The sequence below is a fragment of the Maritalea sp. S77 genome (genome assembly GCF_049801075.1).
GTDB lineage: Bacteria > Pseudomonadota > Alphaproteobacteria > Rhizobiales > Devosiaceae > Maritalea.
This window is the reverse complement of record NZ_JBNAGG010000003.1, coordinates 114,716-230,058: the sequence shown is the minus strand read 5'-3', so window position 1 is coordinate 230,058 and position 115,343 is coordinate 114,716. Positions and strand designations below refer to the sequence as shown.

Below are 115,343 nucleotides of genomic sequence, written 5' to 3'. Positions count from 1 at the left end.
TCCCTTGCCCATAATGGTGTGCTGTTTCTCGATGAATTGCCGGAATTTTCGCCACAAGTGTTGGACGGGCTGCGCCAGCCTTTGGAAAGCGGAGAAACGGTGATTGCGCGCGCCAATAGCCGCGTGACCTATCCTTCCCAATTTCAACTGATCGCGGCGATGAATCCTTGCAAGTGCGGTATGGCAGGTACGCCGGGGCATACATGCCGTCGGGGCGCGCGCTGTGCCGCAGATTATCAGGCGCGGCTTTCTGGTCCATTTCTAGACCGCATCGATATTCGCGTGGATGTCCCCGCTGTGTCAGCCCTCGACATGATTGATAATGGAAAGGCGGAGCCAAGTGCCACCGTCGCCCAACGCGTCGCAGGGGCGCGCCAGTTGCAAGAGGATCGCTTTGCCCAATTGGGCACCAAAGATGTTTATACCAACGCCAAAGCCAGCGCCGATGTGATCGAAAAGGTCGTGGAGTTAAAGGATAGTTCCAAAAAACTATTGGTCGACGCGGCGGAGAAATTTAACCTCTCTGCCCGGGCTTATCATCGGGTGTTAAAAGTGGCGCGCACCTTGGCAGATTTGGAAAATCAGGCGAATGTAGAGCGACATCATGTGGCCGAAGCGCTGGGCTATCGGCTGAATTTCAGTTTGGGATAGATTATGGATATTTTGGCACGCCCCTTTGTAAAGCTGGCGCAAAATAATCGGCTGGCCAATTATCGGTTGTTGACGGCTATTTCAGAAATGGATGGGACAGAATTCAAAAAAGAGCGCACGTCGTTCTTCCCGTCTTTGTGGCAAACTTTGAACCATATTTTGGTGGTCGACTGGTATTATGTGGACGCGCTTGAAGGCGGCAATCTGGGCGTTGATGCGTGGAAGGATGAAACACCGTTTGATGATCCAGTGGCGCTGCGTGACGCGCAAAGCGAAGTAGATGAGCGGTTGGTCACAATTTGCCAAAATCTAGATGCCGCAAAGTTGGAAGCAATCGTGCAATTGCACAACACCACCGAGCCAGCGGAAAATGTGCTGTTGCACCTGTTCCAACACCAAATTCACCATCGCGGGCAAGCCCATGCGATGCTGGCGGGCAGCCCAGTTAAGCCGCCACAATTGGATGAGTTTTTGTTCGCCATAGACAAACCCTATCGCACCGAAGAACTCGCAGCGATCGGTTGGACAGAAGCAGACTTGGTTTAAGCCGGATTATTTGTCTTGCGCCGTTGGCAAATAACGCAGTCCCCTCGCATCAAGCTTTGCCTTTTTGGCCAGTCGCTTAAAGCTGGTTTTGCGCTTGGACAGCTTAAACGGCAAGCCTTTGCTGAGGCCAAGTGCGTCGCCTTTAATCCGCTGCTTGTCTGTAAACATAATATAGATAGATTGGGCACACTGCCATTTGCCACCCGGCACCTTGGTATATGGATTGACGCTGTTGGCCTGGTATCGGAAACAGGTTTGCGGAAAGCCATCCTTACCCTTGTTCACTTTCCACTCGCCGCGCACAACATCGCGATTGCCGGGATACCAGAGAAAGGTTTTGCCGTTCGGGAAGAAATACTCGACCTGCGTGCCGTAGGGCTTGTTATAACTCATCACCGTGTTGCCCGCATAATAGGATTTTACTTTGCTGACACGCGCCGAATTTTCGATCAAAAAGGCTTCATTGATGCCTTTTGGCGCTTGTGCCGAAGCGGACAAAATATGGGCACTGGACATGCCCAACGCGAATCCGACAAAAATAACAACTCGACAAAACTGCTCTATAAAAATCACTTTAAAATCCACTCTTCACACCAATTGTGACCCAACCAAATATAGATGAAGCTAGCATGACCAACATCCAGATTGAACACAAGACGCCCACCCCGCAAGAATATTGCGATTTGCGTGCTTTCGCGGGGCTCTCGCCCAAATCATTGGACGCCGCCACCATCGCCTTAAAAAACTCTCTGTTTGGCGTGTCCTTGCGCGATGAACAGGGCAATCTGATCGGGATGGGGCGGATTATTGGGGATGGCGGCTGCTTTGCGCAAGTCACCGACATTGCAGTGAAGCCTGAACATCAAGGCAAAGGCTTGGGCAAGATGATCATGGGCGAAATTGATCAATTCATTCAAAGCCAGCTGCCCGCCTCTTGTTGGGTGAGCCTGTTTGCCGATGGCGATGCGCATCACCTATATCAAAAATATGGGTTCGGATTCACCGCGCCGGAATCTTTGGGCATGGCGCAGTGGATTAAATGATTATTTCGATCTGATCACGCGTGGGCTTTGCGCGCTCTAATTTCAAGGGCAGATTTGCCCGCTGATCTCACATATTTGTGCTTGTTCGGCGGCAAATCCGCCTCATCTCTTTGGCATTCTGCCAAGGAGCACTTATATGTCATATTCAATCAATTCAAATGGGCTGGCCGCCACGGCCGCCTGTTCAATTTTACTTTCAATGGCCGGAGGCACTATGGCACCCGCATATGCATCTTCCACCCAATATGATCTTATTCCGCGCGAAGCGCTTTTGGGCAATCCCACCCAATCCCAAGGCCGCATCAGCCCCGATGGGAAATGGCTAAGCTGGCTTGCACCAAAAGATGGGGTGATGAATGTGTGGGTGGCGCCCGCAGATGCGCCAGACGAAGCCCGCGTGATCACCAAAGATAAGTTGCGCGGCGTCAATGCCCATTTCTGGACCCCGGATAGCGCCTATATTCTGACCCAGCAAGATAAGGGCGGCGATGAGAATTTCCATCTTTACGCCACCAATATTGAAACCGCAGAAACCCGTGACCTAACGCCCATCAAAGATGGAGCGCGGGCACAAATGTTGCAAATGAATAAGGATTATCCGGGCCGCGCCATTATCGGCATCAATGAGCGTGATCCGCAGTTTTTTGATCTTTATGAGCTGGATTATCGCACAGGCGAAATGAGTCTTTTGGCCGAAAATCCGGGCTATGGTGGCTGGGAAATTGACAATAGCCTCACGCCGCGTTTTGCTGTGGAAACCATTCCCGGCGGCGGTGCCAATATTTATCATGTGAACGCCAAAGGCGAAAAAGGCGAACTGTTTCAATCCATTGAAAATGATGATTTTTTCAATACCAGCCTGATCGGGTTCACCAAAGACAATAAGAGCGTTTATATGCTCGATAGCCGCGGGCGCGACAAAGCTGCCTACACCAAGGTTGAAATTGAAACCGGCAAGGTAACAGAGATCGCCAGCAGCGATCTCGCAGATATTTCAAACATCGCGGCTGATCCGGTGACCCTTGAGCCGCTGGCTTATGCGGTCAATCATTTGAAGACAGAATGGACAGCATTAGATCCGTCAGTCGAAGATGACCTTGCCTATTTAAAATCACAGTTCAAGGGCCAGATCAGCATCACCAGCGCCACGCGCGACAATCGCAAATGGGTGGTGGTTGATGATGCGGCGGAAGCACCGGGCACGTTCCAGCTTTATGATCGCGACAGCAAAACATTGACCGAACTGTTCTCCAGCCGCCCGGCCCTCGCCGACGCACCGTTACAACCTATGCATCCGGTTGCCATTAAGGCCCGCGATGGGTTGGAGTTGGTGAGCTATTACACGTTGCCACCGGGCAGCGACGAAGATGGCGACGGCATCCCAGACAAGCCTGTGCCAACCCTATTGTGGGTGCATGGCGGGCCGTGGGCACGCGATGGCTATGGCTATAACGCCACTCACCAATGGATGGCCAACCGGGGCTATGCGGTGCTGAGCGTCAATTATCGCGGCTCCACCGGCTTTGGTAAAAACCACGTCAATAAAGCCATCGGCGAATGGTCTGGCAAAATGCATGATGATTTGATCGATGCTGTGGATTGGGCAATTGAACAAGGCATTGCCGACCCTGACAAAGTGGCCATTGGTGGTGGCTCTTATGGTGGCTATGCCACGTTGGTTGGCGTCACCTTCACGCCAGACAAATTTGCCTGCGGTGTTGATATTGTTGGCCCGTCCAATCTGGTGACCCTGATGGAGAGTTTCCCACCCTATTGGCGACCTGTTTTGGAAGGCACTTTCTATCGTCATATTGGCGACCCGGCCAAGCCAGAAGATCGGGAACGCATTGTGGCCCAGTCGCCTTTGACCCATGTGGATAACATCAAAGTGCCGCTTTTGATCGGCCAAGGGGCGAACGACCCACGCGTCACCAAAATCGAAGCAGATCAGATCGCTGACGCGATGAAGGAAAAGAATTTGCCGGTAACCTATTTGAGTTACACCGATGAGGGTCACGGTTTCCAACGTCCGGAAAACCGCCTCAGCTTCTTTGCCGCCATGGAAGGCTTCCTAGCCGAATGTCTGGGTGGACGCGCGGAGCCGATTGGCGATGCCTTTAAGGGATCCTCAGCCGAAATTCTTGCAGGCATTGATGGGGTTAAAGGCTTGGCCGAAGCCAGTAAAGCCTTAGCACCGGGCCAAAAGGCAGATTGATTTGAACAAAAAAACCGGCGGGAAGACCCGCCGGTTGAGTTTTGACTTTTGGCCGCCAACTGTGGGGACGACGACCTGTTGCCAAAGGGTAGATGCTTAGAACTGTGCTGTTTCCGTGGATTCGGCCATGGCTGTGGTTGAGCTGGAGCCTTGGCTAACCGCCATGGAAACGGCGTCGAAATAGCTGGTGCCCACTTCTCGCTGGTGCCGTGTGGCTGAAAAGCCGCGGCTTTCCGCACCGAACTCGGCCTGCTGCAATTCTGAATAAGCAGCCATGCCACGATCCTTATAGCGGCTCGCCAGATCGAATGTGGTGTAGCTGAGATTGTGGAAGCCAGCCAAGGTGATGAACTGATATTTATAGCCCATTGCGCCCAATTCTGCCTGGAACTTTGCCATCTCATCTTCGCCCATATGCTTTGCCCAGTTGAACGATGGTGAGCAGTTATAAGCCAGCATTTGTTCTGGATATTCACGCTTGATCGTCTCGGCGAAGCGACGTGCATCATCCAGATTTGGCGTTGAAGTTTCACACCAGATCAAATCCGCATATGGCGCATAAGCCAAGCCACGGGCAATCGCGGCATCAAAGCCACCTTTCAGGCGATAAAAGCCCTCTTCAGTGCGCTCGCCCGTTACGAATGGGGCGTCATATTCATCAACGTCTGAGGTGATCAACCGTGCCGCTTCCGCATCTGTCCGCGCCATAATCAATGTGGGTACGCCCATAACGTCGGACGCCAAGCGCGCCGCATTCAATGTGCGCACAAAGGTTTTTGTTGGCACCAGAACCTTGCCACCCAAATGACCGCATTTCTTTTCAGACGCCAATTGATCTTCAAAGTGCACTGCAGCAGCACCCGCCTCGATCATGGCTTTCATCAATTCAAAGGCGTTCAACTGACCGCCAAACCCGGCCTCCGCATCAGCGATGATCGGCGCAAAGAAATCATAATCGGTGGTGCTTTCGCCCGACAATTTCTCCATGGTCTGGATCTGATCAGCGCGTTGCAGCCCTTTATTGATGCGCTTGACGATGGCGGGCACGCTGTCCGCTGGGTAAAGCGATTGGTCGGGATACATATTGCCCGAATTGTTGGCATCCGCCGCAACCTGCCAGCCAGACAAATAAATGGCTTTCAGCCCCGCTTTGATCTGCTGCACCGCTTGGTTGCCCGTGAAGGTGCCAAGGGTCGGCACATAATCTTCCGTATGCAAAAGCTGCCACAATTTCTTGGCGCCATTTTCCGCCAATGAATGTTGGATCGGCAGCGATCCGGCCAATTTAGCCACATCTTCTGGCGTATAATTACGTTTGATGTTTTTCCAGCGATCTGGCGCCCATTCGGGGGCTTTGAACTGATTTTGTTGGTTGCGGTCGAGCATATCTCTTCTCCCTTTAGATATACCCCTCCCAGCCGCCGGGGAGACCCCGGCGGTGGACGCCGCATGAGCTACGGCATCTTTTGGAGGGTAGAATAGTCAGTAAATTTGGTGCTTTAGCCTTGATGAGACTTATTGTCCTTGCCGGGGGCTGGAGCGGCGGAAGGTGGCGGCGATCATTTGCGCGCCTTCAAACATATCGGTGCTGGGATTATCGCCATCCGCCAATGCAAACCGATGTTTATCGACAGGACCCACAATCGCATAACCCTCTGCATCGAGGCCGCGCGCCTTAAACTGACGCATGGCGTCAGCCACAGTGCGCGCAATGATTGTGATGTACTGATCTTGCGTTTGCGTGTGGGGCATTTCGATTGTGTGTGTCATTGTAATTCTCCATTTTCGGGCCAATCCCGAAGTGACCATGTAAAGATTTGACAAATGAGGTCGAAATGCAAGATAATTCGTAATATCAAGGTGTTAAGCTGTAAATCCTTGTAAAGCGACGCAGAAATATCTGTAAATTTCTGTAAAGTTCGGGAGGGGGAAATGGATAAAGCCGGACCACAAATTGGCGGTAAAATCAGGCGCTTACGGCGGCAAAAGCATGTGAGCCAAGCAGATCTGGCCAATGCGCTGGGCATTTCTGCAAGCTATTTGAACCTCCTAGAACACAATCGCCGCAACATTACAGTGCCGCTGCTTTTTAAGCTCGCGGGACATTTTGGCATTGAGCCGGGCGAGCTGGTGGAAAGCGACGAAGGGCAATTGGTTGGCGATTTGATGGAGCTATTTGGCGACGACATTTTCGCCGATAGTGACCTCACCAATCATGAAATTCGCGATTTGGCCTTTTCCAACCCCAATGCTTCCCGCGCCATCTTGCGGCTGTTTGATAAATATCAGGAAACACGCGGCGGCAATGGCACGGCGCAACCAAGCGACCAACCCGCCCCCACCGGCTATCATATGGCCACTGAAGCGATCTCAGACTTCATTCAGGAAAATGCCAATCATTTCCCGGCGCTGGAAACAGCTGCCGAGCGGGTGCGCCACGATATCGATCAGGCCGCAGATAATTTTGAATATGGCATGAAAGCCTATCTCGCCAATGTGTTTGGCATTGACTGCAAGTTGGCGTCACTACCCCACGGTGTGGCGCAACGATTTGACGAGAATGTCTCACGCTTGTTCATTTCCGACGTTCTGGCACCCGAAACCGCTCTTTTTACTGTGGCGCACCGCTTGGCGCTACTGTCCGCAGAGCATGAGATCAACCGAATTATTGACCAATCCACTCTGCCCGAAGAAGGCGATGCGCCGCTTTTGGCGCGCAACGTTTTGGCCTCTTATTTCAGTGCGGCGCTGGTGATGCCTTACGAGCCCTTTTTGCGCGCCTGCCGCGAATTCCGATATGATGTCGAACGGATTTCCCGGCGCTTTGGCGCCAGCTTTGAGCAGGTCTGCCACCGCATGACGACACTGCAACGCCCAGGCGCACAAGGCATTCCGATGCATTTGGTGCGCACGGATATTGCGGGAAACATCTCCAAGCGCTTCTCGCTTTCCGGCATCCATATTCCGCGCCACTCCGGCGCTTGCCCTCGCTGGAATATCTATTCCGCCTTTTTGCAGCCGGAGAAGGTCAATATCCAAATCTCGCAAATGCCCGATGGGGAAAGCTATTTTTGCATCGCTAAAAGCATCGCCAAGGGTGGCTATCGCCACAACGCCCCACGGCGGCACCTTTCTATTGGCTTGGGGTGCCACATTTCCCATGCCAAGGAAATGATTTATGCGGACGGGATTGATTTGAAAGATCAAAGCCAATTGGTGCCCATCGGCGTCGGTTGCCGGATTTGTCCCCGCCTTGAATGCGGCCAACGCGCCCACCCACCTGCCGACCATCGCTTCCATATGGACAGTTCGCAAAAGCTGGAAAATCTCTATGCGAAGATGGGGTAGTGGTTTCCGCTTGTCCTTTCGTCGCACTTCCCCACCCGTCACCCCGGATTTGATCCGGGGTCCAAGCAGCATTAGCGCATTTGCATTGCATGAGTGTTGCTGTGCCTAACACCGCCGCAACATGGATTACCGGATCAAGTCCGGTAATGACGCGCGTGGGTGTGGATCGGCCAGCAAACAAATTTAGCGCTTGGCACTAGTTGGCGGGGGTGCCGGGGACGGGCGCGCAGCGCCCTGTGGCGGCAATAAAGAGAACATAGTGCCTAGGAAGCACCGCAAGGCGAAACGGCGACAAAAAAGCCGAAGATGACAGGCGCCCGTCACCCGTTGACAGCAAACTAAAAGCCAACAAGAAAGCCCCTACTATTCACCATTGGGTCGCAAAGTTTTTGCACCTTTATTTTAAACCGCTTATAGTGGAAAAAAGGGCTTCAACCGTGCGCGTGAAAGTACGGGTTTGCAGGGGTAACGCATCAAAATGTTTATGTTCGATCTAAAGGGCAAAGAGACCGCCCCGCAGCACCGACCAAATCCAAAATGGTATCACAGCTTATTTTCTGGGATGCCCGGCATTGGCACGCGACCAAGCCTGCCCTTAAGCGATCTCGATCAGAAATCAACATTCGCTATGCCCATGACGCTCGCGCGGATCGGGCCGTTGGAAGTGCGGGTGGCCATGAGCGCCAGTGAAATCCGCAAGGCGCAGGAACTGCGCTATAAAGTGTTTTACGAGGAAATGTCGGCCAAGCCAGACGCCCGCACCCGCCGTACCAAGCGCGATGCAGATGAGTATGACCCATTGTGTGACCATATTATCGTGTTGGACCATGATAGTGCGCAAGGCATGACAGGTCGGCCCAAAATCGTGGGCACCTATCGTGCATTGCGGTCCGATGTGGCACTAGCGGCAAACGGTTTTTATTCGGCTGCCGAATTTGATCTAAAGCCCATGCTGGCCACACATTGGCAGCAAGGCTTTTGTGAAGTTGGCCGCTCCTGCGTGTTGCCCGAATATCGAGATAAGCGAACAATGGAAGCACTGTGGGTGGGGCTCTGGGCCTATGCGGTGTTGCACAATATTGATGTTTATTTTGGTGTGGCCAGCTTTGAGGGCACGGACCCAAATGAGCACAAAGAACCGTTGAGCTTTTTGCATCATCATTGCCAAGCGCCGGATGAGTGGCGGGTTGCGCCGCAGCCAGACGTGGCGGGCGCTGTCGAATATTTGCCAGCCGATGCCATTAATGAGCGCGCCATCATGAAAAAGCTGCCGCCGTTGATCAAAGGCTATTTGCGCATCGGCGCTTATATTGGCGATGGCATTTTTGTCGACAAGCAATTTGGCACTACAGATGTGATGATTATCACCCTGTTGGACCAAATGCCGGAGCGCTATAAACAGCATTTCCGCACCCTGACAGGATTAGACCGGAAAAACTGAGAATATGACCGCGAAGGCGGTTGGCAAGTCGATCCTTCATGTCCTAGTGTTTTGAGCTTATTCGCCTCAAAATTGTGATTATTTGCCCATGACCCAAGACGTCACTAAAGACGCACCTCAAGACGCCAATCAAGATGGGGCCGCCGAAAAGGGCGTGCCGTCGCTTGCTCATGATATTGAGCAAGAGGAATATGGCGCAAAAAATCCAGAGAAGAAGCCGAAAAAAAACGCTAGCCCCAGCCAGCCGACGCCGATGATGGCGCAATTTTTGGAGATCAAAGCGGTTAATCCCGGCTGCTTACTGTTCTATCGCATGGGCGATTTTTACGAGTTGTTTTTCGAAGATGCCGAAATTGCGTCTAAAGCACTTGGGATTGCCCTCACCAAACGCGGCAAACATTTGGATGAAGATATCCCCATGTGCGGCGTGCCGGTGCATGCGGCGCAGGACTATTTGAAAAAGCTGATCGCCCAAGGCTATCGCGTTGCCGTTTGCGAGCAAATGGAAGACCCGGCGGAAGCGAAAAAGCGCGGTTCAAAATCTGTCGTGAAGCGCGATGTGGTGCGGCTGGTCACTCCCGGCACCATCACCGAAGATGATTTGCTGCCCACCGGCAGCAACAATTATGTCGCCACCTTGTCGATGCTGCGCCATGGCGAAAAAGATTTTGCGATTGCCTATGCGGATATTTCTACGGGCGATCTGTTCTATGCCGAAATTGCGGCGCCAATGATCAGCGATGAATTGGCGCGCATTGAACCGCGCGAACTGGTGCTGACCGCAGCTACCCGCGATGCCCTGATCGAAGCAGGCGGCGTACCCGCCGCCGCTGATATTCAGTTGGCTGAAGAGCGGGCGGACCTGTTCGATTCTGATTTGGCGGGCGACCGGATCAGCAAATATTTCGCGGCGGATCAGTTGGACCCATCTGCCTTTTCCCGGTTGGTACGGTCGGCCATCGGCGCATTGATCGGCTATATTGACGAGACGCAACGCGGGGCACAGGTGCCGCTGCGCCAGCCGCGCGTGGGCGGGGCCAATGCAATGATGATTGACGCGGCCACCCGCACCTCGCTGGAATTGCTGCGCACCAACCGCGGCGAAACCAAAGGGGCATTGCGCCATTGCCTCGACAATTGCGTCACCGCTGGCGGTTCCCGCCTATTGTCGTCGCGCATTGCAGCGCCTTTGGCCGATCCGCAAGCCATCAATGACCGATTGGACATGCTCGATGATTTTGCGCGCGATAGCTTGCTGATCACCGATATTCGAGGCCGCTTAAAAGCTGCGCCTGATTTGGTGCGCGCCCTAACGCGCCTTTCACTGGATCGGGGAGGCCCGCGCGATATGGCTGCCATCGGCGCAAGCGTGATTGCTGCTGGCCATCTTTTGGCCCCGCTCAGCCAAATCCGAAATCCAAGCACAGGCGTGCAAAAAATTATCGCGGCACTGGAGGCTTCACCACAAACTCTGGCCGACCATTTGGCCCGTGCTTTGAAGGAGGAATTGCCATTGCTGCCCCGCGATGGGGGATTTGTAGCCAAAGGTTATAATCCGGAGCTGGACGAATATCGCACGCTGGCAACGGAAAGCCGCCAGATTATTGCGGCGCTGCAAGCCAATTATGCGGATGTTTCCAGCATCAAATCCATCAAGGTGAAGCACAATAATGTGCTGGGTTATTTCGTTGAAGTGCCTGCCTCCCATGGCGACAAGATGATGGGGGAGCCGCTCAATCAAACCTTTATTCACCGCCAAACCCTGGCCAATGTGGTGCGGTTCACCACCAGTGAATTGTCTGAATTGCAAGGCAAAATCACCCGTGCCAGCGAGGCGGCGGTGGCGATTGAACAGGGCATTTTTACCCAATTGCGCGCGGAAATTTTGAACGAGACCAAAGCGCTGCAACAGCTTGCCGATGCGTTGGCAGAACTAGATTTTGCGACAGCAATGGCGCTGTTGGGCCTTGAGCGCAATTATAGCCGCCCCAAAATAGACAACAGCACCGCCTTTGAAATTGAATCCGGCCGCCACCCCGTGGTGGAAATGATGTTGCAAAAAGAAGGCACCACTAATTTTGTGGCCAATGATTGTGACTTGTCCGGGCCAGAAGCAGCGGGCGAAGTGGGCGCCCTTTGGCTGATCACAGGGCCGAATATGGGCGGTAAGTCCACCTATTTGCGGCAAAATGCATTGATCGCCATCATGGCGCAAATGGGCATATATGTGCCTGCGCGTTCTGCCCATATCGGCGTTGTGGACCGTATCTTCTCGCGTGTCGGGGCGGCAGATGATATCGCCCATGGCCGTTCAACCTTTATGGTTGAAATGGTGGAAACCGCCGCCATTCTAAACCGCGCAACAGCCCGTTCACTGGTGGTACTTGATGAAATTGGTCGCGGAACGGCCACATTTGATGGCTTATCTATTGCTTGGGCCGCCGTTGAAGCTTTGCACGAAAACACCAAATGCCGCGCCCTTTTCGCCACCCATTATCACGAACTCACCGCCCTCTCAGAGCGGTTGGATCGGGTGAGCAACCACACCATGAAGGTGCGCGAATGGGAAGGCGACGTGGTGTTTTTGCACGAAGTGGCCAAAGGCACTGCCGACAGATCATATGGTATTCAGGTGGCAAAATTAGCGGGGCTGCCGGACCATGTGGTAACCCGGGCGCAAGAAGTTTTGGATATTTTGGAAAAGCGCGAAGCAGGCAGCATGGAAGAAGGCATGAGCCAATTGCCACTTTTTGCCGCACGTCCGCAGCCAAAGGTCGAAAAACATCAAGATTTGCTTGCACAAAAAATGAAAAGCATAAATCCTGATGAAATGACGCCGCGCCAAGCGATTGATTTGATTTACGAACTGAAGAAACTTTCGAGGGAAAATGCCTGAAACCAATCGGATGCCAAAAGCATTTAAACTGCAAAAAGCAGACGATTTGATCGGACATATTCTCGATCAGCTGGGCGAGCTGTCTCCCGCCAGCAATGATGCCCGCAAAATTGTGCTGTCCACCGCCAAAGAAGCATTGGCCGATGCGCGCAGCCAATCCGAGCAAGATTTGCTGGAGAATGGCAAGGGCAAGCGCTGCGCCAAGAATTTGTGTGCGGCCCAAGATGAAATCATCAAAATGGCGTTTAAGTTCGCCTCCGGCTATGTGTTTCCCGTCACCAACAGATCCGATGCGGAAACGCTGACCATTGCGGCGGTTGGCGGCTATGGCAGGGGCACATTGGCCCCCGGTTCAGACATCGATTTGCTGTTTATCCTGCCTTACAAGCAAACCCCGTGGGGCGAGAGTGTCACCGAATATGTGCTCTATTTGCTGTGGGATTTGGGCCAGAAGGTCGGCCATGCTGTGCGCTCCATTGATGAATGTATCCGCATGGCAAAGGCCGATATGACCGTGCGCACGGCCACGCTGGAAAGCCGCCAAATCATTGGTGATCTGGCGCTCTATGACGAGCTGCAACAGCGCTTTGCCGACGAGATTGTGGCCAATAGTGGCGCAGAATTCATCGCCGCCAAAATGGCAGAGCGCGATGATCGGCACGAAAAAATCGGCAACACCCGCTTTGTGGTGGAGCCGAACATTAAAGACGGTAAAGGCGGCCTGCGTGATTTGAACACCTTGTTCTGGATTGCGAAATATTTTTATCGCGTGCGCACCAGTGCTGAGCTAGTGAAAAAAGGCGTTTTCTCCCGCGCAGAATTCCGGCGCTTCCAACGCTCAGAAGATTTTTTGTGGGCCATTCGCTGCCATTTGCATTTCCTGACCGGGCGTTCCGAAGAAAAACTTTCATTTGAGCTGCAACAGGATTTGGCCCAGCGCCTGCATGTGAGCGGCCGCGCGGGTTTGCGCCCTGTTGAGCGCCTGATGAAGCGCTATTTCTCGGTGGCGAAAGATGTGGGCGATTTGACCCGTATTTTCTGCACATCGCTGGAGTTCAATCACGCCAAAGATGTGGACGTGCTGGGCCGTGTGCGCAAAAGCCTTTCTGGGCGACGCAAGATCAAAGGCGAAAAAGATTTTGTTGTCGATCGTGGCCGGATCAATATTGTGGATGATCAGGTTTTTGAAAAAGATCCGGTTAATTTGATCAAAGTATTTTGGGTGGCGGGGCGCGAAGGGCTGCTGTTCCATCCAGATGCGCTCAAAGAGCTCACCCGTTCCCGGCAATTGATCGACAAACATCTGCGGCAAAATCAAAAAGCCAACGAATATTTCCTCAAAATTCTAACCCATCCACAATCGGTGGAGCGCATTTTGCGCCGCATGAATGAGGCGGATATTTTAGGCAAATTCATCCCTGAATTTGGCCGCATCGTCGCGCTGATGCAGTTCAATATGTATCACCATTATACGGTGGACGAGCATTTGATTCGCGCCGTGGGTGTGCTGGCTGAAATTGTGGAAGGCGGGTTGAAAGATGAGCTGCCGCTGACCCACGAATTGATGCCGCATCTTGCGGACCTCAAATTATTGTTCGTGGCGCTGTTCCTGCACGATATTGCCAAAGGGCGGCCAGAAGATCATTCAACCGCCGGGGCAAAAGTCGCGCGCAAATTGTGCCCCCGATTTGGCCTGACGCCGGCGGAAACCGACACGGTCGCGTGGCTCATTCAAAATCACTTGGTGATGAGTGAAATCTCACAATCTCGCGACGTACAGGACCCGCAAACCGCTACAAATTTTGCCGACATTGTGCAAAGTCCCGCTCGACTTTCATTGCTGTTGGTGCTCACGGCTTGCGATATTCGCGCCGTTGGTCCCGGTGTATGGACAGGCTGGAAAGGCTCGCTTTTGCGGGCACTTTATTATGCCACCGAGCCATTGCTCTCGGGCGGCCATTCGCAAATCAGCCAATCTGAACGGATCGAGGCGGCAAAAGAACGCTTGAGCCAAGCCCTGCGCGATTGGCCGAAAAATCAGCGCGAAGACTATATTGAAAGTCACTACTCCACCTATTGGGTGCGCTCTGAATTTCAGCTGCAAATGGAACATGCCAAGATGATCCGCAAGGCCAACCAGCTTGGCCAAAGCTTTGCCGGTTGCGTCAGCGTGAAGGCCTTTGAAGCCATCACCGAATTGTCGATCTATACGCCTGACCATCCGCGACTTTTGTCACTGATTGCTGGGGCTTGCACCTTGGCCAATGCGGACATTATGGGTGCGCAAATCTCAATGATGCGGGACGGGCACGCGCTCGATACGCTGCGGCTGAAGCGCACTTTCACCGCTGATGAAGATGAACGTATCCGCGCCCTGAAAATCATCGAAACCGTGCAAAAATTGTTGTCTGGCGAGAAATATCTACCCAAGGATTTGGGCCGAGATTCCAAGCTGAACAAGCGGCTAAAGCCGTTCACTGTGCCGACAGATATTTACATCTCCAACTCGCTGTCCAACAAATTCACCGTGATTGAAATTTCGGGCTTGGACCGAACGGGCCTTCTGCACGATTTGACGCGTGAACTGGCTGATTTGAGCCTGACCATTCAGTCGGCCCATATCGGCACCTATGGTGAGAAGGCGATTGACGTTTTCTACGTCACTGACCTGACGGGGATGCAAATCACCGATAAGGCGCGGCAGAAAAAGATCAAAGAAAGCCTGTTGGAAGTGTTTGCGGGATTTGAGCGCGAGAAGAAAGCCTTGCGCGCCAAACGGCATAAAAAGTTGCGCGAAGGCGCGTCCCTCAAAGGTCTGGCCTGATGAGCCTGGTCCGCAATTTTGCTTCAGTGGGCGGTGCGACCCTGTTGTCGCGTGTGCTGGGCTTTGTGCGCGACATTATGATGGCGGCAATTTTGGGGGCGGGGCCGGTGGCCGATGCCTTTGTGGCTGCCTTCCGCTTGCCCAACATGTTCCGCCGCATTCTAGCAGAAGGCGCATTCAACACCGCCTTTATTCCGCTCTTCGCCAAAGCGCTGGAAACCCAAGGCAATGAGGCGGCGGTAAAATTCGCCCAAAACATCATTTCGTCGCTGATTGCGCTTCTGCTCGTGCTAACGGTACTGGCGGAAATATTTATGCCGCAATTGGTGATGATTTTGGCGCCGGGTTTTCAGGAAACCCCGGACAAGTTCGAGCTCACGGTTCTCTTTGCCCGCATCTGCTTCCCTTATCTCGCTTGCATGTCCTTAATGGCCGCCTATGCGGGGATTTTAAACTCGCTGCGTAGATTTCTGGCGGCGGCTTTAGCCCCAGTATTGCTGAATGTCGTGCTGGTTGGCTTTTTGGCGGTGCTCGCTTTTACACGACCTGAAATCGCCCAGTCAGGGTTCTGGTTGTCCATCGGCGTGCTGGTGGGCGGCGTGGCGCAAGTGGTGATGGTGATCTTCGCGCTGGTGCGTACCGGCTTTTTGCCACCCCTCTCGCTGCCGAAATTGGATAAAGATTTGCGCCGTTTTTGGACCCTTGCCGTGCCTGCCATTTTCACGGGCGGCGTCACCCAAATCAATATTGTCGTGGGCACCAACATCGCTTCAAATGAAGCCAGTGCTGTGTCCTACCTTTATTATGCCGATCGGCTTTATCAATTGCCGCTGGGCATCATCGGCATCGCCATCGGCGTGGTGCTGCTGCCGGAACTGTCGCGGCGCTTAAAATCCGAAGATTTTGCAGGCGCGGCGCGGGTGCAAGACCAATCCATGCTGTTCGCTATGATGTTGACTGTGCCTGCGGCGATAGCCTTGTTTGTGATCGCCGAGCCGATCATCAAAACTTTGTTCGAATATGGCGCCTTCTCGGCCTTTGCTGCTGAACAAAGTGCTATGGCCCTATCCGTTTTTGCGTTGGGTTTGCCTAGCTTCGTGTTGGCCAAAATATTGCAGCCTGCCTTTTTTGCGCGGGAAAACACCGCCAGTCCAGCCATGTTTGCGGTGGTCACAGTCGCCGTCAATATTGGCTTTTCGCTTGCCTTGTTCCCCTTCTTCAAACATGTCGGCATTGCCGCCGCCACCACCATTGCGGGGTGGACCAATGTGGCACTGTTGGCGGGGGGATTGATGCGGAAAAAGCAATTCCAACTCACCACCCAAACCCGCAACGGCTTAATCTATCTGAGCCTTGGGGCAGCCATAATGGGCTGGGTGTTGGCGGGCGGACAGTGGATGCTGAACCCTTTCTTCGCAGGCGACCAACTTCTTTTTGTGCGCTTTGCCGCGCTTCTCGGCCTTATCGGTGTGGGCGCAATCGTCTATTTCGGCTTGGTTCAACTGTTTGGCGTCTATGATCTGCGCCGATGGCGTCGCTTAGCCACAGAGCCGACCAACGGCTAATTTGCCCTAATGCGATTTCCGACAAAGGGCCACTTCACCTTTTGTTTTATTCCGCTATAAGTAACCCCGTTAATTCATTGTAGATTGTAAATAGGTTGATCCATGACCGAGTTTCAGAACCGCCTTTTCTCAGGTGTCCAGCCCTCAGGTGATTTGCACTTAGGCAATTATCTGGGCGCGATCCGTCGTTTTGCCCCCATGCAAGAGCAGTTTGACTGCATTTTTTGCGTGGTCGATTTGCATGCGATTACGGTCTGGCAAGAGCCTGAAGTTCTGCGCCACAAAATTCGGGAAATTGCCGCGACCTATATGGCCACCGGCGTAGACCCGAAGAGATCCATTATCTTTAACCAAAGCCAAGTGATGCAGCATGCAGAGCTGGCATGGATTTTCAATTGTGTGGCCCGCATCGGCTGGATGAACCGCATGACCCAATTTAAGGATAAAGCGGGCAAAAACCGCGAAAATGCATCCTTGGGTCTTTATGCTTATCCAAGCTTGATGGCAGCTGATATTCTGCTTTATCGCGGCACCCATGTGCCTGTGGGCGACGACCAGAAGCAGCATTTGGAACTGACCCGCGACATTGCGCAAAAATTCAACAATGATTTCAAAAAGCAAATCATTGAAGAAGGCTTTGAAGACGGTGACTTCTTCCCCATGACAGAACCATTGATCTCTGGCCCAGCCATGCGGATCATGTCTTTGCGTGACGGGTCAAAGAAAATGTCTAAATCTGATCCATCGGAAATGGCGTGTATCGGCCTGATGGACAGCGCCGACGACATCGCCAAAAAGCTGCGTAAGGCCAAAACCGATCCTGAGCCCTTGCCATCAGAAATGGATGGCTTGAAGGACCGTGCCGAAGCACGCAATCTGGTCGAGATTTACGCAGCCCTAGCCAATATCAGCTCAGAAGATGTGCTGAAAGAGTTTGGTGGCCAAGGGTTTGGTGCGTTTAAACCCGCTCTTGCAGAGCTTGCGGTTGAGAAATTGGCCCCAATCTCTGAAGAAACGAAACGCATGTTGGCGGACCCGGCTGAAGTGGACAATATCTTGCGCGATGGGGCAGGCCGTGCCCGCGAAATCGCGGAAGAAACCATGAAGCATGTGCGTCAAATCGTTGGTTTTGTTAGCTAAAATCTGCCTGACCGAAATGCGCTTGGCAAAAGCGCATTTCGGTGGCAGCATGTCGCCATGAGCGTTGAGCAAGAAGATCAGACAGCCCAAATGCCAGATTTTGGTGGGCGCAAATTTCTAGCCGTTTTGGACGGCACAGAAGAATGTTGGGTGGCGGTGACCTTTGCCGCTTACCGCATGAAGCGCACGGGCGGCATCGTCAAACTGTTGGTGGTGATCGAGCCGGATGACTTCCAGCACTGGATTGGTGTGGAAGATGTGATGCGCGCCGAAGCCTATGAACAAGCCAATCAATGGTTGGATGAGGCTGAAACCAAAATCGCCCAAATCGGCAATATCCAAGTGGAGCGCGAAATCCGCGAGGGGCGCACCGCTGACGAGATTGAAGAGCTGATCAGCGAGGACAAGAATATCTCTATTCTGGTGCTGGCGTCTTCCACTTCAACTGATGGGCCGGGGCCTTTGGTGAGTACGCTTGCGGCGCGGGGGGCCAACGCTTTGCCCATTCCGGTGGCGATTGTGCCGGGCATATTGACCGACAGCCAGATTGCAGAATTGGCATAAAATTCCTCAAATTGCCAAAATTTTGTGCGATTCAACGCTTGCCTTTGACGCGCAAAAGACTATTTTAAAATCATTCTAAACTGATTTCGGGTGTCCAAACCGCCCGAAAAGACTAATTGGAGAGATCGGTCATGTTTATTCAAACCGAAGCGACGCCAAACCCACAAACCTTGAAATTTCTGCCGGGCCGCGATGTGTTGCCTGAGCAGCCAAAGGATTTCCGGGATGAAGAAGCTGCAAAAGCTTCACCATTGGCTAGCGCTTTGTTCACCATTGATGGGGTGACCGGTGTGTTCTTTGGCGCAGATTTTATCGCGGTCACCAAAGATGACAGCGATTGGGCGCATCTAAAGCCTGCCATTTTGGGCTCGATCATGGAACATTTCATGTCGAACCAGCCGCTTTTGAGCGATGGCGAAACCGCATCGCAAAATAGCCAGGCTGAAGAATTCTTTGAAGAAGACGACAAAGAAATGGTCGAAGTGATCAAGGAATTGTTGGACACACGCGTGCGCCCAGCGGTGGCCATGGATGGTGGCGACATCATCTTTAAAGGCTTCAAGCAAGGCACTGTTTATTTGCACATGCAAGGCGCGTGTTCAGGTTGCCCATCTTCAACAGCGACACTGAAAAACGGCATCGAAAACCTGTTGCGTCACTTTGTGCCGGGCGTGGAAGACGTTCAGCAGATTTAGCGTTCTGATCTGAATACGCAGATTTTTGACTTGATTAGTGGGCGGAGAACCGACAAACCATTTGCCTATGGAAAATGAGCTTCGCCCCCAACATCCTGTAATTCTCGCGCTCGACACGGCGCATCAATATTGTCAGGGCGCGCTGGTGCGGGCTGATGGCGAACTTCATCAAATTGTTGAACCGCGCAGCCGCGGTCATGCCGAACGTATCTTGGGCATGGTGGATGAGCTGCTGGCACTGGCACGCCTTACCATCAAAGACATTGACCGTTTTGTGGTCACCACGGGGCCGGGTTCTTTCACCGGGTTGCGGGTTGGCCTTGCCGCTGCCCGTGGATTTGGCGTGGCGTTGAACAAGCCTGTGTTGGGCGTCTCCACATTGGGGGCCATGTCCCTTTCCGCGCCGCCGCAAATGCCGCACAAAGTGTTGTTTGATGCGCGGCGCGACCAGCACTATTTCCAAGCCTTTGCCGCTCCCGGTCAGCCCGCAGCCGCGCCGCAATTGTTGGAAAACGACCAGATCGATAGCTATATTGCCAGTGGCGATCTCGTGCTGGGCACAGGCGCCGATTTCGCCGAACAAAAATGTGCCGCCAAGCGCGATGCGCAGGCAGCCGAGTGGCTCGATGTGGCGCGGCTGGCCCGCTATGGCGCTTTGCTTGATGCGGCAAATTATCCGCCCGAGCCACTTTATGTGCGCGCGGCAGATGCGAAACCGCAAAGCGGCAAAAGCATTGCGCGGGAGGGGCAGGCCTCATGAAAATTTGGACTGCGCCGCTGGGCCTGCATATAGAAATGGCCGATAGCCAAGATGCCAGTCAGCTGGCCAAGCTCCATGCTGAGGGCTTTTTCCGGGGGTGGTCTGTGCCAGATTTTGTCGGCTATATCGACAATAAGGATACGCCCATCTATGTGGCTTGCGACAAGAATCGCAAAATTGCCGGGTTCTCGATCTTGCGGGTGCAAAATGATGAATGCGAGCTGCTGACCATCGTGGTGAGCAAGCGTTTTCGCGGCAAGAAACTGGGTGACGCGTTGATGAAGGCCATGTGGAATGATTTGTATTATTCCCCCGTCACCAAGATGTTTTTGGAGGTGGATGAGGACAATCAGGCGGCCAAAAAACTCTATGCACAATATGGCTTTAGCCAAGTCGGCACGCGCCGCGGATATTATCCCCGGCCCGACGGCCACACCGCCACCGCACTTGTCATGCGTGCTGATCTCGGCTAACCCGTTGAGGGCACGCACACAAAGGAAAAAGGTTCATGAGCGAAAACGCTGACGCCAGCCATTTGGAAAATATGTGCGAACAATCCGGCATGCGCATGACAGAGCAACGACGCGTGATCGCGCGTGTGCTGGAAGGCGCGACCGACCACCCCGATGTTGAAGAGCTCTATCGCCGCGCCTCCAAAATTGATGAACGCATTTCGCTTTCCACAGTGTACCGCACGGTGAACTTATTTGAAGAAGCGGGGCTGGTGGCCAAACATGATTTTAAAGATGGCCGTGCCCGGTTCGAACCGATTCCCGACGAGCATCATGATCATTTGATCGATGTGCGCTCCGGTCGCGTAATTGAATTCCGCAATGAAGAGATTGAAGCCATTCAGGAAGTGATCGCCAAACGGTTGGGCTACAAATTGGTCGATCACCGTTTGGAACTCTATGCGGTGCCGCTCCATGAAGTGGGCACAAAAGAACCAGAAGAAAAGTAAAACATCTATGATTTTGCGCACGCTTGTTTTTATTCTTGTGGTGGTGCCCATCCTGATTGTGCTGGGCATTGTTCAAAAAATTATCCTGTGGCTGAAATTTCCATTTTGGCATGCGGTGCCGATGCTGGCGCACAAAGTGGTGTGCACCTATTTGGGCATCAAAATCACCCAGATCGGCAAACCTGCCAAAGGCAAGCCAACGCTTTTGCTGTCCAATCACATCTCTTGGATGGATATTCCTGCCATCGGCAGTGCGGTGCCCATCAGCTTTGTGGCCAAAGCCGAAGTGGGGCTTTGGCCCGTTGTGCGCACCTTGGCGCGGATGCAAAAAACCATTTTTGTTGACCGTACCCGCAAAACCGACACGGGCCGCGTGGTGGCCGAAATGAGCGCCCGCTTGAATGAAGGTCGCGCTGTGGTTTTGTTTGCGGAAGGCACGTCAGATATTGGCAGCCATGTGCTGCCTTTCCGCTCGGCTTTGGTGGGCGCTACACAAGCCGCGATGAAAGCCGGCGATGCGAGCGAGATCTACATTCAGCCCATGTGTATTGCCTATACCCAACTGAACGGATTGCCCATTTCCCGCGCTGAACGCACCAAAATTGCCTGGGTAGGCGACATGGGGTTGATGGACAATATGAGCGATATTTTGCTGTCGGGCAGCAAGTCAGTATCAATCATGTTTGGTGAACCCATATTGATCGACGACAGCACAGACCGTAAAGCCATCACCCGGCAAGCACATGCGCAAGTGCGCGATATGCTGGTTTCCCTCAACCGGGGATTGCCATTGCCCAAAGCGCATTTGGGCTAACGCCTGAACCTAATTTGCAACAGTTGCAATTCGTCGGAAATCCGGTGGTTTGCACGGGGCAAAATTTGGTGTAACAAGTCGCTCCTGAACTTCCCGAATTTGGTGAATTATTGTGTCTGCGATGAAAAAGCTCTTTATCAAAACCTATGGCTGCCAGATGAATGTGTATGACAGCGATCGCATGAGCGATGCGCTGGCAGCATCTGGCTACGAGGCAACCACTGAGATCAACGATGCTGACCTTGTGGTGCTCAACACTTGCCATATTCGCGAAAAAGCAGCTGAAAAGGTATATTCTGAGCTGGGCCGTTTGCGCATTTTGCGCCAGTCGCAAGAAGCCAAAGGCAAGAAAATGATGATCGGCATTGCCGGTTGTGTGGCCCAAGCTGAGGGCGAAGAGATTATGCGCCGCGCGCCAGTTGTTGACTTGGTGTTTGGCCCCCAATCCTATCATAAACTGCCAGAGCTGGTGGGCCGGGCCGCCAATGAAAAAGTGGTGGAAACCGATTTCCCTGCCGAAGATAAATTCGAGCATCTGCCGCAAGCGAAAAAAGAAACTACAATTGCCCGTGGTCTCACATCCTTTTTGACCGTGCAGGAAGGGTGCGACAAATTCTGTTCATTCTGCGTTGTGCCCTATACGCGCGGTGCGGAAGTTTCGCGCCCCATCGCGCAAGTGGTGGCCGAGGCGCAAAACCTTGTGGATGGTGGGGTGAAGGAAATCACCCTGTTGGGCCAAAATGTGAACGCGTATCACGGGCTCGATGAGAAGGGGAACAGCACGGGGTTGGCTGAGCTGATCTATCGCTTGGCCGATATTAAAGGGCTGGACCGTCTGCGCTACACCACGTCGCACCCCCGCGATATGGATGACGCCCTGATTGAGGCGCACCGCGACCTCGACATGCTGATGCCATACCTGCATTTGCCCGTGCAGGCAGGCTCCGACAAAATTTTGAAGAGCATGAACCGCCAGCACACGGCGAAAGAATATATGGATTTGATTGATCGCATCCGCAAAGCCCGACCAGATTTGGCGCTTTCTGGCGACTTTATCGTGGGCTTCCCCGGCGAAACGGAAGAAGATTTTGAGGCCACCATGCAATTGGTGAAGGACGTGCATTATGCTGCGGCTTATTCCTTCAAATATTCCACCCGCCCGGGTACGCCAGGCGCGGAAATGGATGAGCAGGTGCCAGAAGATGTAAAATATGAGCGCCTGCAACGCTTGCAAGAACTGCTCAATGCCCAGCAAAAAGAATTTAATCTGTCTTGTGTTGGCCAAACCTTCCCGGTTCTTTTTGAGAAAAAAGGACGTGATGAAGGGCAGATTGTGGGGCGGTCTCCCTATCTGCAACCGGTACAAGTTGAAGCAGATTTGTCTCTAATTGGCACAATTCAGCCTGTTTCCATGTATGATACCGGGAAATTTTCACTCTTTGGTAAGATTGTCACATAATACTATACTGACATGCGTATAGTTGGGGTAAGGCATTAACTTGATTCGACAGGAGCGCTGATTGACAAAAACTTGGTCGCCTGAGGGCCAGCAAAATAACACAACTGATGTGGAACTTGCTTTTGAAGATAACCGGCTGGTGTCCCAGCTCTATGGTGAATTCGACCAAAATCTTGCGCTGATCGAACAAAAACTGGGCATTCAAACCATATCGCGGGGCAATCATGTGTTCTTGTCCGGCAGCAATGTGGCTGTAGATCAAGCCCGTCGCACCCTCGAAACGCTTTATGAAATGTTGGAGAATGGCCAAGCCGTCACACCCGGAGAGGTGGATGGAGTCATCCGGATGATTTTGACAGAAGATAGCCAGTTGACGCTGCCGACATTTGAAAAACGCGGCCGCGTGCGCATGGCGCAAATTGCCACCCGCAAAGCCACCATCGTTGCCCGTTCACCCGCGCAGGATGGCTATATCCGTGCCATGGATCGGCAGGAATTGGTGTTCGGTGTTGGCCCGGCGGGTACAGGCAAAACCTATTTGGCTGTTGCCTATGCCGCCACTTTGCTCGAGCGCGGCGAAATCAACCGCATCATCTTGTCACGCCCAGCCGTTGAGGCTGGCGAGCGTTTGGGCTTTTTGCCTGGTGACATGAAGGAAAAGGTCGATCCATATTTGCGCCCACTCTATGATGCGCTTTACGACATGATGCAGCCCGAAATTGTGGAACGCTGCTTGGAAAGCCAGACCATCGAAGTGGCGCCGCTGGCCTTTATGCGCGGGCGTACATTGTCCAATGCGGTGGTGATTTTGGATGAAGCGCAAAACACCACGACCCAGCAAATGAAGATGTTTTTGACCCGCTTGGGCGAAAACTCAAAAATGATTGTGACTGGTGATCCCAGCCAGATTGATTTGCCCAATGGCGTCCGGTCCGGCTTGGTGGAAGCGCTTGACCTGCTCAATGGTGTTAAGGGCGTTCAAATCACACGCTTTAGCGACAAGGATGTCGTGCGCCATGAATTGGTGGCCCGCATCATCCGCGCCTATGATGGCAAGCCGCAAGATGACGAGGCATAAGCCAAAATGCCCGACCACCAGATAGAAATTGATGTGCTGCGCAATGATGAGCGTTGGCCTGAAGAGCTGATTATCGATGTAAACAAAATTGTCGGCATGGCGCTCTCAACCTTGGAGCTCGAAGTTGAAGGACCAGCAGAATTATCCTTGTTGCTGACCAATGATGAAGAGCAGCAAAAGCTGAATGAAAGCTGGCGGGCAAAAGACAAAAGCACAAATGTGCTGTCATTTCCGCAGATCGAGCCCGACGAAGCCATTGAAGGCATGTTGGGCGACATTTCATTTGCTTTTGAGACCGTAGAAAAAGAAGCAAATGCGGAACAAAAGCAATTTCATCATCATTTCGCCCATTTGCTTGTGCATGGCTTTCTGCATATTCTGGGTTACGATCATCTAACGGATGAGGAAGCGGAAGAGATGGAAGCGGCCGAGCGTAAAATATTGGCTCGACTTGACATTGCCGACCCTTATGCCGACATAGTTGAACACTAACGGCCAAAATTCTGGAATTGGCCACGAAAACGGAGAGAAAACGGCTTTTGCGAAGAAGTCGATCGACATGAACGACAAAGATCAATCTATCGCCGCGGCGGATCGGCCGCATCGCCAAAATGGCGACCAAAACTCCCACAATGAGGAAGCTCCCCGTTCATTCTGGGCGCGTTTGCGCGCCAAGCTCACCGGCAAAGCACCATCCTTGCGCGAAGATTTGCAAGTCGCGCTTGACGATAACAACCACACCGAAGGTGATGGCGCGTTTTCGGCTGGCGAAAAAGCGCTGATTCAAAATGTGTTGAATCTGGCCCACACCCGCGTGGAAGACGTGATGGTGCCGCGCGCTGATATTGAAGCGTGCGAAGACAATGCGTCCATGTCTTATTTGATCGCGCGGTTCCGCGAAGCAGGCCACTCGCGCCTGCCCATCTATGGCGACAATCTCGATAATATTATCGGCATGATCCACATTAAAGATCTGCTGTTGTCGTTGGCTGAACCGCAAAACGAAGCTGAAAAGCCTGATCAGCCCGAAAAGCTGAGAAGTCCGCTTTTGCGCACGCAAATCTCCAAGCAAAAGAAGATGGTGCGCGACGTGTTGTTTGTGCCACCCTCTATGCCCGTGGCCACATTGTTGCAACGGATGCAAACCACCCGTGTTCATATGGCGATCGTGGTGGATGAATATGGCGGCACCGACGGCTTGGTGACCATCGAAGATCTGCTGGAAGCCGTTGTGGGTGACATTGAAGACGAGCACGACGAAGCCGATGTCAATCATATGCGTCGCGTTGACGACAACACTATTATTGCTGATGCGCGTGTTGAGCTTGACGATTTGAACGATGAGTTGGGCCCAAACTTCCAGCCTGGCGAAGCTGCTGAGGATGTGGATACGCTGGGCGGTCTCATCATCAACTTGGTGGACCGGGTGCCGGTGCGCGGCGAAGTGATCGCGAAAGTGCGCGGTTTTGAGTTTGAAATCATGCAAGCGGATCCCCGTCGGGTGAAGAAGATCAAAATCACCCGCCGTCGCCGTGGGCTGCGCAATCGGCCGCGCGGTGCAACGCTTGGCGAATATAGTGCCCCCACCCAAAATATGGATGCGGCACGCCAACGCCGCGTAGAACCTGCCGAAACTAAAAATGAAGCCGATAAAGAAAAGGCTTCTGCCACCGGCTAGTCATTTTCACCATTGAAAAGCACACCAAATCAGGATTTACTTGCCCGCATTGCGGGCAAGAGATGTGAGCCCGGATTTGGATAGGTCTGGCATACGCCAAAGTGGAGAGGATCAATCGTGAGCATTAGCGCCATCGCCAATTGGTGTATGTTGTCCCATGGTCCCAAACGCTTTCTTGTCCTTTATGTTTTGGGGGCACTGGCGGCACTGGCTTTGCCGCCGTTCAAAATTCTCCCCCTATTCTTTGTTGGCATTGCTGCTCTTGTCTGGTTTTTGGATGGGGTGGAAACCCAATCTGGTTGGCGCAAGCTATTTGGCCCTGCTTTTTGGATCGGCTGGGCATTCGGCTTTGGTTATTTCACCGTAGGGCTGCATTGGCTCGGTGCTGCTTTCTTTGTCGATGGTGACCTGTTCTTATGGGCTTTGCCTGTCGGTATATTTGGGTTGCCTGCCTTTCTGGCCATCTTTTGGGGCCTAGGCACGGCTTTTGCCCACCTGCTCTGGTCGGATTATGCCCAACGCATCTTCGCACTGGCCGCATTTATCGCCTTGTTCGAGTTTTTGCGGGGCATTGTACTCACCGGCCTGCCGTTCAATGTGCCCGGCTATGTGCTCACCGCCTATCCCTATTTGATGCAAAGCGCCGCCTTTTTTGGTGTCCACGGTCTAAGCTTTTTTGCCATTTTGATTGGCGCAAGCTTTGCGCTCTTGGCATCGCCACTAGAGGGAGATCGCGCGAAATATTTCCCAATTTTAGGGCTGCTGGGCCTTGGCCTGATGGCTGGGCTCGGCGCGTGGCGCTATCATCAGCCTGAGTTTGAACTGCGGCCAGATATGCGCTTGCGTTTGGTGCAACCCAACATTCCACAAAACCAAAAATGGGACCCGCAATATCGTGATGCCATTTTCAACTCGTTATTGGGGCTCTCGCAAACCCGAATCGATGAAAATGATCCCGGCTTGATCAGCACCACCCACTTGATTTGGCCCGAAAGTGCATTTCCATTCTATGTGGCTGAAGAGCCAGAAGCACTGGCGCGCATTGCCCGCATGTTGCCACAAGACACGTTGCTGATCACTGGCGCGGCGCGGCGCAATTATGATCTAGGCGGTTTCTCCAATGAAAATGGAGGCGCATTTAACGCCATTTTGGCGATCAATGATCAAGGGGAGATCATCTCATCTTACGACAAGCGGCGCTTGGTGCCGTTTGGTGAATATTTGCCGCTCAAATCCCTGATGACGCAATTGGGCTTACGTAAATTTGTGGCCGCCGCCGATAGCTTTATCAAAGGCACAGAATCAGGGTTGAAATTTGCACCGCAAAGCACCCCGGCTGCGCTACCGCTGATTTGCTATGAGGTGATTTTTTCTGGCGCATTGGGCGAAAAAACCAAGGAGGCAGAATGGATTCTCAATCTCACCAATGATGCGTGGTTCCAAGGCACAATCGGCCCGGCACAACATGCCCATCATGCGCAGGTTCGCGCGGTTGAACAGGGGCTGCCTCTGGTGCGTGTTGCCAACACTGGTCACACATTTGTGACCGACCCAATTGGACGTATCTTAGCGAAACTGCCGCCTGATACGCCTGATCTGATGGTCGCACAAATACCCCCCCCCCTTGAGAAAACATTATTTTCCCAATACACTTACCTATTATTTTACATCATTCTTGGCGCAACCATATTTGCCGTATTATTGCGAAATCGCTGGCGCCGCACTTGGGAGATTTAGTTGGGACAAACAACACCACCCCGTCAACCACATGCCATTGACACACAAGTCGGCGCATTTTTGCGTCAGCGACGTAAAGAACTGGGCATGTCGATGAAGAAGCTCGCTGATGCAGCGGGCATCACATATCAGCAAATTCAAAAATATGAAACGGGCACCAATCGTGTGCCCGCTTCTCGTTTGGCCGTTATGGCGCGTGTTTTGGGCGTCGAGCCTGGGCGATTCTATGATGCGGCTGCCGAGGGCGGTTTGGGGGAACAAGGCCAAGATGCTTTTGCCCTTGGCCCGGCCGACGAACGGATTCGTTTGCTCAAAGCTTATGATTTGATCGACAGCCCCCACGCGCGGGATACTTTGGTGCAATTGGCGGAGCAAATGGCCAAAAATGGTGAAGCTAATAACGTTTCGCCCATGGCCAAAAGCCGGCGAAGCTAAAACCAGTCCATAAGATATAACGTTTTCTTTATATCCTTATTGCATAAGAGGAAGCCAACCTTTAAGAATGTGGACCGAACGGCCGCGGGCTTTAGGGTTTTGCAATCACTTTGCCGGCAAGGTGGATTTTGATCAAATAATGAAAGGTTGTGCGTGTGGCGTCCTCTTCATACCTGTTTACCTCCGAATCAGTTTCAGAAGGCCATCCTGATAAGATTTGCGATCGCATCTCGGATGCAATTTTGGACGGATTTTTGAAAGAAGATCCCTATTCGCGTGTGGCGGTTGAAACTTTGGCAACCACCAACCGGGTTGTGCTCGCAGGGGAAACCCGTGGGCCTAAATCTATGGATGCAGACCGCATGGAGGCCATTGCCCGCGAATGCATTAAGAATATTGGCTATGAGCAAGAAGGTTTCCATTGGGAAAATGCGCAGGTCGATTGCTTTGTGCACGAGCAATCACCCGAAATTGCCCAAGGCGTAGATGCCTCTGGCAATAAGGATGAAGGCGCAGGCGACCAAGGCATTATGTTTGGTTTTGCCACCAACGAAACCAAAGAATTGATGCCCGCCCCGATCTTGTTTGCCCATAAGATTTTGCGCTCTTTGGCCGATGCCCGCCACAATGGCGATGTGCCGCAATTGCGCCCAGACGCGAAAAGCCAAGTCACCTTGCGCTATGAGAATGGTGTGCCCATGGGCACCACCTCCATCGTATTGTCGACCCAGCATGAGCGCGGATTGACCCAGGATGATGTGCGCAAAATTGTGCGCCCCTATGTGATCGACGCATTGCCTGAAGGCTGGATGTGTCCAGAAGACGAGTTCTATGTGAACCCCACAGGCGAATTTGTTATCGGTGGGCCAGATGGCGACGCAGGTCTAACAGGTCGCAAGATCATTGTTGATACTTATGGCGGTGCAGCGCCCCATGGCGGCGGTGCATTTTCGGGCAAAGACCCGACCAAAGTGGACCGCTCAGCTGCATATGCAGCTCGCTATTTGGCGAAAAATGTCGTGGCCGCCAACTTGGCCGATAAATGCGTGATCCAACTGTCTTACGCGATCGGTGTGTCCAAACCATTGTCCATCTTTGTGGATTTGTTTGGCACAGGCAAAGTGAATGAAGAAAAGCTGGGCCATGTGCTCAACAAGGTGATGAATTTGTCGCCGCGCGGCATTCGCGAAACGCTGGAGCTGAACAAACCCATATATGAACGCACCGCGTCATATGGCCATTTTGGGCGCCAACCTGATGAAGATGGCGGCTTTTCTTGGGAACGGACCGATTTGGCTGAAAAAATTCTGGCCGAATTGACCTAAAACCAGTACATCGCCGGGTCATGACTGAAAAAAACAAATCTGACTTTGGCCTAGAAGCCGAGCGACGAGCCTTTTTTGGACGCCGCTCAACCCATAAGCTCTATTCTACCCAGCAAAAGCTGGTGGAAGAATTGTTGCCGCACATTGAGATTGATCTGGACAAGGATGCGCTGGATCTAAAACAGCTTTTCGGTACAAAGGCTGAGGCTCCCTTATTTCTTGAAATTGGCTTTGGCGGTGGCGAGCATTTGGCGCGACACGCAAAGGCAAAGCCCGCACAAAATTTCATCGGTTGCGAACCCTTTATGGGGGGCGTCGGCAAGATGTTATCCGCCATTGCGCAAGATGAGCTGGAAAATGTACGGCTTTATCGTGAAGATGCGCTGCACCTTTTGCGCGCGTTGCCGGATCAGTCGATCGCAGGCGCTTATTTGCTTTATCCCGACCCATGGCCGAAAAAGCGCCATCACAAACGTCGGTTTGTAAATCCAGTCACTTTGGGGGAGCTGTCGCGGGTGCTAAAGCCGGGGGCAGAATTCCGGGTGGCAACCGACATTGACGATTATGCCACTTGGGTGTTGGCCCATATGGTGCGGCGTGATGATTTTACGTGGCAGCCGGAGAAGGCCAGCGAATGGCGCCAGCCATGGGCCGATTGGGCGCCCACACGATATGAGCAAAAGGCCAAACGCGAAGGCCGTGATTCATATTATTTCAGCTTTTACCGCAAGTAAGGCTCAGAAAAACTCGATCTCGGTCAATGTGGCGCGGAAGAAGGGAAAATAATCCGCCGTGCCAAAATGATTGCCCACATCCACTTGGCTGGCGATGGTGATGCCACCAATCTCGGTAAATTTGAGCGGCGTGCCCCCAAAGGGTTGAGGCTGATAAACGCCTTTAGGATTGGCATTGCTCCACCGCGCAATTTCATAGGCCATTGGCACGCCAGCCCCCTTGAGGCGGATGTCCACCCAATGTCGGCCAGTTGAGGTGGTGATCCAAGCACGAGCAACATTCTGGCCCTCTTGGGTCCATTCAACGCCATTTTGCGGCAATAAGGCGGCGGGGTTCCACGCCGCCAGTTCCACCAACAGTCGACCTTCTGCGGATTTGAAATGATCCTCGCTTCCGCCCATTCGGGCCACCGGGACCAGCCCATATAGCCAAAATCGTGTCCACGACTGATTGTCCCACATCATATCGCTACCGCTGATAACCATCGGCAAGCCCTTGGAATGCAGCACCCATGTAAAGCCACGATCTGGCACAATGGTCTGGGTCGCACCGAAAGGAAAATAGTTGGGATGCTCTGCATTGCCCAATCCCAATTGCCCTTCCATCGTCAGCCGTAAATTTTGCTTAAGCGGGGCACCCGTGCGTAATGAGAAATTGAAATAACGCTGCGCCGCTTCTGGCAGATCGGCCACCATGTGCGGGTCGTAAACATCTGCAGCGGAAACGGGGCTTTCGGCTATGTGTGCTGTGAGTTGGGCAACTTGCCATTTATCCGCAATGTTGCGGGCATAAAAGGCGAGCGCAGCTACAAACAGCACAGTAAGCGGCAAGAGCCAAAGATAGGACAACTTGAACGTCATAATTATTCTCCTATCTCAGATCATATCGGGCACAGCAAAACTCGGTTTGATCGGCATCAAGCGCCGAACAAATTGTCAATTTTGTTCGTCGGCTGTCGCCAAAGCAGCAAATGGGTTGCGAATGGGCGAGATTCAGACTATAAAGACCGCAAAATCACAGTTGAAAATGTGAGAGTGGGTCCGAACGGTCCCGCTCTTTTTTAATATTAGGGTCCTATGAAACAGCTCTTGGATTTAAATGAAAAAGCCTTTGGACGCACAGGCCCGCTGGAAGAGCGGATCTGGGCGATTTTGGAGCCTGTGGCTGAAGATATGGGCTATCGGCTGGTGCGCGTGCGCGTCACTGGTGAAAATGGCTGTACATTGCAGATCATGGCTGAAAATGCCAAAGGCGAGTTTGCCATTGAAGATTGCGAAAAATTCTCTCGTGAGATTTCGCCAATTCTCGATGTGGAAGAGCCCATTGAGCGTGCCTATCATTTAGAAGTGTCCTCGCCCGGGGTTGATCGGCCTTTGGTGCGCTTGTCTGATTTCGAACTGTGGGCCGGCCACGAGGCCAAAATTGAATTGGCACAATTGCAGGATGGCCGCAAAAAGTTTCGCGGCACCTTGCAAGGGGTGAACGACAACCAAATATTGATCCATATTCCGGATACGCCAAAAGGCGAAGAGCCTGTGTGGGCGCTGAATATCGAAGATTTGGCGGAAGCCAAACTGATGATGACCGACAAGCTGCTTGATGAAGCACGTGCGCGGCAAAAAGCGGCGAACCCGCTCGATAATCCTGAATTGGAAACAGAAATTGATGAAGCTGACCACGATAAGGATGGGACAGATGAAGCTTAATTTGATGCCTCTTAAGGAGACCAACTAATGGCTGTCAGTGCTAACAGGCTTGAACTGCTGCAAATTGCCGACGCGGTAGCGCGGGAAAAATCTATCGACCGCATGATTGTGATCGAAGCGATGCAGGACGCCATCCAAAAAGCGGCGCGTTCGCGCTATGGTGCCGAGACTGAGGTGAAGGCTGAAATCAACCCAACAACTGGCGAGCTGAAAATGTGGCGCTTGCTGGAAGTGGTGGAAGATGTTGAAGAATATAGCCGCCAGATCAGCCTTGAAGACGCGCGCAACCGCAATTCTGCAGCGCAATTGGGCGACTATGTAACTGAATCATTGCCGCCAATTGAGTTCGGCCGCATTGCAGCGCAGTCCGCTAAGCAAGTGATCGTGCAAAAAGTGCGCGATGCTGAACGCGAGCGCATGTATGAAGAATATAAAGACCGCATTGGTGAAATCATCAATGGCACAGTGAAGCGTGTTGAATATGGCAACGTGATCGTGGATTTGGGCCGTGGCGAAGCGATTATCCGTCGCGATGAGCTGATCCCGCGTGAAACATTCCGCTATGGTGATCGCGTGCGCGCTTATATCCATGATGTGCGCCAAGAACAGCGCGGGCCACAAATCTTCTTGTCCCGGACACACCCGCAATTTATGGCGAAATTGTTCACCCAAGAAGTGCCTGAAATCTATGATGGCGTGATCAATATCCGCTCGATTGCGCGTGACCCAGGTTCCCGCGCCAAAATCGCTGTAACCTCGAACGATTCTTCAATCGATCCGGTTGGTGCGTGTGTGGGTATGCGCGGTTCTCGCGTGCAGGCCGTTGTAAACGAGCTGCAAGGCGAAAAGATCGACATTATTCCATGGACCGAAAATATCGCTGATTTGGTGGTGTCTGCATTGCAGCCTGCTGAGGTGGTGAAAGTGGTTCTCGACGAGCAAGTTGAGCGCGTTGAAGTTGTGGTGCCAGATGAGCAATTGTCTTTGGCCATTGGCCGTCGCGGTCAGAATGTGCGCTTGGCGTCACAATTGACCGGTTGGGACATCGACATCTTGACCGAGCAGGAAGAAAGCGAACGTCGCCAGAAAGAATTCACCGAACGCTCAGACCTGTTCATGAATGCCATGAATGTGGACGAGATGGTGGCCCAGCTCTTGGCGTCAGAAGGCTTTGCCTCTTTGGAAGAAGTGGCTTATGTTGAGCCGATTGAGATTTCTTCTATCGAAGGCTTTGATGAAGAAACTGCTGCTGAAATTCAGGCCCGTGCGGCTGAGTTTTTGGAACAAGCAGAGCGGGACCGCGACGAGAAGCGGACCGAACTTGGCGTTCAAGACGAGCTTTATGAAATTAACGGCCTGAATGCGGCTATGTTGGTGGCATTGGGCGAAGATGACGTGAAAACCATCGAAGATTTCGCGGGATACACCCCTGACGATTTGGTGGGCTGGAAAGAACGTGAAAATGGCGAAGTCAAATTTTATGACGGCGTTTTCAAAGACTTCCCAGTGAGCCGCGAAGAAGCGGAAGACATGATCATGTCTGCCCGCGTGAAAGTTGGCTGGATCACGCAAGAAGAGCTAGACGGCGACGCCGAACTCGAAGACCAAGATGCTGAAGCGGATGACGCTGAAGCACAAGAGGAGTAAGACGCTGAACACAACCCAAATGCCACAAGGTGAACACGCCAGAGGCCACAAGGAAGATAAGAATTTACGCACCTGTTGTGTGACCCGTGAATCCTTACCCAAGTCCGAGTTAATTCGGTTTGCACTTGGGCCTAATGGCGAGATTTTACCTGATATTGCTGGAAAAGCTGGCGGACGTGGCGTATGGGTGACAGCGAATAAACATATTTTGGCGCAGGCGGTGGCGAAAAACGCCTTTGCCCGCACCTTGAAAACACAAGTAAATGTGCCTGATAATTTGGTGGAGATCACCCAGACACATTTGGAAAAACGATTGTTGGGCGCGCTGGGCCTCGCCATGAAAGGCGGCCATCTGGTCACCGGCTACGAAAAGGTGCGGTCCGCAATCGAAAAAGAGAAGATCAACGCCTTGATTGCCGCCAGCGATGGCAGCATGGATGGGCGGAAGAAAATTACTCAACTTCTACGCGCAATGGAGCTGGAAGATGAGGTGCCGCAGATAGATTTTCTCAATGCAGAACAATTGAGTTTGGCATTGGGCGGCAAAAATGTGATACATGCAGCGCTGGTAGGCGGCGCGGCGACAAAATCTGCAGTGGATCGGGCCAAACAATTGGTGCGATTTTCGGCTGAGAACACAGGATGAGTGACGGATATATGAGTGATAAGGACAAAAGATCAGATGCAACACCTGGTGGCGGGGGCAAGAAGACCCTAACGCTAAAGGGTGCGCCTGGTGGTGGCGCACGGCCAGGTGGCACACGGTCGTCCCGGACCGTCGTGGTGGAAACGCGCAATCGTCGGATCAACCCGCCCGGGGCTCCGACCAATCGCGCACGCCCACAGCAAGGTGGACCCGCTCAAGGCGACAATCGTCAGCAACAAGCTGGCGGCAAAAAGCCTCAACAGCCGGGCCAACGGCCTCAAAACCGTAAGCCTCAGCAAGAGCGTTCGCCGCGAGCTCAAGCACAGCAGGGCCTAACCAGCTCGGAAGCCGCAGCCCGCGAACGCGCATTGCGCGAAGCAGCGGCGCGCGCCGAGGACGAAGCACGTCAGGCACAAGAAGCTGCACGTCGTCGGGCCGAAGAAGATGCCCGCCGCAAGCAAGAGCGCGAAGAAGCAGAACGGCTTCGGGCTGAAGAAGAAGAACGCATGGAAGCTGAGCGGATTGCCCGCGAAGAAGCCCAAGCGAAAAAAGGTGGCGACCAGCCGAAAGCAAAGGCCTCTGCGCCTGAGCCAGCTAAAGCTGACCCGGCTTCAAACGCACCTGCTGCGGATCCAAACCGCAAAGGCGGCGGCAAAAAGCACGAAGGCCCTCGCACGAAGAGCTTGGTGAATGAAGAAGAGCTGGAGCGCGCCAAACGGGCTGCGCGGCCACAACCTTCTAAAAAACCAGCGGCTGATGATCGTCGGAAAACACGTTTGACTGTGACGTCAGCTTTGTCTGGTGACAGCGAGCGGGATCGTGGCCCTTCATTGGCAGCCATGAAGCGTCGACGTGAGAAGCAAAAAGGTCGTGGCCCACAGCAGGCGAAAGAAAAGATCGCGCGTGAAGTGACCATTCCAGAGGCCATTACCGTTCAGGAATTGGCCAACCGGATGGCAGAACGCGCTGTGGACGTGATCAAGCTGCTGATGCAGCAAGGTCAAATGGCCACCATCAATGACGTGTTGGATGCGGATACGGCTGAACTGATCGCCTCTGAATTGGGCCACACAGTGAAGCGTGTTGCCGAATCAGACGTGGAAGAAGGCCTGTTTGAAGATAAAACAGAGCAAAATCCTGATGATCTGAAACCACGGGCACCAGTTGTGACCATTATGGGCCACGTTGACCATGGTAAAACATCATTGCTGGATGCGATCCGCGAAGCCAATGTGGTATCTGGCGAAGCTGGGGGCATTACCCAGCACATTGGTGCTTATCAGGTTGAGCGCGATGGCCATGAGATCACCTTCTTGGATACACCAGGCCACGAAGCCTTTACCGCCATGCGGGCACGCGGGGCGCAAGCCACCGATATTGCCGTATTGGTTGTTGCGGCGGACGATGGCGTGATGCCGCAAACCATTGAATCGATCAAACACGCGAAAGCGGCCGAAGTGCCGATCATCGTGGCGATCAACAAGATGGACAAGCCGGAAGCTGATCCAAACCGCGTGCGCAACGAATTGTTGCAACACGAAGTGTTTGTGGAAAGCATGGGCGGTGAAATCTTGGATGTGGAAGTGTCTGCCATGAAAAAGCAGAACCTTGAAGGCATTCTCGATGCGATCGTGTTGCAATCCGAAATTTTGGAACTGAAAGCCAATCCGAAGGGCCGCGCCCAAGGTATTGTGGTGGAAGCCAAATTGGATAAAGGCCGTGGCGCTGTTGCAACCGTGCTGGTGCAAAATGGCGAATTGGCCGTTGGCGACATTATTGTTGCTGGCGCTCAATGGGCCAAGGTGCGCGCATTGATCAACGATCAGGGTGAGCAAATCAAAACCGCGGGCCCATCCACACCAGTGGAAATTTTGGGCTTTACCGGGGTGCCAGATGCAGGCGATTTGATGGGTGCTGTGGAACATGAAGCCAAGGCACGCGAAATCACCGAATATCGTCAGCGCAAGCAGCGTGAAAAATCTGCAGCCGGCGGCGTAACCTCGCTCGAGCAAATGATGAGCCAGCTCAAAACCGAAGATTTGGCCAAAATTCCATTGGTCATCAAAGGCGATGTGCAAGGTTCTGTTGAAGCCATCAATGGCGCGCTCGATAAATTGGCAACTGACGAAGTGTCAGCGCAAGTGTTGATTGGCGGCGTGGGCGGTATCACCGAATCTGACGTGACCTTGGCGGCAGCGTCAAAAGCCATCGTGATCGGCTTTAACGTGCGGGCCAACAAGCAAGCACGCGAAGCAGCGGCACGTGAAGGCGTTGAAATCCGCTATTACAACATCATCTACGATCTCGTGGACGATGTGAAAGCGGCAATGTCTGGGTTGTTGTCTCCTGAAGTGCGCGAAACCTTTATCGGTAACGCGGAGATCCTTGAGGTGTTCAACATCACCAAAGTGGGCCGCGTCGCAGGTTGTCGTGTGACGGACGGTATCGTGGAACGTGGCGCTGGCGTGCGCTTGATCCGTGACGATGTGGTGATCCACGAAGGCAAGCTCTCTACCTTGAAGCGCTTTAAAGATGAAGTGAAAGAGGTGAATGCGGGCCAAGAGTGCGGCATGGCGTTCGAAAAATATGAAGACATGCGCGCAGGCGACGTGATCGAATGTTACCGCGTGGAAGAGATTGAGCGTACGCTTTGATCTTTTGGCCACTGTGACCAATTGAGTATGGCGCCATTTGGCGCCATATCTGTTTGAGCAATGCGCGTAAGATTTTTAAAAAGGCAAAGATTATGAGTGGTGAAAAACTCCCCTCCCAACGTCAATTGCGTGTGGGCGAATTGGTGCGACATGCTTTGTCTAGCTTCTTGTCGCGTGACGAAGTGATGGATGACGATCTAGTAGGCGCCTTCATCACCGTGCCTGAAGTGCGCATGTCGCCGGATTTGAAATTGGCTAAGGTCTATATCATGCCCTTGGGCGGCAAAAATGCGGAAACCGTGGTGGCCGCGCTCAACCGCAATAAGAAATTTATTCGCGGGCAAGTGTCGCCGCATATTGATTTGAAATATGCACCAGACTTCCGGTTCTTTGTTGATGACACGTTCGATGAAGCAGGGCGCATTGATGAATTGTTGCGTTCAGATCGCGTGGCCCGCGATCTCGATCATGACGATGACGACGAGCAAGATCACTAAACGCACAAGGTGTTATGTCGCAGCAAAAACGCGTAAAGCGCGCCATTTCCGGCTGGCTCATTCTCAATAAACACTATGATATGACGTCCACCCAAGCTGTGGGCAAAATCAAATGGTTGTTTGAAGCGAAAAAGGCAGGCCATGCAGGCACGCTGGACCCCCTTGCCACCGGTATTTTGCCAATTGCATTGGGCGAAGCCACAAAAACGGTGCCTTTGGTGCAAGATGGCACCAAAATCTACGAATTTGATATTGCCTGGGGCAGCGCCACCACCACCGATGATGTGGAGGGCGAGGTGATCGAAACATCAGATCACCGCCCCACGGAAGCGGAACTAGTTGAAATCCTGCCGTGTTTCACGGGAATCATTACGCAAATTCCACCCGCATTCTCTGCCATCAAAATCAAAGGTGAACGGGCTTATGATTTGGCGCGTGCGGGTGAAAAACCGGAAATGCCACCGCGCGAGATCGAAATCGAAGCGTTGGAGGTCTTGGCCCATAGCGATGAAATTTCAACATTGCGGGTCACCTGCCAAAAAGGCACCTATGTGCGGGCTTTGGCGCGCGATATTGCGAAAAAGCTAGGCAGCGTCGCCCACGTATCGCGGCTGCACCGCGCCGCGGTTGGCCCCTTCACAGAAGCGGATGCCATTGGCGTGAATGAGCTGGAAGATATGAAGGACAGTGCCACACGTGACCAAGTGTTGCGGCCGATCGCGGATGCGCTGGGCCACTTGGATGAGGTGAGCCTTGACCAAAAACAAGCCCAAGCCGTGCGCATGGGCAACCCAGCTTTGCTGTTGGGGCGAAACGCGCCCATCAGCCTTGAAGTGGCATATGCCACCCATCGCGGTGATGTGCTGGCCTTGGGGCGCGTTGAAAAAGGGCAATTCAAGCCAAGCCGGGTGATTTTGCCCGATTCGCCGATCCGCAATTGAAGTCTTTTCTTTTATCGGATTTTCCTATATACACCCGCGCAACCGCCTTTGCGGGAAAATGACCCTGTGCTGGACGACATCTCGGCGCATGGGTGACCTTTTAGCTTTCATTTTAGAAAGGATTGGCCGATGTCGATTACGCCTGAGCGCAAAGAAGAATTGATCAAAGATTTTGCCACTAAAGCTGGAGACACTGGTTCTCCGGAGGTGCAAGTTGCAATTCTCACCGAGCGGATCAAAAATTTGACCGAACACTTCAAAGACCACAAGAAAGACAATCACTCTCGTCGTGGCCTTTTGAAAATGGTCAGCCTACGTCGTCGTTTGCTTGACTATGTTAAGAACAAAGACGTGTCACGCTACCAATCGCTAATTGAGCGTTTGGGCTTGCGTCGCTAAGGTACCAGACTTGATATGGAGGGCATTGGCCCTCCATATTGTTTGAACGAAAGGAACAATGCCGGAGCAGGATCGTCGGACGCTTTTTATCAGTGGCACCATGCCAATTAAAAGCGCCTTGCCATCTTGCTTGCTGGTTTGTTCCTTTAAAAAAGATCAATGGCTTGTGCCCGCGTTCACACCTGTTGAACCGGCACGAAGAGCCTATTTAAAGGACTAAACATGTTTGATCATCATAAAGTTGAACTGAATTGGGGCGGCCAACCGCTGACCCTTGAAACCGGCAAAATGGCCCGACAGGCAGACGGCGCTGTATTGGCCACTTTGGGCGAAACCGTTGTGTTGGCCACTGTGGTTTCTGCAAAGGAACCAAAAGCGGGCGTGGACTTTTTCCCACTGACCGTGAACTACCAAGAAAAATTCTATGCTGCGGGTAAAATCCCTGGTGGCTATTTCAAACGTGAAGGGCGCCCAACTGAGGCAGAAACCCTCACATCACGCTTGATCGACCGTCCAATCCGGCCTTTGTTCCCGAACGGGTACAAAAACGAGACCCAAGTTGTCATCACTGTGTTGCAGTATGATCTGGAAAACCAGCCAGACATTTTGGCCATGGTTGCAGCATCAGCAGCACTCACCATTTCTGGTGTGCCATTTATGGGCCCAATCGGCGCAGCGCGCGTTGGCCACATCGATGGCGAATATGTGCTGAACTTCGCACCAGAACAAGCTTCAGACAGCAAGCTGGACCTTGTGATGGCGGGCACTGAAGATGCGGTTTTGATGGTAGAATCAGAAGCCAAAGAGCTGAGCGAAGATGTGATGCTTGGCGCCGTTATGTATGGCCATGAGCAAAGCCGGAAAGTGATCGAAGCGATCATCAAATTGGCTGAATTGGCTGCAAAAGAGCCGCGCGAATATGTGCCTGAGGATCATTCAGAACTTGAAGCAGAAATGCTCAAAGTTGTTGAAGACGATTTGCGCGCTGCATATCAAATCACTGACAAGCAAGATCGCTATGTTGCAGTTGATGCGGCCAAAGCAAAAGTAAAAGAACATTTTGCACCAGCTAGCGAAGACGAAGAAGCCAAATACACTGACGAGCAAATCGGTGCAGTGTTCAAATCTTTGCAAGCCAAGATTGTACGTTGGAACATTTTGGACACAGGTCGTCGTATTGATGGTCGTGATCTTGAAACTGTTCGCCCAATCGTTGCAGAAGTTGGCGTGTTGCCACGGACCCACGGTTCAGCCGTGTTCACCCGTGGTGAAACTCAAGCCTTGGTTGTGGCCACATTGGGCACAGGCGATGATGAGCAATTCATCGACAGCTTGGACGGCACACGCAAAGAAAACTTCATGCTGCACTACAACTTCCCACCATATTCTGTGGGTGAAGCTGGCCGCATGGGCGGCACAAGCCGTCGTGAAACTGGCCACGGTAAATTGGCATGGCGTGCGGTAAACCCAATTCGTCCAAAAGCAGAAGATTTCCCTTACACATTGCGTGTTGTGTCTGAAATCACTGAATCAAACGGTTCATCTTCAATGGCAACTGTTTGTGGTACGTCATTGGCGTTGATGGATGCTGGTGTGCCGTTGGCGCGTCCTGTATCTGGCATTGCCATGGGCTTGATCCTTGAAGGCGATCGTTTCGCTGTATTGTCTGATATCTTGGGTGACGAAGATCACCTTGGCGATATGGACTTTAAAGTGGCGGGTACATCTGAAGGCATCACCTCACTGCAAATGGACATCAAAATTGCAGGCATCACCGAAGAGATCATGAAAACAGCGTTGGCCCAGGCCAATGGCGGCCGGTCGCACATTTTGGGTGAAATGTCGAAAGCACTTGAAGGTGCGCGCGAAGAACTTGGTGAATTTGCGCCACGCATCGAAACATTGCAGATCCCAACCGACAAAATCCGCGAAGTGATCGGTGCTGGCGGTAAAGTGATCCGCGAGATCGTTGAGAAAACTGGCGCCAAAGTCGACATTGACGACACAGGCACCATCAAAGTTTCTTCTTCAGATGGCAAAGCCATCGAAGCTGCTGTTAAGTGGATCAAATCTATCACTGACGAGCCTGAAGTTGGCGAAATTTACAAAGGCACCGTGGTGAAAACCGTGGACTTTGGTGCATTCGTAAACTTCTTTGGCCCACGCGATGGCTTGGTGCACATTTCACAATTGGCCGACAAGCGCGTTGAGAAAACAACCGACATCATCAAAGAAGGCGACAGCGTTTATGTGAAGCTGATGGGCTTCGATGACCGCGGCAAAGTGCGCTTGAGCATGAAAGTGGTTGACCAGGAAACTGGTGAAGAAATCAAAAAGGAAGAAGAAGCTGACGAATAGTCGCTGCCTTTAACCTAATCAAAGCCCGGCCAGCCTAGTCTGCGCCGGGCTTTTTTGTATTGGCTAGTTTTCGGTTTGTCTTCGCGTCCATAAGGCGAAAATGCTTCAACGACGCACTCAATAACTAACGATTTTGCTCACGCGCTTGGCGGCCGCACTTTTAAAAATAACTTTGAAGCAAAAACCAAACCGTGAGGTCTCGGTTTGGCAAACCCCATCGACAAAACCAACATTGCCGTGGGTGGCCACATTGAAAATTTCAACATTCTGGGCAACGTCGCGGGATTTGATCGTGGAGATAATATCCGCATGTCCCTTGATCATATGATCGACATTTTGCTGCCAAATGGCGTCATCATCTATTATGTCTCCAAGCGAAGAGTGACCCGCACCCAAGAGGAAAAGGCAAAACTCGACCATCAATTGGTTTTTCGGCGAGTTTCTGCAGTCGGGTGGATAGTATATTGTTGGATCACCCATGGGTCTAGCCCTTATGGTCCGGCAACACGCGGTGTGGCGGCTGATGCCCGTCCAAAAATGTACGAATATTCACCAACACGGTTTCACCCATTTCGATTCGGCTTTCCAAGGTGGCTGAACCCATATGGGCAGTCAACACCACCTTATTATCACGAGCCAGCGCCAAGAGAGACGGATTGATCGGTTTGTGATGCTCAAACACATCCAAGGCGGCGCCCCCAATTTGGTCCCGTTCTATAGCGTCGATCAACGCGTCTTCGTCAATCAGATTGGGCCGCGCTAGATTGACCAAAAAGGCATCAGGTTTCATGCGATCAATATTGTCACGATTGATCAAATGACGGGTCGCTTTGGTGGCTGGCGTGTGCAAGGTCACAATGTCGACTTGGGCCAGCATTTCTTCCAGATTGTCCCAATAGGTAGCACCAAGCTCAGTCTCAAGGCTCTGCGGGCGTTTCGAGCGGCTGTAATAATGGATATCGAGGCCAAAAGCTTTCGCGCGATGCGCCACGGCAGTGCCGATACGGCCCATGCCGACAATGCCTAGCTTTTTGCCGGAAAGGCGTCGCCCCAGCATCCAATTGGGTGACCAGCCGGGCCAAGACCCGTCTTTGAGCAAAACCTGGCTGCCTTCAATCAAACGCCGTGGCACCGCTAGAATCAATGCCATGGTCATATCTGCGGTATCGTCAGTGAGTACGCTTGGAGTATTGGTGACAGTGATGTTGCGCGCCGCAGCGGCATTTACATCCACATTGTCGACCCCATTGCCGAATTGGGCAATCAAGCGCACATCTTTGCCCAATTGCGCAATCACATCGGCGCTCAGATCGTCGGTGATGGTCGACACCAACACATCGCAATTTTGCGACGCCTCAATCAATTGTTGGGTGGTAAAGGCTTTGTCAGCTGTGTTAAATGCCACATTGAATAACGCGGCCATACGTTCTTCCACCGGGGTGGGCAATTGTCGCGTAACCAGAACACGGGCGTTCGTGTGAGGCATAAATTCCCTTTCAACCCGTATACACATCCCCAGCGGAGAGAATTTGCGCCACTGGGTATGGTTTTAGCCATACATTAAGGTGTCTTTGCCTAAGTGGGGATAAACTATCGGGCCTTGGTGCCAATAACAAGAGATGAATTTGAGATGCGTTTGACCCTTTTAAACCACGTCCATCCGCTCAAAGGCCTGAGCTTGGTGCTGTGCGCCCTTTGGCTCGCCATCGCGCCTGCATGGGCGCAGAATATGGGCCCATCCGGCTTGCCTTTGCCGCGATTCGTCTCCTTAGGGTCCTCCAAAATCAATGTCCGCCATGGCCCGGGCCAAAAATATCAGGTGGCTTGGATTTTCACGCAATCAGGGCTGCCTGTTGAAGTGGTGCAAGAATTCGATACATGGCGAAAAGTGCGCGATTCGGATGGTGATGAAGGCTGGATTCACCAATCGCTCTTGTCTGGTCGTCGCACGGGGTTGGTTGCCCCCTGGCTCAATGGCCAATCACAAGCAATTCCACTTTATGCCCGCGCTGATCGAGGCGCGCCATTGCGCGCACAGCTGGCACCAAAAGTGTTGGTGAATGTGCAAGAATGCGACAAAGAATGGTGCGAAATTTCTGGCCGCTTCCGCCCAGACGGGGAAGATGCGGGACCGCAAAATTTCAAAGGCTGGGTAGAAAAGCAATTTGTTTGGGGCGTCTATAGTGACGAAACCTTCGACTAAGGCTTAGTTTTCGCGCCGCACACGCACCACAACATCCACATGTGAGATTTTCATGCCCTTCGGCGCATCCGGAAGGCCTTGAATAACGATCTCGTTGGACGGAATATCCACCACGCGATCTTCATCTTCGATATAGAAATGGTGGTGGTCAGACGTGTCCGTATCGAAATAGGTCCGCGCCGCATCCACTGTGACTTCGCGCAACAAACCAGCATCTTTGAATTGCCGGAGTGTGTTGTAAACGGTGGCCAATGAGACAGCGACGCCACCCTGATCAGCCTCTGCATGCAAAGCTTCAGCGCTAACATGGCGATGGCCGTTGCCATAAATCAAATCTGCCAATGCCAAACGTTGTCGGGTTGGCCGCAAGCCGGCCATGCGCAACACAGCCGTCAAACAAGGACCGCGAGAGCTGGGCTGACGAAAGCTAGATTTTTGCAACTGGTTCATTCCTACTTATCCGAAGTTGGTCAATGCGCACTATAGGCGCGGCGCCAAACGGGTTCAACAAATTCTCATGTACAAGATTAACATCATAAATGCAACAAATCCGGTGCTTTGCGGTTGTTTCGAGCTAAAGGCAAAGGCGGCCACGCATAAAAGTAGTTGCGCATCCAACTATATGTACACGATCATCTCGCACGTGACAGGTTAAATTACCGCCTCTTTTAGAGGCCTGATGCGCTTCTAATTCGGTTTCGTTGAGTTTTTTCGCCCAATAGGGCGCAAGCGTGGTGTGGATGGAGCCTGTGACGGGGTCTTCGTCAATGCCGCCGCCGGGCAGAAAATAACGGGATACAAAATCAAATTCCTTGCTACGGCCGGTGACGATGACCCCATCTGTGCCCAGCTTCGCCAACGCTTCAAAATCTGGTTCAAAATTACGCACCGCTGCCTCGTCTTCCAGCTCCACAAAATAGTTCTCATAAGACTTAAAAATCGCAATAGGTGTTGCGCCGAAGCTGGCGGCGATCTCCGCTGGCAAACTATCTATGAATTCATAAGAGACGTTTGGAAAGTCCAGCAAATAGCTCGGCGCAGTTTCGTGCGCTTGGTGCAATTCAACCCGAAGCTCGCCCACCTCACCAAACAGGCGCAGCGGCATGGGTGCCTGATATTCTGTGTTTAAGATATGGGCGCTTGCCAATGTGGCATGGCCGCAAAAGCTCACTTCATGCGTTGGCGTGAACCAACGAATGTCCCACCCATCCTGATTCTCGCGTGGTTTGACGAATGCGGTTTCAGAAAGATTGTTCTCCATAGCGATGTGCTGCATCAATTGTTCATCCAGCCAATTGTCCAGCACCATAACAGCGGCTGGGTTGCCCTTGAACAATTCTGCAGTAAATGCATCTACCTGAAAAATTTGCATTTCACCTCATGCTTTCCGTTCATCGCGTTTCCGGTCACGATGACGCTGCAAAATGTGACTGGCAAGCCATGAATGACGAAAAAAGCAAGACAATTGGCCTGTTTGGGCTTGGCCTTCTTTGTCGCGCCCTATATGGGTTAATCAAATGCAATAACTTTGCGCAATGGCCCAAAAATGCTATGGACGAGCAAATTTGGTTTTGGGTTATGAAATGGCGGCGGCACGATATTTCGTCGCGCAAAGACAAGAATAAGGGAAAAAGGGCTTATGACCGAGCGCGCCCATCAGTTTAGTTACGATGATTTGATTTTGCATGGACGCGGCGAACTGCCAGGGCAAGGCGACGCCAAATTGCCGGCACCGCCAATGTTGATGTTTGACCGCATCACCAACATCGATTCCGATGGTGGCGAATATAGCAAAGGCAGTGTCACAGCTGAGTTGGATTTGAACCCCGATCTTTGGTTCTATCAATGTCACTTTATTGGCGATCCGGTTATGCCAGGCTGCTTGGGCCTCGATGCTTTGTGGCAAATGATCGGTTTCTTCCTGTCATGGAGCGGTTCGCCTGGTCGTGGCCGTGCATTGGGCGGTTCCATCAAATTTGTGGGGCAAGCCACCAATGACAAAAAGCTGCTGCAATATCATGTTGATATTAAAAAGCACATGCGTTCGCCTTTACCGTTCGGCGTAGCCAATGGTTGGGTGAAGGCAGATGGTGAAATCATCTATAAAGCCGAAAACTTGCGTGTAGGCCTCATCGGCCTTGAAGACAAATAATCAAACGCACCACGCGAGAGGTTAAGAGGATCAAATGAAAAGAGTTGTCATCACAGGCATGGGGATTGTTTCCTCCATCGGCAATAATCGCGCTGAGGTTTTGCAAAGCCTGCGCGACGCGAAGCCAGGGATCACCACCGCTGAAAACCATGTGAAATATGGCTTCCGCAGTCAGGTGCATGGCGAGCCAACACTCGATCCGTTTTCCGTTTTAGACCGTCGGACAACCCGCTTCATGGCGCGTGGCGCCGCATGGAACTATATTGCCATGCAAGAAGCGATTGAGCAGGCGGGCTTGGAAGAAGACAATATCTCCAATCCGCGCACAGGCATCGTGATGGGCTCTGGTGGTCCATCAACAGAAACATTGATCAGCGCCGCGGACATTACCCGCGAAAAAATGAGCCCGAAACGCATTGGGCCACTGGCCGTGCCGAAAGCCATGAGCTCAACAGCGTCTGCAACGTTGGCCACCGCGTTTAAAATCAAGGGTGTGAACTACACGATCACCTCTGCTTGCGCGACTTCGAAGCACTGTATCGGCAACGCCTATGAGCAGATACAAATGGGCAAGCAAGACATTGTTTTTGCTGGCGGCAGTGAAGATCTTGAATGGTCAATGTCCAACATGTTTGATGCTTTGGGCGCAATGACCTCCAAATATAACGACACGCCGGAAGTGGCGTCCCGCGCTTATGATAAAAACCGTGACGGTTTCATCATCGCTGGCGGCGCAGGCGTGATGGTGTTGGAAGAATATGAGCACGCCAAAGCACGTGGCGCGAATATTCTAGCTGAAATTGTGGGCTACGGCGCCACATCTGATGGCTATGACATGGTGGCCCCATCTGGCGAAGGGGCCGAGCGCTGCATGCGCATGGCGCTGGAAACCGTGAATTGCCCGATTGATTACATCAACCCGCATGCCACTTCCACACCTGTTGGCGACATCAAGGAAATTGAAGCGATTCGCGCTGTGTTTGGCAATGAAGACAAATGTCCGCCATTGTCCGCCACCAAATCTCTAACCGGCCACTCTTTGGGTGCCGTTGGGGTGCAAGAATCAATCTATTCCGTGATGATGATGAATGAAGGTTTCTTGTGCGAAAGCGCTAACATTTTTGAACTCGACCCAGAGTTTGAAGATATGCCGATTTTGCGCGAGCGTCGCGATAATCAAAATATTGGCTGCGTCATGTCCAACTCATTCGGCTTCGGCGGCACCAACGCAACGTTGATTTTCAAACATCCAGACGCCTAATCTGCATATCGCGCTGCGCTTGCGCTAGGCACCAATCGGCGGGGGTGCCGGGGTAGTGAGCGTAGCGAACGACGGCGGCGCAAAAAATGGCCGAGGGTGCCGGGGACGGACACGAAGTGTCCGGTGGCGGCAAAAAAATAGAGGGGCCAGCTGGCCCCTTTTAATTTAGATAGCGTTTAGTGATCGCTCGGGTTGAAGGCAAGAAATGACCGATACAGTTGAGTTTGCTTGCACCTTTCCTAGGCTCTATTCTAATCATCCCCGAACATACATGGTAGAGATGGCCCGTGCCCTTGGCTTGGAGCAATTCGAACGGAAGCTTACGGTTAACAGCATCTATAGCTATCTAATCGAACACCAAGAACTTATTGACTTATGGTTGAATTGGTCAGCTGATAAAAGATCATCAAATAGTTGGTATTTTTCGGAGAATGACGAAGATTGGGTCGTTGGATATTGTCCAAATGGCCCGGAAACCCTTTATAAAAATAAAGTTCATGCCTGCGCAGAATTTGTCGAAATTGAAATCTTTAATTATCTATCAAGTTTCTGAGAAACCACAGTAACCGTCCTTAGTGAGTGCGAAACATGACCGATCCAATTTACGCCATTGGCGATATTCACGGCCAGTTGGAGCAGCTGCATAAGGTGCTCGACAAGATCGAACGCGATGGTGGGCAAAATGCAAAGATTGTCTTTCTCGGCGATTATGTGGATCGCGGCCCCAACAGCAAAGACGTGATCGAATTGTTGGCTGACGGGGTAAAGTCCGGCAAAAATTGGCATTGCATTTTGGGCAATCATGACCGGATGTTTTCCATGTTTATGGAAGATTATCCGCGCACCGATTATCGGCTGAAGCCAGGTTATGACTGGTTTCATGAGCGCATTGGCGGTGTGGAAACCCTTGCCTCCTATGGCATTGATTCGGATATTGATCGACGGATTTTTCAATTGCATGAAGATGCGCAAGAAGCGGTGCCGCAACACCATTTGGACTTCATCAACAATTTGCCCCTCACGATCACCGCAGGTGAGTTACTGTTTGTCCATGCAGGGATTCGCCCTGGCGTGGCCCTAGAGCAGCAAACAGAAGATGATTTGGTGTGGATCAGAGAGGGCTTCTTGGATGATCCGCGCCCCCATGATTGGCTGATTGTGCATGGCCACACCACAGTGCCCGAAGCGACCCATTATGGAAACCGCGTCAATCTTGATTCAGGCGCAGGCTATGGCAAGCCACTCACAGCGGCCGTTTTTGAAGGGGCAGAAAGCTGGGTGCTTACCGAAAATGGGCGGGCTTCGCTTAAGGCAGAATAGGCGCGACGGAAGCCGCGCCCTAATCCTTAGCTGGCAAAAACGCCATCCATATTTTTGAAGCCTTTAACTTCAATCGGGTTGCCGCATGGATCCGTGAAAAACATGGTCCATTGTTCGCCCGGTTCGCCCTCAAACCGCACTTGTGGAGGGATGATAAAATCCACATTGGCACGCTTGAGGCGTTCAGCCAATTTCTCCCAATCCCCATGTTCAAGAATAACCCCAAGATGCGGCATCGGCACTTTGTGGTCGCCCACCATGCCAGTGCGGGCCGTTTTAAACGGCATGCCCACATGTAGTGAAATTTGATGGCCAAAAAAGTCGAAATCAACCCAACTTTCGGCACTGCGGCCTTCATGGCAACCAAGAATTTCGCCATAAAAATACCGGGCCACGTTGAGGTCAGTCACGTGATAAGCCAAGTGGAAGATCGATTTCATAAGGGACAACCTATCTTTTAAAGAATAAGCACGATTGTTGTGATTTTTGGTCCAACCGTCAAGCAAAGCCTGTTGATTTGGTTGAGCTTTTCTTAGCGCGCTAGCTGGCCAAGATGGCTTCGATTTTTTCCTGAACGCTCAAGGCTTCCTGTGGCGTGGCCAAAAGATGGTCTCTGCCTTCAACCATAAGTGCAAAGTGATCGAGCTGCGCATGCAGGCCATCAATGCGGGCATTGGCACCCGGATCGACAATTTGAGTAAAGTCCTCGCCGCTAGTGGCCCATAGTTCACTGAATTGCCGCACGGAAAAGCTCTGTTTTGCCCCTTTGATGAAAACTTCCTGTCGATCGGGCTGCGTGCCGCCGACACTAGCGAAAATATTGAGTTTTGTGCCTTCCTCGCTTGTCAGCCGTGCTGCCAAATTGGTTTCGCATAGCTCATCATTGGGATAGTCAACATGTGCCCAATCCAATTGCACGCGCCCCATCACCCGTTCGGCAAAAAACATAAAGTGCGAAATCACTTCCCGTGTCATGCCGCCTTCTGCGCGAAAGCGCAGCCAATCGGCTTTTACTTGCCAAGCGCGGGGCCATTGGGCGTAGGACACGAATATATCGATGCCTGCAAGTTCGCCCATCTTGCCGGATGAAGCGGCAGATTGAACATGCGCCAGTGCTTCGCCAGTCGCTTGCACGAAATTCACTGCCGTAGGCACCTGTGCTGCCTCCAAATGGCGCACCAGTTCGCGGCTGGCGGCCACATCGGTACCGAGTGGTTTTTCCAAAAATAAAGGCTTGCCCAAGTCGGCCGCATATTTGGCATACACATGCCGCGGCGCGGGTGGGCAGGCGAGATAGACCACATCCACCGCATCAATTGCGGCTTCTGCTGTAGGGGGAATATTGGCGTGGGGGGCAATGTCGCGCGCGGCGCGTTGCGCCGCTTCGCTCGGGTCCCACATTTGGGTGACTTCAAATGCCGGATAAGTGCTCAACGCGTGCAACATGCGTTGGCCCATAATGCCCAATCCGATCACGGCGATTGTTTTGCTCATCTCGCTTACCTTTTTTTGAGGCAACGATAATCAAGCTTTGGCGCGGCGTCGATATTTCATTTTGCTGGCGCTGGCATTTAGCCCGTCATAGATCAGCAACTCGCCCACCAAAGGGGCGCCGACCTTTGTGATCAACTTAATTGCTTCAAGTGCTTGGAGACTGCCAATAACCCCGGTAATCGGCCCCAATATGCCGACTTCCTCGCAAGAAAATTGCGCTTCATTTTCCGGCGGTGCGGGATAAAGGTCATCGAATGACGGATTATCGCCCTGATAAGGCATAAATACCGTCAGATTGCCATCAAACAGCGTAACCGCCCCCGCGACGAGTGGTTTGTGGTGCTGAGCGCACAAATCGGCCACCAGCTTGCGTGTCGCAAAATTATCGCTGCCATCCAGCACCAGATCATAGAGGCTGATCAACTCATCACCATTGTCAGCCGTCAGGCGTATTGGATGAGTGTTCACTGTAATATGCGGGTTAAGGTCGGCAGCAAAGCGCTGCGCTGACGCAACCTTCGCGATTCCTTCATCAGATGAGCGATGCACAATCTGGCGCTGCAGATTGGAAAGCGACACATGGTCGTCATCGACAATGCCGATGGTGCCAACGCCCGCCGCTGCCAAATAGGCAAGGGCAGGACTGCCCAAGCCACCAGCACCAATTATCAGCGCTTTCGCTGCTTTTAGGCGCTGTTGCCCAACCCCACCAATACGTTTCAACACAATATGGCGGGCATAGCGGGCGGTTTCTTCAGCGCTTAGGGACATAAATTAAAGCGGCACCACGATAAAGCGACGATCCGGCCCTTCAAACCCGTGTGCCCAAACTGAAACCAGCAACACGGCATGGTCAAGACTATAAGACTGGAAGGGCATAAACACCGCTGTTGGGCGATAAGTGATCGGGCAACCGCGCGATTTTGGAATATGCCCATCTTCATAAATGCGGTCCATATTGCCGTCCAAATCGGTCAAATTCACCGCAAAACCCATCGGTTCTTGGCCCATATAATCGACACAAGGTTCTGTAGACGGGGCCTTAAAAATATCGAGGGCGATCTCATACATTTGATCACGCGGTGCAGGGCCCATAAAGCCCGGCACGTTAAAGGCGATGCTGGTTTGATCAATTTCGGGCTCGCCATCTGCTTGGAAGGCGATCATATCTGCTGGGGTGACAATGCCATAGGCTTCCAGATCAGCAAATGCCTGGCTGGCGGCCTGCGCGCGGATCACATGAAGCGGGGTCATTTCATCGTCAGAACCTGCACGATAGGGGGAGCCTTCTACCCATTTATCTTCTGCAATATCAATAAGATAGATATTTGAATAGGCAAAGCCTGAGCCATCTTGCACGCCAAATTCTTCAAAGGCGAAATAGCGGCCATCTTCTGAATAGCCAATGGCATTCAGCAAGGCGCGATCACCCGCAAGGGCGGTGGAAATAAGCGTCAGGAAAACTGTTGCGACCAGCGCAAGGCGAGAAAGTGGAGTAGACAAGGTCATTTGAGCACCTCTTTGCAAAGCGTGCCGCCTATGACGACACCCCAGTTGAACCAAACCCGCCCGCACCTCGATCAGTGCTAGACAGAGATTCTGTCTTTATCATGACCACTTTTTCAACCGGCGCAATCACCATCTGCGCAATGCGGTCGCCACGATTGATGGTGAAGGGCGCTTTCCCGTGATTGATCAGGATGACGCGCACCTCGCCGCGATAGTCTGCATCAATGGTGCCGGGTGCATTCAAGGTTGTCACTGCATGCTTTGCGGCTAGGCCAGAGCGTGGGCGAATCTGCGCTTCATAAAATTCGGGCAAGCCCAAAGCAAATCCAGTTGGAACTATGTCGTGATCACCCGGTTCAATAATCATAGGTTCATACTCAGGCACCGCTGCGCGCAAGTCCAAGCCCGCCGCGCCAGATGTCGCCTGCTGCGGTGCCTCAAGCCCTTCGCCATGGGGCAAAACTTTAAATTGAACCTCGACCATCATGCTCCCTTAAATTCTTTCGCAATAAGATCGGCCAGCTTTTCCGCGACACCCTTCTTGCTCATATTGTCCCATTCTTCCGGCTCGTCAGAGCTAAAAAATGTAATCTTGTTCTGGTCGCCGCCAAATGTACCCATCTCCGGGCTTACATCATTGGCCAACAGCCAATCGCAGCCTTTGCGTTGCCGCTTGGCACGGGCATGTTCAACCAGCTTTTCGGTTTCCGCCGCAAAGCCCACCACCAATTGAGGACGTGCCGCTGCGTCCAACTGGGCAACAGACTTTAAGATATCCGGGTTGAGCACCATTTGGATGCTGGGCGCAGCCGTTTCGTCGGGCGTTTTTTTGATCTTTTCGGCACCCGCTTGCTCTGGCCGCCAATCGGCCACGGCGGCGCAGAAAATCGCCCCATCAGCCGGCAATGCTTGATGCACTGCATCATACATATCTTGCGCGCTACCAATGGCAATCGCATGTGCGCCCGCTGGGGGCGGCACATCTGATGCGCCATAAATGAAGCTCACATTCGCGCCCCGGTCCAACAGGCTTTGGGCGATTGCGGTGCCCTGCTTGCCGGAGGAGGCATTGGAGATAAATCGCACCGGATCAATCGGTTCCCGGGTGCCGCCAGAGGTGACGATAAAATGCTTGCCCTTAAGGCTTTGGCCCTTTTCGAAATAGGCGCAGATCGCATCAAAAATTTCTGGTGGCTCCGCCAACCGGCCGGGCCCAAATTCGCCACACGCCATGCTGCCTTCAACCGGCCCCAAAAACTGCATGCCATCGTCCAGCAATTGGCGATAATTGCGCTGGGTCGCCGCTGACTCCCACATGCGCACATTCATTGCTGGGACGACGATCACATCCTTATCTCGCGCCAAGATTGCGGTGGACGCCAAATCATCGGCAATGCCGTGGGCCATCTTCGCCATAAAATTACCAGTCGCCGGGGCCACCACAATAAGATCGGCGTCGCGCACCAATTCAATATGGTTGATTTCGGCTTCACGGCTCAGGTCAAACAATTCGGTTAGCGTGGGTTTGCCGGAAACGGTGCTGGCTGTCATCGGCGTGACGAAATTCTGCGCCGCTGCCGTCATAAAAGGCTGCACCTCGCCGCCTGCTTTACGGATCAAACGCATCACATCAATCGCCTTAAAGGCAGCAATGCCCCCGGTGATGATCAATAAGATTTTGCGGCCTTCAAGCATAATGATCCCCTCGTTTTCAGAACAATAGGGTCTTCAACGCAGCGGCGGCAACCAAAACCATCAAAATTGTACTGAGGACGGCAAACCATCGCTTCATGAAAAACGGTGTGCGTTGCTTTTGCTGCTCTGCATCTTCCAGCATTTTCTCATAGCGGTTCAGCAGGTCCGGTAGCTTTTTCGCGGCCAGCAAAAATTCATTGCCCGTGGAGATCGCATCTTTGATGATGCCTTCCGGCCCCACCTTGCGCTTCACCCATTCCGAAACGATTGGCTCAGCTGTGGTCCACATGTTCAACTCTGGGTCAAGCGAGCGGGCCACGCCCTCCACCAGCACCATATTCTTTTGCAGCATCACCAGCTCAGTGCGGGTTTGCATGTTGAACAGCTCGGTCACATCCATCAATTGGGTGAGCACTTTTGCCATGGAGATTTCATCAGCAGAACGGCCCACCAGCGGTTCGCCAATGGCGCGCAGCGCCTGAGCAAAATCGTCCACCGACTGGTCCTTGGGCACATAGCCAATATCAAAATGCAACTGCGCAATGCGCTGATAATTGCGGGTGATAAAGCCATAAAGAATTTCCGCAAGAAACTTCTGCTCTTCTGGCCCAATGCGCCCCATAATGCCGAAATCAACCGCCCGCACTGTGCCATCATTAGGGGCCACAAACAGATTGCCCGGGTGCATATCCGCATGGAAAAAACCGTCGCGGATCGCATGGCGCAAAAAGCTTTGCAGCAAATCTTTGGCGATCTTTTTGCGGTCCAGCCCCGCCGCATCAATTTTGGCATGATCGCGGATTGGAATACCGTCCATCCACGAAGTGACCATCACTTCTTTCGAGGTTTGCGGCCAAACAACAGTTGGAATTTCAAAGCCCGGATCGTTGCTGATATTCTCATTCATTTCCGAAATGGCTGCCGCTTCTAGCCGCAAATCCATTTCTAGAAATGCAGAACGCTCCAAGGTCTTGATCACATCCAGCGGGCGCAAACGGCGTGACTTCGGCACAAACCGTTCCGCCAAACTGGCGGCGGCGCGCATGGAGGCAAGGTCTTTGTAGAAACGCTCTTCAATATCGGGCCGCAGCAATTTAACGGCAACCTTTTGCCCATCAATATAGGCCTCATGCACCTGCGCAATGGAGGCGGCGGCAATGGGGTCTGAAACCTTGTCCAGCCTATCCGCCGCACTGCCCAGCGCAGACTTCAAAATCTGCGGCACCAGCTTTTGATCAAAGGGCGGCATTTGATCCTGCAGCCCTTGCAGATCGCCAGATACATTTGCGCCCACAATGTCCGGCCGTGTCGCCAGCATTTGCCCCAATTTCACATAAGTCGGGCCAAGCTTTTGTAGTGCTTTGGACAAGCGTTCCACCCGCCCGGTCTTGCGCACAGAACGCCGTTCAATCAGCCGCGCCAATTTGATCGCGCGGGCCGCTGGCCCTTTAATGCCCTGCCCTTCCGTGACAGAAAGCGCGCCCTCGCGGGCCAATACATAGCCTGCGCGAACCAAGCGAAAATAGGCTGAGATGCTCATAGATGCGGTGCCTATCTAATTTTCCAAGCAGAATGAATGGTGGCGATGTTGCCGGTGAGCGGCGTATAGCTCACATTTTCAAACCCGGCTTCGCGGATCATTTGCGCAAACGGTTCTGGCTTTGGAAATTTGCGAATGCTCTCCACCAAATATTGGTAAGGGTCGCCATCGCCCGTCACCATTTTGCCCATGGGCGGGATTAAATGATCTGAGAAAAGATCATAGACCTTATCAAGCCCCGGCACATCCACAGTTGAAAATTCAAGCACCATCAAGCGGCCGCCGCGTTTCAACACCCGATAGGCTTCGCGCAATGCCCGATCAATTTGCGGCACATTGCGAATGCCGAAGGCGATGGTATAGGCGTCGAACTTTTTGTCTTCAAACGGCAGTTCTTCGGCATTGGCTTCCACAAAATCCACGCCATCCTGATAGCGCCATTTCTTCGCCCGCTCTGCGCCCACGCGCAACATATCGCTATTAATGTCTGACACAGTGACGCTGGCATTGCCGTGTGAGGCGCTCATAATGCGTTGAGCAATATCACCTGTGCCGCCTGCCATATCGAGCACATGATAATGATCATTTCCCACCTTTGGCGGTGCCAGTTTGGCGACAAACGCATCCTTCCACACCCGGTGCATGCCGCCGCTCATCATGTCGTTCATCAGATCATAGCGGTCGGCCACCTTATGGAACACATCATTCACAAGACCTTGCTTTTCGCCCAAAGGCACTTCGCGTTCACCAAAATGTGTGGTTTGTTGTGCGTCAGTCATCTTTTAGATATTCCTTCAATTTCGCCGCACCATATCCCAACAGGTTTTGGATTTCCAATAAAACAGACCAAGATTGGGGTGCTTTGGATTGACGCAGGTAAAAAGGGTAAACCATTTGGTTCTCTCATTGATTATGGATAAAGCACATGCCTGAATTGCCCGAGGTGGAAACCGTACGCCGTGGCCTAGAACCCTTCTTGTCGGGTGCAACAATAGATGACGTGAAGCTCAATCGGCCAGATCTGCGCTTCCCCTTCCCTGACAATATGGTGGAACGGCTTCAAGGGCAGACCATCCAACATGTTGGGCGCCGCGCCAAATATCTTGTGATGGAGCTAAGTTCGCGGGAATCTCTGCTGGCCCATTTGGGCATGAGCGGCAGCTTTAAGGTGGGTCAATATGTGCCCGATGCTGACGAGCGGGTGCACAAGCAAAAACTGTCGCCCAAGCATGATCATGTGGCGATGCGGCTAACCCATCCAACCCAAGGCGATGTGGAACTGATCTACAATGATCCGCGGCGCTTTGGGTATATGGATTTGATTGGTGAAGATGCGCCCAACAAGCATCTGGATCATTTGGGCCCAGAACCCTTATCCAATCAATTCAGCGCTGAACATTTGGTTATGCGCTTTGAAGGCAAGAAGAGCCCGGTGAAAATGGGGCTGCTCGATCAGCGCAATGTTGCCGGTCTGGGCAATATTTATGTGTGCGAGGCGCTTTATGAAATGGGTATCGACCCGTTTACGCCGATGGCGAAACTGGCCAAAGCTCATAAGAAAGATCCTGCGCGCCTTGATGGGCTAACCCAAGCCATCAAACGCACATTGCTTGTGGCGATTGAAGCTGGCGGCTCTACGCTAAAGGACTTTAAGAATGCCCAGGGCGATCTAGGTTATTTTCAACATCAATTTAGGGTCTATGGACGAGAGGGTGAACCGTGCCAAAATGAAGGATGCGACAGCATGATTGAACGGCGGGTCCAATCCGGGCGCTCAACCTTTATGTGCCCAACGTGTCAGATATAGCCTAACCACCGCGTCTGGCGCCCGCAGCACTTATGTTTTGGCGCATTTAGATATTGACGTCTTCGCCTAGGCGCTCTATAACGGCCAACGAAATTCGGGCGGCAGCTGTGCCGCCGCTTTTATTTCGGTTTGAATTTCAGAACAATTTAGGCCGAAAACGCATAACGAGGAAAAGCATGGCAAATACTCCGTCAGCAAAAAAAGCTGTACGCAAGATTGAGCGTCAGACTGAGGTTAACAAAGCACGCCGTTCGCGCATGCGCACATTCATTCGCAAAGTAGAAGAAGCAATTGCTTCTGGCGATAGTGCTGCTGCGAAACAAGCGTTGCAAGCTGCGCAACCAGAAATTATGCGCGCCGCCACTAAGGGCGTCGTTCATAAGAACATGGCTGCTCGCAAAATCTCGCGTTTGGCTGCCCGCGTTAAAGCTGTTTCTGCGTAACGCATAAACACAACACGCATTACAAATTTGAAAGCCCTTCTTTGAGAAATCAAGGAAGGGTTTTTCGCGTGCTTATGCAGGGCATTGCAATGCGATTTTTCTCGCCCTTGCACCCGATGCCGTGCGCCGAGCATGAGCCAAAAGCAACAAGCGATTGAATCCATTTATAAAATCGTCATAAAACTGATGTGCAGCGCGAAAATTTATTTGTTTTCAAATATTTATCGGTGCTGCTTTCTATGTTGGTGTCTGCCGATTTGACCCCAAATGCCGTTAAAAATGTTAAATCGTAAATTTTTTATTAACGTGATTTTTGGGCTTGATTTTTGAATTTGTAAGGAGAGTCAAAGCCTTAAAAACCAAGGGGCAGACTCACCCTTGCTCAACCGCAATTTTAGACAAAGAGTCAATCCCCATTTTGCGAGATTCCACGGTTGAAACCCACAATTTTCAAGGCTAATATGATCCTCGTTGGAACGAAGACTGATGATATGTGAGTAAAAATTGCCACATATTCATCGAACCGGGGGCATTGTGATGCGGCACAAGAAAAACGAGCAATCTGGGCTCGAGTTTCGTAATAGACATAAAGAACTCGCATCATTCTTTTCTTAGCTCACCACGTCTTGTGAGTTTCAATAAAAACTTTCTGGCGGTAATCGCTAACTTTTAAAATAAACCGGCAAATCGACACGCCGAATACTTTCGGCGCACGATATTGCTTTGTTTACGGGGCAGACAGCCCGTCGTGCGGCTAACCTTTTCGGGGTTGGAGACGGGCAAGTATTGGTCAAACAGAGGCACATAATGAACCACACATCGCTTTTGGCGCGCGACATCACAGAACAAGCAGAACAACAAGATGTTGCGACCAATCAATCAGAACATACGGGTGGAGAGCTAATGACAGATTTGGGGGCGGATCAGTCTAAGATTTGGGAGCGCGTTAAGAAAAGACTTTGGGCGAGTGTAGGTGAGGATGTTTTTTCATCCTGGTTTGCATCAATGGAATTGGAAGAGATTTGCGACGGCATCGCGCACCTTTCCGTTCCAACCCGCTTTTTAAGCTCATGGATTACTTCAAACTATCAAGATCGTATTTTAGAGTCATTTACATCAGAAACAGATCAAGTTGCGCAATTGCACTTGACCGTTCGCGTCAACGGCAAGCCGCGTGCCGCAATTCAGCAAAATAACGCGCCAGAGGCCGCTAAGCCGGACGCGAAAACCACAACCAATCAAGGTTTGCGCACTGGCGCGCAGCACAATGCACGGCTCAAGGCAGGCGATGCACTTTCAGGTTCTGCGCTCGACCCAAAATTGACCTTCGATAGCTTCGTCACCGGTTCCGCCAATGAGATGGCTTTGGCCGCCGCCAAGCAAGTGGCGCAAGCCGCCGCGCAAGGCACAGCAGCGTTCAACCCGGTTTATATCCATTCGTCTGTTGGCTTGGGTAAATCTCACCTGTTGAACGCCATTGCCTGGGCAGCCGGTGCGGGCGATAAGAATCGCAATATTGTTTATCTCACCGCCGATCATTTTATGTACCACTTCATCACTGCGGTGCAGCGCCAAAGCGCAATTGCTTTTAAAGAATGGCTCCGGTCAATCGATGTGTTGTTGATCGATGATATGCAATTCCTTCAAGGCAAATCGGTCACTGAATTGGGCCAGGCCTTGAGTGCATTGCTTACTGGCGCAAAGCAAGTTGTTGTGGCGGGTGATGCGCCTCCACGCGACTTGGACATGCTGGACGATCGTTTGCGGTCGCGCCTGTCTGGCGGCCTTGTGGTGCCAATCCAGCCTTTGGACGAAGAATTGCGTCGGGCCATCGTGGAAAAGCGGGCTGAGCAAGCGGCGGCTAAATTCCCAGGGCTGCATATCCCAGCACCTGTATTGGATTATGTAGCGCGCAATGTATTGTCCCACGGCCGGGATTTGGATGGCGCGGTAAACCGTTTGGTGGCTGCCAACCAATTGACCGAAGAGCCGATCACCATTGAGTTGGCCGAGAAGGCGTTGCACGATCTGCTGCGTACCCGTGACACACGTCGTGTCAAGATCGATGAGATCCAAACAACTGTGGCCAAGCACTTTAAAGTGTCCAAGCCTGATCTGTTGTCTTCACGTCGGTCACGCTCTGTGGTGCGTCCACGCCAGATTGCGATGTATTTGTCGAAGATTTTGACCTCACGGTCTTTGCCAGAGATTGGGCGTCGCTTCGGCAACCGCGATCACACAACGGTGCTGCACGCTGTGCGAAAAGTGGAACAATTGATGGGTGGTGATACTGGGTTTGCTCAAGAGGTGGAGCTACTCAAGCGCATGATCGAAGAATAGATCGGCGACAAAATATTCTCGGGGGAGGATAAAACGGTGCATCTTGACAAAAGATGCGCCGTTTTCTGTTGTTATTGCTGGATTTAAGCGAGTTAGGTCTTGCCTTTTGCGCCAGAAAAAGCCAGTTTCGCAACCCCGAATAGATCAATGATAAGCGCCATCGATAAAACGCGATGGCAGCATGGGAGACGTCAGATGAAGGTCACTTTGGAGCGCAACCATTTGCTCAAATCTTTGGGCCATGTTCACCGTGTTGTGGAGCGGCGAACCACTTACCCCATCTTGTCCAACGTTTTGATCAACGCCCATGACGGACAGCTCGAATTGCGGGCAACAGACTTGGACATTGAAATCACCGAAAGTGTGCCCGCCATGGTTGGCGTTGCCGGCACAACCACCGTGCCCGCCCACACGCTTTATGAAATCGTGCGTAAATTGGCCGACGGTGCGGAAGTGAATTTGGAAACAGATGGCACCAATGAGCAAATGACCATCACCTCTGGTCGCTCAAACTTCAATCTAACCTGCTTGGCGCCGGATGGCTTCCCTGATCTCAAATCAGGCGACTTCAGCCATAAATTCACGCTCAAAGCTGGCGCACTGAAAAATCTGATCGATTGCACACAGTTTGCCATCTCAACCGAAGAGACCCGCTATTATTTGAATGGTATCTTCTTCCACACCATGAGCGAAGATGAAGGCGTGATACTCCGCGCTGTCGCGACAGACGGTCACCGTTTGGCGCGCGCTGAAACCGAAGCGCCACAAGGCTCAGAAGGTATGCCATCCATCATCGTGCCGCGCAAAACGGTTGCTGAAGTGCAAAAGCTTTTGGGCGATGACGATCAAGATATTGGTGTTGAACTTTCAGACAGCAAAATCCGATTTGAATTGGGCGGCGTTGTATTGTTGTCCAAACTGATTGAAGGCACATACCCTAACTATGAGGGTGTGATTCCGAAAGACAATGACAAGCGTTTGGCCGTTGACCGCAACGCCTTGAAGCAAGCGGTTGATCGTGTGTCTACCATCGCGTCTGACCGTGGCGGCAAGGCCGTTAAACTTGGCTTGAGTGAAGGCTTGTTGGAACTGAGCGTCACCAACCCGGATCACGGCACAGCCCGCGAAGAGTTGCCCATCGAATTTGAGCATGAAGGCTTTGAGATCGGCTTTAACGCGCGCTATTTGCTGGATATTATCGAGCAAGTGCATTCCGAACAGGCAATCTTCATGTTCTCTGACAGCGGGTCGCCAACCATTGTGCAATCTGAAGATGAAGCCGATCGCGCGCTTTATATTTTGATGCCAATGCGGGTATAGCGGGATAAAAGGGCAGGCCATCAATGGCACATAGAGAACTGCCCACCCATTATATTTCGAGATTGCGGCTGACCAATTACCGCAATTATGCAAGTGCGGCTTTGGACCCAGACGCACGCCATGTGGTGCTGACGGGGCCAAACGGGGCGGGCAAAACCAATCTATTAGAAGCAATTTCTTTGCTTGGGCCAGGGCGTGGCTTGCGCCGTGCTGCCTTTGAGCAATTGGCGCTGCATACCAGCGAAACCGGGTGGGCCGTGGCCGCCAGCCTTGAAACGCCGATGGGGCCTGTCGATATGGGCACCGGGCTAGATCAAGGCGTGCAAACGGGCCGCCGGGTGCGGATCAATGGCAGCGCCGCCAAATCCGTCGAGGAACTGGGCGAATATGCCCGCATTCTTTGGCTGACCCCAGCGCTGGATGGCTTGTTCACCGGGCCCGCAGGCGATCGCCGCCGCTTCTTTGACCGATTGGTGATGACCCTCATCCCCAGCCATGGGGCAGAGGCCAATGCTTTTGAAAAGGCGATGCGCCAGCGCAATAAGCTGCTGGAAACAGATTTTGACCCCGGCTGGATGAGTGCGATTGAAGCGCAAATGGCCACCCATGCAGCGGCAATGCACTTTGCGCGGGTGGATATGATCACCCATCTCAACCAGTTGCTGGATAAAACACGCGGCAATGCGCCTTTTCCCGCCGCTTATGTGGCCCTTGCAGCGCAAGATGAGTTGCAGGAGGAGTTTGTCTCCTCTAGTGCCTTAGAGAGCTTCCTTACTGATTTATGGCGCAATCGCCGCCAAATTGATCGTGGCGCTGGCCGCACCACATTGGGCCCGCATCGCACGGATATGCAGGTCACGCACGTCGATAAGCAAATGCCAGCTGGGCTTTGTTCCACGGGCGAGCAAAAAGCTTTGCTTATCGGTCTTATCTTGGCGCAGGCCGAGCTGGTGCGCCAGATCACCCATATCTCGCCGCTTTTATTGCTGGATGAGATTGCTGCGCATTTGGACCCATCGCGCCGTGCGGCCCTGTTTGAGATTCTCAACGCACTCGGCACCCAATGTTGGATGACGGGCACCGACAAAATGCTGTTTGAAGCCTTGGGCGACGAGGCCCAATTCATCGCGGTAAAAGACGCTCAATTGGCGCTTTAGCATCATAATTTTATGACAATTTCGCCTTGAGTGGCCAAAAGGGGCGACAATCCCAAGAAAAAGCGGCAAAATCGGGCTGCAACGCTTTGGTTTAGGGCCAAAAAGGTCTAGAAAAAGAGAAGCTAAACAGATTGTGATTCGGTGCAAATGAGCGAAGAAAATCAGACCCCTCAAGATAATGAATATGGTGCGGAAAGCATTCGCGTGCTCAAGGGCTTGGATGCGGTGCGCAAACGGCCGGGCATGTATATCGGGGACACCGATGATGGCTCCGGTTTGCACCATATGGTCTATGAGGTGGTGGACAACGCGATTGACGAAGCGCTTGCTGGACATGCCGACTATGTGACCGTAACATTGAACCCGGATGGTTCTGTCTCTGTCACCGATAATGGTCGCGGCATTCCAACCGATATTCACGAAGAAGAAGGCGTTTCTGCCGCCGAAGTGATCATGACCCAGCTTCATGCGGGCGGTAAGTTCGATTCCAATTCCTATAAGGTGTCGGGCGGCTTGCACGGCGTGGGCGTTTCTGTGGTGAATGCGCTCTCAATCTGGTTGGAACTTGAAGTGAAGCGCAAAGGCAAAGTGCATCGCATGCGCTTTACTCACGGGGTTGCAGACGCACCTTTGGAAGTGGTTGGTGATGCTGGCGACGAAACAGGCACCAAAGTGACCTTTTTGCCTTCGCCTGAAACCTTCACCATGGTGGAGTTTAGCTATGATACGCTCGAGCATCGTTTGCGCGAATTGGCTTTCTTGAACTCCGGCGCGCGCATCATCTTGCGAGATCAACGCCACGGCGAAGATAAAGAAGTTGAGCTGTTTTACGAAGGCGGTCTGGAAGCCTTTGTCCGCTATTTGGACAAATCCAAGCAGGCGCTGATTGAAAACCCGATCTATATCACCGTTGAAAAAGACGACATTACCGTTGAGCTGGCCTTGTGGTGGAACGAAAGTTACCACGAGAATGTATTGTGCTTTACCAACAATATTCCGCAGCGCGACGGTGGCACCCACTTGGCGGGCTTGCGCGGGGCGTTGACCCGGCAGGTAACAGGTTATGCGGAAAGCTCTGGCGCGCTTAAGCGTGAAAAAGTGTCGCTAACAGGCGATGATTGTCGTGAAGGCCTAACCTGCGTGCTGTCTGTGAAGGTGCCGGACCCGAAATTCTCATCTCAAACCAAAGACAAGCTGGTATCCTCTGAGGTCCGCCCTGTGGTGGAATCAGTGGTCAATGAGCGTTTGAACCAATGGTTTGAAGAGCATCCGCAGGAAGCCAAAAACATCATCTCAAAAGTGGCCGAAGCTGCCGCGGCGCGTGAAGCGGCGCGCAAGGCACGGGAACTGACACGGCGTAAAACCGCTTTGGATGTGTCCTATCTGGCAGGCAAGCTTAAAGATTGCTCGGAAAAAGACCCGGCCAAATCAGAACTCTTCTTGGTGGAGGGTGATAGTGCGGGCGGATCGGCCACTCAGGGCCGTGACCGGGGTACTCAGGCCGTTTTGCCACTGCGTGGTAAGATTTTGAACGTTGAGCGTGCGCGCTTTGACAAAATGCTATCTAGCCAAGAAATCGGCAACCTTGTGATGGCGCTCGGTACGTCCATCGGGCGTGAAGAATTCAATATCGAGAAATTGCGCTACCACAAAATCATCATCATGACGGATGCGGACGTGGATGGGGCGCACATTCGGACGCTTCTGTTGACCTTCTTCTATCGGCAAATGCCCGAATTGATCGAGAACGGTCATATCTTTATTGCCCAGCCCCCACTTTACAAAGTGCGGCGTGGCCAATCTGAGCAATATTTGAAGGACGAACGCGCGCTGGAAGAATATTTGCTCAATGCGGGCCTTGAAGACGCAGCGTTGATCACTGGTGCAGGTGTGACCCATACCGGTCAAGATTTGATGGATTTGGCATCAAAGAGCCGGGATATCGTCCACACCATCAACGGCTTGAATGCCCGTTATGACCGACAAATCATTGAGCAATGTGCCATTTCCGGCGCGTTGAGCTTGTCTGTTTTCGAAGATCCTGCTCAGGGTGAGAAAATGGCGCAAACTGTTGCGCAGCGATTGGACTTGGTATCCGCTGAAACAGAGCAAGGCTGGGAAGGCACATTTGATCCAGCTGATGGCTATGTTTTCTCACGCACCGTGCGGGGCGTTTTGGAAAGTCATAAAGTTGACGGCACTTTGCTACGGTCCGTGGATGCACGCAATTTGGAAAAACTGGCAGGATATCTCGAGAACCTGTTTGAAGGTTTGGCCAAGTTGGAACGTAAAGGCCAAAGCCAGCAAATCTTTGGACCGTTCACTCTTTATGACGCGATGACTAGCTTTGGCCGCAAGGGCATTTCCATGCAGCGCTATAAGGGGCTGGGCGAAATGAACCCTGATCAATTGTGGGAAACAACGCTTGATCCAGATGCACGCTCTTTGTTGCGCGTACATGTGAAAGAAAGTGACGTTGCCGACGAAACATTCTCAAAGTTGATGGGTGATTTGGTGGAGCCACGACGCGAGTTTATTCAGGACAACGCCCTCAGCGTGGCGAACCTCGACGTTTAAACCAGCACATCGATATATAAAAAAGGCGCCAATCGGCGCCTTTTTTATGCCAATTTTTTGACCAGCAAAATTGTGGTGAGATCGCTATCCCACTCTGTGTCGGGATATTGCTCGATCTCTTCAAATCCGTGTTTGCGATAGAATGCGCGAGATTGGGTGTTGAACGTGTCCGTTTCCAAACGCACTTGGGCGTGAGATCGACCAATCTGGCGTTCCGCATGGTCCAACAAAGCGCCACCTACGCCACGCCCCTGCGCTTCATATGCCACATGAAGGGCGGCAACAAAATCATCAAAATAATGCACCATGCCCAGCGGCTTACCTTGGTCGGTCGCCACAAAGATATCGCTGCAATATTGATCCAAATAGTCTTGAACATTTTGCTCAAAGCTTTCAGCTTTGGCCAGGCCACGCGCATTAAGCTGCGGTTTCCATGTGTGGGTAAATGTCGAAAGCAAAATGTCTTTAATGGCGGGCTTGTCGGCAGCCGTCGCCTTTCTGATCTGAAAATCCACCGGAACATCCATAATTTGGTCAAATCCTGCATGTACCGCTTGAATTACCGTGCAGCAATGGAATGAAAGCGATATATCTGCGCTGTTGCAAAAATGTTTACACCCCATAAACCGGCCACATTTACATTGAATAAGCACTTTCCTCGACTTTTAATCAAATCCGTGAGGGCAATTGGTGGCGCGTAAACCATCCAAATCATCAGATCTGAAATTGACCACTGCTGACCGTGTAGGTGCCGGCAAGGGCAAGAAAACGCGTACGCGCACCAAAGCCAAAACCACCAGCACGGCCAAAGCTAGCCCGAAGAAAAAGACTACAAGACGCAAGGCAAAAAAGCAGCCCAAATGGACATTTTGGCGTGTCATGCGTCGCCTTTTTTATTGGGGCGTCGTTTTGGGCGTATGGGCCGGGATCGCGGTGATCGGTATTGTCGCCTATTATGGGATGCAGCTTCCATCCTCAGACACATGGGCCATTCCAGATCGCCCGGCAAATATTCGCATTGTCGCGGCAGATGGGCGACTTCTGTCTAACCGTGGCAAGATGGGTGGCGAAGCCGTTTCAATCCACGAGCTGCCGCACTTTGTGCCCGCGGCGGTGTTGGCGATTGAGGATAGACGGTTCTACAACCATTTTGGCGTCGACCCGATCGGCATAGCCCGTGCTTTTGTAAACAACACAATTGAAGGCCGCATCACTGGTGGTGGCTCGACCATTACCCAGCAGGTGGCGAAGAACCTATTTCTGACACCTGATCAGAACTATGGCCGTAAAATTCAAGAAGCTTTGCTGTCGGTTTGGCTCGAGCAAAACTTCACCAAAGACGAAATTTTGCAGCTCTATTTGAACCGCGTCTATTTTGGAGCCGGGTCTTATGGCATCGAAGCTGCAGCCCAACGTTATTTCGGCAAATCTGCGCGCAATCTGTCTCTGGGCGAATCTGCGATTTTGGCAGGCTTGCTTAAAGCACCATCGCGGCTTGCGCCCAATAAAAACCCCGAAGGTGCTGCTGCCCGCGCCCGTGTGGTGCTCAATGCCATGGCGGAAGAAGGCTACATTTCAGAAGCCGAAGCTAAAGCAGCCGCTATTGATCCCAATAAACGCATTCGCACCCGCGTCACTGGCACCGAATATTATGTGGCGGATTGGGTGGAAACATTGATGGACAATTATCTTGGTGAAGTGAACCAAGACGTGATTGTTTACACCACCATCAATTGGGAAATGCAAAAACAAGCCGAATTCCTGATCAAGGAAATTGTGCGCGAGCAGGGTGAAGAGCGGGCCTTTAGCCAAGGCGCTTTGGTGTCGATGACACCAGATGGTGCCGTGCAAGCAATTGTTGGCGGCATTGATTACACCACAAGCCAATATAACCGCGCAGTCACCGCGCGGCGGCAATCAGGCTCTGCCTTTAAACCCTTCGTTTATCTGACTGCTTTGGAACATGGTTATCGGCCAGATACGGTGGTTGAAGATGCGCCGTTTACCTACAAAGATTGGTCGCCAGAAAACGCTAGCGGTAAATATCGTGGCCGCATCCAGCTGCGCGATGCTTTGGCCATTTCGTCAAATGTTGTGGCGGGTAAGCTCGCAATTGAATTGGGGCCGCAAAATGTGGCGCAAACCGCCTATAAGCTCGGCATCTCCAGCAATGTAGATGCGGTGCCATCAAGTGCGTTGGGCACCACAGGCATTTCCTTGTTGGAGCTAACCGCGGCTTACGCACCCTTCGCTAACGGTGGCCAAGGCATTATTGCGCGGGTGATTTCGCGCATTGAAACCGCGGATGGGGAAGTGCTTTATAGCCACGAGCCTGCGGGCCCCGGCCAAGTGATCGCGCCCGAATATATTCCGATGATGAACGATATGTTGGCCCACTCGGTTGAAGTGGGCACAGGGCGCAAAGCGAAGTTTGGCAATTGGCCGATTGCAGGCAAAACGGGCACATCGCAGAAAAACCGCGACGCCGTTTTTGTGGGCTATAGCGCCCGGTTGATCACCGGCGTTTGGGTTGGCAATGATGATGACACGCCAACCAACGCAAGTGGCGGCAATGTGCCGGTGCAGGTGTGGCACGATTTTATGCAAAAAGCGCACGAAGGGTTCGCCGTTGCGCAAATTCCGGGCGGCAATGTGCGGTTTGACAATCAACAAAATCTAGAGCCGATGACGCAGCGCCCGCAAGAAGGGCAACGCCGAAATCTAGGTGATTTGATTAATGAATTGTTCTCGCGCAATTAAAGCGCGAGAACCTTCTTGCGGTATCCTCGCCGTCAATAAACAAACGGGATAAGCTTCTTGGTCCGCGCTTCATAGTCTTTGAAGGCCTTTCCATAACGCTCGCGCAAATAGTCGTCGAGCATGGGCACATTATAAAAGGCGAAAAGACAAAACAGCATAGCGGGGATGACCGCCCCGAGCCAATGGCCCGCCACCAACGCATAGCCAGCAACCCAAACGATATCGCCGAAAAAGTTGATGTGCATTGAGTGGGCAAACAGCCCGCCAGTATAGAGCACGCCCTTATGTGCCGGATCTTGCTTGAAAATATGCCGCTGCAGTTCTGATGCGGTGTTGAGCACACAGCCCAGCACAAATAGGGCGACGCCGATATAGCCCCAAACATCCAGTGGTGCACCGTTGGGCAGCACCAAAATGGCAAAGCCCACATAATAAAGCGCGAACGCAGATGGCACCGTAAACGCTTCTGACCAAGGCAAAGTCCGTTTCATCAAATAGAACATCATAAAGCCCATGCGCAGCAAAATGATGATGTTAAACGCCAAGATAAGGCCATAGCGGGCAGGTGCTTCCATTGGCAGCGTCCACCCAAACAGATTGGCAAAAAATGCGCTGCCAGCGCCAAACATGATCCATGCTGAAAGCCCGATCAGGGCAAGTTCGATCAGTGTAATCGTGATTTTTTGCGGCAAGGATTTGGATTTTGAGCCATATAATTCCATGATGCGCTCCTATGCTGAGGCGGGGATAAACGAAAAGTCTGGTTCGCGTTGCAGAACGGTGGAGAGATAAATCTCGCCCTCTATTTGCCGGAGAAAGGGGCGCGCTTCTGGTTGAAGTGCAGACTCAATTTTTTGGTAATATGACTTGATCGCGGCTGCGAACCGTTCATTGCGGGCTATGCTGTCAAAAAACAACGCAAAATAGCGGGCCAGCCCAAATTGCGCCATTGCTGCATGGGGACCAAACTGCGTCTGATAAATTTCCACCAATAGGGCCAGTTGCGTTGTAGCTGGAACACTGGCCAAAGCGCCGAAATCTGTTTGGGCAAACCCATCCAAAAAATAACGCTGCAGCACCTGATCGATCAAATCTTCCTTTGAGGAAAAGTGATGATAAAGCGCCCCTTTTGAAACCCCGGCCTTTTTGATGACTTCGCTTAAGCCAACGCCATCATAGCCTTGGGCCAGAAACATATTGAACGCGATGTCCAACAATTGATCCTTTAAATTTGTCATTTTTACTTTCCACATACCGACTGGTCGGTCTGTATATAGGATGACAAATGTCAAACGTCAAGGGATCGGGCAAAATCAAAAGGGGAGAGGACTATTGTGTAATTTGATAGCGCATCAACTCGCGCCCATGCACCTTCAGCCAATCATGGCCCCGCTTCATATCGGGCAAAGTTTCCTTCACAGTGCGCCAAAAGCGAGGCGAATGATTCATCTCGCGCAAATGGGCCACTTCATGCGCCGCGACATAATCAAGCACATAAGGCGGCGCCAACACCAACCGCCAAGAAAAATTCAACTGCCCCGAAGAGCTGCACGACCCCCAACGGCTGGTTTGATCGCGAATGGTGATACCCTTCGGTACAAGATTGAGTCGCTGGGCATGTATATGCACCTGCTGTTCCAAATCTTGCCGCGCTTGATTTTTGAGCCAGTCGCCCAGTTTGCGAGCAAAATGTTCGGGCGCGCCGGGCACCTCAATGCGCCGCGTCTCTGGGTTGAGCTGCACCAGCCCGCGCAGCTGGCCAGTGCGCGCCAAATTGTGCAACGTGCCGCGCAACGGCAAGTCCATTTCAGGCGCAATCAAAGTGGGGGCTTCAATCTGATCAATACGTTGATTAAGCCAATCTTGGTGCCGATGTAGAAAATCTTGCGCGTCGCGCCAATTGCCGCGTTGGGGCACTGTCAGCACCACCCCCTTTTTGGGGTGCAGAGATAGGCGGTAATGTTTGGCACGCGCATTTTGGCTCACCACAACATTCACCGCGCCAGCGGCAAGATCAATCTGTAGCTTTTCGGGAATCGCTTTGCGACGGTTCGACATCATAGATAGATTTCACCCAAAACAGATTGATTTGGCAATAAAAAAGGCACCCATAACGGGTGCCAGATCAATTCGATCAAAGTTTTGGGGGTCAGGGTGCCCTTGCGTCATATTCGGGGGTTAACGCAAGGGCCAGGGGAGGAGCGATCAGCTCTTAATAGTCGTCGCGCTTTTTATCGTCTTCGCGGCCTGAAAATCGATCATCTTCGTCATCATGACGCTTAGAACGGTGCTCAGATTTGAAACGATCAAATTCTTCGCGGTCACGCGCCATATGCAAATTGCGCAGGAAGTCTTCAAACTCTTCACGCTCTTTTTCAAGGCGGATGCGCTCTTCTTCAATGCGACGAATTTCAGCTTCGCGATATTCATCAAAAGCTGCATTGCCAGTTGCACCGTGACGGTAGCGCTTGCCGCGACAACCCTTCATCTTGTGCTTTTGTTTATGCATCCATTTTTCAGCTTTGTCGCTTGAGCCACCCCAATGTTCGCCCCACAAAATGTAGAACAACATGGCCAAACCAAGCGGCCAGAAAATAATAAAGCCGAGAACCATAAGACCAATGGTCAATGGAGACCATTCTGGTTTAATCAATTGTGTGCTCATTATATCACCTCTTCATCAACGATGACTTAGATTTGGGGGCGAATTTGGTAGCTTCAAGCACCAATTTTTTGCAAAAAGGGTCTTGAAAATGCGCAAAACAACGCCCAGAGCGCCGAAATCCGGGCAAAAAACAAGCAATTTGGCTTTACGTCCAGCCAAAATGGGGAGCAAAAAGTGATCGATTCCAACAAAACCGCGCCAGCATTGGCCTATAGCGGCCACCATAGATTGCGCTTGGAAACCCTTGTGCGTCTGCGTTGGCTAGCGGTTGCGGGACAAAGCGCGGGCGTTTTGGTTGTGGCTTTTGTGCTCAACTATCAACTGCCCTTGGCCGCCTGTTTCACCCTTATTGCCATGTCAGCGTGGCTAAATGTGTTTTTGTTAGTGCGCTTCCCCGCCACCCTGCGATTGCGCTCGCAAGTTTCGGCAGCCCAATTGGCCTATGATTCATTGCAATTGGGGGGCCTACTTTATTTGACAGGCGGTCTATATAACCCGTTCGCGCTTTTGCTGTTGGCACCCGTCAGCGTATCCGCCACCACTCTGCCTTATCGTTGGACGCTTGGGTTGAGCGCTTTGGCCATCGCCATCATCACCTTGTTGGGTTTCTTCCATATGCCGCTGCCATGGGGCGGCAACGAGCCTTTTGCCATCAACAATCTTTATGTGTTTGGCATTTGGGTCGCGCTGGTTTGTGGTGTCATCTTCACCTCGGCCTACACCAACCGTGTGGCGCATGAAGCGCGGCAATTGGCCGACGCGTTGAGCGCGACAGAATTGGTGTTGGCGCGCGAGCAGCATTTATCAGCTATTGATGGTTTGGCGGCTGCTGCCGCTCATGAATTGGGTACGCCTTTGGCCACCATTGCCCTTGCGGCAAAAGAAATGCAAACCGATCTAGACGACCCGCAATCGCTGAAAAAAGATCTCGAACTGATCCGGGAACAAGCGGCTAGATGCCGTGAGATTTTGCAAAAGCTGCGCAATCTAAACACCCAAGAAGAGCATTTCGCCGAATTGAGCGCCAGCGATCTGGTGGCAGAAGTCTCTGAACCGCAGCGATTCTTCGGCATTGATATTGAACTCGATGCGCAAGGCGAGGGCAGCGAACCCAAACTGGCTCGGAATTCGGGCCTCATCTATGGCCTTGGCAATCTGATTGAAAATGCTGTCGATTTTGCGCAAAGCCGTGTGGAAGTGAAAGTGCGCTGGACAGACCGTATGTTAGAGATAGACATATGTGATGACGGGCCGGGCTTTACGCAAGACATGCTGATGCGCATGGGCGAGCCTTATCTCACCACCCGCCCGAAGGACACGCAAGACAGCGACCCAACTGAGCCCGGCGGTTTGGGACTTGGCATCTTCATTGCCAAAACTCTGCTCGAGCGCACCGGCGCGCAGCTCGATTTTTTCAATCGTGACGATGGTCAACATGCCTGCGTCAAAATAGCATGGCCAAGACAGGTGATTGAACTGAGCGAGTGATTTAAACGTATTCAATGAGATGGCTTTGACCTGTCGGTTGAATTAGTGCCATAAAGTATCAATTGCGAGGATACGAAAATGACCAGCGTGCCAGAACTTTTGGACAAAGACTTGTCCTTATTGCTCGTGGATGATGACAAACCGTTTTTGACGCGACTTGAACGGGCCATGCAAAAGCGTGGCTTTGATGTGCGCACAGCAGATAGTGTGGCCGCCGGCATGGCGCAAGTGAAATCCAATCCCCCAGCCTATGCTGTTGTGGATATGCGCCTTGAAGATGGCAATGGCTTGGATGTTGTTTCCACGCTCAAGGAGCGCCGCCCAGATGCACGCACCGTGGTGCTCACAGGCTATGGCAATATCGCCACCGCTGTAACCGCTGTGAAATTGGGCGCGGTGGATTATCTCGCAAAACCTGCAGATGCTGACGATGTGTTCAAAGCGTTGATGGCGGATGAAGACGAAATCAAAGCCGACCCGCCAGAGAACCCAATGTCAGCCGACCGGGTGCGTTGGGAGCATATTCAACGGGTTTATGAATTGTGCGATCGCAACGTGTCTGAAACGGCACGACGCCTGAATATGCATCGGCGTACGTTGCAGCGGATTTTGGCAAAACGGGCCCCCCGCTAAAAATAAATAAGCCAAAACAACAATCTCTTGCCTTTTGTCTGAAACATCCGGCTGCTAAGCTAGGTGCAAATTGCGCATGTTTCACACAAAGGAAAAGCAATGAGTGTTGTTCTGTCATTTCATGGTGCGGCCGGAACGGTCACAGGTTCATGCTATCGCGTCACCCATCCCGGCGGTCAGTTTCTGGTGGATTGTGGCCTGTTTCAGGGCAACAAAGCGGTGCGCGCGCTCAATGATAAGCCATTTCCATTTGATCCGGCCAAGCTCGATTATGTCTTGCTGACCCATGCCCATATTGACCATGCGGGCCTGCTGCCCAAACTGGTGAAGCATAAATTTCAAGGGGCCATCCACGCCACAGCACCAACAACGGGCTTGATGGATTATCTCTTGCCGGACAGCGCGGGCATTCAAGAATATGAGGCCGAACGGCAAAATCGCAAGCGGGCACGCAAAGGTGAAGAGTTGATCGAGCCGCTCTATACCCGCGAACATGCAGAAGAAACCATCGCACGGTCAAAAGGCCATCCCTACGAAGAATGGTTCGAACCCGGCCCCGGTGTAAGAGCACGCTTTTGGAACGCGGGCCACATATTGGGCAGCGCTTCGATTGAAGTACATGTGCAAGATGAAGATGGCAAAACCATCAAAATCCTGTTTTCCGGTGATTTGGGCCCAGATGAAAAAGTCTTCTATCTTGAGCCACACGCCCCTTCTGGCTTTGATTACATATTGTGCGAAAGCACCTATGGCGGCCGAGATCGCGATGATTATTCTTTGGAAGAACGCCGTACAGCACTGAAGAAAGAAATAAACCAAGCTTTGGCCCGCGGCGGCAATTTAGTGATCCCTGCCTTTGCCGTTGAGCGCAGTCAGGAATTGCTGCACGACATTGGCTTGCTGATCAAACGTGGCGAGATCGATCCGCAATTGGTGTTCCTCGATTCGCCCTTGGCGCGTCGTGTGACATCGGTGTTCAAGCGTCACGCAGCGGATCTGCAAGATGTTGAACTGGGTCCAGAAGAGCTTTTTGCCGATGATCGATTCCGCATTGTCGAATCGGTGGAAGAAAGCAAGGGCATCAACCGCATCAATGGCGGTGCCATCATCATGGCTGCGTCTGGCATGTGCGATGCAGGGCGGATCAAGCACCATCTGCGTAACAATATTTCTGACCCGAAATCCACCGTTCTGTTCGTGGGCTATCAAGCGCCGGGCACGCTGGGCCATGTGATTAAATCAGGCAAAAACGAAGTGCGTATTCACGGCAACAACCATATTGTCCGCGCCGCCATTCGCTCCATCGGCAATTATTCGGCTCATGGTGATCATACCGAACTGATGGACTGGATTGCCGAGCGCTTGCCCGCCCATGGTGCGATATTCTTGACCCACGGAGAAGATAATAGCCGCGACGCAATGAAAAAGGCCCTTGGCGAAAAGGAGTTGGGGCCAGACAAGGTGATTGCACCGCAATTGGATGATCAATTTGAGCTGCGCGCCAACGGCGTTGGCCAAGTGCGTCAACCCGAGCATATGCGCATCGACCCACAACAATTCACCCAAGATTGGTCAGCCGAATATGCCCGCTTCTCTATAGAACTCGGCCATGTCTTGACCGAGGAGCAAAGCGACAAAAAACGCCTAAACCTAATGAAGCGCCTCCGCGCCGAACTGGATAAAGTTTAAATGCAAAGTGGAAATTGTTAGGTGATCATCTTCATCGGCCCCAATCGCCAGCGTCACAATTTGCGTGGATTGCAGCGGCTTGATCATACGCCGTTGATGAAGCACAAAACCTATAATTGGCTCTTCAGAACGCATCGGCTGCCCGCGGCGACTTATGTCTTCACTTTCATTGATCGGTTGCATCCGCGCGAGCGCCGTTTGGCCAGCAGAATATATCGTCATATTAATGTTGCTGGCGCTGGTTTTAAGGCGTTGAACGATCCGGCGAAATCAAAAAATCGGTTGGGCCTGCTGAGGTCCCTACATGCAGCGGGTATCAATGATTTCAACGCCTATCGGGCGGACGAAGCGCCAAAGCCTGTAAAATTTCCGGTATTTTTGCGTCATTTGTCCGTCAGCCTGCCACCGGTAACAGACTTGATCCATACGCAAGCTGACTTGGAACGTGCGATCGACGAACTTGTAAGGGCGGGCGAGCCCTTGGACGATTTGATCGTTATTGAATATTGCGCTGAACCCTTCGTGCAGGACTATTTTGCCAAGGTTTCAGCCTATCGACTTGGCGATCAATATATGCTGGGCTTTTTCCTTTTTGATCACAAATGGTACGTAAAACTTAGTGACTTCGACAATGTGCCCCCCGATTTTGCAGCGACAGAAGCAGCAATTCTGCAAGAGAATAAGTGGATTGATGTTCTAAGAAATGCGTTCGAATTAGCAGATATCGAATATGGCCGCGCAGATTTTTCGCTGGTGAACAATCGACCTCAGATCTATGAAATCAACTTCCATCCGCAAGCGGCATTGGCGCAATATGAGTCGAAAAACCCGGAGCGTGTGGCGACAGCAAACGGTGTGGCCCGCCGCCGCATGGACGCTTTGATCTCCATCGACCAAAAGATACCCGCCAAGCCAATTCCAAATGTAAATGATCCCGAGATCACTGCGTTTCGGCTTCGTCCGTGGCGCAACTTTGCGCCGCAACGATATTAGGAAAACTCATGCTGATTTTCATCGGGCCCAATCGTCAGCGGGGCAATACGAAAAAGTTTGGTGAATATGAAAAAGCACCAAAATATAGGCATCGCACCTATAATTGGCTGTTTCGTACCCGCAAATTGCCAAGCGCAACATACATTTTTACCTTTGTCGATCGCCTTGATCCTTCTGAACGCAGGCTTGCGGGACTAATTTTTCGGCATATCAATAAACTCGGCGACGGGTTTCAGGCATTAAATGATCCGTCCCGCGCAATGAACAGATATCGATTGCTGCGGAAGCTGCATGAACAAGGCATAAATGACTTTAACGTCTATTTGGCATCCGCAGCGCCGAAGCCTGGTCGATTTCCTGTATTCATCAGACGGATTTCGCAATCGTTGAAACCTTTAACCGACTTACTGCCTGACCAAGAAACGCTTGATCGGAAAATAACTGCCTTTGAAGCCCAGGGTGAGCCACTCGATGATCTGATCGTGATTGAATTCTATGCCAAAGAAGTCGCACCTGGCATTTTCCGTAAATATTCCACCTATCGTGCGGGTAATCGTGTAAGCGCCAACTACACGATTTTTGAAGCCAATTGGCAGGTGAAATTGGGTGATATCGATATTGTTGATCCGAAACTTTATGAAGAGGAGGCGGAACTCATAAGAACAAATGCCTTCGCGGAAGCCATGCGAGAAGTCTTTGATATTGCCAATATCGAATATGGTAGGGTGGACTTTGGGCTCTATGATGGTCGGCCGCAAATATATGAAATCAACTTCAATCCTGAGTTTCGTACCAATGTTTCACCTTCAAAAGAGCCGCAGCGAAAGCAGAATGTAGCTGATGCAGTCGAGCAGCGTTTTAAAGATGTGGCAGCGCTGGATATGACGATTGAAGCCAACAGCCGCCCGAACCTTAAAAATGCAGAACTTACTGCATTTCGTTGGCGTTTCTGGCGGAACTATGCCCCTCAAAGGTATTAGCTACGATAATGATTATTTTCATCGGGCCTAATCGCCAACGTCATAATCTGCGTGGATTTAAGTTGTTTGATGATGCGCCTGTGACCAAACATAAAACCTACAATTGGCTGTTTCGAACACACCGCTTGCCTGCTGCGACCTATGTCTTCACATTTATTGATCGATTGCATCCGCGCGAGCGCCGTTTAGCCAGCAAGATCTATCATCATATTAATGCCGCAGGAGCGGGATTTAAAGCACTGAACGATCCGGCGAAATCAAAAAATCGGTTGGACTTGCTAAAATCACTTCATACCGCAGGTATCAATGATTTTAACGCTTATCGGGCGGACGAAGCGCCAAAACCTGCCAAGTTTCCAGTGTTCATGCGCTATCTATCCGTCAGCCTGCCGCCGGTAACAGATCTAATCCACACACAAGTTGAATTGGAGAGTGCGATCGACGATCTCGCACAGGCTGGCGAACCGTTAGATGACCTTATCGTCATTGAATATTGTTCCGAACCCATTGTGCAGGACTATTTTGCGAAGGTCTCAGCCTATCGAGTTGACGATCAATATTTTCTGGATTTCTTCCTTTTTGATCGCAAATGGTACGTAAAGCTACGTGATTTTGACATTATGCCCCCTGATTTCGCGGCGACAGAAGCCGAAATTTTGCGGGAGAATAGGTGGATCGATGTTCTTAAAAACGTGTTCGAATTGGCAGATATCCAGTATGGCCGCGCAGATTTTTCGCTGGTGAATAATCGCCCTCAGATCTATGAAATCAATTTCCATCCGCAATCGACATTGTCACAATATGAGTCAAAAATTCCGGAACGCTTAGAGATTGCAAACTTCGTTGCACGCCGCCGCATGGATGCAATTATCGCCATTGATCAAAAGATTTCGACCAAAGCAATTAAAAATATTGTCGATCCCGAAATCACCGCGTTCCGGCTTCGCCCGTGGCGAAATTTTGCACCCCAAAGATATTAAGAGATTTTATGCTGATTTTCATCGGGCCTAATCGGCAGCGGGGCAATGTACTCGGGTTCAAAGCATTTAGTGATGCGCCACAAACTCAGCATAAGACCTATAATTGGCTCTTTCGCACGCGTTTGTTGCCGTCTGCAACTTACATATTCACCTTTCTAGACCGGTTGCATCCACGTGAACGTCGTCTTGCCGCAAAAATTTATCGGCATATTAATGCCGCGGGGCCGGGCTTCAAAGCACTAAACAATCCGGCAAAATCAAAAAATAGGCTCGGACTTCTCAAATTATTGCATGCGGCAGGGATAAATGATTTCACGGCCTATCTTGCTGATGAAATGCCTAAGCCGAGCAATTTCCCTGTGTTTTTGCGTTATTTGTCCGTAAGTCTACCGCCAGTCACTGATCTGATTCACACTCAACGCGAACTGGATACTGCAATTGAGAAGTTGGCGGTGGCGGGCGAACCCTTAGACGATCTGATCGTCATCGAATATTGTGCAGAGCCGTATGAGAAAGACTATTTCGTTAAGCTCTCGGCCTACCGCATTGGCGGTCGCTACATGCTGGATTTATTTCTGTACGATCAGCAATGGTATGTGAAATATGGTGAGGTGGATACGATGCCACCACATTCTGCTGCGGTTGAAGCGGAGATTTTGCGCGAAAATCGATGGGTGGAAGACGCGAAGAAAGTCTTTGAGCTCGCTCAAATTGAATATGGGCGGGCGGACTTCTCGATCGTCAACAATCGCCCCCAATTCTACGAAATCAATTTCCACCCACAATTCACAATGTCTGAATATGACTCAAAAGATCCCCAGCGACTGAAAAATGCTAAATTTGCTGCCCGGCGGCGAATGGATGCGATGAAAGCGCTGGACATAAATGATACTGCACAACCCATTGCAAATATTGCGAATTCTGAGATAACAGCATTTCGGCTTCGTCCGTGGCGAAATTTTGCGCCGCAAAGATATTAAGAGATTTTATGCTTATTTTTATCGGCCCCAACCGGCAAAGGGGCAATGTGCACGGCTTTAGTGTCTTTCCCGACGCGCCCGCTTACAAGCACAAAACTTATAGTTGGCTCTTTAAAACTCGACGATTGCCGTCTGCCACCTATATTTTCACGTTCATTGATAGGCTGCACCCACGCGAGCGGCGGCTCGCCGCAAAAATCTATCACCACATCAATGCGGCCGGGGATGGGTTTAAAGCGTTGAACGATCCCGCCCTTGCAAAAAATCGTTACCGGTTGCTACGCACTTTGCATGATGAAGGCATCAACCAGTTTAACGCCTATTTGGCCAGCGAGATGCCAAAGCCAAAACGCTTCCCTGTCTTTGTGCGCAACCTCTCAGTTAGCCTGCCGCCGCTCACCGAATTGTTGGAGAACCAAGATGCGCTTGATCGCGCGCTGATCGATCTTGAGCAGCAAAGTGAACCATTGGACGATCTGGTGGTGATCGAATTCTGCGCAGAACCATTCCATGGGGAGTTCTACGCGAAATTAGCTTCATATCGTATCGATCAGACCATCAGTTTCAACATGATGCTCTTTGATGAAAAATGGTATGTGAAATATCGTCAAGTTGACCACATGCCACCTGGAGCCAACGCATTTGAAGCGAAACTAATGCAGGAAAACGCTTTTCAGGATGAAGTGAGGCGCGTGTTTGACTTGGCCAATATTGAATATGGGCGTGTCGATTTTGCGCTGGTCGGCGGGCGTCCACAATTTTACGAAATCAATTTCCATCCGCATTTCACATCCTCTGAATTTGCATCTAAAGATCCGCAACGTTTGGCAAATGTCACGCTGGCGGCGCAGCGGCGACTCGATGCCCTAAACCAACTCGATCAGCACTCAAATGCGAAACCTATTGAAAATATTGCAGACCCTGAAATCACGGCCTTCAGATTGCGCCCTTGGCGCAACTTCGCGCCACAAAGATATTAGCTTAGCTATAGCGCACTCGGGCCGGGGTCCATTAAGCTATGAATGCGGTCGGCGCCCAATCGGGCCAGTTTGATCATCAAGGTTTTGCGGCGCGCGGGGGCCATTTTATCTAGGGCCGATGGGCGCATCATATCGGCGCCGTGGCCGTCGGCGACGATTAGGCCTTCACTTTCGGGGAAAATCTCGGCAGCCAATTCTGGTGGCTTGGCAAAAAAGAACCGGTCGCAAAATTCATGATATTCCGGCCACTTTTGGTCGACACGATAATCTTCAAGGCTCGATTTAATTTCGACAATCCAAATTTCCCCCTTGGGGGTAACGCCCAGCAAATCAGCGCGCCGTCCATTGGCCAGCGGCACTTCAGCAAAACAAGTTATGTCGTGTTGCGCACGCAAAAAGCGCATGCAGCCGCGTTGAACGCGCAGGGCGGTTTCGGATTGGCGTCCGTCTACAATCGGTGGCAGGTTTTGCAACGAATCTTGGTTCATCTCCAAAGTTTAGCGCAGGGCGCATTGCCAATAAAGCGCAAAGAAAAGGCGCCCGAAGGCGCCTAAATCCCTGCGCGCAAATTGCCGCTAAGCCGCCGCAACCTCGGTCAAAAATTTATCAACGGTTGAGCGCAGCGTTTTGGCCTGTTCCGCCATATCTTGCGACGCCACCAGCACTTGGTTGGCGCTTTGATTGGTTTCATCTGCAGCACTGGTCACTGTGTTGATGGACCCTGCAACTTGCTCTGTGCCCGTTGCTGCTTGGGTTACACTCTGGCTGATTTCGGCTGTTGCGGCTCCCTGTTCTTCAACTGCAGAAGCGATTGACGTGGTGTATTGGGTTACCTCGGTCATGGTGCCTGCAATTTGCTCAATGGCGGCAACGGCATCTTTTGTGGAATCCTGAATTTCGCGGATCTGGTTGGAAATCTCCTCAGTTGCGCTGGCGGTTTGATTGGCCAAAGATTTAACTTCCGTCGCCACCACAGCAAAGCCTTTGCCCATTTCGCCTGCGCGAGCAGCCTCAATTGATGTGTTGAGGGCCAGCAAATTGGTTTGCTCTGCAATATCTTGGATAAGAGCTACCACGTCACCAATCTTTTGCGCTGCATCTGCCAAGCGCGTCACGCGCCCATTTGTGAGTTGTGCGGCTTCTGCAGCGGAATTCACAATCGTGTTCGTTTTCGATACTTGCCGTGAAATCTCCTCAATGGAGGCGGCGAGTTCTTCCGCCGCCGCGGCCACAGCCTTCACATTTGTGGAGGCTTCTTTTGACGCATTGGCCGCGTCGCCAGCCTGGCCAGATGTATTGTTGGCGATATCGTTCAACATATTGGCCGTGTTCGTCATTTGCGTGCTGTTTTGGGTGACCAATTCGAGCGCGTCGCCAACACTGGTGCGGAAATGGGTGATCAATTCTTCAATCCGTTTTTGACGATCCGCTTGTGCCTTTGATTCCGCGGCGCTTTGCCCTTCCAAGCGTTGCCGTTCAATTGCATTTTGCTTAAACACATCGACAGCACGGGCCATGTCGCCCAACTCGTCCTTGCCGTCAGCGCCTTCAATGTCCACGTCGAGTTGCCCTTTGGCCAACTGGTTCATGGTGCCAGACAAGCGTGCAATTGGGCGGGTGATTGTGCGGGCAAAAAGTACCCCCGCCACAATGATTGCGACCAATATGGCGGCACCGATCATCAGCATCATATTGCGCAGCGCCACCACCGGTTCGTTGGACTCCGCGACGCCCTTAACAGCAGCCACGGCCCAATTTACGCCCGCAAAGCTGAAGGGTTCTGTGAACAAATAGAAATCCTGATCGCGATACGTATCGGTTGTGGCAAAACCGCGTTGTCCGGCCAGTGCGTCATCAATGGCTTTATAGTTCAAGCTGGTGCTCAAAATGTCATTTTCTTCGGTGAAGGCAGAATCGTTGCGGAACATCCGATCCGCGCCAACAATGAATGTCTCGCCCGTTGCGCCAAGCCCAGTTTTGTCGTGCATAATGGTGGTAAATTCATCAACCGGCAGTTGGAAGGCCAACACACCAATTCGAGTACCTGATTTGTCGATGAGTGGGGTCGACATAAATGTCGCGGGCAAGTTTTGGCTTGGCGCATAGGGGGCGATATCAAAAAACGAAATTTCCCCTGCCGCCAAATTTTCAGCGCTACGGAAGGCCCCGCCTAGATCAGAACTCGACCATTGGCCGCCATTCACCGCAAAGTTGGTGGCGTAGTCATTTTCCTTGGCCACAGTGTAGGTCAGGTTGCCCGCCATATCGAACAAAAACACGTCATAATAGCCATTGCGACCCATCAAATTGCTGAAATATGGGTGAAAGCGTGCATGAACGCTGTCATACCAAAGGCCCAAATCGGCTTTTTGCAATTTATCTTTTTGACCGAGCGGAAATGGGTTTTGGGAAACATATCCCTGCTGCAAGATGGTTCGCGGGTCACCCTCAATTTGTTGCCACGCATTGGTGAAATCCTTGCTGGCATCCACAACGACCGGGTTTTCGGCTTGTAGCAACAAGTCGTCGCGCACTTGCGCAAAATAGCGCTTCAGAGCAATCGCGCGACTTTCGACAATCGCCTCCAGCTTATCTTTGGTCATTTCATGAACCGTTTGGGAGCTGATGAAAAAACTGGCTGCCCCTAAGCCGAGGCCGATCGCTAGGGCCGAAATGGTAAGCGCAAGCGGCAACCGCGCCGCAATCTTAATGGTAGGGAGTTTAAACATGGCAATGCTCGCAATGAGTGTAAAACTATGCGTTCATTGTCCCGCAAACTTGGTTAATTGCTGTTTCCGAACTGGATAGGGATGATTGCGTAGTCCAACCCTTAGGCGGTTGCACCCCAGGAAACATGGCTATGTCGGCTGGAGATTTTGCCCACGGTCGTATCGCCCAAAATTTGCACGCCATGGGCTGTATCGCGCTTTATGTCGATACGTCGGTAACCTTGGCTTTCGCGATAAATGCGAGCGGGCGTTGAGCGCTTTTTGCCAAACCGTCGCCGATCCGGCCCAAAATAGTTGGATGTCTCGTAATAAGTGATCTGCGTATTCAATTGTCGCCGCAATCGCGGCATCATCTGCTTTGGGTCCCAAGGCAGGGTCAAAATATCGTCAAACCCGATTTGGATGCACTGAGAAATCAGCATTGGCAGGGGAACTTCAATAAAACAGATCAACGGCGAATAGCGCACCCGGGGACGCGTACTGTTGCGAATATTTTGGACTTGCGATTTGATGGGGCCCAATTCACCATCGCTGGCAAAAAGGAAGAAATTGTTCGGCACTTTTCGGGTCAATTCTTCGGCGTGCACTAGGCCAGAAAATGGCGTGACTTGCCGAAAGCCCAAGTCGCGCGCCAGATCATTGATCAGCGCAACCTGAGCGTCATTGCCGCCCATATTGGTCGCCACATCAAAGTAACTCATGATAACCCCTAACCGCGCCAAAAATCCCTCAACTTTGGACGCGAGTTAAACCCTTATCAGTGTTGAGTTAATTTTTCGTCGATAGGCTGAAATCGGTGGCGGCCATGGCATAAGTTTGGCCCGGGTGTAACATGCGCACATAAGTGATCATTTTCGCATCCAACGCCGTGCGTCGCTCAATCACAAACAGGGCTTCCCCCTCCGGCACATCTAGCGCGGCACCTTGGTGCGCATTTGCATTCTGAGCAGAGAATTTATGCTCCGCCTCGGCATAAGGAATGGTCTCGATCAGCCATTCATTTGGGTTTGAAGCTTGAAAGGATTGTGTTTCTGCGCTTGGCACCACATCCAAATTAATCCAGCGTTCTTCCAGCTGATAGGGGCGCTCTCCGGCAAAATGGAGAATTTCCAGATACAAAACTGGCTGATTGGCGTCGACGCGTAAGATACGTTGACCAAAAGGGTCGCCTGATAAAATGTCACGCTTTAATATCTCAAAACGATAGGGCGCGCCTGTGCGCTCAATTTCATCGCGCACCAACGCAATATCCACCTTGGTGGTGCGGCCGCCAACGGCTGCCACCCGCGTGCCCGCCCGCCGTTTGCGTTCAACAAAACCCTCTTCCGCCAGCTCTCGCATCGCCCGATGCACCGTGGCCCTTGCCACCCCATATTGCTGCGCAATGGTTTCCTCATGCGGCACCGCATCACCCGGGCGCAATTGGCCGCTGCGGATTTGGCTGAGCAAATCATTCTTGATGGTGAGATAGGGGGAGGCTGAAGCGCGTTCTGTCATAGCTTGCTTATAATTCGCTCCGCAGTTTTTTCAAACAGGCAATATAGTCTGCACGGATCGCGTCATGATTTTTGTGTTGCCCGCGCGTCACCATGTGCCGCCCGGCAGACCAGACTTGATCAATCGCTTGGTCGTCACTGGCAAAAATCCAATGCTCCAATTGCCGATCACCTGTTAGCCCATGGCCCAACATCCGGTCACGATCAAGGGTGAAAAAGTCTGCCAGCTTGCCCACTTCAATCGCCCCATGGTCCCGGCCAAGCGCCTGTGCGCCGCCTTTGGCCGCGCCATTAAACAGAGTGGCGCCATTGGAGCCATTGGCGGGGGCCAACATGGCACGACCTTTGTGGCGATAACGTTGCGAATGTTCCAACACCCGCAATTCTTCGCTCAAGGTGATGCGAATATCAGAATCGGACCCCACGCCGAACGTGCCGCCCAGTTCCAAAAACTCAACACCATTGAAAATCCCGTCACCCAAATTGGCTTCTGTGATCGGGCAAAGCCCCGCCACGGCACCAGACTTGGCCAACTGCCTCGTTTCATCGTCGGTCAAATGGGTGGAGTGGATCAAACACCAACGCACATCCACATCATAATGAGCCATCAACCACGACATGGGGCGTTGGCCATAAATGTGCTCAATCTCGTCAATTTCTGCCAATTGCTCAGCAATATGCATATGGATCGGATCATTGGGACGCAGCGTCACCAAGTGATTAAGTTGCTCTTGGCTCGCCGCTCTTAATGAATGCGGGGCCAGCCCTAGCCGATAATCATCAGGCATTTTGCGCAACAATTGTTCGCTGTCGCCGAGCAATTTTTCAAATTGATCTATGGTGTGGCCAAAGCGCTTTTGCCCGCCCTTTAAGGCACGTTGGTCCACCCCGCCATAGGCGTAAAACACGGGCAAATGGGTAAGGCCAATGCCCACATCCTGTGCTGCATGGATAATCGCATGGCTGGTTTCCGCTGGATTATCATAGAGCGTGCCGCCCATTTGATGGTGAACATAGTGAAATTCCGCCACCGCGCTATAGCCCGCTTCCAGCATTTCCATAAAGGCAAATCGAGCAATGGCGTAGAGGTCGCCGGGGGTCAATTGATCGAGAAATTGATACATCAGGTGCCGCCAGCTCCAAAAGCTGTCGCGGCTGTCGCCTCGATATTCGGTAAGCCCCGCCATGGCGCGTTGAAAACTGTGGGAATGCAAATTGCCAATCGCTGGCAGCAGTATTTGATCCCCTAAATTCAGATCATTGGCTTGCACTTCGGCGTCGGTTTCAATCTGCGTGATGCGGTCTGCATTCCATTCAATGCGCACATTTTGCGCCCAACCTGTGCCTAGCAATGCAGTTTTCACAAATAGCGACGACATATCTCACCTAATATGTATGGACATAATAAAAATAAGCATATACATATTTGAGTAAAGCGCAATGATAAATCCCGGCAAAAGGATCTCTTCCATGGCGAAACCTACCCAATATGTGCTCACCAATTTGCGCATCGCCCCGATGATCGCCAATGGCGAGAATTATGGCGGCGTCATTGAAAATAGTGCCCTTGCCATTGATGGCGAAAAAATCGCTTGGGTCGGCGCCGCGCAGGACATTCCATTGGACTATCGCGCATGGCACAGCGAAGATTTTGGCGGCGCATTGGCCACGCCGGCCCTCATTGATGCCCACACCCATATTGTGTTTGGCGGTGACCGTGCCAACGAATTTGAAATGCGGCTGGAAGGCGCAAGCTATGAAGAAGTGGCGCGCGCAGGCGGCGGCATCATCTCCACGGTGAAAGCCACACGCGCCGCCAGCGTTGATCAACTAGTTGAAAGCGCCTTGCCCCGGTTGGACGCGCTGATCGCCGAAGGCGTCACCACCATCGAGATCAAATCTGGCTATGGCCTCAATTTGCAGAGCGAGCGCAACATGCTCTTGGCCGCGCGCCAGCTTGGCACGTTGCGAAATGTCACCGTGCGCACCACGTTCCTCGGTGCCCACGCCACGCCGCCAGAATATAAAGACCAGCCCGATGATTATATCCGCTTGGTTGCCAAAGACATCTTGCCGCAATTGCACGCAGAAGGCTTGGTCGATGCCGTAGATGGTTTTTGCGAAGGCATCGCCTTCTCTCCCGCACAGATGAAAGTGGTGTTCGACGCGGCTCAAAAACTCGGCTTGCCGATCAAGCTGCACGCAGAACAGCTCAGCAATTTGGGCGGCGCAGCGATGGCGGCTTCTTATGGTGCTTTGTCTGCCGATCATTTGGAATATTTGGATGAAGCAGGCGTGAAGGCCATGGCCGAAGCAGGGTCGGTTGCTGTGCTGTTGCCGGGCGCATTTTACACCTTGCGCGAAACCCAATTGCCGCCGCTCGAACTGTTGCGCCGCCATCAGGTGCCCATCGCATTGGCCACTGATTGCAATCCCGGCTCCTCGCCGCTTACTTCACTTTTATTGACCATGAATATGGGGGCAACCCTGTTCCGCATGACGCCAGATGAATGCTTGGCCGCAACCACCCGCCATGCCGCAAAAGCCCTAGGCTTTGCAGATCGAGGCACCTTGGCCGCTGGGCAGCAGGCGGACATTGCCATTTGGAACATTCAGCACCCCGCAGAACTTAGCTACCGCATTGGATTCAATCCCCTCAAAGCGCGTATTTTTGGAGGCAAATTATGAGCATGATCTTGCAACCGGGGCAGGTCAGCCTCACCCAATTGGAAGAAATCTTTCGCACCGCCACGCCCGCAAAACTGGACCCTGATGTAAAACCCGCCGTGGAACGCGCAGCGTCGATCATCGCCAAAGCCGCGAAGGGCGAACCAGCGGTCTATGGGGTGAATACGGGCTTTGGCAAATTGGCCAAAACCCGCATTGCTGTGGAAGATGCGGCCACCTTGCAGCGCAATCTGATCCTCTCGCACGCCAGCGGCGTTGGCGAACCTTTGGCCGCCAATATTGTGCGCTTGATGATGGTGCTCAAATTGCTCTCGCTCGGGCGCGGCGCGTCCGGCGTACGGTGGGAACTGATTGAGCTGATCGAAAATATGCTCGAAAAAGGCGTCACCCCTATGGTGCCGGGGCAAGGTTCAGTCGGTGCTTCTGGTGACCTTGCCCCCTTGGCACATATGACAGCGGTGATGATCGGCGAGGGTGAAGCCTTCTATCAAGGCCAACGCATGAGTGGTGCAGACGCCCTCAAAAGCGCCGGGCTGACCCCTGTGGTGCTCGGCCCGAAAGAAGGTCTGGCCATGATCAATGGCACGCAAACCTCCACCGCCTTGGCGCTGGCGGGCCTGTTTGAGGCATGGCATTTGGCCAAAATTTCTCTCCTCACCGGGGCCATGTCCACCGATGCAGCCATGGGGTCAAATGCGCCCTTCCACGAAATGATCCAAACCCTGCGCGGTCATCAAGGGCAGATTGATGCGGCAGCACAATTGCGCGCGTTGCTTTCTGGTTCGCAAATCCGCGACAGCCATTTGGAAAATGATGAACGGGTGCAAGACCCTTACTGTCTGCGATGCCAACCACAGGTCATGGGCGCGGTCATTGGCCTGTTGCGGCAATTGGGCGACACTTTGCGGGTGGAAGCCAATGCGGTGACGGACAATCCGCTCGTGGTGAGCGAAGATGAAATCATCTCCGGCGGCAATTTCCACGCCGAGCCTGTGGCCTTCGCCGCTGATCAGATTGCCTTAGCCATCTCTGAAATGGGTGCCATCGCCCAGCGACGCATCGCCTTGCTGGTTGATCCGGCCTTATCCTTCGGCCTCCCGGCGTTCCTCACGCCAAATCCGGGGCTCAATTCCGGCTTTATGATCGCCGAGGTGACCTCCGCCGCCCTGATGTCTGAAAACAAACAAAAGGCTGCGCCCTGTTCGGTTGATTCCACCCCCACCAGCGCCAATCAGGAAGACCATGTGTCCATGGCCTGCCATGCCGCGCGCCGCTTGCTGGATATGAACCAGAACCTTTCCCACATTTTGGGCATTGAATTGCTCTCTGCCGCCCAAGGTATACGTTTGCGCGCGCCGCTTACCACCTCCGCGCCGTTACAGGCGGCAATTGAAGCGGTGCAGCACGAGGTGAGCGCCTTGGATGATGACCGCTATATCTCTCCAGATTTGGTGAAAGCGGGCCAATTGGTGCAACAGCCGCATTTGCTGGCCGCCGCGCACATCGATTTGGCGCTGGAGGCATAGATGGAGCCGTTCACCCTGACCCGTGGCGATAGCCCACTCATTCTTGCCTTCCCCCATGTGGGCACCTTTGTGCCCGCTGATATTGCCGGGCGGCTGAATGAACGCGGCACGGCGTTGGTGGACACAGACTGGTTTATTGATGAGGTCTATGAAGGCTTGATACCAGAGGCGACCACCATCCGTGCCACCTTCTCCCGCTATGTGATTGATGCCAATCGCGATCCCGAGGGCGTGTCGCTCTATCCCGGGCAAAACACGACAACGCTGTGCCCCACCATAGATTTTGAAGGGCAGCCGCTTTATCATCCAGGGCAGGAGCCAGCCCCCGGTGAAATCGAAGCCCGCCGCATCGCCTTTCATTCGCCTTACCATGCCGCCATCCGCGAAGAGATTGCGCGGATAAAGGCCAAGCACGGTTTTGCGGTTCTTTATGATGGCCATTCCATCCGCAGCGAACTGCCATTCCTGTTTGAAGGCACTTTGCCCGCGCTTAATCTAGGCACAAATGAAGGCGCAACGCTCTTCCCGGAAATGGAAAAATGCGCCTTTGAAATTGCCCAACAAAGCGAGTTTGAAAGCGTGTTGAACGGTCGCTTTAAAGGCGGCTGGACCACGCGTCATTATGGCCAACCCGACCAGAATGTGTGCGCGTTCCAAATGGAAATTGCCCAAAGCGCTTATCTCAAAACAGAACATGCCCCTTGGGCGCTGGATGGGGAAAAATGCGCCCGCCTGCGCCCCATTCTCAAATCGATCTTAGAGGCTTTGCTGTACGAAGCCGCCCGCGCCACCGCGGCATAGGAGGAAATGATGACTGACAACCCACGCAAAAATGCCCGCACCGTTCGTTCGCCCATCGGGCCAGACCTGATCTGTGGTGATTGGACCACTGAAGCGCCCATGCGCATGATGATGAACAATCTCGATCCGGACGTGGCGGAAAATCCCCATGAACTGGTGGTTTATGGTGGCATTGGCCGTGCCGCCCGCACATGGGGCGATTTTGACAAGATCGTCGATAGCCTCAAAACGCTGAAAACCGATGAAACCTTGCTGGTGCAATCCGGCAAGCCTGTCGGCGTGTTCAAAACCCATGCCGATGCCCCGCGCGTCTTGATTGCCAATTCTAATCTCGTGCCCAAATGGGCCAATTGGGATCATTTCAATGAGCTCGATAAAAAGGGATTGGCCATGTATGGCCAGATGACGGCGGGCTCATGGATTTACATCGGCTCCCAAGGCATTGTGCAGGGCACTTATGAAACCTTCGCCGAGGCAGGTCGTCAGCATTATGGCGGCAACCTAAAAGGCAAATGGATTTTGACCGGCGGCTTGGGCGGCATGGGTGGCGCACAGCCGCTCGCCGCAGTGATGGCGGGCGCATCCTGCTTGGCCGTCGAGTGCAACCCCGACAGCATCGATTTCCGCCTGCGCACGCGCTATATCGACGAAAAGGCCGAAAGCTTGGACGAAGCGCTGGAGATGATCGAGCGCTGGACCAAGGCAGGCGAAGCCAAATCGGTTGGCCTGTTGGGCAATGCAGCGGAAATTTTCCCTGAACTAGTCAAACGTGGCGTGCGGCCAGATATTGTCACCGACCAAACCTCTGCCCACGATCCCATCAATGGCTATCTGCCTATCGGGTGGAGCATGGGTGAGTGGCGCGACAAGCGCGAGAGCGATCCGAAATTGGTGGAACGCGAAGCCCGTGCCAGCATGAAGGTGCAGGTGCAAGCCATGCTCGATTTCCACGCGCGTGGCATTCCCACCGTGGATTATGGCAACAATATCCGACAAGTGGCGAAGGATGAAGGCTTGGAAAACGCCTTTGATTTCCCCGGCTTTGTGCCTGCCTATATTCGCCCGCTCTTTTGCCAGGGTATCGGCCCGTTCCGCTGGGCGGCGCTGTCCGGCAACCCGGAAGACATCTATAAAACCGACCAAAAAGTGAAAGAGCTGTTGCCAGACAATAAGCACTTGCACAATTGGCTCGATATGGCGCGCGAGCGTATTTCGTTCCAAGGTCTGCCCGCCCGCATCTGCTGGGTTGGCTTGGGGGATCGCCATCGCTTGGGTCTCGCCTTCAACGAAATGGTCGCCAATGGCGAATTGGAAGCGCCAGTGGTGATTGGCCGAGACCATTTGGACAGCGGCTCTGTCGCCTCGCCAAACCGCGAAACCGAAGCCATGCAAGATGGGTCAGACGCCGTGTCAGACTGGCCATTGCTCAACGCGCTGTTGAACACAGCCTCCGGCGCCACTTGGGTGTCGTTGCATCATGGCGGCGGTGTTGGCATGGGCTATTCGCAACATGCAGGCGTGGTGATCGTCGCCGATGGCACGCCAGAAGCGGCCAAGCGGTTGGAGCGCGTTTTGTGGAACGATCCGGCCACCGGTGTTATGCGCCATGCAGATGCAGGCTATGAAATTGCTCAAGATTGCGCCCGCGAAAAAGGCCTGAACCTGCCGGGCATTCTCTAGATTTAAGATGGGGCGGAAGTGCTAAGCTTTCGCCTCACCTACATAATTTCGACAAAATTGAAATTGCATAGTAGTCTTGGGTAAGGCGCGGGGGCGCTTGAGGAGACGGACATGCAAAAGCTCAATTCTATCGGCGCCAAAATCGGCGTTGCGATTCTTTCTATTCTATTTCTGGTGCAAGGCGCGGCGGCAGCGCGCATTCTCACCATTGAAACCAAACCAGCCAATATTGAGCTGCAATCGGCCTTCATCAATGGCCAGCGCGCAGACATCGTGGCGCAGGCAGGCAAATATGCCTTTATTGAGCTGGAGAATGAAAATCAGTGTTACGCCACCTTGTCGCTAATCGCCAAAAATGGCCGCTTCCTGCGCAAACAACTGAATTTATGTGATGAAGAATGGCAGATCGCTCTGAGCTTTGGCGACACAGGTTCTGGCCCATCGGTGCGCACCATCACCATTGTGCCATCGCAGGAAAATGTACGCATTCTGGCGCTCAGCTTTGATGGAAAGCCACAACCGTTCACCGCCTTCGCCGATTCAAATCGCGTAGAATTCGACATTCGTCGTGGCCCTTCCGGCTTCAAATGTGTGGGCGAGCTGTCCGCAGCTTTGTCCGGTGCTGACAATTTCAAACGTACGGTAGACCTTTGTGCCTTCAACAATGAAGTGATTTTGGATGTTGAGCCGCAACGCTATTATGAAATTCTTACGGTCCGTTCTGGTGGCGACGACAAAGTCACGGGCATCAAGCTAAACGGCGAAAAATTGAACATTATTCGCCATATTGGCAATGATGCACGGACCCGCGTTTTCGCCGACAATTCTGGCATCAATTGCACCGGCAATCTCGAAGTGAATTTCGCTTCTGGGGCATCGGGCGAAGGCCAGCTTGACCTTTGTGGCTCCAACTTTGATGTGACCATCACGCCAAAGCCGAAATTCGCCTCCGATACCTCGTTGCGGGCTGGCTATAGCTGGCGCTTTATTCCCGCGCAAAATGAGAACGATATTGCTGCGCTGAAGTTTGAAGCGCGTAGCTTTAACCGCACTGGCGTTAGTGCGGTGTGCCAACCCGGCTCACGTCAAGCCACCATCTATCTTGATGGTTTCCCGGCCCGGGCTAATCTGCCGCGCCGGACACGCATTGATTGGACCACAGGTCGCTATAATGGTGTGGTCAACGGTAACCGGGGTCAATCGCCTGTCGGTTCAAGGGCTGCACCAAGCTTTTCCCGTTCAACATCTGACCGTTTGTGGAAAGGGTTGATTTCGGGTGCGACTTTCACCGCTATTGCCAACGATAATCATCGGCTGATGCTTTCGCTCAGCGGCAGTGCGGGCCCGGTTCGCGAATTTGTTCAGGCCTGTAACACACGCTTTAACGGCCCATCTGTTTATGGCGATGTGAGCGACGACAGCAGCCTTAAATGGAGCACCCCGCCATCTCGTCGCGACGGCGATTTGCGGTTGGTATTTGGTGATGTCCGCACAGACCGCATCGGCATTGAAGCGCGGTGCACGCCGCAAGACGATGTCGTGCGCATCATGTTTGCGTCAGCGCCACGCGGCTTGGCCAGCGGACGCAACGTCAATGTTCGCTGGAATGTTGGCGACGATAGTGGTCGTGTGCGGGCGGTAACGCGTTCGGTGGAAGGCTTTGATTGGGGCGCTGTGCCGATTGCGACAATCGACACACGCGATCCAATGTGGCGGGCACTGGCATTGGGCAATTTGGTGCGCTGGTCCGTTAATGGCGAGCAAACCGCAACCTATTCACTTAAAGGCAGTGGCGCGGTCATTCGACGATTCCTAAGCGGCTGTCGCCCTCCAGCACAACCAGATATTGGCGATGGCGGAGATGATGATTTCGGCGTCGACCCAGATCGTCCGAGCACAGGCAATGAGACCGTGGATACGATCATCAATATCTTTGATCTGATCAATCAGCAGTCTGATTCAAATGTGAACATCAACATCAATACGCAAACCGCAGCAGCTCGTCAGGCGCTGAACAATTATCAGGCAAACCCAAACTATATGTGCGATCTAAGCGCCAATAGTCAGTTCATGGGAAATCGTGCTGTTTCAATCGGCTTTAAAAATGATCGTGGCCGAGCCGTCGAAGTCTATGAAATCGGCCCCAATGGTCAGCGTCAATTCCTACGCGAAGTGCCACCCAGTGCGCGATTGCAACTTACGCGATCAGCCGGGCAAGGCTTTGAGGTGCGCGCAGCCAATGGTGGATGCTTGACCACAATGGTCGCCACTAACGCTGATATAGAATATCGCATCAACCCCACCATGGGGCGTGCTGACCCAGAGGTTGTGGCCAAAAGCTATAATTGTTCTGGTCGGCAAGTGGTGGCACTGATCGAGCCGAACAAGGGCACCGCGTTGGTGGATGGGGATTATGCCCTTCACCGTGCGCGTGTAAATGGTGGCTTTGCCAATGTGTGGGGCAATGTACGCGCTAAAATCACCAATCAGGAATTGGTGTTGGAAGAAGGCGGAACAACCCGCCTATCTTGCCGCGCGCGCTAAATCAAAATTTAAAGTGTTGGCTATTTCATCTTTTTCGACAAAATGTAGGAAAAGGGAATAGCCAGCACATAGCCCAAAATGGCCGCCGCTGCGATGCCCAATCCCATATTCGGCACCATCTGGGTCACCAAAACGGCGATCACCAAAGCGCCTGCAATTGCAGAGCCTGAAATAATCCACAACATGCCAATCAGTTTATTCATTTTCTTCCCCCAAATGAATTAAAACACAGTTCTTATAGCGGATGATCGTGTGAAAGGGTTTGACCTTGGTCAATTGAAACGCCCCTATCGCATCCAATCCATCTTTTGGGTGATTGACCCGCTTTCAAATAAATATTACCAATACTAAAATAATTTTACTAAAGGTAATTTATGCCCAAGGGGGACTTATGAACGAGGTTGTGGCGCAGAAGTTTAAGCGTTTGCGCGATGAAATGAGCGCGCAGAATATTGATCTGGTGGCGTTGGGGCCAACCGCACATACGCAATGGCTCTTGGGCTATTCGCCTTATCCGGATGAACGCATGTGCCTGCTGTTGATCAGCAAAGAAAGTGAAGCCTTTGTGATGCCAGCACTCAATGCAAATGCCGTGCGCGAACATACGGACATTGAGTTTTTCGAGTGGGCAGATGATCAAGGCCCAACGGCTGCCTTGGAAAAAGCCCTCGCCAAAGTCACGGGCGGCGCAGTGAAGCAAGTTGTGCTTGACGAAACCATGCGCGCGGATTTTGCCCTGAACTTGCTCGACAAATTGGACGGCGCGGCACATCAGTTCACAAAATCAACGGTCGGTGCATTGCGCATGCGCAAAACCGAAGCCGAATATGAACTGCTGAAATTGAACGCGCAAATCGCCGATGAAGCACAGGCAATTGCCGCAAAAACCGCACGGCCCGGCGTCACCGAGCATGATGTTGCCGAAGCGGTAAAAGAGCATTTCATCTCAAAAGGCGCGAAGCCGATTTTCGATATTGTGGGTGCCAATGAAAATGGCGCGTTCCCCCATCACCATACCTCTGATCGGGTGCTGAAATCTGGCGATGTGGTTGTGGTTGATATTGGCGGCGCCACAAAAGGCTACCCAAGCGACATCACCCGCATGGTTGCAGTTGATACGCTGCGCGACGATTATCAAGAAGTGCATGATGTGGTGGAAGCTGCGGTTAAGGCTGCATTGGCAGCATGTAAGCCAGGCGTCAAAGCCTCCGACGTGGACAAGGCCGCACGTGACGTGATCACAGAAGCAGGCTATGGCGAATTTTTCAGCCATCGCACCGGCCACGGCCTCGGCATCGAAATCCACGAAGAGCCTTACATCTCAGCCTCATCGGATGTGATTTTGGATGAAGGCATGGTGTTCTCCATCGAACCGGGCATCTATCAGCCGGGCAAGTTCGGCATCCGGTTGGAAGAGATTGTCTATATGCGTGCTGATGGGCCAGAGGTGCTTTCAGAGCGTTCGCGAGACATTGTGATTTCCAAAGACTAAAATGAAAAGGGGCCAATCGGCCCCTTTTTTATTCTTTCAATTCCGCCAGATCCTTATAGGCGTCCAAACACTCCACATTGGCCAAGGCCGTGGTGTTTTTGATCTTGCGCCCATGGATCACGTCGCGCACCGCGATCTCCGAAATCTTGCCAGAGCGGGTGCGGGGAATATCCGCAACTGCAATCACTTTCGCTGGCACGTGCCGAGGTGTTGCCCCCGTGCGGATGCGTGTTTTCACCAGCTTGATCAAATCTTCATTAAGCACCACGCCGTCTTGAAGCCGCACAAACAGGATCACCCGTTGATCGCCCTGCCAATCTTGGCCAACGGCAATGGCTTCTTCAATCTGGTCAATCGTTTCCACTTGCCGATAAATCTCGGCCGTGCCAATGCGCACCCCGCCCGGGTTCAGCGTCGCGTCTGAACGGCCATGGATGATGTAGCCGCCATGGTCAGTCTTTTCCACAAAGTCACCATGGGCCCACATATTGTCGAATTTGTCGAAATAGGCGCTGCGATATTTCTCGCCATCTTCATCACCCCAAAATCCAATGGGCATAGACATATGCGCATTCCGGCACACAAATTCACCGGGCTGATTGATCAGTTCATTGCCATCATCATCTAGGATGGCAAGGTCCAACCCCAATTGCGCGCCTTGCAGCTCGCTGCGATAAACCGGCTTGGTGGGCACCCCGCCCATAAAGCAGCCGCAAATGTCGGTGCCGCCAGAAATGGAGGCCAATTGCACGTCGTCCTTCCAGTCGCGGTAAATATAGTCGAAATTCTCAGGCAAAAGCGGAGAGCCGGTCGACAAGATCGCCCGTAAGCTGGCGAGCGAATGAGTTTCGCGCGGCTTCACATTCAAATTGTTCAGCGCATCAATATATTTGGCGGACGTACCGAAAATATCAATCTGCTCTTGGTCAATCAAATCCAACAGGCGCGGCGCTTTAGGATAAAACGGATTGCCATCGAAAGTGATCAGGGTTGCTTCTGCCGCCAAGCCGGTCACCAGCCAATTCCACATCATCCAACCGCAGGTGGTGAAATAAAAGAAGTTGTCATTCGGCTTCACGTCGCTGTGCAGCACCAGTTCTTTCAAATGTTGGATCAGCAAACCCGCACCGCGATGCATGATGCATTTGGGTTTACCCGTGGTGCCAGAGGAGAACAAAATCACCATCGGCGCGTCAAAATCCATGCGCTCAAATTCAATTTCGCTCGGCGCGAACGGCGCAATAAATTCATCTAAAGTTTGATGCGCAATCTCATAATGAGCATCCGGCTTTGGCGTATCCAGCAAGACCACATGCTCAATCTTGGCTTCCTTCGCCACCGCATTGATGCTTGGCGCCACATTGATATGCTTGCCCGCATAATTGTAATGCGGCACCGCAAACAGGATTTTAGGTTCGATCTGTGCCAATCGGTCCGTCGCACCTTCCGGCCCAAAATCCGGAGAGCAGGACGCCCAAATGGTGCCCATGGCTGCACTGGCCAGATAAAGCGCAATGGCTTCGATATCATTGGTCACAATCGCGCCCACGCGATCGCCCTTTTTAACGCCTTTCGCCTTCATGGCCTGCACCAGCTGGCTCACCAGATCATAAAGGCCCTTGCGGGTAATCTCGCGCCGTGTGCCATCATCACGATGGCCGATAATGGCGATACGGTCATCCGCATTTTTCAGTGCATTTTCCGCATAGTTCAGTTTGGCGTCAGGAAAAAAACGTACTTTGCGAATATCATCATTTTCGATCAGGGTGCGCTCACCCTTTTCGCCAATGATGCCGAGTTCGTCCCACAGGGAGCTATAAAATGCTTGCGGTTGGTCAATGGAAAAGCGCAGCAAACCGTCATAATCGTCAGGTGCACAATTGTGCAACGCCTTCGTCTTTTCTGCAAAGGCCCACAAATTTGCATTTTGCTGACGGGTTTTGGATGGAGTCCACAAAATATCGTTGGCCATTTGTCCTCCCAAAAGCCATTTTTTCAAGATTTAGTGATGTGATCAAACCATAATGCTTGTCAAAACCCAAGCGTTAGTCGTATTTATACGGTAAATGGCAGGGCGTTCGCGCCATTGCTAATGCTGAAAAAGAAAGCACAAGAACCGGGCAATCATTATGGTCCTCAACGCAACCGTCCAGTCCCAGTCTAAATACAATTTTAATCTGCACGAAATGCCGGTGCCGCTCGTTTATGCGGAACATCGTATCATTTTGGAATGTAATGCAGAATTTGCGCGGCTTTTCGGCTATGGCCGCGCCGAGCTGCGCAATCAAAGCTTCCATCTGCTCTATCCAAATTTTGAGGATTTTGTGCGCACAGGTCAAATGTGGTCCACCAACATGACCATGGGCATTACCTATTACGATGAGCGGATCATGATCAAGGCGGACCAAACGCGCTTTTGGTGCAAGGTTCGCGGACGGTCCATGATCTCGGCAAATCCCTTTGCCAAGGCGGTTTATTGCTTTGAGCCATTGCCCCGCGCCATCGCCACATCCGGCTATGAATTGACTGACCGTCAACGTCAGATCGTAGCTCTTGTTGCTCAAGGCAAAACCAACGCGGTTATTGCGGAGGAGCTCGAACTCTCCAAACGCACAGTTGAGGCGCACCGCGCGCGGGTGATGAAAGCGATAGGTGTTAGAAATACGGCAGAGCTGATTGCCTGGTTCTCCGCGCATCATTCTGCGCGATAAACAATGCTAGGCGATCGGGCTATCCACCTCATCCAAATGCATCACCGGATTTTTGATCTGCTTGCGAATCCATTTGGTAAAGGCGACCACGCCCGGCTTCTCCGCCTTATCGTCCGGAATGGCCAAAAAATAGGCGTCTTCGGTGTTTAGCGGCGTGGGGTCGATCACTTTAAGGCTGCCCTGCATCACCTGTTGCTCGATCAGATAGAAGGGCAAAAGCCCCGCGCCCATGCCGGCGGATGCGGCTTCAATGATCATGGAGAATTGATCAAAGCGATGGCCCTTAAACGGCTCTTTGTTCTCAATGCCTTGCTGTTCAAACCAATCGCGCCAGCCCGTTTGCCGCGTTTGCAAATGCAGCAAGGGCGTGCTGACCAAGTTTTGTGCGCTGTTCAAGCGATGCGATTTCACCAAACTCGGCGCCGCCACAGGCACCATCATTTCGGCGCAGAGTGGATGGCACGTTGCGCTAGCCCAGATCGGACGACCAAAATGCACCGCCACGTCAATAAATTGATCTTGCATCATAAAAGGCGACCAACGGCTTTCAATATTGATCGCGAGATCTGGGTTTTCAGCCAAAAAATCAGGCAGGCGCGGGGCCAGCCAATGGGAACCGAATGTGGGCAAGGTGGCGATGGACAACATGGCCTCAGCCTTAGCCGCGGCCATGGTGCGATAAACCAGCCCTTCAGTTTGCTCGATCAGATAGCGTGCGTCGGCCAAAAAGCGCGCGCCCGCTTCGGTCAGCACAACCCGTTTGCGCACCCGCTCAAAAAGGGTTACCCCCAATTGTAGTTCAAGGTCGCGTATTTGCCGCGAAATCGCGCTCTGGGTGAGGTTCATTTCCTCAGCCGCACGGGTAAAGTTCAAGTGCCGCGCTGCGCACTCAAATGCGCTGAGCGTGTTGATCGAAGGAAAGTTGCGCCGACTGGTATGCATTATTTTTCCTCATGAAGTAATGAAAAAACATTGCTTCTTTAGGGTGTTTGCCTAAGTTATCATGAGAATAATGAATTTTTTCGACTTGACCAGCCACATTTTGCGCATTGGGTTCGCCCCGGCGAAACCGGTCAATCATAACGAACAATGGCAAATGCCAAAGGGGATAGAATATGTCAGCATCTTCACTCAAATCTGAAACCATTGAATTGATGGGCAAATTGGGCGTGTCCCAAGCTGCTTTGGAAGGCGGCGATTTGGCTGTTCATTCTCCCACCAATGGCGAAAAGATTGCCGAAGTAAAAACATCAAGCGCTGCTGAAATCAAAGCGCAAATCGAAAAAGCGCATGAAGCGTTCAAAGTTTGGCGCACAGTGCCAGGCCCACGCCGCGGCGAATTGGTGCGCTTGTTGGGCGAAGAATTGCGGGCGTCTAAAGAAGATTTGGGCCGCGTAGTTAGCCTTGAAGCGGGCAAAATCCCGTCTGAAGGTTTGGGCGAAGTGCAGGAAATGATCGACATTTGCGATTTCGCTGTTGGTCTTTCTCGCCAGCTTTATGGCTTGACCATCGCCACTGAGCGTGCTGATCACCGCATGATGGAAACATGGCACCCGCTTGGCGTGGTTGGCATCATTTCCGCCTTTAACTTCCCTGTGGCCGTGTGGTCTTGGAACGCGGCTCTGGCGCTGGTCTGTGGCAACGCAACCGTGTGGAAGCCATCTGAAAAAACACCTTTGACTGCGTTGGCTTGCCAAGCCATTTTGGACCGCGCTTTGGCCAAATTTGGCGACGCACCAGAAGGGTTGACCACCATGTTTGTGGCCGAGCGCGATGGCGGCGAAGTGATGGTTGATCACGAAAAAGTGGCGCTTGTGTCCGCAACCGGTTCAACCCGCATGGGCCGTCAGGTTGGCCCACGCGTGGCGCAACGTTTTGGCCGCACCATTTTGGAATTGGGCGGCAACAATGCGGGCATCGTTTGCCCGTCAGCGGATATGGATATGGCCGTGCGCGCCATCGCGTTTGGTGCCATGGGCACCGCAGGTCAGCGCTGCACCACAACCCGCCGCCTGTTCGTGCATGAAAGCATGTATGACGACATGGTTGCTCGGTTGAAAAAAGCCTATCTCGGCGTCACCATCGGCGATCCATTGAAATCAGATGCCTTGGTTGGTCCGCTGATCGATAAAGACGCTGGCGACAATATGATCAAAGCACTCGAAGCTGCCAAAGCCTCTGGCGGCACCGTAACCGGAGGCGAGCGTGTCGATATAAATGGAGACGCGTCATATTATTTCCGTCCAGCCTTGGTGGAAATGCCAGAACAAACCGGTCCGATGTTTGAAGAAACATTCGCGCCAATCCTCTATGTCACCAAATATTCTGATTTTGATGACGCGCTAGAGATGCAAAACGCTGTGGGCGCGGGTCTTTCCTCCTGTATCTTCACTCTCAATGTGCGTGAAGCTGAGAAATTCCTTTCTGCTGTTGGGTCAGATTGTGGCATCGCCAACGTCAATATCGGCACATCAGGTGCTGAAATTGGTGGCGCCTTCGGTGGTGAAAAAGAAACTGGGGGTGGACGCGAATCCGGTTCTGATGCATGGAAAGCTTATATGCGCCGCGCCACCAACACGGTGAACTACGGCACAGCCTTGCCATTGGCGCAAGGCGTTAGCTTTGACATTGAGTAAGGACGACATAAATGGCCGCCGATCTGGTTTCTCATCCCGGCTTTTTCCGGGCCAACCGCATAGCCAAACTATCGGTTTCTGAGATCATCAAAATCAGCACTCGTGCCCGCGAATTGCGGGCCGAAGGGCACCCGGTCATCATTTTGGGCGCAGGTGAGCCTGATTTTGATACCCCGGATCATGTAAAACAAGCAGGCATTGCTGCCATTGAAGCGGGGCAAACCAAATATACCCCGCTAGATGGCACGCCTGAGCTTAAAAAGGCCATTTGCGACAAGCTGGCACGGGAAAATGGGTTGAATTATCAGCCCGCCAACATTTCCGTGTCTGCCGGGGCAAAGCAAGTTTTGTTCAACGCCTTTATGGCAACGATCAATCCGGGCGATGAGGTGATCATCCCCACCCCGTTCTGGACCACTTATGCAGATATTGTGGAAGTGTGCGGCGGTGTGCCGGTGTTGGTGCAATGCCCGGGCGAAAAAGGCTTCCGCTTGCAGCCTGACCAGTTGGAAGCGGCGATCACGCCAAAAACCAAATGGTTGATGCTCAATTCACCGTCAAATCCATCCGGTGCCGCCTATTCGGCTGATGAATTGATGCCTCTGCTCAATGTGCTCAAGCGCAATCCGCATGTGTGGCTCGTCAGCGACGATATTTACGAACACATCACTTATGATGACTTCAAATTTGTCACTCCGGCACAATTGGCGCCTGAACTGCAAAGCCGCATTCTTTTGGTCAATGGCGTGTCCAAATCCCACGCCATGACTGGCTGGCGCATCGGCTTTGGTGCAGGCCCAGTTGAATTGATCAAGGCCATGGCTGTGATGCAATCGCAATCCACATCTTGCGCCTCTTCCGTGTCGCAAGCCGCGGCCATTGAAGCCTTGAATGGCGACAATAGCTTTTTGGAAGAACGGCGCTTGTCGTTCCAAGAGCGACGTGATTTGGTGGTAGCTGGCCTCAATGACATTCAAGGCGTCACCTGCCGTGTGCCGGAAGGTGCATTTTACACCTTTGCTTCTTGCGAAGGCTTGATCGGTAAAAAAACGCCAAGCGGCAAGACCATCGAAAGCGATAGCGACTTCTGCCGCTATATTTTGGAAGAAAGTCACGTGGCCATCGTGCCAGGTTCAGCCTTTGGACTTTCACCCTATTTTCGTATATCCTATGCGGCAGCAAAAACAGAATTAGTCGAAGCGATATCCCGTATTCAAAAAGCGGCAAGCGCTCTGGCTTAAACAACTTCCCACAGAAGGATCTTTTTAAAAGATCTTTTCTTGCCCGCCAGTCTTTGTACTGGCGGGTTTTTTTGTCCGAAATCTGTCCAATCGGTCCATTTCCGACTTGTCCCTCTGTCCCGATTTGCTAGCCATAGATTTAAGAGGCGGAGGAGCACACAATGGCTGCACAGACTTTTGATCAACGACAAAATACATTGGGCGAAGGTCCGCTTTGGCACCCTTTGCGGCAGCAGCTTTTTTGGTTCGATATCCCTAATTGCAAATTACGTTCGCAAAAGGACGGACAAGCGCTGGAATGGGCGTTTGATGAAATTGTCACGGCAGCAGGCTGGCTAGATGAAGCCAAATTGGTGATCGCTTCTGAAAGCCAAATTTTCACTTTTGATTTGGAAACAGACGCGCAAACCCATCTGGTGGATTTGGAAAAGGATGTGCCCTCCCGTCGCTCAAATGATGGACGCATCGATCCGTGGGGTGGGTTTTGGATTGGTACCATGTCCAAAACCGATCCAACGCAAGAGAAGGGTGGCATTTATCGCTTTTACCAAGGCGAATTGCGCCTGTTGGTGCCAGAAGTTGCGATTCCCAATTCTATCTGCTTCGCCCATGATCGTTCATGCGCTTATTACACCGACACGCCAACCCATGTGGTGTGGAAGCAAATGCTGGACGCAGAGGGCTGGCCTTTGGGCGAGCCCATTGTGCATGTGGATTTGAGCAAGAAAAAGCTAAACTCAGATGGGGCATTGGTGGATCAAAAAGGCCATATTTGGATCGCGCTTTGGGGCGCATCCTGCATCGTGGAATATAATGAGCAGGGCTATGAGGTGCAGCGTATTTCCGTGCCCGCAAAGCAGCCCACTTGCCCGGCCTTTGGCGGTCCCAACTTCACGGACCTCTACTTCACCTCAGCCCTTGAAAATCTAAACCCGCCAAGCGTGCAAGACGGCCAAGTTTTTTGCGTAAAAGATGTGGTGAAGGGGCAAGCAGAATATGCGGTCAGCCTCGACTGACCGCACCAAAATCTAGCGAATAATTTGCGGCCGCACCTTAATGCGGCGCACTTGATTTTCCGGCAAGTGCCGATTCAAGCGCTTATTAATCATCCCATAAACGCCGATCACACAAAGTGTCAGCAAAATGAAATAGAACGCCAAAATCGGGTAAGGCACAAACGGGTTGAACGTCTTGTCCGCAAAATAATTGGCGTAATAAAGCGCATCACCGCGCTGTTGCCAGCTTGGAAAGCCGGAAAAGAACACCAGCGTTGTCGCATGAAACAAAAAGATCGCTTCATTGGTGTAAGCTGGCCAGGCGAGGCGCAACATGGTTGGCCATATGATCTTTTTAAACCGTGGCCATCCGGTAATGCCATAGGCATCGGCGGCTTCCACATCGCCTTTCGGGATGGATTTAAGCGCCCCGTAAAAGATCTCGCCCGAATAAGCTGCTGTGTTGAGGAACAACACGATCAACGCCCCAAGCCACGCTTTGGTCAGCCAACGTGTTTCCACCGTGATTTCCACAAAGCCCAAATTGATGTCGGTGCCCAATTTCGGCAGCAACACAAACAACTCATACGCAAAGAAGAACTGAATAAAGAGAGGTGAGCCGCGGAAAATAAAGATGAACCATTCTGCCGGCAAGCGCGCAATTGGGTTTTTGCTGGCCTTGGCCATCGCAACGGCAACAGCAAGGAAAAAGCCTAGACAAAGCGCCAACACGCCAAAATAAACATTCCAGATTAGCCCCGAGCCAATCAGGGTGAATTGGTCACACAAGGTAAAGTCTGAGCGCGGCAACAAGCGCTCGCCAAAACCCATGGAGCGGAAGGCATAGTTCTGGATGGTTTCAATGCAACTCATGCTGAACCTCCCGCAAGTGATTTGCCGCCGGTTGTGGCTTGGCCAAGGTTCAAACGGTCCATGAGTTTTTCAAACACAATTTCAGAAATCTTGGTCATGGCGAGATAGAACACCAACAGGCCCAAGAAATAATAGATGCGCCAATCCGGGTGCGGATAGGAGAAGGCGGAGCTTTTTGAGCCGCCCAATTCCCGCGCCCAATAAACAATGTCCTCAACCCCAAGCAAGAACAATAGAGGGGTCGCTTTGATCAAAATCATCCAAAGGTTAGACAAGCCGGGCAGGGCATAAACCCACATTTGCGGCATCAAAATCCGCCAGAACACTTGGCGCTGGGTCATGCCATAAGCTTCGCCTGTTTGCAGCTGTGCATGGGGCACAGCGCGCATGCCGCCATAAAGCACGTTGGCGGCAAAGGCGCCAAACACAATGGCAAAGGTCAGCACGGCAAGCATAAAGCCATAGGTTTCGTGCACCCATTGCGGGGAAGTGGATAGCGGCAATTTCGCCGCCGCGCACACCACAAAATCATTGCCTTGCCGCACAGGTTCGGTCCAGTCCGAGCATAGGGTTTTGTGGCGCACATATTCAAAAGCTTGGTCGAGCGCAATCACGAAGAAAAGGAAAAAGGCAATGTCAGGCACACCGCGCACAATGGCGGTATAACCTTTGCCGAGCCAGCGCAGCGGTGCAATGTGCGACCGCGCAGCAGACGCGCCAAAAAAGCCGAATAACAAGGCGGTTGGCGCGGTAACAGCCAACAGCAATAAAACAGTGCCAAATGAGGCATAAAAGCTCATATGCTTGCCTGTTGTTAGATAACAGGTCAGCCAGGTTAAGCCTTCAATTTGGTCGGGATTTGCGCAGAATTCAAACATATAGGCAAAGGGCGAGACAAGTCCCGCCCTTCCTCAATTTCTTAGAAGCGTGGTGAGTCTTCGCCCAACCATTTGATGATCAGCTCGTTCAATGTGCCGTCATCTTTCATGGATTGGATCGCTGCATCAAACTTGCCGCGCATTTCTGGATCAGATTTGCGGAAAGCCATGCCGATACCGCCACCCAAAGGAATATCGTCACCAACAAAAACCATGTCGCCATTTGAATCTTCAACCAATGGGATCAAGAAGTCCTTGTCTGAAAGCACTGCGTCTGCTTCGCCATTGCGCACAGCAGCAACAGTTTCGTCAGGCGTTGAAAACTCAAGCAATGTCGCACCAGTGGTGGTGATGTGCGCAGCTTGAATGGTGCCCGTTTGTGCAGCTACAACGCCACCGTCAAGGTCAACATCAGCGCTCAACGCAGCAAATGCTGAAGGTGATGGAGGTGTGTAGTTCTGTGTGAAATCAACAACTTCCTGACGCTCAGGCGTGATAGACATACCAGCGATAATCGCGTCATAGTTGCCAGATACCAAGTTAGGGATGATTGAATCCCAATCGTTGGTTACCCACTCACAATCCATTTCTGCACGCTTGCAAAGCTCATCGCCCAATTCGCGCTCAAAACCGTCAACTTCACCATTATCATTGATAAAGTTGTATGGAGGGTAAGCGCCCTCGGTGCCAAGGCGCACAGTGTCCGCCATTGCAAAGCTTGTGCTCATTGCCAAAACAGCAACGGAAAGCATGAATTTTTTCATTTTAGTCTCCCTTGGTTTAACCTCTTTTATAAAGAGATCTTGAGTTGGTTATGCCGGAACGGTCGCACTCAAGAATTGCTTCAGCCGTTCGGTTTTGGTGTTCTTAAACACCTCATCAGGGGTGCCTTGTTCTTCAATGCGTCCCTGATGCAAAAAGATAACATGGTCGGAAACATCCGCTGCCAAGCGCATATCGTGGGTCACGATAATCATGGTGCGGCCTTCTTTGGCCAAATCCTTGATCACCTTCACCACTTCTTGCTCCAACTCTGGGTCAAGCGCGGAGGTCGGTTCATCAAACAATAGGGCTTGCGGTTCCATCGCCAAGGCGCGCGCAATGGCTGCGCGCTGCTGCTGGCCGCCGGAAAGCTGTGCCGGATAATTCTCGCATTTGTCGCCAATGCCCACCTTGTCGAGCAGTTTGCGGGCGCGTGCTTCAACCACTGCCGGGTCTTCTTTCAGAACCGTAACTGGCGCTTCCATCACATTTTGCAGAATCGACATATGTGCCCAAAGATTAAACTGCTGGAACACCATGGTGAGGTTTGTGCGGATGCGAATAACTTGGTCTTTATTGGACGGATGGCGGTTAAGCCCTTCGCCTTTCCAGTGCACAGGCTCACCATCAAAAATAATATCGCCTTGCTGGCTGTCCTCCAGCAAATTGATGCAGCGCAACATGGTGGATTTTCCAGAGCCGGAAGAACCGATCAGGCTCACCACATCGCCTTTATGCGCCACCAAATCTACGCCTTTTAAAACTTCGAGCTGCCCATAACTCTTGTGCAGGTCTTTTACTTCGATGACAGGTGTTTGCGTATCCGACATATTTTCTTTCATTCTTTGGTCGCTTCCAACCGATCTAGCCCAAAATTAAAAGGTGCACAATTGGCAATTGCTGCTCCCACTACCCAATTGGGGGGAGCAAACAATCTGTTTTCGGTTTAATGGTGCAGGAATGTTGCGGTGCGCGGAACGCCGTGCCCGCAGAAATTGGGGGCGTTGCCCTGAGCTCAGACTTATGCCTGCAGGTAAAAAGTTTGATGACGCAAACGCGCTCAACAGCCTCGCCGGACCAACGGTCAGGTTCAAAAGCATCAATAATGTCCTCCCTCGCATCAGGTCCAATTTCTCGGGCCTGATTTGCGTTGCCCTCACAACGCCTTATCCGCAAATTCAGTTTTTGCGATATGTTCCAGCCAGTATGACCGATTATATTTTGACTGAATAGTCATTATTTTGTGCAAAATTCAACATGTATTTCGCACTTTGCTTAGATCAAGCTGCCGAAATGGAAAGGGTGGACCGAAGCCCACCCTTTTGAAATTATGCGGCTTTTTCAGTCGCAGTGCTGGTTTCCAACGGCTTGCCTAGGAACATGCCGCCGAACCGATTGTCCAAAAACTCATCCAGATTGATCTGCTCTTGGCGCACAAAACCTTTGCTTGGCAATTTGCCGGTCCGCATCAAATCCATCGCTGCGGTTACGCCCGCCGCCGTAGTGATCTGAATGGCTGTCCATTCTTTCCCGGCTACTTCCATTGGGATGGAAACATTGAGGAAAGATTTCTCCTCATATTTGCCATTGATGGTGCCTGTGGCGGTGCAGAACACGGTTACAGTGTCTTGTTTGGTCACTGGCAAAGCCGTGTTGAAAATCTCGCACATCAAATCCTGACGATCCTGCAGTTTCAAATCTTGCAGCAAGATTTTCAAAATGTCGCGGTGGCCCGGATAGCGGATTGAGCGGTATGAAACATTGTTTGCATGGCCAGAAAGCGTTTCGCACAAGGTGCCCAAGCCGCCAGACGTGTTGAAACACTCAAAGTCGGTGCCGTTCAATGTGAATGTTTGCAAATTTTCAAGCGGTGGCACTTCCACCAATTTACCGTCAACCAAGGCTTCACAGGGGTTGCAATATTCATTCACCATGCCCTCGGTGGACCAGGTGATGTTATATTTCAGCGCATTTGTTGGGTAGCGTGGCAACGCACCTACGCGCATGGACAAATCTTCGACCTTGTCGAACTGTTTCGCCAAGTGATAACCCGCAACGCCCACAAAACCGGGGGCCAAACCGCATTGTGGCATAAAGGCTGTGTCAGCATCTTTGGCCAAGTCCATCACAAACTTGGTGCCTTTTACATCTTCTGTCAGGTCGAAATAATGTGTGCCTGCTTTTTTCGCGCCTGTCGCAATGGCAGGGGTTAAAAAATAAGGGGCAGCGCTCAACACTGCATTTTTGTCTTTAAGGGCAGCCACCAATTCTTCTTCATTGGTCACGTCGACCTTAGCTGTTTTTAGGCCCAATTTGGCCACTTCTGCCAAGGCAGCTTCATTGGTGTCGGCAACGGTCACGTTATATTCAGGCTGGCTTTCCAAAACCACGCCCACCATGCGGCCAATTTTACCTGCGCCTACAATCAAAACATCCCAATTCATATCTGTCCCTCTGGTTTGATTTTTTAACTGGTAAAATTGTGCCAGTGCGTGCTGTCAGCGCATAGAATCTGAACCGACATAATCAAGACAAAACGACGGAAATTATTTGAAATTCCCGACAAAATGACGAAAAAGAGGAGCGCGATCCCCGCTTAACCATATGATGCACTTGCGCCTTGGGCAAAACTTGCGCATCGTCACTTTATCATATGTTTGACTATTTGTCGGAAGGGAGTGGCGGCATGGAAAAGCCCATACGGGATGAATTGGATCGGCAATTGATTGCCCAATTGCAGTTTAATGCCCGCGCGAAAACTTCTGATATTGCTAAAAAACTCGGCATTGCCCGCACCACGGTACATGAGCGGATCGCCCGGCTGGAGCGGCTGGGCTACATTAAGGGGTACACAGTGCAATTGGCCGAAGACCCGGGCCGCCAGCACGTGGAAGCCTTGGTGATGATTGAAGTGCATCAGCAGCAGGGCAAGCAGATCGCTGATAAGCTGAAAGACTTCCCCGAAATCAAGCTCTGCCTCGCCATAAATGGCGAATATGATTTGCACCTGTCAGTGGAAGCGCCACAGCTCGAAGATATTGACGAAATCATCGACGAAATCGCCCTCATCCCCGGCGTCCGCCGCACGCAGACGTCGCTGGTGCTGGGTCGTAAGTTCGATCGGCGGTAAACCAGATCCGCCGGATAAAGAAAACGACCCACAGCACAAAATAGCCTCATCCACCACCGTCATTACCGGATTTGATCCGGTAATCCATGTAACCTTGGCCAAAAGGGCAATGCACTAGTGGCTAGAGTGTGAAGGCTGTGCCTCGTCTCTGCATCCGCTTAGACCCCGGATCAAGTCCGGGGTGACGTAAGAGCACTCAACAAAAATCTCTAATCCGCAAACCCCACCAAAAAGCCTGGTTCGTAATAGAACTCTTCAAGGTTTTCACCCGGCCCACCCCGATCAATCACCACAAAATCGCTGGTTTGCTCAAGGGTGGTGAGCACCCCGTGCCAGCAGCCCATCTTTAAATTGATGCCTTGGCCCGATTGGGTCAAAAATGCCTGCGGGGTGCCCGGCTTGCCTGCGCCATCAGGGGCAACAATCACCAAAAAAGGTCGTCGGCTCATGGGGATAAAAGCTTGCGAACCCAACGGATGCCGCTCCACCATCTTAAGGTGCAGCGGAATATCATAAGGCTTGCCGCGGAAAATATTCACCAGCGGCCGCGGTTCAACGCCGCCTAGCTCCACCGTCGCGAGATCATTATAGCGGGTGCACATGCCATTATTGATCGGAAAATGATCGGCCTTGTCCAAATCGATCACTTCACCAAATGGCGCAAAAGCCTCAATCGTCATCTGCTTGATGGGGATAAAGGGGACTTCCATCTATACCCCCAATTTCAGCTTCATGTGGCGATTGACGTCTTTATAAAGCAGATAGCGGAACGGCTCTGGCCCACCCGCATAGCAAGCCTGCGGACAAAAGGCACGCAGCCACATAAAGTCGCCCGCTTCCACTTCAACCCAATCTTCATTCAGCCGATAAACCGCTTTGCCCTGCAATACATAAAGCCCGTGCTCCATCACGTGGGTTTCCGCGAAAGGGATCGCGCCGCCCGGCTGGAACGTCACAATATTCACATGCATATCATGGGCCACATCACTGGGGTCCACAAAGCGCGTGGTGGCCCAAGCGCCATCCGTATCTGGCATCGGGATGGGATCGTGGTCATTCTCTTTGGTCACAAAGCTCTTTGGCGCATCGATCCCGTCGACCGCCTCATAGGCCTTGCGAATCCAATGAAACCGCAGCGGTGCATCTGAATCGTTCGCCAATTGCCAGTCCGCCCCAACCGCCAAATAGGCATATGACCCCACGTCCAGTTTGTGCTGTTCTCCGTCAAGCGTCAGCGCGCCTTCGCCCTCGGTCACAAACAAAACGCCTTCAGCGCTCGGGTCCGGCTCAGGCCGGGTGCTGCCGCCACCGGGGGCAACTTCCATCACATATTGCGCAAAGGTCTCGGCAAAGCCGCTGAGTGGCCGCGCAATAATCCAGGCGCGGGTATTGTCCCAATGGGGCAGGTTGGACGTGACAATATCGCTAAACACCCCTTTGGGGATCACTGCATAGGCATCCGTGAATTTCGCGCGATCGGTCAGCAATTGCGTTTGCGGCGGCAGGCCACCTTTGGGCGTATAATATTGGCTCATCTAGTCCTCCCCAAACATGTCTTTCAGCCGCAACAGAGCAATCCGCTCAACTTGCTGACACGCTGTCGTGAATTCTTCATCCCGATCATGATGCACGCGCTTTTTAAACTGTTCAAGAATCTGATCCTTGTTCAGCCCTTTCACCGCAATGATAAAGGGAAAACCAAACTTTGCCGTGTAAGTCTCATTTAACTCGCTGAAGGTGGCGCGCTCATCATCCGTCAATGCATCAAGCCCAGCACCTGCTTGCTCCTTGGTCGAGTCTTCAGTCAACCGTTTCGCCGCCGCCAATTTGCCCGCCAAATCCGGGTGCGCGTTCAACACTTTAAGCCGCTCGCTCTCCCGCGCTTTTCGAAACTGGGCCGCCAGTGCCGCATGTATGCCGATGGCACAATCATGTGCCGGACCAAGCTCAGATTCATAAGCCCGCTCTGCAATCCAAGGCGAATGCTCAAACATGCCACCAAATTGGTCCACAAAGGCTGTGCGGCTCATATTCACCACGTCAAATTTTGGTGCTGCATAGGGATGTTCCTGCATCCAATGGTGCGCAATATCAATACGCCGCGCCACCCAAACATCGGGTTTGGATTGGATATAGTCGAGAAAACGCCGTAGCGCCATAATCCGTCCGGGGCGGCCGATCAGGCGGCAATGCAGGCCGATATTCAGCAGTTTCGGCGCACCCCTTTCGCCCTCGGCATAAAGCGCGTCAAAGCTGTCTTTCAAATAGCAGTAAAACTGGTCGCCACTGTTAAAGCCCTGCACCGCAGCAAAACGCATATCATTTGTGTCCAGTGTATAGGGGATAATTAATTGTGGCTGTTGCGCCTCGCCACGGGGTGCCCGCCAATAGGGCAGATCATCCGCATAACTGTCCGACACATAATCAAAACACCCCATTTCTTGGGTCAGCGCCACCGTATGGTCCGAACAGCGGCCCGTATACCAGCCTTTGGGATAAGCGCCCGTGGCCTCATAATGCAGCTGGATCGCCTCTTTCATATGGGCGCGTTCTTCGGCCTCGGTGAAATCCTTATATTCGATCCATTTTAGCCCGTGTGAGGCGATTTCCCATCCGGCTTCTTGCATCGCCGCAACTTGCTCGGGCGAGCGTTTGAGCGCGGTGGCCACCCCATAAATGGTCAGCGGCATATCAAATTGGGTAAACAGCTCATGCACCCGCCAAAACCCGGCGCGCGCGCCATATTCATAGATGCTTTCCATGTTCCAATGGCGTTGGCCTTGCCATTGCTGCGCGCCCACAATTTCAGACAAAAAGGCCTCAGAAGCCTTGTCCCCATGCAACAGGCAGTTCTCGCCGCCTTCCTCATAATTGAGCACAAATTGCACGGCAATCTTGGCGCCATTCGGCCATTGAACCGCTGGCTTGCGGCGGCCATAGCCGCGCATATCCCGTTCATAGCGTTGCGGTTTATCGCTCATTTGCTCCACCCTTTATGCTGATATTTTTGCGTTGGCGAAATCGCACATTGCATGCACTATGCATGAAGCGATGATTTGCGCCTAGGGGGAAATGCCAGGCGGTGGTAATTTTTTGACCAATTGTTAAAATTTCTTGACAGAACCCCCAGAAACACGGCAAAAATGAACCTATAAGGGGGAGGTAGTTATGGCGACAGGTAAACTAACAACACATGTGTTGGACACAGCGCGCGGTTGTCCCGCGAGCGGCTTGCAGCTCTGCCTTTTTGAGCTAAACAATCACACTGCCGAGCAAATCTTGGAAACGCGCACCAATCATGATGGCCGCGTGGACGGCCCTTTGCTCGAAGGCACATTGAAAACCGGCACCTATGAATTGCGCTTTATGGTCGCTGACTATTTCAAAAGCCATGGCGTTGAAGAGCCGAATGGCGCGTTTTTGGATGAGGTGCCCGTGCGCTTTGTGATTGCTCAGCCAGATGCCCATTATCATGTGCCGCTTTTGGTGTCGCCATACGGCTATTCGACTTATCGAGGGAGTTAGTTTTGAACTTCGATTCAAAAATTTCTTTTTGGCTGAACGATGAAATTATAGAGCTAGAAAAGCTCAAATCAGACCAAACTTTACTTGATTTTTTACGTCTTGAAAAAACACTCCGCGGCACAAAAGAAGGTTGTGCCGAAGGGGATTGTGGTGCTTGCACCGTGCTGGTCGGGCGGCTGAAAAATGGCAAGCTGCGCTATCAGGCCGTCAACGCGTGCATCAGCTTTGTCGCCAGCCTGCACGGCACCCACATCGTCACCATCGAACATTTGAAGAGCGATCAGGGGCTGCATCCAATCCAGCAAGCCATGGTTGAACATCATGGCTCTCAATGCGGGTTTTGCACCCCCGGCTTTGTCATGTCGCTCTATGCCATGTGGATGGAAAATGCTGATCCGACCACAACCGAGATTGAGGAAGCTTTGCAGGGCAATCTCTGCCGATGTACGGGCTATCAGCCCATCGTCAAAGCCGCGCGGAATATCACAAAATTTGGCAGCTTAGAGCAGGATTTTCTGGTGAAGGAACGCCAGCAAAATATCGACCGCTTGCAAGCGCTGGAAAATGACACGCCCATCGCCATTGAGAGCGATGGCGACAAAATCTTTGTGCCCAAGACCAAGGCACAATTGGCCGAAATCTACACAGCACACCCAGATGCAACTTTGGTGGCTGGCGCGACAGATGTGGGCCTCTGGGTCACCAAATTTATGCGCCCGATCACCCCTTCCATCTATCTAACAGCGCTCCGTGATTTTGATGCGGTAGAGGAAAAAGATGGTCAGCTGATCATCGACGGCGGTGTAACCTACACTGATCTGCTGCCACTGATTGATGAAAAGCTGCCGCAGCTCAGCGCCTATTGGCGGCGCATTGGGGGCGCACAGGTGCGCAATATGGGCACCATCGGCGGCAACATTGCCAATGGCTCGCCCATTGGTGACACACCGCCAGCACTGATCGCATTGGGCGCAACCATTACGCTGCAAATCGGCGAAGAAACCCGCCAATTGCCATTGGAAAAATTCTTTATCGAATATCGCAAGCAAGATCGCGCGCCCGGCGAGTTTGTGGCACAAATTCAAGTGCCCTTGCCAAAATCAGATGCGCACTTTGCGGCCTATAAAATTTCCAAGCGCCGGGATGAAGATATCTCCGCCGTCGCCGCTGCGTTTTACCTTGAAACCGAGGGCGACATGATCAAGACAGTGAGCATCGCCTATGGCGGCATGGCAGGCGTGCCTAAGCGCGCGGACAATGTAGAAGCTGCGCTGAACGGCCAACCGCTCACCCGCGACACATTTGAAAATGCGCTGGATGCTTTTGATCAGGATTTCACCCCGATGAGTGATATGCGCGCCAGCGCGGCCTATCGTCAGCAAGTGGCGAAAAATCTGCTGCTGCGCTTTTATGATGACCATTTTGGCGAGGCGGAGAGTTTAGACGCGCTGCGCCAAGCCGCTTTGGTGGAGGTGAATTGATGCGTTCAAAGCAATCAGCCCTGGGGCCAAAGCCTCACGAATCCGCCCACAAACATGTGGCCGGTGCCGCCGAATATCTGGATGACATCAATGAACCGGCGGGCACGCTGCACGCCTATATCGGCCTCAGCACCATTGCAGCCGGCACCATTGAAAGCATGGACTTCACTGATGTGTTGGCGCACCCGGATGTGCTCGGCGTGCTCACCGCCAATGACATTCCCGGCGCCAATGATGTCAGCCCTACGGCGCTGCATGATGATCCGATCTTCGCCGACATAGACGTGCAGTTTCTCGGCCAGCCCATCTTTGCCGTGATCGCCACCCACCGCGATGCGGCGCGCCGTGCGGCAAAAAAAGCCAAGATCTCCTACCAGGAAAAACCTGCGTTAATTGATATTCGCGCAGCTGAAGCGGCAGGTGGTGAATTCGTCACCCCGCAACTCACTTTGAAAAATGGTGATGTAAAAGCGGCGCTGGAAAAAGCGCCCATGCGCCTTAAAGGCGAAATGGAAATTGGCGGGCAGGATCACTTTTATCTTGAAGGCCAAATTGCTATGGCCATTCCGGGGGAAGACGATAATGTGAAAGTCATTTCCTCCACCCAGCACCCAACTGAGGTGCAGCATATGGTGGCCCATGCTTTGGGCACACACCAACATGCGGTGAATGTGGAAGTGCGGCGCATGGGCGGCGGTTTTGGCGGCAAGGAGACCCAGGGCGCTTTGTTCGCCTGCGTGGCAGCCATGGCCGCGAAGAAATATAAGCGCGCCGTGAAAATTCGCCCAGATCGTGATGATGATATGGTGATGACCGGCAAGCGCCATGATTTCCTCGCCACCTATGAGGTGGGTTTTGATGAAAGCGGCAAAATCCATGCGCTGGATGCGGACTTTGCCGCCCGCTGCGGTTTCTCCGCTGACCTCTCCGGCCCGGTAACCGACCGCGCCCTGTTCCATGCGGACAATTGCTATTTCTTCGAAAACGTCGAGCTGCGCTCGCGCCCGCTGAAAACCAACACCGTGTCCAACACCGCTTTCCGCGGCTTTGGCGGCCCGCAGGGCATGATCGGCGGCGAACGGGTGATTGAAGAGATCGCCTATAAGCTGGGCAAAGACCCGCTTGAGGTGCGTCGCGCCAATTTTTATGGCCCGAACACAGGCAACATCACGCCTTATCACCAGATTGTCGATGACAACATCATCGCTCAAGTGGTGGACGAGTTGGAAGAAAGTTCTGACTATCAGGCCCGACGCCAGAAGGTGCTGGTCTTCAACAAGACCCACAAAAATCTGAAGCGCGGCATTGCGCTCACCCCGGTTAAGTTCGGCATTTCCTTCACGGCCACCTGGTACAATCAGGCGGGCGCTCTGGTGCACATCTATAAGGATGGCTCCATCCTGCTCAATCATGGCGGCACGGAAATGGGGCAGGGGCTATATTCCAAAGTGGCGCAAGTGCTGGCCGATGAATTGCAGGTCGATCCGGCCCGCGTCAAAGTCAGCGCCACCCGCACCGACAAAGTGCCCAACACCTCCGCCACCGCCGCCTCATCCGGCACCGATTTGAACGGCATGGCCGCCGCCGATGCGGCGCGGCAATTAAAGGCCCGGCTGGTGCGTTTCGCCGCCGACAAATTCAAGATCGAAGAAGCGGACGTCAAGTTCGGCTACGAGCATTTGGATTGCGCGGGCAAGCAAGTGCCGTTCGAGGAACTGATCGCCGCCGCTTACATTGAGCGCGTGCATCTGTCCGCCGCTGGGTTCTACAAAACCCCCGACATTCACTGGAACCGGGAAACCGGCCGCGGCACGCCTTTCTATTATTACGCCTATGGCGCCGCCGTTTCCGAAGTGGTGATCGACACCCTCACCGGCGAATATTTTGTCGATCGCGTGGATTTGCTCCATGATGTGGGCAACTCGATCAATGAGGCAATTGATCTGGGGCAGGTTGAAGGCGGCTTTATTCAGGGCATGGGCTGGCTCACCACCGAAGAACTCTGGTTCTCCGACAAAGGTGAGCTGAAAACCCACGCGCCCTCCACCTATAAAATCCCGCTGGCGTCCGACCGGCCGCGCACCTTCAACACCAAGTTGGTCACCTGGTCGAAAAATGAAAAGCGCACCATCAAGCGGTCAAAAGCGGTGGGCGAACCGCCCTTTATGCTCGCCGTGTCGGTGCTGGAAGCCTTGTCCATGGCCGTGGCCAGTGTGGACGACTATAAAACCTGCCCGCGCCTTGATGCTCCGGCCACGCCAGAGCGCGTTTTGATGGCGGTGGAAAGGTTGAAAGGGCAGCGCTGATGAAGGCGATTTCCGATTGGCAACAATTCTGGGCACAGGCGAAGGGCGAAGCCATCTTGGTGGAAATTCTCGCCATCAAAGGCTCCACCCCGCGCGATCTTGACGCCAAAATGGTGGTCAGCGCGTCAGATGTTTTTGGCACAATTGGCGGCGGCCAAGCCGAATATATGATGATGGACGAAGCCCGCAAAATGTTGCGGCACGGCCAAACCCATCGCGAGATCGATTTGCCGCTCGGTCCGCAAATCGGCCAATGCTGCGGCGGACATTTCACCTTCTCCCTGCGTCGCTTGGATGCATACGCGGCGCAAATTTTCGAACAGAATTTACGCGACGAAGCTGAAGCTTTCACGCCAATCTATATCTTCGGTGCAGGCCATGTAGGTCGCGCTTTGACACAGGCGCTAAAGCCTCTGCCGTTCAAGCCGATCTTGATCGATCAGCGCGCCGAAGAACTGGCCAAAATAGACGGCATTGAAAAACGCCTTAGCCCGCTGCCGGAAGCTGAACTGCGCGCTGCGCCAGAGGGGGCAGGCGTGGTGGTGCTCACCCATGATCATGCGCTAGACTTTATTATTACCGGCGAAGCCTTGGCCATGAACCGCTTTTTCTATGTCGGCATGATCGGCTCAAAATCAAAGCGCAATACTTTCCGGTCGTGGTTGGCCGATGCCTATCCAAAGGCGCCATTCGATCAATTGGTGCTACCCATTGGCGGTGCCAAGGTCAAAGATAAACGGCCCGAAGTGATCGCAGCCTTGGTGGCGGCAGAATTGATTGAGCAACAGGCAGCGCAGGCACAAACAGCCGAGGTGAAATTAGGGGGCGAATATGCCAGATAGTGCAATTTTTTATGAATGGATCGCCTTTGGCGTGCGCTGGTTGCATGTGATCACCGCCATTGCGTGGATCGGCTCCAGCTTCTATTTCATCGCCTTGGATTTGGGCCTTAAACCCAACCCGAAATTGCACAAGGGCGTGCGCGGCGAGGAATGGCAGGTCCATGGCGGCGGCTTCTATCACATTCAAAAATATATGGTCGCGCCCGACCATATGCCCGAACATTTGATTTGGTTTAAGTGGGAAGCCTATACCACCTGGCTCTCCGGTTTCGCCATGCTCGCCATTGTCTATTATGTCGGGGCGGACCTTTATTTGATCGACCGCAATGTGATGGATATGAGCGTGCCGCTCGCCATCTTCCTGTCGGTGGCCTCCATCGCCGGGGGCTGGATCATTTATGATCTCTTGTGCAAATCACCCATTGGCAAAAGCGATACGGGCCTGATGGTGCTGCTGTTTGGCGTGCTGGTCTTTATGGCCTGGGGCTACACCCAAATGTTCACGGGCCGCGCCGCATTGCTGCATTTGGGCGCGTTTACCGCCACCATCATGTCGGCCAATGTGTTCTTCATCATCATCCCCAATCAAAAAGTGATCGTGGATGATTTAAAGGCGGGGAAAGAGCCTGATCCGGCCTTGGGCAAACAGTCCAAACAGCGCTCCGTGCACAATAATTATCTCACACTGCCCGTGCTGTTTTTGATGTTGTCGAACCATTACCCGCTGGCCTTCGCCACCCAATATAATTGGGTGATCGCCTCGATGATCTTTTTGATCGGCGTGCTGATCCGCCATTTCTTCAACACAAAGCACGAAAGCGGCAAGTTTTTGGGCTGGCCATGGTTCCTATCTGCGGTGCTGTTTATTTTGATCATGTGGTTGTCCACCAATCCAAAAATTTCGGGGCTTACCGAAGATAAAATGGCCACCCTCAATGCCGCGCCCTATATGGCATCGGCTCAATTTGAAGAGGCGCGCGACACGGTGTTGGGCCGTTGCTCCATGTGTCACACCGAGGAGCCAGTGTGGGATGGGGTGCATCAAGCGCCGAAAAATGTCATTTTGGATAATGACCAAGCCATTGCCGCTTACGCGCAAGAGATTTATATCCAAGCCGGGCGCAGCCACGCCATGCCGCCGGGCAATGTGACCTACATGTCAGCGGAAGAGCGCGAGCTGCTTGTGGCATGGTATGAAAGCGTAAATCAGTAGGACCGATCAATATGAGTGAAAAACTAGTCCGTGGGCGCTTGCTAAGCTTCCACGCGAAACCGCAGGCGCG

General features: G+C 52.4%; 106 protein-coding genes (2 of these 106 running past the window's edge). 69 read left to right on the top strand and 37 right to left on the bottom strand.

Features of this window, described 5'->3' with window-relative positions:
• Positions 1-651, top strand: the final stretch of a protein-coding gene (locus ACP15Y_RS11870) for a YifB family Mg chelatase-like AAA ATPase (protein ID WP_424983301.1). It extends 870 nt beyond the left edge of the window; 651 of the gene's 1,521 nt are visible here — the last part of the coding sequence; its start codon lies off the left edge, out of view; its stop codon occupies positions 649-651.
• 3 nt (positions 652-654) lie between these two features.
• The gene (locus tag ACP15Y_RS11865) at positions 655-1,197 is read left to right on the top strand and encodes a DinB family protein (protein ID WP_424983300.1); all 543 of its coding nucleotides are present in this window, start codon (positions 655-657) and stop codon (positions 1,195-1,197) included.
• A gap of 6 nt (positions 1,198-1,203) precedes the next feature.
• Here the strand turns inward: ACP15Y_RS11865 and ACP15Y_RS11860 are convergent, their stop codons facing one another.
• Positions 1,204-1,713: a hypothetical protein gene (locus ACP15Y_RS11860; protein ID WP_424983299.1), complete on the bottom strand. Its 510-nt coding sequence runs from the start codon at positions 1,711-1,713 to the stop codon at positions 1,204-1,206.
• Positions 1,714-1,826: 113 nt separating this feature from the next.
• Between ACP15Y_RS11860 and ACP15Y_RS11855 the strand changes: the two genes are divergently transcribed.
• Positions 1,827-2,240: a GNAT family N-acetyltransferase gene (locus ACP15Y_RS11855; protein ID WP_424983298.1), complete on the top strand. Its 414-nt coding sequence runs from the start codon at positions 1,827-1,829 to the stop codon at positions 2,238-2,240.
• 136 nt (positions 2,241-2,376) lie between these two features.
• The gene (locus tag ACP15Y_RS11850) at positions 2,377-4,455 is read left to right on the top strand and encodes a S9 family peptidase (protein WP_424983297.1); all 2,079 of its coding nucleotides are present in this window, start codon (positions 2,377-2,379) and stop codon (positions 4,453-4,455) included.
• Positions 4,456-4,551: 96 nt separating this feature from the next.
• Here the strand turns inward: ACP15Y_RS11850 and aceA are convergent, their stop codons facing one another.
• Both aceA and ACP15Y_RS11840 read right to left on the bottom strand, forming a co-directional pair.
• Complete coding sequence (aceA, locus tag ACP15Y_RS11845; RefSeq protein WP_424983296.1) at positions 4,552-5,841, bottom strand: isocitrate lyase; 1,290 nt, start codon at positions 5,839-5,841, stop codon at positions 4,552-4,554.
• Positions 5,842-5,970: 129 nt separating this feature from the next.
• Positions 5,971-6,225, bottom strand: a complete 255-nt coding sequence (locus tag ACP15Y_RS11840; RefSeq protein WP_133573532.1) for a hypothetical protein — start codon at positions 6,223-6,225, stop codon at positions 5,971-5,973.
• Positions 6,226-6,387: 162 nt separating this feature from the next.
• On the opposite strand from ACP15Y_RS11840, the gene ACP15Y_RS11835 reads away from it, so the two are divergent.
• The 20 genes from ACP15Y_RS11835 to trmB all read left to right on the top strand — a co-directional run bounded on the left by ACP15Y_RS11835 (position 6,388) and on the right by trmB (position 29,909).
• Positions 6,388-7,803 (top strand): helix-turn-helix domain-containing protein, encoded by a 1,416-nt coding sequence (locus tag ACP15Y_RS11835; RefSeq protein WP_424983295.1) that lies wholly within the window; start codon positions 6,388-6,390, stop codon positions 7,801-7,803.
• Positions 7,804-8,281: 478 nt separating this feature from the next.
• Positions 8,282-9,244, top strand: coding sequence for a GNAT family N-acetyltransferase (locus tag ACP15Y_RS11830; RefSeq protein ID WP_424983294.1), 963 nt, complete (start codon positions 8,282-8,284; stop codon positions 9,242-9,244).
• An 88-nt stretch (positions 9,245-9,332) separates the two neighbouring features.
• A complete protein-coding gene (gene mutS / locus ACP15Y_RS11825) occupies positions 9,333-12,140 on the top strand; it encodes a DNA mismatch repair protein MutS (RefSeq protein ID WP_424983293.1) in 2,808 nt (935 codons plus the stop codon).
• Positions 12,133-14,964, top strand: a complete 2,832-nt coding sequence (locus tag ACP15Y_RS11820) for a [protein-PII] uridylyltransferase (protein ID WP_424983292.1) — start codon at positions 12,133-12,135, stop codon at positions 14,962-14,964. The genes mutS and ACP15Y_RS11820 overlap by 8 nt, the downstream gene beginning before the upstream one ends.
• The gene (murJ, locus tag ACP15Y_RS11815) at positions 14,964-16,529 is read left to right on the top strand and encodes a murein biosynthesis integral membrane protein MurJ (RefSeq protein ID WP_424983291.1); all 1,566 of its coding nucleotides are present in this window, start codon (positions 14,964-14,966) and stop codon (positions 16,527-16,529) included. The genes ACP15Y_RS11820 and murJ overlap by 1 nt, the downstream gene beginning before the upstream one ends.
• A gap of 102 nt (positions 16,530-16,631) precedes the next feature.
• Entirely contained in the window at positions 16,632-17,669 is a 1,038-nt protein-coding gene (gene trpS / locus ACP15Y_RS11810; protein WP_424983289.1) for a tryptophan--tRNA ligase, read from the top strand.
• Between the two features lie 57 nt (positions 17,670-17,726).
• Positions 17,727-18,233, top strand: a complete 507-nt coding sequence (locus tag ACP15Y_RS11805; RefSeq protein ID WP_424983288.1) for a universal stress protein — start codon at positions 17,727-17,729, stop codon at positions 18,231-18,233.
• 131 nt (positions 18,234-18,364) lie between these two features.
• A complete protein-coding gene (locus ACP15Y_RS11800) occupies positions 18,365-18,928 on the top strand; it encodes a NifU family protein (RefSeq protein WP_424983287.1) in 564 nt (187 codons plus the stop codon).
• A 67-nt stretch (positions 18,929-18,995) separates the two neighbouring features.
• The gene (gene tsaB, locus ACP15Y_RS11795) at positions 18,996-19,688 is read left to right on the top strand and encodes a tRNA (adenosine(37)-N6)-threonylcarbamoyltransferase complex dimerization subunit type 1 TsaB (protein WP_424983286.1); all 693 of its coding nucleotides are present in this window, start codon (positions 18,996-18,998) and stop codon (positions 19,686-19,688) included.
• Positions 19,685-20,161: a ribosomal protein S18-alanine N-acetyltransferase gene (rimI, locus tag ACP15Y_RS11790; protein WP_424983284.1), complete on the top strand. Its 477-nt coding sequence runs from the start codon at positions 19,685-19,687 to the stop codon at positions 20,159-20,161. The genes tsaB and rimI overlap by 4 nt, the downstream gene beginning before the upstream one ends.
• A gap of 35 nt (positions 20,162-20,196) precedes the next feature.
• Positions 20,197-20,649 (top strand): Fur family transcriptional regulator, encoded by a 453-nt coding sequence (locus tag ACP15Y_RS11785; RefSeq protein ID WP_424983283.1) that lies wholly within the window; start codon positions 20,197-20,199, stop codon positions 20,647-20,649.
• On the top strand, positions 20,615-21,463 hold the full coding sequence (locus tag ACP15Y_RS11780) for a lysophospholipid acyltransferase family protein (RefSeq protein ID WP_424983282.1): 849 nt from the start codon (positions 20,615-20,617) through the stop codon (positions 21,461-21,463). Before ACP15Y_RS11785 ends, ACP15Y_RS11780 begins: the two co-directional genes overlap by 35 nt.
• Before the next feature lie 121 nt (positions 21,464-21,584).
• Positions 21,585-22,922, top strand: a complete 1,338-nt coding sequence (gene miaB / locus ACP15Y_RS11775) for a tRNA (N6-isopentenyl adenosine(37)-C2)-methylthiotransferase MiaB (RefSeq protein ID WP_424983281.1) — start codon at positions 21,585-21,587, stop codon at positions 22,920-22,922.
• A 61-nt stretch (positions 22,923-22,983) separates the two neighbouring features.
• Positions 22,984-24,000, top strand: coding sequence for a PhoH family protein (locus tag ACP15Y_RS11770; RefSeq protein WP_424983280.1), 1,017 nt, complete (start codon positions 22,984-22,986; stop codon positions 23,998-24,000).
• A gap of 6 nt (positions 24,001-24,006) precedes the next feature.
• Positions 24,007-24,492, top strand: a complete 486-nt coding sequence (gene ybeY, locus ACP15Y_RS11765) for an rRNA maturation RNase YbeY (RefSeq protein ID WP_424983279.1) — start codon at positions 24,007-24,009, stop codon at positions 24,490-24,492.
• A gap of 67 nt (positions 24,493-24,559) precedes the next feature.
• On the top strand, positions 24,560-25,678 hold the full coding sequence (locus ACP15Y_RS11760; protein WP_424983278.1) for a hemolysin family protein: 1,119 nt from the start codon (positions 24,560-24,562) through the stop codon (positions 25,676-25,678).
• A 117-nt stretch (positions 25,679-25,795) separates the two neighbouring features.
• Positions 25,796-27,415, top strand: coding sequence for an apolipoprotein N-acyltransferase (lnt, locus tag ACP15Y_RS11755; RefSeq protein WP_424983276.1), 1,620 nt, complete (start codon positions 25,796-25,798; stop codon positions 27,413-27,415).
• Entirely contained in the window at positions 27,416-27,850 is a 435-nt protein-coding gene (locus ACP15Y_RS11750) for a helix-turn-helix domain-containing protein (protein ID WP_424983275.1), read from the top strand.
• Between the two features lie 155 nt (positions 27,851-28,005).
• Complete coding sequence (gene metK / locus ACP15Y_RS11745) at positions 28,006-29,175, top strand: methionine adenosyltransferase (RefSeq protein ID WP_424983274.1); 1,170 nt, start codon at positions 28,006-28,008, stop codon at positions 29,173-29,175.
• A 20-nt stretch (positions 29,176-29,195) separates the two neighbouring features.
• Positions 29,196-29,909, top strand: a complete 714-nt coding sequence (gene trmB, locus ACP15Y_RS11740; RefSeq protein ID WP_424983273.1) for a tRNA (guanosine(46)-N7)-methyltransferase TrmB — start codon at positions 29,196-29,198, stop codon at positions 29,907-29,909.
• A 3-nt stretch (positions 29,910-29,912) separates the two neighbouring features.
• Here trmB and ACP15Y_RS11735 read toward each other — a convergent pair whose 3' ends face one another.
• Positions 29,913-30,770: a DUF6544 family protein gene (locus tag ACP15Y_RS11735; RefSeq protein ID WP_424983272.1), complete on the bottom strand. Its 858-nt coding sequence runs from the start codon at positions 30,768-30,770 to the stop codon at positions 29,913-29,915.
• Between the two features lie 216 nt (positions 30,771-30,986).
• Between ACP15Y_RS11735 and rimP the strand changes: the two genes are divergently transcribed.
• The 8 genes from rimP to pnp all read left to right on the top strand — a co-directional run bounded on the left by rimP (position 30,987) and on the right by pnp (position 40,758).
• A complete protein-coding gene (gene rimP / locus ACP15Y_RS11730; protein ID WP_424983271.1) occupies positions 30,987-31,616 on the top strand; it encodes a ribosome maturation factor RimP in 630 nt (209 codons plus the stop codon).
• A 27-nt stretch (positions 31,617-31,643) separates the two neighbouring features.
• A complete protein-coding gene (nusA, locus tag ACP15Y_RS11725) occupies positions 31,644-33,263 on the top strand; it encodes a transcription termination factor NusA (RefSeq protein WP_424983270.1) in 1,620 nt (539 codons plus the stop codon).
• Positions 33,226-33,909: an RNA-binding protein gene (locus ACP15Y_RS11720; RefSeq protein WP_424983269.1), complete on the top strand. Its 684-nt coding sequence runs from the start codon at positions 33,226-33,228 to the stop codon at positions 33,907-33,909. The genes nusA and ACP15Y_RS11720 overlap by 38 nt, the downstream gene beginning before the upstream one ends.
• An 11-nt stretch (positions 33,910-33,920) precedes the next feature.
• Positions 33,921-36,563 carry a translation initiation factor IF-2 gene (gene infB, locus ACP15Y_RS11715; protein WP_424983268.1) on the top strand — a complete coding sequence of 881 codons (2,643 nt, stop codon included), beginning with the start codon at positions 33,921-33,923 and terminating at the stop codon, positions 36,561-36,563.
• Positions 36,564-36,655: 92 nt separating this feature from the next.
• On the top strand, positions 36,656-37,060 hold the full coding sequence (rbfA, locus tag ACP15Y_RS11710) for a 30S ribosome-binding factor RbfA (RefSeq protein ID WP_424983267.1): 405 nt from the start codon (positions 36,656-36,658) through the stop codon (positions 37,058-37,060).
• A 14-nt stretch (positions 37,061-37,074) separates the two neighbouring features.
• Positions 37,075-38,001: a tRNA pseudouridine(55) synthase TruB gene (truB, locus tag ACP15Y_RS11705; RefSeq protein WP_424983266.1), complete on the top strand. Its 927-nt coding sequence runs from the start codon at positions 37,075-37,077 to the stop codon at positions 37,999-38,001.
• Positions 38,002-38,130: 129 nt separating this feature from the next.
• On the top strand, positions 38,131-38,400 hold the full coding sequence (gene rpsO, locus ACP15Y_RS11700; RefSeq protein ID WP_424983265.1) for a 30S ribosomal protein S15: 270 nt from the start codon (positions 38,131-38,133) through the stop codon (positions 38,398-38,400).
• A 222-nt stretch (positions 38,401-38,622) separates the two neighbouring features.
• Positions 38,623-40,758 carry a polyribonucleotide nucleotidyltransferase gene (gene pnp / locus ACP15Y_RS11695; RefSeq protein WP_424983264.1) on the top strand — a complete coding sequence of 712 codons (2,136 nt, stop codon included), beginning with the start codon at positions 38,623-38,625 and terminating at the stop codon, positions 40,756-40,758.
• Between the two features lie 117 nt (positions 40,759-40,875).
• On the opposite strand, the gene ACP15Y_RS11690 is transcribed toward pnp, so the two are convergent.
• Complete coding sequence (locus ACP15Y_RS11690; RefSeq protein ID WP_424983263.1) at positions 40,876-41,238, bottom strand: hypothetical protein; 363 nt, start codon at positions 41,236-41,238, stop codon at positions 40,876-40,878.
• Positions 41,239-41,242: 4 nt separating this feature from the next.
• On the bottom strand, positions 41,243-42,244 hold the full coding sequence (locus ACP15Y_RS11685) for a 2-hydroxyacid dehydrogenase (RefSeq protein WP_424983262.1): 1,002 nt from the start codon (positions 42,242-42,244) through the stop codon (positions 41,243-41,245).
• Positions 42,245-42,388: 144 nt separating this feature from the next.
• Here ACP15Y_RS11685 and ACP15Y_RS11680 point away from each other — a divergent pair, with 144 nt between their 5' ends.
• Positions 42,389-42,961 carry an SH3 domain-containing protein gene (locus ACP15Y_RS11680; RefSeq protein WP_424983261.1) on the top strand — a complete coding sequence of 191 codons (573 nt, stop codon included), beginning with the start codon at positions 42,389-42,391 and terminating at the stop codon, positions 42,959-42,961.
• A gap of 3 nt (positions 42,962-42,964) precedes the next feature.
• Here ACP15Y_RS11680 and irrA read toward each other — a convergent pair whose 3' ends face one another.
• Together irrA and ACP15Y_RS11670 are read right to left on the bottom strand one after the other, a co-directional pair.
• Positions 42,965-43,411, bottom strand: a complete 447-nt coding sequence (gene irrA, locus ACP15Y_RS11675; RefSeq protein ID WP_424983260.1) for an iron response transcriptional regulator IrrA — start codon at positions 43,409-43,411, stop codon at positions 42,965-42,967.
• A 124-nt stretch (positions 43,412-43,535) separates the two neighbouring features.
• Positions 43,536-44,333, bottom strand: coding sequence for a PhzF family phenazine biosynthesis protein (locus tag ACP15Y_RS11670; protein WP_424983259.1), 798 nt, complete (start codon positions 44,331-44,333; stop codon positions 43,536-43,538).
• A gap of 267 nt (positions 44,334-44,600) precedes the next feature.
• Between ACP15Y_RS11670 and fabA the strand changes: the two genes are divergently transcribed.
• From fabA to ACP15Y_RS11650, 4 genes are all read left to right on the top strand, one after another.
• Entirely contained in the window at positions 44,601-45,113 is a 513-nt protein-coding gene (fabA, locus tag ACP15Y_RS11665) for a bifunctional 3-hydroxydecanoyl-ACP dehydratase/trans-2-decenoyl-ACP isomerase (RefSeq protein WP_424983258.1), read from the top strand.
• 34 nt (positions 45,114-45,147) lie between these two features.
• Entirely contained in the window at positions 45,148-46,374 is a 1,227-nt protein-coding gene (gene fabB, locus ACP15Y_RS11660; protein WP_424983257.1) for a beta-ketoacyl-ACP synthase I, read from the top strand.
• 205 nt (positions 46,375-46,579) lie between these two features.
• A complete protein-coding gene (locus ACP15Y_RS11655) occupies positions 46,580-46,927 on the top strand; it encodes a hypothetical protein (RefSeq protein WP_424983256.1) in 348 nt (115 codons plus the stop codon).
• A gap of 35 nt (positions 46,928-46,962) precedes the next feature.
• Positions 46,963-47,694, top strand: coding sequence for a metallophosphoesterase family protein (locus ACP15Y_RS11650; protein WP_424983255.1), 732 nt, complete (start codon positions 46,963-46,965; stop codon positions 47,692-47,694).
• Between the two features lie 26 nt (positions 47,695-47,720).
• Here ACP15Y_RS11650 and ACP15Y_RS11645 read toward each other — a convergent pair whose 3' ends face one another.
• The 8 genes from ACP15Y_RS11645 to ubiE form a co-directional block, all read right to left on the bottom strand.
• Positions 47,721-48,134: a VOC family protein gene (locus ACP15Y_RS11645; RefSeq protein WP_424983254.1), complete on the bottom strand. Its 414-nt coding sequence runs from the start codon at positions 48,132-48,134 to the stop codon at positions 47,721-47,723.
• A 100-nt stretch (positions 48,135-48,234) separates the two neighbouring features.
• The gene (locus ACP15Y_RS11640) at positions 48,235-49,188 is read right to left on the bottom strand and encodes a Gfo/Idh/MocA family protein (protein ID WP_424983253.1); all 954 of its coding nucleotides are present in this window, start codon (positions 49,186-49,188) and stop codon (positions 48,235-48,237) included.
• Positions 49,189-49,218: 30 nt separating this feature from the next.
• Positions 49,219-49,959: a molybdopterin-synthase adenylyltransferase MoeB gene (gene moeB / locus ACP15Y_RS11635; protein ID WP_424983252.1), complete on the bottom strand. Its 741-nt coding sequence runs from the start codon at positions 49,957-49,959 to the stop codon at positions 49,219-49,221.
• A gap of 3 nt (positions 49,960-49,962) precedes the next feature.
• On the bottom strand, positions 49,963-50,697 hold the full coding sequence (locus tag ACP15Y_RS11630) for a DUF2259 domain-containing protein (protein ID WP_424983251.1): 735 nt from the start codon (positions 50,695-50,697) through the stop codon (positions 49,963-49,965).
• 28 nt (positions 50,698-50,725) lie between these two features.
• Positions 50,726-51,184 (bottom strand): dUTP diphosphatase, encoded by a 459-nt coding sequence (gene dut, locus ACP15Y_RS11625; RefSeq protein WP_424983250.1) that lies wholly within the window; start codon positions 51,182-51,184, stop codon positions 50,726-50,728.
• Positions 51,181-52,395: a bifunctional phosphopantothenoylcysteine decarboxylase/phosphopantothenate--cysteine ligase CoaBC gene (gene coaBC / locus ACP15Y_RS11620; protein ID WP_424983538.1), complete on the bottom strand. Its 1,215-nt coding sequence runs from the start codon at positions 52,393-52,395 to the stop codon at positions 51,181-51,183. The genes dut and coaBC overlap by 4 nt, the downstream gene beginning before the upstream one ends.
• Before the next feature lie 13 nt (positions 52,396-52,408).
• Entirely contained in the window at positions 52,409-53,932 is a 1,524-nt protein-coding gene (gene ubiB / locus ACP15Y_RS11615; RefSeq protein ID WP_424983249.1) for a 2-polyprenylphenol 6-hydroxylase, read from the bottom strand.
• Positions 53,933-53,943: 11 nt separating this feature from the next.
• Entirely contained in the window at positions 53,944-54,711 is a 768-nt protein-coding gene (gene ubiE / locus ACP15Y_RS11610; protein ID WP_424983248.1) for a bifunctional demethylmenaquinone methyltransferase/2-methoxy-6-polyprenyl-1,4-benzoquinol methylase UbiE, read from the bottom strand.
• Between the two features lie 146 nt (positions 54,712-54,857).
• Between ubiE and mutM the strand changes: the two genes are divergently transcribed.
• The 6 genes from mutM to gyrB all read left to right on the top strand — a co-directional run bounded on the left by mutM (position 54,858) and on the right by gyrB (position 63,576).
• Positions 54,858-55,739, top strand: a complete 882-nt coding sequence (gene mutM, locus ACP15Y_RS11605; RefSeq protein ID WP_424983247.1) for a bifunctional DNA-formamidopyrimidine glycosylase/DNA-(apurinic or apyrimidinic site) lyase — start codon at positions 54,858-54,860, stop codon at positions 55,737-55,739.
• 176 nt (positions 55,740-55,915) lie between these two features.
• Positions 55,916-56,182 (top strand): 30S ribosomal protein S20, encoded by a 267-nt coding sequence (rpsT, locus tag ACP15Y_RS11600; protein WP_424983246.1) that lies wholly within the window; start codon positions 55,916-55,918, stop codon positions 56,180-56,182.
• Positions 56,183-57,085: 903 nt separating this feature from the next.
• Positions 57,086-58,522: a chromosomal replication initiator protein DnaA gene (dnaA, locus tag ACP15Y_RS11595; RefSeq protein ID WP_424983537.1), complete on the top strand. Its 1,437-nt coding sequence runs from the start codon at positions 57,086-57,088 to the stop codon at positions 58,520-58,522.
• A 195-nt stretch (positions 58,523-58,717) separates the two neighbouring features.
• Entirely contained in the window at positions 58,718-59,842 is a 1,125-nt protein-coding gene (gene dnaN, locus ACP15Y_RS11590; protein WP_424983245.1) for a DNA polymerase III subunit beta, read from the top strand.
• A 23-nt stretch (positions 59,843-59,865) separates the two neighbouring features.
• The gene (gene recF / locus ACP15Y_RS11585; RefSeq protein ID WP_424983244.1) at positions 59,866-60,999 is read left to right on the top strand and encodes a DNA replication/repair protein RecF; all 1,134 of its coding nucleotides are present in this window, start codon (positions 59,866-59,868) and stop codon (positions 60,997-60,999) included.
• Positions 61,000-61,146: 147 nt separating this feature from the next.
• Entirely contained in the window at positions 61,147-63,576 is a 2,430-nt protein-coding gene (gyrB, locus tag ACP15Y_RS11580; protein WP_424983243.1) for a DNA topoisomerase (ATP-hydrolyzing) subunit B, read from the top strand.
• A gap of 44 nt (positions 63,577-63,620) precedes the next feature.
• Here the strand turns inward: gyrB and ACP15Y_RS11575 are convergent, their stop codons facing one another.
• Complete coding sequence (locus ACP15Y_RS11575; protein WP_424983242.1) at positions 63,621-64,091, bottom strand: N-acetyltransferase family protein; 471 nt, start codon at positions 64,089-64,091, stop codon at positions 63,621-63,623.
• A 175-nt stretch (positions 64,092-64,266) separates the two neighbouring features.
• Here ACP15Y_RS11575 and ACP15Y_RS11570 point away from each other — a divergent pair, with 175 nt between their 5' ends.
• Positions 64,267-66,336 carry a transglycosylase domain-containing protein gene (locus ACP15Y_RS11570; RefSeq protein ID WP_424983241.1) on the top strand — a complete coding sequence of 690 codons (2,070 nt, stop codon included), beginning with the start codon at positions 64,267-64,269 and terminating at the stop codon, positions 66,334-66,336.
• Between the two features lie 32 nt (positions 66,337-66,368).
• Here ACP15Y_RS11570 and ACP15Y_RS11565 read toward each other — a convergent pair whose 3' ends face one another.
• The 4 genes from ACP15Y_RS11565 to ACP15Y_RS11550 form a co-directional block, all read right to left on the bottom strand.
• Complete coding sequence (locus ACP15Y_RS11565) at positions 66,369-67,058, bottom strand: DUF1295 domain-containing protein (RefSeq protein ID WP_424983240.1); 690 nt, start codon at positions 67,056-67,058, stop codon at positions 66,369-66,371.
• 9 nt (positions 67,059-67,067) lie between these two features.
• A complete protein-coding gene (locus ACP15Y_RS11560) occupies positions 67,068-67,574 on the bottom strand; it encodes a TetR/AcrR family transcriptional regulator (RefSeq protein WP_424983239.1) in 507 nt (168 codons plus the stop codon).
• A 91-nt stretch (positions 67,575-67,665) separates the two neighbouring features.
• On the bottom strand, positions 67,666-68,397 hold the full coding sequence (locus tag ACP15Y_RS11555) for a M48 family metallopeptidase (protein ID WP_424983238.1): 732 nt from the start codon (positions 68,395-68,397) through the stop codon (positions 67,666-67,668).
• 151 nt (positions 68,398-68,548) lie between these two features.
• Positions 68,549-69,001, bottom strand: a complete 453-nt coding sequence (locus ACP15Y_RS11550; RefSeq protein WP_424983237.1) for a DUF2852 domain-containing protein — start codon at positions 68,999-69,001, stop codon at positions 68,549-68,551.
• Between the two features lie 174 nt (positions 69,002-69,175).
• Between ACP15Y_RS11550 and ACP15Y_RS11545 the strand changes: the two genes are divergently transcribed.
• The 8 genes from ACP15Y_RS11545 to ACP15Y_RS11510 all read left to right on the top strand — a co-directional run bounded on the left by ACP15Y_RS11545 (position 69,176) and on the right by ACP15Y_RS11510 (position 77,724).
• Positions 69,176-70,489: an ActS/PrrB/RegB family redox-sensitive histidine kinase gene (locus tag ACP15Y_RS11545; protein WP_424983236.1), complete on the top strand. Its 1,314-nt coding sequence runs from the start codon at positions 69,176-69,178 to the stop codon at positions 70,487-70,489.
• Between the two features lie 78 nt (positions 70,490-70,567).
• The gene (locus ACP15Y_RS11540) at positions 70,568-71,122 is read left to right on the top strand and encodes an ActR/PrrA/RegA family redox response regulator transcription factor (RefSeq protein ID WP_424983235.1); all 555 of its coding nucleotides are present in this window, start codon (positions 70,568-70,570) and stop codon (positions 71,120-71,122) included.
• A 99-nt stretch (positions 71,123-71,221) separates the two neighbouring features.
• Positions 71,222-72,811: an MBL fold metallo-hydrolase gene (locus ACP15Y_RS11535; protein WP_424983234.1), complete on the top strand. Its 1,590-nt coding sequence runs from the start codon at positions 71,222-71,224 to the stop codon at positions 72,809-72,811.
• Positions 72,812-72,832: 21 nt separating this feature from the next.
• Complete coding sequence (locus ACP15Y_RS11530; RefSeq protein WP_424983233.1) at positions 72,833-73,804, top strand: hypothetical protein; 972 nt, start codon at positions 72,833-72,835, stop codon at positions 73,802-73,804.
• Between the two features lie 8 nt (positions 73,805-73,812).
• On the top strand, positions 73,813-74,784 hold the full coding sequence (locus ACP15Y_RS11525) for a hypothetical protein (protein ID WP_424983232.1): 972 nt from the start codon (positions 73,813-73,815) through the stop codon (positions 74,782-74,784).
• Positions 74,745-75,764: a hypothetical protein gene (locus ACP15Y_RS11520; RefSeq protein WP_424983231.1), complete on the top strand. Its 1,020-nt coding sequence runs from the start codon at positions 74,745-74,747 to the stop codon at positions 75,762-75,764. Before ACP15Y_RS11525 ends, ACP15Y_RS11520 begins: the two co-directional genes overlap by 40 nt.
• Positions 75,765-75,772: 8 nt before the next feature.
• Positions 75,773-76,744, top strand: coding sequence for a hypothetical protein (locus ACP15Y_RS11515; protein ID WP_424983230.1), 972 nt, complete (start codon positions 75,773-75,775; stop codon positions 76,742-76,744).
• 8 nt (positions 76,745-76,752) lie between these two features.
• Positions 76,753-77,724, top strand: a complete 972-nt coding sequence (locus tag ACP15Y_RS11510; RefSeq protein WP_424983229.1) for a hypothetical protein — start codon at positions 76,753-76,755, stop codon at positions 77,722-77,724.
• 5 nt (positions 77,725-77,729) lie between these two features.
• On the opposite strand, the gene ACP15Y_RS11505 is transcribed toward ACP15Y_RS11510, so the two are convergent.
• From ACP15Y_RS11505 to ACP15Y_RS11485, 5 genes are all read right to left on the bottom strand, one after another.
• A complete protein-coding gene (locus tag ACP15Y_RS11505) occupies positions 77,730-78,212 on the bottom strand; it encodes an MmcB family DNA repair protein (RefSeq protein ID WP_424983228.1) in 483 nt (160 codons plus the stop codon).
• Positions 78,213-78,299: 87 nt separating this feature from the next.
• A complete protein-coding gene (locus tag ACP15Y_RS11500) occupies positions 78,300-80,453 on the bottom strand; it encodes a methyl-accepting chemotaxis protein (RefSeq protein WP_424983227.1) in 2,154 nt (717 codons plus the stop codon).
• Between the two features lie 101 nt (positions 80,454-80,554).
• The gene (locus tag ACP15Y_RS11495) at positions 80,555-81,154 is read right to left on the bottom strand and encodes a hypothetical protein (protein ID WP_424983226.1); all 600 of its coding nucleotides are present in this window, start codon (positions 81,152-81,154) and stop codon (positions 80,555-80,557) included.
• A 67-nt stretch (positions 81,155-81,221) separates the two neighbouring features.
• Positions 81,222-81,950 carry a UTRA domain-containing protein gene (locus ACP15Y_RS11490; RefSeq protein ID WP_424983225.1) on the bottom strand — a complete coding sequence of 243 codons (729 nt, stop codon included), beginning with the start codon at positions 81,948-81,950 and terminating at the stop codon, positions 81,222-81,224.
• Between the two features lie 7 nt (positions 81,951-81,957).
• Entirely contained in the window at positions 81,958-83,328 is a 1,371-nt protein-coding gene (locus tag ACP15Y_RS11485; protein ID WP_424983224.1) for a formimidoylglutamate deiminase, read from the bottom strand.
• Between the two features lie 91 nt (positions 83,329-83,419).
• Here ACP15Y_RS11485 and hutI point away from each other — a divergent pair, with 91 nt between their 5' ends.
• The 5 genes from hutI (at position 83,420) to ACP15Y_RS11460 (ending at position 91,188) form a co-directional block, all read left to right on the top strand.
• Positions 83,420-84,637 carry an imidazolonepropionase gene (gene hutI / locus ACP15Y_RS11480; protein WP_424983223.1) on the top strand — a complete coding sequence of 406 codons (1,218 nt, stop codon included), beginning with the start codon at positions 83,420-83,422 and terminating at the stop codon, positions 84,635-84,637.
• A complete protein-coding gene (gene hutH, locus ACP15Y_RS11475) occupies positions 84,634-86,163 on the top strand; it encodes a histidine ammonia-lyase (RefSeq protein ID WP_424983222.1) in 1,530 nt (509 codons plus the stop codon). Before hutI ends, hutH begins: the two co-directional genes overlap by 4 nt.
• On the top strand, positions 86,164-86,964 hold the full coding sequence (gene hutG, locus ACP15Y_RS11470) for an N-formylglutamate deformylase (protein WP_424983221.1): 801 nt from the start codon (positions 86,164-86,166) through the stop codon (positions 86,962-86,964).
• 9 nt (positions 86,965-86,973) lie between these two features.
• Positions 86,974-88,644, top strand: a complete 1,671-nt coding sequence (gene hutU, locus ACP15Y_RS11465) for a urocanate hydratase (RefSeq protein WP_424983220.1) — start codon at positions 86,974-86,976, stop codon at positions 88,642-88,644.
• A gap of 111 nt (positions 88,645-88,755) precedes the next feature.
• Complete coding sequence (locus ACP15Y_RS11460) at positions 88,756-91,188, top strand: hypothetical protein (RefSeq protein ID WP_424983219.1); 2,433 nt, start codon at positions 88,756-88,758, stop codon at positions 91,186-91,188.
• Positions 91,189-91,208: 20 nt separating this feature from the next.
• Here the strand turns inward: ACP15Y_RS11460 and ACP15Y_RS11455 are convergent, their stop codons facing one another.
• Entirely contained in the window at positions 91,209-91,391 is a 183-nt protein-coding gene (locus ACP15Y_RS11455) for a hypothetical protein (RefSeq protein WP_133573616.1), read from the bottom strand.
• A 188-nt stretch (positions 91,392-91,579) separates the two neighbouring features.
• On the opposite strand from ACP15Y_RS11455, the gene ACP15Y_RS11450 reads away from it, so the two are divergent.
• Complete coding sequence (locus ACP15Y_RS11450) at positions 91,580-92,680, top strand: M24 family metallopeptidase (protein WP_424983218.1); 1,101 nt, start codon at positions 91,580-91,582, stop codon at positions 92,678-92,680.
• A 28-nt stretch (positions 92,681-92,708) separates the two neighbouring features.
• On the opposite strand, the gene ACP15Y_RS11445 is transcribed toward ACP15Y_RS11450, so the two are convergent.
• The gene (locus tag ACP15Y_RS11445; RefSeq protein WP_424983217.1) at positions 92,709-94,652 is read right to left on the bottom strand and encodes an acetoacetate--CoA ligase; all 1,944 of its coding nucleotides are present in this window, start codon (positions 94,650-94,652) and stop codon (positions 92,709-92,711) included.
• 157 nt (positions 94,653-94,809) lie between these two features.
• Here ACP15Y_RS11445 and ACP15Y_RS11440 point away from each other — a divergent pair, with 157 nt between their 5' ends.
• Positions 94,810-95,391 carry a LuxR C-terminal-related transcriptional regulator gene (locus ACP15Y_RS11440; RefSeq protein ID WP_424983216.1) on the top strand — a complete coding sequence of 194 codons (582 nt, stop codon included), beginning with the start codon at positions 94,810-94,812 and terminating at the stop codon, positions 95,389-95,391.
• A gap of 6 nt (positions 95,392-95,397) precedes the next feature.
• Here ACP15Y_RS11440 and ACP15Y_RS11435 read toward each other — a convergent pair whose 3' ends face one another.
• The gene (locus ACP15Y_RS11435) at positions 95,398-96,333 is read right to left on the bottom strand and encodes a LysR family transcriptional regulator (RefSeq protein WP_424983215.1); all 936 of its coding nucleotides are present in this window, start codon (positions 96,331-96,333) and stop codon (positions 95,398-95,400) included.
• Between the two features lie 212 nt (positions 96,334-96,545).
• Here ACP15Y_RS11435 and ACP15Y_RS11430 point away from each other — a divergent pair, with 212 nt between their 5' ends.
• From ACP15Y_RS11430 to ACP15Y_RS11420, 3 genes are all read left to right on the top strand, one after another.
• Positions 96,546-98,027: an aldehyde dehydrogenase family protein gene (locus ACP15Y_RS11430; RefSeq protein WP_424983536.1), complete on the top strand. Its 1,482-nt coding sequence runs from the start codon at positions 96,546-96,548 to the stop codon at positions 98,025-98,027.
• An 11-nt stretch (positions 98,028-98,038) separates the two neighbouring features.
• Positions 98,039-99,268, top strand: coding sequence for a pyridoxal phosphate-dependent aminotransferase (locus ACP15Y_RS11425; protein WP_424983214.1), 1,230 nt, complete (start codon positions 98,039-98,041; stop codon positions 99,266-99,268).
• Between the two features lie 161 nt (positions 99,269-99,429).
• Complete coding sequence (locus ACP15Y_RS11420) at positions 99,430-100,284, top strand: SMP-30/gluconolactonase/LRE family protein (protein WP_424983213.1); 855 nt, start codon at positions 99,430-99,432, stop codon at positions 100,282-100,284.
• A 12-nt stretch (positions 100,285-100,296) separates the two neighbouring features.
• On the opposite strand, the gene ACP15Y_RS11415 is transcribed toward ACP15Y_RS11420, so the two are convergent.
• From ACP15Y_RS11415 to ACP15Y_RS11395, 5 genes are all read right to left on the bottom strand, one after another.
• Positions 100,297-101,136, bottom strand: coding sequence for an ABC transporter permease (locus tag ACP15Y_RS11415; protein WP_424983212.1), 840 nt, complete (start codon positions 101,134-101,136; stop codon positions 100,297-100,299).
• Complete coding sequence (locus ACP15Y_RS11410) at positions 101,133-101,936, bottom strand: ABC transporter permease (RefSeq protein WP_424983211.1); 804 nt, start codon at positions 101,934-101,936, stop codon at positions 101,133-101,135. Before ACP15Y_RS11410 ends, ACP15Y_RS11415 begins: the two co-directional genes overlap by 4 nt.
• 119 nt (positions 101,937-102,055) lie before the next feature.
• Positions 102,056-102,778, bottom strand: coding sequence for a transporter substrate-binding domain-containing protein (locus ACP15Y_RS11405; protein ID WP_424983210.1), 723 nt, complete (start codon positions 102,776-102,778; stop codon positions 102,056-102,058).
• 48 nt (positions 102,779-102,826) lie between these two features.
• Positions 102,827-103,606, bottom strand: a complete 780-nt coding sequence (locus ACP15Y_RS11400; protein WP_424983209.1) for an ABC transporter ATP-binding protein — start codon at positions 103,604-103,606, stop codon at positions 102,827-102,829.
• A 498-nt stretch (positions 103,607-104,104) separates the two neighbouring features.
• Positions 104,105-105,220: a saccharopine dehydrogenase family protein gene (locus tag ACP15Y_RS11395; protein ID WP_424983208.1), complete on the bottom strand. Its 1,116-nt coding sequence runs from the start codon at positions 105,218-105,220 to the stop codon at positions 104,105-104,107.
• A 242-nt stretch (positions 105,221-105,462) separates the two neighbouring features.
• On the opposite strand from ACP15Y_RS11395, the gene ACP15Y_RS11390 reads away from it, so the two are divergent.
• On the top strand, positions 105,463-105,906 hold the full coding sequence (locus tag ACP15Y_RS11390) for an Lrp/AsnC family transcriptional regulator (protein ID WP_133573629.1): 444 nt from the start codon (positions 105,463-105,465) through the stop codon (positions 105,904-105,906).
• Between the two features lie 209 nt (positions 105,907-106,115).
• On the opposite strand, the gene ACP15Y_RS11385 is transcribed toward ACP15Y_RS11390, so the two are convergent.
• Genes ACP15Y_RS11385 through puuE form a run of 3 tightly spaced genes read right to left on the bottom strand, consistent with a single transcriptional unit; the run spans position 106,116 to position 108,887 of the window.
• Entirely contained in the window at positions 106,116-106,616 is a 501-nt protein-coding gene (locus ACP15Y_RS11385) for an ureidoglycolate lyase (protein WP_424983207.1), read from the bottom strand.
• Complete coding sequence (locus ACP15Y_RS11380; RefSeq protein ID WP_424983205.1) at positions 106,617-107,441, bottom strand: bifunctional allantoicase/(S)-ureidoglycine aminohydrolase; 825 nt, start codon at positions 107,439-107,441, stop codon at positions 106,617-106,619.
• Positions 107,442-108,887, bottom strand: coding sequence for an allantoinase PuuE (gene puuE, locus ACP15Y_RS11375; protein ID WP_424983204.1), 1,446 nt, complete (start codon positions 108,885-108,887; stop codon positions 107,442-107,444). It lies immediately after the preceding gene.
• Between the two features lie 187 nt (positions 108,888-109,074).
• On the opposite strand from puuE, the gene uraH reads away from it, so the two are divergent.
• The 6 genes in view from uraH to guaD are tightly spaced (at most 11 nt apart) and all read left to right on the top strand, a layout consistent with a single transcriptional unit that may run on beyond the window.
• Positions 109,075-109,431 (top strand): hydroxyisourate hydrolase, encoded by a 357-nt coding sequence (gene uraH / locus ACP15Y_RS11370; RefSeq protein ID WP_424983203.1) that lies wholly within the window; start codon positions 109,075-109,077, stop codon positions 109,429-109,431.
• Positions 109,432-109,433: 2 nt separating this feature from the next.
• Positions 109,434-110,912, top strand: a complete 1,479-nt coding sequence (gene xdhA / locus ACP15Y_RS11365) for a xanthine dehydrogenase small subunit (RefSeq protein WP_424983202.1) — start codon at positions 109,434-109,436, stop codon at positions 110,910-110,912.
• The gene (gene xdhB, locus ACP15Y_RS11360; RefSeq protein ID WP_424983201.1) at positions 110,912-113,218 is read left to right on the top strand and encodes a xanthine dehydrogenase molybdopterin binding subunit; all 2,307 of its coding nucleotides are present in this window, start codon (positions 110,912-110,914) and stop codon (positions 113,216-113,218) included. Before xdhA ends, xdhB begins: the two co-directional genes overlap by 1 nt.
• Complete coding sequence (gene xdhC / locus ACP15Y_RS11355) at positions 113,218-114,060, top strand: xanthine dehydrogenase accessory protein XdhC (RefSeq protein WP_424983200.1); 843 nt, start codon at positions 113,218-113,220, stop codon at positions 114,058-114,060. The genes xdhB and xdhC overlap by 1 nt, the downstream gene beginning before the upstream one ends.
• The gene (locus ACP15Y_RS11350; protein WP_133573637.1) at positions 114,050-115,273 is read left to right on the top strand and encodes a urate hydroxylase PuuD; all 1,224 of its coding nucleotides are present in this window, start codon (positions 114,050-114,052) and stop codon (positions 115,271-115,273) included. The genes xdhC and ACP15Y_RS11350 overlap by 11 nt, the downstream gene beginning before the upstream one ends.
• An 11-nt stretch (positions 115,274-115,284) precedes the next feature.
• Positions 115,285-115,343, top strand: the 5' end (the start) of a protein-coding gene (guaD, locus tag ACP15Y_RS11345; RefSeq protein WP_424983199.1) for a guanine deaminase. It continues 1,255 nt past the right edge of the window; 59 of the gene's 1,314 nt are visible here — the first part of the coding sequence; its start codon is at positions 115,285-115,287; its stop codon lies off the right edge, out of view.

What these genes read in the sequence shown, in the direction of transcription:
- ACP15Y_RS11865 (WP_424983300.1), top strand. Translation starts at nt 655, where the DNA reads ATGGATATTTTGGCACGCCCCTTTGTAAAGCTGGCGCAAAATAATCGG.
- ACP15Y_RS11860 (WP_424983299.1), bottom strand. Translation starts at nt 1,713, where the DNA reads ATGTCCAGTGCCCATATTTTGTCCGCTTCGGCACAAGCGCCAAAAGGC.
- ACP15Y_RS11855 (WP_424983298.1), top strand. Translation starts at nt 1,827, where the DNA reads ATGACCAACATCCAGATTGAACACAAGACGCCCACCCCGCAAGAATAT.
- ACP15Y_RS11850 (WP_424983297.1), top strand. Translation starts at nt 2,377, where the DNA reads ATGTCATATTCAATCAATTCAAATGGGCTGGCCGCCACGGCCGCCTGT.
- aceA (WP_424983296.1), bottom strand. Translation starts at nt 5,841, where the DNA reads ATGCTCGACCGCAACCAACAAAATCAGTTCAAAGCCCCCGAATGGGCG.
- ACP15Y_RS11840 (WP_133573532.1), bottom strand. Translation starts at nt 6,225, where the DNA reads ATGACACACACAATCGAAATGCCCCACACGCAAACGCAAGATCAGTAC.
- ACP15Y_RS11835 (WP_424983295.1), top strand. Translation starts at nt 6,388, where the DNA reads ATGGATAAAGCCGGACCACAAATTGGCGGTAAAATCAGGCGCTTACGG.
- ACP15Y_RS11830 (WP_424983294.1), top strand. Translation starts at nt 8,282, where the DNA reads ATGTTTATGTTCGATCTAAAGGGCAAAGAGACCGCCCCGCAGCACCGA.
- mutS (WP_424983293.1), top strand. Translation starts at nt 9,333, where the DNA reads ATGACCCAAGACGTCACTAAAGACGCACCTCAAGACGCCAATCAAGAT.
- ACP15Y_RS11820 (WP_424983292.1), top strand. Translation starts at nt 12,133, where the DNA reads ATGCCTGAAACCAATCGGATGCCAAAAGCATTTAAACTGCAAAAAGCA.
- murJ (WP_424983291.1), top strand. Translation starts at nt 14,964, where the DNA reads ATGAGCCTGGTCCGCAATTTTGCTTCAGTGGGCGGTGCGACCCTGTTG.
- trpS (WP_424983289.1), top strand. Translation starts at nt 16,632, where the DNA reads ATGACCGAGTTTCAGAACCGCCTTTTCTCAGGTGTCCAGCCCTCAGGT.
- ACP15Y_RS11805 (WP_424983288.1), top strand. Translation starts at nt 17,727, where the DNA reads ATGAGCGTTGAGCAAGAAGATCAGACAGCCCAAATGCCAGATTTTGGT.
- ACP15Y_RS11800 (WP_424983287.1), top strand. Translation starts at nt 18,365, where the DNA reads ATGTTTATTCAAACCGAAGCGACGCCAAACCCACAAACCTTGAAATTT.
- tsaB (WP_424983286.1), top strand. Translation starts at nt 18,996, where the DNA reads ATGGAAAATGAGCTTCGCCCCCAACATCCTGTAATTCTCGCGCTCGAC.
- rimI (WP_424983284.1), top strand. Translation starts at nt 19,685, where the DNA reads ATGAAAATTTGGACTGCGCCGCTGGGCCTGCATATAGAAATGGCCGAT.
- ACP15Y_RS11785 (WP_424983283.1), top strand. Translation starts at nt 20,197, where the DNA reads ATGAGCGAAAACGCTGACGCCAGCCATTTGGAAAATATGTGCGAACAA.
- ACP15Y_RS11780 (WP_424983282.1), top strand. Translation starts at nt 20,615, where the DNA reads ATGAAGTGGGCACAAAAGAACCAGAAGAAAAGTAAAACATCTATGATT.
- miaB (WP_424983281.1), top strand. Translation starts at nt 21,585, where the DNA reads ATGAAAAAGCTCTTTATCAAAACCTATGGCTGCCAGATGAATGTGTAT.
- ybeY (WP_424983279.1), top strand. Translation starts at nt 24,007, where the DNA reads ATGCCCGACCACCAGATAGAAATTGATGTGCTGCGCAATGATGAGCGT.
- ACP15Y_RS11760 (WP_424983278.1), top strand. Translation starts at nt 24,560, where the DNA reads ATGAACGACAAAGATCAATCTATCGCCGCGGCGGATCGGCCGCATCGC.
- trmB (WP_424983273.1), top strand. Translation starts at nt 29,196, where the DNA reads ATGACTGAAAAAAACAAATCTGACTTTGGCCTAGAAGCCGAGCGACGA.
- ACP15Y_RS11735 (WP_424983272.1), bottom strand. Translation starts at nt 30,770, where the DNA reads ATGACGTTCAAGTTGTCCTATCTTTGGCTCTTGCCGCTTACTGTGCTG.
- rimP (WP_424983271.1), top strand. Translation starts at nt 30,987, where the DNA reads ATGAAACAGCTCTTGGATTTAAATGAAAAAGCCTTTGGACGCACAGGC.
- nusA (WP_424983270.1), top strand. Translation starts at nt 31,644, where the DNA reads ATGGCTGTCAGTGCTAACAGGCTTGAACTGCTGCAAATTGCCGACGCG.
- ACP15Y_RS11720 (WP_424983269.1), top strand. Translation starts at nt 33,226, where the DNA reads ATGCTGAAGCGGATGACGCTGAAGCACAAGAGGAGTAAGACGCTGAAC.
- infB (WP_424983268.1), top strand. Translation starts at nt 33,921, where the DNA reads ATGAGTGATAAGGACAAAAGATCAGATGCAACACCTGGTGGCGGGGGC.
- rbfA (WP_424983267.1), top strand. Translation starts at nt 36,656, where the DNA reads ATGAGTGGTGAAAAACTCCCCTCCCAACGTCAATTGCGTGTGGGCGAA.
- truB (WP_424983266.1), top strand. Translation starts at nt 37,075, where the DNA reads ATGTCGCAGCAAAAACGCGTAAAGCGCGCCATTTCCGGCTGGCTCATT.
- rpsO (WP_424983265.1), top strand. Translation starts at nt 38,131, where the DNA reads ATGTCGATTACGCCTGAGCGCAAAGAAGAATTGATCAAAGATTTTGCC.
- pnp (WP_424983264.1), top strand. Translation starts at nt 38,623, where the DNA reads ATGTTTGATCATCATAAAGTTGAACTGAATTGGGGCGGCCAACCGCTG.
- ACP15Y_RS11690 (WP_424983263.1), bottom strand. Translation starts at nt 41,238, where the DNA reads ATGGGTGATCCAACAATATACTATCCACCCGACTGCAGAAACTCGCCG.
- ACP15Y_RS11685 (WP_424983262.1), bottom strand. Translation starts at nt 42,244, where the DNA reads ATGCCTCACACGAACGCCCGTGTTCTGGTTACGCGACAATTGCCCACC.
- ACP15Y_RS11680 (WP_424983261.1), top strand. Translation starts at nt 42,389, where the DNA reads ATGCGTTTGACCCTTTTAAACCACGTCCATCCGCTCAAAGGCCTGAGC.
- irrA (WP_424983260.1), bottom strand. Translation starts at nt 43,411, where the DNA reads ATGAACCAGTTGCAAAAATCTAGCTTTCGTCAGCCCAGCTCTCGCGGT.
- ACP15Y_RS11670 (WP_424983259.1), bottom strand. Translation starts at nt 44,333, where the DNA reads ATGCAAATTTTTCAGGTAGATGCATTTACTGCAGAATTGTTCAAGGGC.
- fabA (WP_424983258.1), top strand. Translation starts at nt 44,601, where the DNA reads ATGACCGAGCGCGCCCATCAGTTTAGTTACGATGATTTGATTTTGCAT.
- fabB (WP_424983257.1), top strand. Translation starts at nt 45,148, where the DNA reads ATGAAAAGAGTTGTCATCACAGGCATGGGGATTGTTTCCTCCATCGGC.
- ACP15Y_RS11655 (WP_424983256.1), top strand. Translation starts at nt 46,580, where the DNA reads ATGACCGATACAGTTGAGTTTGCTTGCACCTTTCCTAGGCTCTATTCT.
- ACP15Y_RS11650 (WP_424983255.1), top strand. Translation starts at nt 46,963, where the DNA reads ATGACCGATCCAATTTACGCCATTGGCGATATTCACGGCCAGTTGGAG.
- ACP15Y_RS11645 (WP_424983254.1), bottom strand. Translation starts at nt 48,134, where the DNA reads ATGAAATCGATCTTCCACTTGGCTTATCACGTGACTGACCTCAACGTG.
- ACP15Y_RS11640 (WP_424983253.1), bottom strand. Translation starts at nt 49,188, where the DNA reads ATGAGCAAAACAATCGCCGTGATCGGATTGGGCATTATGGGCCAACGC.
- moeB (WP_424983252.1), bottom strand. Translation starts at nt 49,959, where the DNA reads ATGTCCCTAAGCGCTGAAGAAACCGCCCGCTATGCCCGCCATATTGTG.
- ACP15Y_RS11630 (WP_424983251.1), bottom strand. Translation starts at nt 50,697, where the DNA reads ATGACCTTGTCTACTCCACTTTCTCGCCTTGCGCTGGTCGCAACAGTT.
- dut (WP_424983250.1), bottom strand. Translation starts at nt 51,184, where the DNA reads ATGATGGTCGAGGTTCAATTTAAAGTTTTGCCCCATGGCGAAGGGCTT.
- ubiB (WP_424983249.1), bottom strand. Translation starts at nt 53,932, where the DNA reads ATGAGCATCTCAGCCTATTTTCGCTTGGTTCGCGCAGGCTATGTATTG.
- ubiE (WP_424983248.1), bottom strand. Translation starts at nt 54,711, where the DNA reads ATGACTGACGCACAACAAACCACACATTTTGGTGAACGCGAAGTGCCT.
- mutM (WP_424983247.1), top strand. Translation starts at nt 54,858, where the DNA reads ATGCCTGAATTGCCCGAGGTGGAAACCGTACGCCGTGGCCTAGAACCC.
- rpsT (WP_424983246.1), top strand. Translation starts at nt 55,916, where the DNA reads ATGGCAAATACTCCGTCAGCAAAAAAAGCTGTACGCAAGATTGAGCGT.
- dnaA (WP_424983537.1), top strand. Translation starts at nt 57,086, where the DNA reads ATGACAGATTTGGGGGCGGATCAGTCTAAGATTTGGGAGCGCGTTAAG.
- dnaN (WP_424983245.1), top strand. Translation starts at nt 58,718, where the DNA reads ATGAAGGTCACTTTGGAGCGCAACCATTTGCTCAAATCTTTGGGCCAT.
- recF (WP_424983244.1), top strand. Translation starts at nt 59,866, where the DNA reads ATGGCACATAGAGAACTGCCCACCCATTATATTTCGAGATTGCGGCTG.
- gyrB (WP_424983243.1), top strand. Translation starts at nt 61,147, where the DNA reads ATGAGCGAAGAAAATCAGACCCCTCAAGATAATGAATATGGTGCGGAA.
- ACP15Y_RS11565 (WP_424983240.1), bottom strand. Translation starts at nt 67,058, where the DNA reads ATGGAATTATATGGCTCAAAATCCAAATCCTTGCCGCAAAAAATCACG.
- ACP15Y_RS11560 (WP_424983239.1), bottom strand. Translation starts at nt 67,574, where the DNA reads ATGACAAATTTAAAGGATCAATTGTTGGACATCGCGTTCAATATGTTT.
- ACP15Y_RS11555 (WP_424983238.1), bottom strand. Translation starts at nt 68,397, where the DNA reads ATGATGTCGAACCGTCGCAAAGCGATTCCCGAAAAGCTACAGATTGAT.
- ACP15Y_RS11550 (WP_424983237.1), bottom strand. Translation starts at nt 69,001, where the DNA reads ATGAGCACACAATTGATTAAACCAGAATGGTCTCCATTGACCATTGGT.
- ACP15Y_RS11540 (WP_424983235.1), top strand. Translation starts at nt 70,568, where the DNA reads ATGACCAGCGTGCCAGAACTTTTGGACAAAGACTTGTCCTTATTGCTC.
- ACP15Y_RS11535 (WP_424983234.1), top strand. Translation starts at nt 71,222, where the DNA reads ATGAGTGTTGTTCTGTCATTTCATGGTGCGGCCGGAACGGTCACAGGT.
- ACP15Y_RS11525 (WP_424983232.1), top strand. Translation starts at nt 73,813, where the DNA reads ATGCTGATTTTCATCGGGCCCAATCGTCAGCGGGGCAATACGAAAAAG.
- ACP15Y_RS11515 (WP_424983230.1), top strand. Translation starts at nt 75,773, where the DNA reads ATGCTGATTTTCATCGGGCCTAATCGGCAGCGGGGCAATGTACTCGGG.
- ACP15Y_RS11510 (WP_424983229.1), top strand. Translation starts at nt 76,753, where the DNA reads ATGCTTATTTTTATCGGCCCCAACCGGCAAAGGGGCAATGTGCACGGC.
- ACP15Y_RS11505 (WP_424983228.1), bottom strand. Translation starts at nt 78,212, where the DNA reads ATGAACCAAGATTCGTTGCAAAACCTGCCACCGATTGTAGACGGACGC.
- ACP15Y_RS11500 (WP_424983227.1), bottom strand. Translation starts at nt 80,453, where the DNA reads ATGTTTAAACTCCCTACCATTAAGATTGCGGCGCGGTTGCCGCTTGCG.
- ACP15Y_RS11495 (WP_424983226.1), bottom strand. Translation starts at nt 81,154, where the DNA reads ATGAGTTACTTTGATGTGGCGACCAATATGGGCGGCAATGACGCTCAG.
- ACP15Y_RS11490 (WP_424983225.1), bottom strand. Translation starts at nt 81,950, where the DNA reads ATGACAGAACGCGCTTCAGCCTCCCCCTATCTCACCATCAAGAATGAT.
- ACP15Y_RS11485 (WP_424983224.1), bottom strand. Translation starts at nt 83,328, where the DNA reads ATGTCGTCGCTATTTGTGAAAACTGCATTGCTAGGCACAGGTTGGGCG.
- hutI (WP_424983223.1), top strand. Translation starts at nt 83,420, where the DNA reads ATGGCGAAACCTACCCAATATGTGCTCACCAATTTGCGCATCGCCCCG.
- hutH (WP_424983222.1), top strand. Translation starts at nt 84,634, where the DNA reads ATGAGCATGATCTTGCAACCGGGGCAGGTCAGCCTCACCCAATTGGAA.
- hutG (WP_424983221.1), top strand. Translation starts at nt 86,164, where the DNA reads ATGGAGCCGTTCACCCTGACCCGTGGCGATAGCCCACTCATTCTTGCC.
- hutU (WP_424983220.1), top strand. Translation starts at nt 86,974, where the DNA reads ATGACTGACAACCCACGCAAAAATGCCCGCACCGTTCGTTCGCCCATC.
- ACP15Y_RS11460 (WP_424983219.1), top strand. Translation starts at nt 88,756, where the DNA reads ATGCAAAAGCTCAATTCTATCGGCGCCAAAATCGGCGTTGCGATTCTT.
- ACP15Y_RS11455 (WP_133573616.1), bottom strand. Translation starts at nt 91,391, where the DNA reads ATGAATAAACTGATTGGCATGTTGTGGATTATTTCAGGCTCTGCAATT.
- ACP15Y_RS11450 (WP_424983218.1), top strand. Translation starts at nt 91,580, where the DNA reads ATGAACGAGGTTGTGGCGCAGAAGTTTAAGCGTTTGCGCGATGAAATG.
- ACP15Y_RS11445 (WP_424983217.1), bottom strand. Translation starts at nt 94,652, where the DNA reads ATGGCCAACGATATTTTGTGGACTCCATCCAAAACCCGTCAGCAAAAT.
- ACP15Y_RS11440 (WP_424983216.1), top strand. Translation starts at nt 94,810, where the DNA reads ATGGTCCTCAACGCAACCGTCCAGTCCCAGTCTAAATACAATTTTAAT.
- ACP15Y_RS11435 (WP_424983215.1), bottom strand. Translation starts at nt 96,333, where the DNA reads ATGCATACCAGTCGGCGCAACTTTCCTTCGATCAACACGCTCAGCGCA.
- ACP15Y_RS11430 (WP_424983536.1), top strand. Translation starts at nt 96,546, where the DNA reads ATGGGCAAATTGGGCGTGTCCCAAGCTGCTTTGGAAGGCGGCGATTTG.
- ACP15Y_RS11425 (WP_424983214.1), top strand. Translation starts at nt 98,039, where the DNA reads ATGGCCGCCGATCTGGTTTCTCATCCCGGCTTTTTCCGGGCCAACCGC.
- ACP15Y_RS11420 (WP_424983213.1), top strand. Translation starts at nt 99,430, where the DNA reads ATGGCTGCACAGACTTTTGATCAACGACAAAATACATTGGGCGAAGGT.
- ACP15Y_RS11415 (WP_424983212.1), bottom strand. Translation starts at nt 101,136, where the DNA reads ATGAGTTGCATTGAAACCATCCAGAACTATGCCTTCCGCTCCATGGGT.
- ACP15Y_RS11410 (WP_424983211.1), bottom strand. Translation starts at nt 101,936, where the DNA reads ATGAGCTTTTATGCCTCATTTGGCACTGTTTTATTGCTGTTGGCTGTT.
- ACP15Y_RS11405 (WP_424983210.1), bottom strand. Translation starts at nt 102,778, where the DNA reads ATGAAAAAATTCATGCTTTCCGTTGCTGTTTTGGCAATGAGCACAAGC.
- ACP15Y_RS11400 (WP_424983209.1), bottom strand. Translation starts at nt 103,606, where the DNA reads ATGTCGGATACGCAAACACCTGTCATCGAAGTAAAAGACCTGCACAAG.
- ACP15Y_RS11395 (WP_424983208.1), bottom strand. Translation starts at nt 105,220, where the DNA reads ATGAATTGGGATGTTTTGATTGTAGGCGCAGGTAAAATTGGCCGCATG.
- ACP15Y_RS11390 (WP_133573629.1), top strand. Translation starts at nt 105,463, where the DNA reads ATGGAAAAGCCCATACGGGATGAATTGGATCGGCAATTGATTGCCCAA.
- ACP15Y_RS11385 (WP_424983207.1), bottom strand. Translation starts at nt 106,616, where the DNA reads ATGGAAGTCCCCTTTATCCCCATCAAGCAGATGACGATTGAGGCTTTT.
- ACP15Y_RS11380 (WP_424983205.1), bottom strand. Translation starts at nt 107,441, where the DNA reads ATGAGCCAATATTATACGCCCAAAGGTGGCCTGCCGCCGCAAACGCAA.
- puuE (WP_424983204.1), bottom strand. Translation starts at nt 108,887, where the DNA reads ATGAGCGATAAACCGCAACGCTATGAACGGGATATGCGCGGCTATGGC.
- uraH (WP_424983203.1), top strand. Translation starts at nt 109,075, where the DNA reads ATGGCGACAGGTAAACTAACAACACATGTGTTGGACACAGCGCGCGGT.
- xdhB (WP_424983201.1), top strand. Translation starts at nt 110,912, where the DNA reads ATGCGTTCAAAGCAATCAGCCCTGGGGCCAAAGCCTCACGAATCCGCC.
- xdhC (WP_424983200.1), top strand. Translation starts at nt 113,218, where the DNA reads ATGAAGGCGATTTCCGATTGGCAACAATTCTGGGCACAGGCGAAGGGC.
- ACP15Y_RS11350 (WP_133573637.1), top strand. Translation starts at nt 114,050, where the DNA reads ATGCCAGATAGTGCAATTTTTTATGAATGGATCGCCTTTGGCGTGCGC.